The sequence below is a fragment of the Variovorax sp. Root434 genome (genome assembly GCF_001426595.1).
In the GTDB taxonomy this organism is placed as follows: Bacteria; Pseudomonadota; Gammaproteobacteria; order Burkholderiales; family Burkholderiaceae_C; genus Variovorax.
Window position 1 is genome coordinate 1 of record NZ_LMEK01000001.1, and the last position, 113,632, is coordinate 113,632.

Below are 113,632 nucleotides of genomic sequence, written 5' to 3' on the forward strand. Positions count from 1 at the left end.
GCGTGTAGTCCCGCTGGGTGCGTTTGACGCTTGATTCCATTGACTTGCCTTTTCTTGAGGGAAAAGGTGTCAACCCAGGTCAGGACGGGTCACGCCCATGAAAAAAGCCCGGCGCAAGCCGGGCTTTTTTCATCTCGCGAGACACCGCGGATCCGGCTTCGCCGGTCCGCAGGTGTCGCCCCCGGTAGGGGGTAGGCGTAGCGGACACGAAGTGCCGCGCAGCCTGGGGCGAGCAATTACATGCCCATGCCGCCCATGCCACCCATGCCGCCCATGTCGGGCATGCCACCGCCGGCTGCGCCTTCGTCCTTGGGTGCGTCAGCAACCATGGCTTCGGTCGTCAGCAGCAGCGAGGACACCGAAGCGGCGTTCTGCAGTGCGGTGCGCGTGACCTTCGTCGGGTCCAGGATGCCCAGCTCGAGCATGTCGCCGTACGTGTCGTTCGCAGCGTTGAAGCCGTAGTTGCCCTTGCCGGCCAGCACAGCGTTCACCACCACCGAGGCTTCGCCGCCGGCGTTGTTCACGATTTCGCGCAGGGGGGCTTCGATGGCCTTCAGCACCAGCTTGATACCGGCTTCCTGGTCGGCGTTCTCGCCCTTGACCGACTCGCCCACGGCTTGCTTGGCACGCAGCAGAGCCACGCCGCCGCCAGCTACAACGCCTTCTTCCACTGCAGCGCGGGTAGCGTGCAGGGCGTCTTCGACGCGAGCCTTCTTTTCCTTCATTTCGACTTCGGTGGCAGCGCCGACCTTGATCACGGCAACACCGCCGGCCAGCTTGGCCACGCGCTCTTGCAGCTTTTCACGGTCGTAGTCGCTCGTGGCTTCTTCGATCTGCACGCGCACTTGCTTCACGCGGGCTTCGATGTCGCCAGCGGCGCCAGCGCCGTCGATGATGATCGTGTTTTCCTTGCCCACTTCGATGCGCTTGGCTTGACCCAGGTCGGCCAGCGTCACCTTTTCGAGCGTCAGGCCCACTTCTTCAGCGATGACCTTGCCGCCCGTCAGGATGGCGATGTCTTCCAGCATGGCCTTGCGGCGGTCGCCGAAGCCAGGAGCCTTGACAGCCACGACCTTCAGGATGCCGCGGATCGTGTTCACAACCAGCGTAGCCAGGGCTTCGCCTTCGACTTCTTCGGCAATGATCAGCAGCGGACGGCCAGCCTTGGCGACTTGTTCCAGCGTGGGGAGCAGGTCGCGGATGTTGCTGATCTTCTTGTCGAACAGCAGCACGAAGGGGTTGTCCAACAGCGCCGATTGCTTCTCGGGGTTGTTGATGAAGTAGGGCGACAGGTAGCCGCGGTCGAACTGCATGCCTTCGACGACGTCGAGTTCGCTGTCCAGCGACTTGCCGTCTTCCACGGTGATCACGCCTTCCTTGCCGACCTTGTCCATCGCGTCAGCGATGAGCTTGCCGATGGTTTCGTCGCTGTTGGCCGAGATCGAGCCGACTTGAGCGATTTCCTTCGACGTGGTGGTGGGCTTCGAAGCCTTCTTCAGCTCGGCGACCAGGGCCGTCACGGCCTTGTCGATGCCGCGCTTCAGGTCCATCGGGTTCATGCCGGCAGCCACCAGCTTGAAACCTTCGCGAACGATGGCTTGTGCCAGCACGGTCGCGGTGGTGGTGCCGTCACCGGCGTTGTCCGAAGTCTTGGAAGCCACTTCCTTCACGAGCTGGGCGCCCATGTTCTGGAGCTTGTCCTTGAGTTCGATTTCCTTGGCGACCGACACACCGTCCTTGGTGACGGTGGGGGCGCCGAACGAGCGCTCGAGCACCACGTTGCGGCCCTTGGGGCCCAGGGTCACCTTGACTGCGTTGGCCAGGATGTTCACACCCTCGACCATGCGTGCGCGGGCTTCACCGCCGAAGACTACGTCTTTTGCTGCCATGTCTGTTTACTCCGAATGGATTTGTTGAATTACTTCTCGACGACCGCGAACAGGTCGTCTTCCTTCATGACCAGCAGTTCGTCGCCGCCGACCTTGACGGTCTGGCCGCTGTACTTGCCGAACAGGACGCGGTCGCCGACCTTGACGGTCAGTGCGGCCAGCTCGCCCTTGTCGTTGCGCTTGCCCGGGCCCACGGCCAGGACTTCACCCTGGTCGGGCTTTTCAGCGGCTGCGTCGGGGATGACGATGCCGGAGGCGGTCTTGGTTTCGCTGTCAACACGCTTGACGATCACGCGATCGGCCAAAGGACGAAGTTTCATTGCATCTCCTGGATGTATGGATAAGAAACGGGTTTATGGTCGGGTGCCGGACCGGAGGCCGGCAGCCCATCGACTGGAAGCGAGGCTGTTAGCACTCATCAGCAGCGAGTGCTAATCATAAGGGCAATCGGCGGGCTTTCAAGGGGGAGGGGTTGCCGCCGGTGTCTCGGTGCGGAACGACACTGATCCTTCAACGATGCGCCGCTGAACATCCGATTCTTGGCCTCAGGGTGCTTGGCAGGGGTGTTTGGGCCGTCCTGACGGCTACATACGGGTTGGGGTGTTGAGTGGATCGGGGGGCGATTTCCAGCCTCTCAATCCACTCCGGGTGAACATCCGCAACAACCTATTGAAGCTCTACATCTGCGCGGCCCCGGGACGAACGACGATGCCGAGCGCGAGCCACGCCTCCAGCACGTCCACCACATCCCAGTGTTCGACCAGCAGGCCGTCCTGCAGGCGATAGCGGTCCGCCGTCGAGAAGTGCAGTGCCTTGCCCGTGGCCGGCACGCCGAAGAAGACGCCGGTGTGCGTCGCTTCCCACTGCGTCATCGCCATCAGGCCTTCATCCTCGACCATGATCTCCTGGCGCATCGGCTTCAGGTCGGGCAAGCCGACGTAGAAGGCCTTCACAAACTCCTTGTAGGCGGGCCGCACGTCGGGGCGCGGTGCGCCGGCCGATCGCGCCGCCTCCAGCAGCGGACGGACATTGGGGCTGTGGCTCGAAAATTCCGGGTGCAGGTGCTCGTCGACAACTGTGAGATCGTGCTGGTCGTAGAGCCGGCTGCGAAAGTCGAGAAAGCGTTCCCTGATGCGGGCGATGGGTGTCATTCGGTGGTCCTTCGTCAGTTGAAAGAACCAGCGTAGAAGGCCTAATATCCCTCGACAAGACAGGAAGTTATCCAGGTATAAAAACCACCAGCCTCACGCAATGACCCCACCGACCCGCATGCTGGCGCGCGCCGAAATGGCCGCGTTTCTGCGTAGCCGCCGCGAGCGTCTGCAGCCCGCCGAAGTCGGTCTCCCGACAACGGCGAGGCGCCGAACGCCGGGCCTGCGGCGCGAAGAGGTCTGCCACCTCGCGGGCGTTGGCCTGGCCTGGTACACATGGCTGGAGCAGGCGCGCGAGATCGAGGTGTCGGCGCATTTCCTCGACCGCATCGCTCAGGCGCTGAGGCTCGATGCAACCGAGCGCGCGCACCTTTTCACGCTGGCGCACAACCGACCGCCGCCGATCGCGCCCGGCCCCTCGCTCGCGGTCACGCCGCACCTGCGCCGCATGCTCGATGCAGTCACCGGGCCGGCCTACCTCGCGACCGCATCGATGCACGTGATTGCATGGAACGATGCGCTCTCGGCCGTGTTCGGCGATCTCTCGGCAATCGCGCCCGAAGACAGGAACATGCTGTGGCTGGTGTTCGCGAGCCCGGCGCACCGCGCGGCGATACCGCAGTGGGAAACCGATGCACGCGCGATGCTCGCGCGCTTTCGTGTCGAGTTCGGGCGGCATCGCGACGATCCGGCGTTTCTTGCGTTGATCGAACGCCTCCAGATCGCCAGCCCCGAATTCGGACGATGGTGGCCGGACCACAATGTCAGCATGCGCACTGACCGGGCCAAGCGCTTCGAGGTGCGCGGCGTCGGCCGGATGGAACTGGAGCAAAGCTCGTTCATGGTCGAGGAGTCGCCGGACATGCGGCTCGTCGTCTATACGCCGGTCGATGCACAGAGCGCGCAGAAGGTGAAGTTGCTGCAACGCCGCTGGAACGAGCACCGGGTCGGCCACAAGACGCCATGACGCGGAAGGACCGTCCTCTGCATTTCACTTGGCGCGCCGGGAGGTTTTGGCCGCCAAGGTTCTCTGGCGTTCCGCAGCCGCCTACAGCTGGTCGGTCGGCACGAACCACGAGAACAGCAGCAGCTGCAGCCGCGTCAGCATGCTCGAATCCGGTTCGCTGTCGAGCACCTCGTTGTGGACGTCGCCGGTGCCGATCCACTGGACGTTCTGGCCGTCGGGCTTGAGCACCACGCGGTAGACGCCCTCGATGTCGTCGAGCTCGTAGGCGAAAAGCAGCGCCTGCGTCAGGTCGAAGCTGCGCACGCGTATGCCGAATTCGGTGTTCAGCCGGGCGGAACGCGGGTCGAGGTTCATGGAGCCGAGCAGCACCCACTGGCGGTCGACCAGTGCCAGCTTGGCATGCAGGCGGCCGCGGGCCTTCTTGAGCAGGTCGCGGAACTGGCCGCTGCGCCGCAGCTGCTGGGTGCTGACTTCGTACAGGTTCACGCCCAGCTTGAGCATGTCGACGCGGTAGCGGTTGTAGTTGATGTTGACCAGCGGCTCGTCGCTGTCGGCCAGCGAATTGGTGATGACGGTGATGTTCACGCCGTGCTCACGCCCCATGCGGATGCGCTCCATGCCCTCGTCGCCCGGAATGAAGTAGGGCGAGATCACCACCACGCTCGACTTGGCCGTGGCCAGCATCTCGTGGAAGCGCTGCGCCAGCGGCTCCATGGGTTGCGCCATGACGCCCAGCGCCTTGTTGGGGCTGTCGGCGGAGGCGTGGGCCTCGGCGCGCATCCACTTGGCCTCGTCGATGTTGGCGAGCTGGGCGCCCAGCGGCAGGTCGCCGAGCAGGTCGGTGGGAGGCAGCGGGTCGGGCGGCGGTGCGTGGGCCGGGGAGGTCGCTTCCTCGAAATCGGCTTTCAGCGCCTGCGGCGTGCTGCTGGTGCCGGCCACCCGCTGCAGGGGGTAGACCACGTCGCTGTTCCAGTAGGTGTCGAAGATGGCGGCCGTCTCGGGGACCACCGGGCCGGCCAGCAGCAGCTCGAAATCGATGAAGTTCGCGCTCTCGCTGCGCAGGAAATACTCGTCGGCGAGGTTGCGGCCGCCCGCGATGGCCATGGCGCCGTCGGCCACGAACAGCTTGTTGTGCATGCGGTGGTTGAGGCGCCGGAAGTCGGTGAAGAACTCCAGCCACCGCCCCGACGAGTGGTCGCGCGCGTTCACGAACGGGTTGAACAGCCGGATCTCGGCATTGGGCTCGGCGGCCAGGCCGAGCAGCAGGCGATCCATGCCGGCCGTGTAGAAGTCGTCAAGCAGCAGCCGCACGCGCACGCCGCGCCGGGCAGCATTGCGCATTTCCCGCAGCAGCAGGCGGCCGGTCTTGTCGTTGCCGAGCTGGTAGGTCTGGATGTCGAGCGACGACTTCGCGCGCCGCATCAGCTCCAGCCGGGCGTCGAGCGCAAAAGACGCCTCGATCAGCGGCCGCATGCTGCTCAGGCCGTCGGGCGGGGAGTCGAGGCTGACGGCGGCGCGGCCGAGCTCGGTGGCAGGCGAGGCCGCAATCGCCAGGGTGGGCGGTTCAGGCGTGCGCGGTGGGAGCCCCGCGCAGCCGGCCAGCGCAATGGCAGCCGCGAGGACCATCAGCCGCAGAGCCGGACCGCGCAGTGCGGGAAACAGAAAGGCGATGAGCTTGAGCATGAGGGCTTGCCAACGCACGGGAAGCGTGCGGGCGGCATGGTAGCCGGTCCGCCCTGGACCCGCAGACGCAATTTCGCAACGCAACACCCTTCATCGGAGCAGTGATTGGGGGAGGCACAAATAAGTCACGTACTAAAATGCGAATCATTCTTAATAATATTTGGAATGAGACCGGGATGAAGAGGTTGGAGGCGCGGCGCAAGGCTGCATCGGTGCTGATGGGGTGTCTGGCGATCTGTACACAGCGCGAGGTGCTGGCCCAGGCGACGAATGCGGGCGCGCTGCCGGAAGTGCGGGTCGACGCGAATGCCGAAACCGAGACGGCGATCACGCCGGTGATCGGCTACCGCGCGAAAAATGCGATCACCGCGACCAAGACCGACACCCCGCTGTCCGAAACACCCCAGTCCGTGACCGTGGTCACGCGCGACCAGATGGTCGACCAGGGCGCGGTCAATGTGCAGGACGCGCTCAACTACGCGGCCGGTGTGCGTTCCGATGCCTACGGACTCGATTCCCGCACCGACTCCGTACGGGTGCGCGGCGCCTATCCCGACGTCTACCTCGACGGCCTGCGCCAGGCCTACGGCTACTACACCAGCACCACCCGCACCGAGCCGTACACGCTGGAGCGCCTCGAAGTGCTGCGCGGCCCCTCGGGCATGCTGTTCGGCGCGGGTACCGCCGCCGGCGTGGTCAACATGGTCAGCAAGCGGCCGCTGCAGGAGGCGCAGCGTGAAGTGGGCGTGCAGTTCGGCAGCTTCGGCCGCAAGCAGATCCAGGCCGACCTGACCGGCCCGCTGAACGCCGATGGCTCCCTGTCGTACCGCCTGATCGCGCTGCAGCGCAAGTCCGGCACGCAGGTCGACCACGTGCCGGACGACCGCAGCGTGATCGCGCCTTCATTGACCTGGCGGCCCGACGCCATGACCTCGCTGACGCTGCAGGGCCTCTGGCAGAAGGACAAGAGCGGCAGCAGCTCGCAGTTCCTGCCGTGGGAGGGCACCTTGCTGCCGAACCCCAACGGACGCCTGCCGAGCAGCCGCTTCATCGGCGAGCCGGGCGACTACTACGACAGCGAGCGCAAGACCTTCGGCTGGCAGTTCGAGCACAAGTTCGACGACAGCTGGACCTTCCGCCAGAACTTCCGCTATGCGCACAACGAAAACGACAACCGCTACCACTACGGCAGTTCGTTCAGCGGATTCGACAGCTGGTCCACCGACCCGGTCTTCAAGCGCGTGCTCGGCCGCTACTACGACAGCCAGCTGACCCGCAACCGCACGCAGACGCTCGACAACCACGTCGAGGGCCGCTTCCAGACCGGCGCGCTGAAGCACACGCTGCTCGTGGGCGCGGACTTCGCGCGCCAGCGCGAGAACGTCTGGGGCGGCACCACCTTCGACACCATCGATGTCTACGCGCCGGTCTACGGCCATCTCGACGAGCCCGTGCGCGATGCGCGGCCGCGCACCCGCCAACGCCAGACGGGCGTCTACCTGCAGGACCAGGTCAGGCTCGACAACTGGATCTTCGTGGCGGGCCTGCGGCAAGACAGGGCCGTGTCCAGCGCCGCGGGCAGCAACGAGGAAAAGAGCAGCGCCACCACCAAGCGCTTCGGGCTGATGTACGCCTCGCCATCGGGATGGTCGCCGTACCTGAGCTACAGCGAGTCGTTCACGCCGCAGTCGCCGCGCGAAGGCCGCATCTTCACGCCATTGCGCGGCGAGCAGTGGGAAGCCGGCGTCAAGTACGAGCCCAGGGACCGCGCCCTGGCCTTCAGCGCAGCGGTGTACGACCTGCGCGAGAAGAACCAGATCGTCGAGGAGCAGCCCAACGTGTTCTCGCAGCGCGGCCTGACGAAGACGAAGGGCGTGGAGCTCGAGGCCAAGGGCTCGGCTGGCCCGAACCTTGACCTGATCGCCCACTACAACTACACCGATGCCGATGCGCAGATCGAAGGTCTGCCCAAACACCAGGCCAGTTTCTGGGCGAAGTACAGGTTTTCGATCGGCGGCGTGAACGGGTTTTCCGCCGGCGCCGGCGTGCGCCTGATGAGCTCGTTTCGCGACACGCAGTTCGGCACCGGTCCGCGCCTGCCGGGCATCGCGCTGGCCGACCTCGTGTTCGCCTACGAGACCGACCGCTGGCGCTATGCGCTCAACATCAACAACGTGACCGACAAGGTCTACTTCAGCACCTGTCTGTCGCGCGGCGACTGCTGGTATGGCTCGCGCCGCAACATCGTCGCGAGCGCGACCTACCGCTTCTAGAACACGACCTTCAGGAACAGCCCCCAACATGAACAGCCGAAAGATCAAGACCTGGGCCTGGGTGCACAAGTGGAGCAGCCTCGTGTGCACGGTGTTCATGCTGCTGCTGTGCGTCACGGGTTTGCCGCTGATCTTCCATCACGAGATCGGCCACCTGCTGGGCACCGAGGTCGAGGCGCCGAAGATGCCCGCGGGCACGCCGCGCGTGAGCCTCGACCGCGTGCTCGACATCGCGAAGTCGAAGCACCCCGGCCGGGTGGTGCAGTTCGTCTCGCAGCCCGAGGATGACGACGGCCTGTGGTTCGTCACGCTCACGCCCACGCCGCAAGCCACGGAAGACTTCAAGTCGGTCGCGATCGACGCGCGCACGGGCGAGGTTCTCGCGCAGCCGAAGTTCGACGAGGGCTTCATCTACGTGATGTTCAAACTGCACGTCGACCTCTTCGCGGGATTGGCAGGCAAGCTCTTCCTCGGCTTCATGGGCCTGCTGCTGCTGGTGGCCATCGTCTCGGGCGTGGTGCTGTATTCACCCTTCATGCGCAAGCTCGACTTCGGCACGGTGCGGCGCGAGAAGCGCCCGCGCCTGAAGTGGCTCGACCTGCACAACCTGCTTGGCATCGTCACGCTGGTGTGGCTGTTCGTGGTGGGCTCCACCGGCATGATCAACACCTGGGCCGACCTGCTCATCAAGTACTGGCAGCACGACCAGCTCAGTTCGCTGCTCGCGCCCTACAAGAACGAACCCATCGTGGCGGTGAACGAGCGTGCCTCGGTGCAGCGCTCGATGGACGCCGCGATGCAGAAGACGCCCGGCATGAAGCTGTCGTTCGTCGCCTTCCCCGGCACATCGTTCTCGAGCCCGCACCACACGACCTTCTTCGTGCGCGGCAACGAGCCCTTCACGTCGAAGTTGTTCCAGCCGGTGCTGGTCGATGCCAAGACAGCGGAGGTGACCGCGGTGCCGAAGCTGCCCTGGTACCTCACGGCGCTGCTGGTGTCGCAGCCGCTGCACTTCGGCGACTATGGCGGCATGCCGATGCAGATCATCTGGGCGCTGCTCGACATCGCGACCATCATCGTGCTGGGCAGCGGTCTGTACCTGTGGCTCAAGCGGGGCAACCCCGTGCCCGCGTCCCCGAGGGCCGCGGCGCATGAAGCGCGCGTCTCCGGCGGCACTGTGCAACCCGAGCCCGCGCCGGCCATGAAGGTGCAGGCATGAAGCAGCATCAAGGCTTCCGGCGCATGTGGGGCTGGCCGATCGCGCTCGGCCTGCTGACGACCTTCGGGCTGATCTCGGCACTCTTCAGCGACGGCGGGCTGGGCGACGTCCTGGCCTGGATCACGCTGGGCATCCCGGTCGTGGTGGGCGCCTGGCATGGCTGGCGCAAGGCGCCGGCCCGCTAGTTTTCCCTGAGAGTCGCGCCACCGCGACATGCGCGGCCGGTGTGCCGAAGCAGAATCGGCGCGATGAAACTTGCGCCCGTCGCCGCCGCCTGCCTTCTCTTGCTGGGTGTTCCGCTGGCCTCGCAGGCCCAGCAGGAGCCGCCGGCCGATTCAGGCGCCAGCGGCGCGCGCCTGCGCGAGATCACCGTCTCCACGCCGCGCGGCGAGGTTGCGCCCTTCAACGTGCCCGGCTCGGTCGACCGCGTCGACGGCGACGAGATGCGCGACAGCCGCCTGCAGGTCAACCTCTCCGAAAGCCTGGGCGCGGTGCCGGGGCTGCAGGTGCAGAACCGGCTGAACTACGCGCAGGACCTGCAGCTGTCCATCCGCGGCTTCGGTGCGCGCTCGACCTTCGGCGTGCGCGGCGTGCGGCTGTACGTAGACGGCATTCCCGCGACCCTGCCCGATGGGCAGGGGCAGACATCGAACATCGACATCGGCTCGCTGGACCGCGTCGAGATCCTGCGCGGGCCGTTCTCCGCGCTGTACGGCAACTCCTCGGGTGGTGTGCTGCAGGCCTTCTCCGCCTCGGGCGAAGGGCCGCCGCGGCTGTCGTACTCGCTCGCGGGCGGCAGCTTCGGCACCTGGCGGCAGTCGCTGCAGCTCAGCGGGTCGCAGGGCGCGGTCGACTACCTGCTCGACGCGAGCCGCTTCCATACCGACGGCTGGCGCGAGCACAGCGCCGCGCGGCGTGACATCGAGAACGGCAAGCTCGGCATCGCGCTCGACAACGGCGACAGGCTCACGCTGGTCTTCAACAGCGTGCGCGTCGACGCGCAGGACCCGCTGGGCCTCACGGCCGACCAGTACGCGCTGGCGCCGCGCAACGCGCCGCTGGCCACGCAGTACGACACCCGCAAGACGGTCGAGCAGACGCAGGCCGGCCTGCTGTACGAGCGCCGCATCGATGCCACGCAGGGCCTGCGCCTCATGGTCTACGGCGGCGAGCGCAAGACCACGCAGTACCAATCGATTCCGGTGTCGGCGCAGCAGAACCGGTTGCACGCGGGCGGCGTGATCGACCTGTCGCGGCAGTACGGCGGTGTCGACATCCGCTGGAATGCGGCGTTGACCCTGGCCGGTCGGCCCTTCGACGTGGTGGCCGGCCTGGGCTACGACAGCCTGCGCGAAAAGCGCCGCGGCTACGAGAACTACCTCGGCCGCGTCGCGGCGCCCGTGCTGGGCGTGCAGGGCCGTCTGCGGCGCAACGAGCTCAACGACGTCTGGAACCTCGATCCCTACGCGCAGGCGACCTGGCGCTTCGCCGACCGCTGGACGCTCGAAGCCGGCGTGCGCCGCAGCAGCGTGCACTTCAACTCGCAGGACCGCTACATCGTCGGCACGAACCGCGACGACAGCGGCAGCGCGCGCTACAGCAAGACCCTACCGGTGGCCTCGCTGCGCTACCAGGCGACGCCGGACCTGGCCCTGTACGGCTCCATCGGCCGCGGCTTCGAGACGCCGACACTGAACGAACTTTCCTATCGGGCAAACGGCGCGAGCGGGCTCAACTTCGCGCTGCGGCCTGCGGTGAACGACAGCATCGAGCTCGGCGCCAAGGCACGGCTTGCCGGTGGCCTGCTAACGGCAGCGCTGTTCCAGACCCGCACGCGCGACGAGATCGTGACGGACACCAACGTCGGCGGCCGCGCCACCTTCCAGAACGCGGGGCGCACGAAGCGCAACGGCTTCGAGCTGGGCTGGCAGCACGAGACCGCGAACCACTGGCGCACGCAACTGGCCTACACGTGGCTGGACGCGACCTACCGCGACGCCTTCTGCTCGCCGTCACCGTGCGCGGCGGCCAACACCGTGGCCGCGGGCAACCGCATTCCCGGCATCGCGCGGCAGTCGTTGTTCGCATCGCTGGGCTGGGTGCCGCCCGAAGGCTGGCGCGCCGGCGTCGAGATGCGCGCGCTGGGGCGCATCCAGGCCAACGACGCCAACACCGCGAGCGCGCCGGGCTATGCCGTCGCGGCGCTCTATGCGGGCTATCTGAAGAAATGGGAGCGCTGGGAGTTCAACGCCTTCGCGCGTGTCGACAACCTGTTCGACCGGCGCTACGTGGGCTCGGTGATTGTCAATGAAGGCAACGGACGTTACTACGAGCCCGCGCCGGGGCGCAACTGGACGGTGGGATTGAGTGGCGCCTATCGGTTTTGATCGCTGTGTTCTCGGGTCATCCGGGGCGCGATCACGTCGACATTCGCGGAGGGAAGTACCCGGTGGCCTTCGCACGCACCCGGAACGAAAAAACGGCGGGCAAATTGCCCGCCGTTTTGTTTCTTTTCCAGCCGAATCGAACGATCAGAACGCAGCGGGCCGCCACTTCAACAGCCGCTTCTCCAGCGAACTGAGCAAAAAGTCGGCCGCAAGTGCAACAACAGCCAGAACGATCATTGCCGCGAACACGCCGCTTGCATTGAACGCGCCTTGGGCAGTGGAGATCAGCAGGCCGATGCCTTCCTTGGCGCCGAGGAACTCGCCCACCACCGCGCCGACCAGCGCGAAGCCGAAGCTCACGTGCAGGCTGGCCAGGATCCACGACATGGCGGACGGAATGACCACCGACATCGTCACCTGCCGCGGCGAGGCGCCGAGGATCTGCGCGTTCGCGATCATGTACTTGTCGGCTTCTCGCACGCCCTGAAAGGCATTGCCGAAGACCACGAAGAACACCATCACCACCGCCAGCGCCACCTTCGAGGCCATGCCCAGGCCGAGCGCGATCACGAAGATGGAGCCGAGCACCACGCGCGGGATCGAGTTGGCGATCTGGATGTACAGGCTGAAAACATCCGACAGCAGCTTGTTGCGGCCCAGGATGATGCCGCACAGCACGCCGGCGATCGAGCCGATCAGGAAGCCGATGACGGTCTCTTCGAGCGTTACCGCGACCTGCATCCACAGCGAACCCTGCGAGGTGCCGTCGCGCATCCACTCCACGAGCTGGTCGTAGATCATCGAAGGCATCGAATAGAAGAACGGATCGATCCACTTCAGGCGCGCAGCGATTTCCCAGCCGCCGAGTGCGACCACCAGCACGATCAGTCGCAGCGCGATGATCATGCGGCGCCGGCCGCGGATGGCCGCCTGCGCGACTTCGGATTCGCGCGCCAGAGCGGCGTCGCTGAGCGACGAAGGCAGCACGGCTGCCGTGGGGGTGGTGGTGGAAGGCGTCATGGTTCTTGTCGTGGTCGTTATGTTCACTGGATAACCACTTCTTCGCGCAGGTCGTCCCAGATGTGCTTCGAGAGCTCGATGAACTGCGGGTCGTAGCGCACCTCGGACATGATGCGCGGGCGCGGCAGGTCGATCTCGTACACGCGCTTGAGCGTGGCGGGCCGCGCCGACAGCACAAACACGCGGTCGGCCAGCGCGATCGCTTCTTCCAGGTCGTGCGTGACGAACACCACGCTGCCGCCGTTGCCCGACCACAGCTGCAGCAACTCGTCCTGCATCAGCGTGCGGGTCTGCATGTCGAGCGCCGAGAAGGGCTCGTCCATCAGCAGGATCTCGGGGTTGTTGATGAAGGTCTGCGCCAGCGCCACGCGCTTGCGCATGCCGCCCGAGAGCTGGTGCGGGTAGTGCTTGCCGAATTTCGACAGGCCCACGCGGTGGATCCATTCCTGCGCGAGTTCCATCGCTTCCTTCTTCAGCTTGCCGCGGAAGATGGGGCCGGCCGCCACGTTGTCTTCCACGCTGCGCCACGGGAACACCGCGTCGGCCTGGAACACAAAGCCGATGCGTGGGTCCACGCCCGTCACGGGCTGGCCCATCACCCGCACGTCGCCCACCGTGGGCTTGAGCAGGCCGGTGATCATGTTCAGCGTGGTCGATTTGCCGCAGCCCGTGGGCCCGACGATGGCGACGAACTCGCCGCGCGCCACCGACATGCTGAAGTTGCGCAGCGCCACCGTGGCGTTGCCGTCCTGCGAGATGAAGCGCAGCGACACGTCGTTGAAGTCGATCGCCGAGGTCACGGTGCTGCCGCTGTTGGGAGGTGTTCCGTTGCGCATGGTGCTCACTTCATCGCCGCTGCCAGGTAAGCGTTGCTGTAGGTCTTCGACAGGTCGATGTTCTTGCTCTTCACGAGCGGCTTGTAGGTGGCGAGCACCTTCAGCACGGTCTCGGGGCCGCCGGCGGGCATTTTGGCGTCGGCGGTGAACATCGGCAGCGACGCCTTCAGCGCCTGCACGTAGAGCTCCTTGTCGCTGCCGTAGTAGTCGCGCGGCACCTTCTCGGCGATGTCTTCCGCGCTGTGCGTGTGGATGTATTCCATGGTTCGCGCGAAGGCGTGGGCCAGCTTGGTGGCTTCGGCCTTGTGCGACTCGGCCCAGGTGTTCTGCACATACAGGCTGGCCGCGGGGTACAGGCCGCCGAGCGCCTTCACCGTTTCGGGCTCGGTGCGCAGGTCGACCAGCACCTTGGCGTCGCCGGTCTTGAGCAGCTGCGACACGGTGGGCTCGGTGGTCATGCCGGCCTGGATGCGGTCCTGCTTCATCGCGGCGATGAAGGTGTTGCCGGCGCCCACGGGCAGCAGCGAGTAGTCCTTGGAGGCCACGCCGGCACGGTCGGCCAGGTAGCGCGTGAGGAAGTCGGTGGACGAGCCCAGGCCCGTCACGCCCAGCGTCTTGCCGCCCTTGGCGTCGGCCATGGTCTTGAAGCCGGCGGCAGCGGCCTTGGTCGAGACCATTTCCACCTCGCCCGGCACTTTGCAGAACACGGCGATGGCCTGGATCTCCTTGCCCTTGCTCTGCAGGTCGATGGTGTGGTCGTAGAAGCCCACCACGCCTTGCACGGCGCCGGCAATCAGCTGGTTCTCCGCATCGACGCCCGCGGGCTGCGACTGCAGCTCGACGTTCAGGCCCTCGTCCTTGAAGTAGCCCAGCGCCTCGGTGAGCTTGGCCGGCAGATAGATGATCTTGTTGATGCCGCCCACCATGATGGTGATGGGCGCATCGGCGGCCTGCGCGAGCGGCGCGGCGGCGAAGGCGGTGCACAGGGCGGCGGCCAGCAGGGTGCGGCGGGTAGCGGACATGGTATGTCTCTCCGTGTTGGAACTGAATTGGAAGGGTCCGTGCACATCTGCTGATCTGCCGCGGGACGGGGCCAGTCTAGGAAGCGGCGTCTTTCGGCCAGCTTTCGGCGGGCCGCATGATTTGTCATGGTTATCCCTAGGGCTGACCGATGCTTCCTAGAATCCACGGCCACCACCCCAACCCCCCATGAAGCTGCTGCTCATCGAAGACAACCCGCAACTCGCGCACTGGCTTTCCAGCCTGCTGCGGGAGCAGGACTTCGTGGTCGACCACGTGGACAACGGCGATGCCGCCGATCGTCTGCTGATGCAGACGGCCTACGACGTGGTGCTGCTGGACCTGAACATCCCGCAGCTCTCGGGCAAGGCCGTGCTGCGCCGGTTGCGCGAGCGCGGCGACACGGTGCCGGTGATCATCCTCACGGCCACGGCGTCGCTCGATCAGAAGGTGCTGTGCCTGGAGATCGGAGCCGACGACTACCTCGTGAAGCCCTTCGAGATCCGCGAGCTGGTGGCGCGCATCAAGGTGCTGGTGCGCCGGCAAATGCCGGGCAAGGCCAACGACATCGTCTGCGGTGACTTGCGCTACGACTTGCGTACGCGGCAGTTCACGCTGGCCGAAGAGGAACTCGCGCTGCCGCCGCGCGAGCGCACGCTGCTGGAGACGCTGGTGGTGAAGGCGGGCAGTACCGTGTCGAAGCAGGCGTTGATCGATGCGATCTTCGGGCTGGACGACGAGCCGAGCGCGGATGCTGTCGACATCTACATTCACCGGCTGCGCAAGAAGCTCGAAGCGAGCCAGGCGACCATCATCACGCTGCGCGGCGTCGGCTATTTGCTGCGCACGCGACAGGAAGACTAGGGAAGATGAAGCGCGGCAGTCTCCGTCTGCGCCTCGCACTGTGGCTGCTACTGCCGCTGTCGGTCTTCGTGGCGATCTGTGGATATCTCAACTGGCGCAACGCAGCAGAAGTTGCCGACTACGTTCAAGACCACGACCTGCTGTCGTCCGCCAAGGTGCTGTCCGACCGATTGATCTGGGAAGGCAATGACGTGCAGGCCAGCGTGCCGCCTTCGGCGCTGAGCCTGTTCGTGTCACCCGAGCGCGACCGGGTGTTTCTCAGCGTGACAGGAGGCAACGGCGAAGTGCTGGCTGGTTCGGCCGACTTTCCGTTGCCCGCGGTGCGCAAGCCCGAAGGTGTGGACCGTGCGCAGTGGTACGACACGCACTTTGCCGGCATGCCGCTGCGTGCCGTCGTCACCACGCGCGCGATGTACGAAGCCGGCGGTGCGCGCGACATCACCATTGCCGTGGGCAAGACCGAGCGCAGCCGCGACCGCATGCTGCGCACGCTGTGGTGGCCTTCAATGGAATATCTGCTGATCGCGTTGGTGCTGGCCATCGCGCTCGCGGTGGCGGCGCTGACACTGGAGCTGCGCCCCATCGTGCGGCTGAGCCAGCAGCTCGCGCAGCGCGACCCGCTGCATCTCGACCTTGTGGTGGACCCGGCCGCGCTGCACAGCGAATTGCGGCCGGTGGCCGACACCATCAACCGTTTCGTGGGCCAGCTGAAGGCGCATTCCGAGGCGCAGCGCCGCTTCATTGCCGATGCGGCGCATCAGTTGCGCACGCCTCTGGCCATGCAGGCCACGCAGATCGAGTTCGCACGCTACACGCGGCAGCACCGTGGCGAATGGGACACGCGCCGCGCCGACATGGACGCGATGTGGCTGGCCATGCAGACCAGCAACCGGCGGCTGATCGATGTCACGAACAAGCTGCTGTTGCTGGCCCAGGCCGAACATGGCGACGCGCACACGCAGCTTGAACGGGTCGACCTGGCGGCAGTCGCCTTGCGCTGCGTCGAGCAGCTTGCAGCGCTGGCAGACCGGCGCCGCATCGATCTCGGGCTGGAGGCGCCCGACGCGGCTTTCGTGATGGCGCAGCCTGCCTTGCTCGACGCGTTGGCCGGCAACCTGCTCGACAACGCCCTTCGCTACACGCAGGAAGGCGGCCGTGTGACCGTCGGCGTGCGGCAGGTGCAAGGGGCGGTGGAACTGACGGTGGAAGACAACGGCCCCGGCATTGCGCCCGAGGTGCGCGAACGCGTGTTCGAGCGCTTCTACCGCGTGGCCCAGGACGCCGAGGGCACGGGGCTCGGTCTGGCGATCGTGCGCGAGATTGCACGGGCCTTCGCGGCGGACGTGGACCTGGCAGCCAACCCGCGCGAGGCGAGCGGGCTGCTGGTCACGGTGCGCTTTCCGTCGACCGCCTGAAGCGGCGGCCAGGGGTCAGCCGCGGAGGCCGGCGGCCGCGCGCAGTGCGGCGGCCTGTGTCGTCGCTTCCCAGGTGAACTCGGGCTCCTCGCGGCCGAAGTGGCCGTAGGCGGCGGTCTTCTGGTAGATCGGGCGCAGCAGGTCGAGCATCTGGATGATGCCCTTCGGACGCAGGTCGAAGAACTCGCGCACGAGTTCGGCGATCTTCTCGTCGGGGATCACACCCGTGCCTTCGGTGTAGACCGTGATGTTCATCGGCTGCGCCACGCCGATGGCATAGGCCACCTGGATCTGGCACTGGCGCGCCAGGCCGGCGGCCACGATGTTCTTGGCCACGTAGCGCGCGGCGTAGGCGGCCGAGCGGTCGACCTTCGACGGGTCCTTGCCCGAGAACGCGCCGCCGCCGTGCGGGCAGGCGCCGCCGTAGGTGTCGACGATGATCTTGCGGCCCGTGAGGCCGCAGTCGCCCTGCGGGCCGCCGATGACGAAGCGACCGGTCGGGTTGATCAGGTAGCGCGTGTCCTTGAGCCACTCCTTGGGCAGCACGGGCTTGATGATCTCTTCGATGATGGCTTCGTTGAACGAGGCCTTCATCTTGGTCGGCGTCTCGCTCTGGTCGGGGCTGTGCTGCGTGGAGAGCACCACGGTGTCGATGCTGTGGGGCTTGCCGTCGACGTAGCGCATCGTGACCTGGCTCTTGGCGTCGGGGCGCAGGAAGGGCAGGCGGCCGTCCTTGCGCAACTGGGCCTGGCGCTCGACGAGGCGGTGCGCGTAGTAGATGGGCGCGGGCATCAGCTCGGGCGTTTCGTCGCAGGCGTAGCCGAACATCAGGCCCTGGTCGCCAGCGCCGGTGTTCAGGTGGTCGTCGCTCGCGTGGTCCACGCCCTGGGCGATGTCGTTGGACTGCTTGTCGTAGCAGACCATCACTGCGCAGCCCTTGTAGTCGATGCCGTACTCGGTGTTGTCGTAGCCGATGCGCTTGATGGTGTCGCGCGCGACCTGGATGTAGTCGACGTGCGCGTTGGTCGTGATCTCGCCGGCGAGCACCACGAGGCCGGTGTTGGTCAGCGTCTCGGCGGCCACGCGGCTGCGCGGGTCCTGCTCGAAGATCGCGTCCAGGATCGCGTCGGAGATCTGGTCGGCGACCTTGTCGGGGTGGCCTTCGGAAACCGATTCGGAAGTGAAGAGGAAGTCGTTCGCCATTTTTAAAACTCCTTGAAGTTGAGATTGGCGCGTTGCCAACTCTGCGGAGCCCTGGCGAACGCTTTAGCAGATGTCGATGGATCGACGGGGCACAATCGCTTTGCGCTTGTGTTTGTCGCCCTGCAAGTTGTTCCGTAACTCGGCGACAATTTGGATTCTATTCGAGCCGTGCATACCATGCGCGCGCGTCCGTTTTTTGACCCTCCCGCTTTCAATGATCACCCTGTTTCGCCTGCTTGCCCGCGTGCCGATGCCGTTGATGCATCGGCTCGGCGCCATGCTGGGCTGGCTGGTCTGGTGGAGCGCGCCGGACTACCGCCGCCGCTTCAAGGCCAACGCCGAGAGCGCGGGCTTCGCGCCCGATCAATACCGTCCCGCCATCGCCGCCGCCGGCAAGATGGCTTCCGAACTGCCCTGGCTCTGGCTGCGCCCGCATGGCGAGACCGTGCTGCACCGCGTGGTGCGCTGGGAAGGCGTGGAGGCCTTCGAGGCCGCCATGCAGGCGAAGAAAGGCGTGATCCTGGTGGCGCCGCACCTCGGCAGCTGGGAGATGTGCGGCCAAGCCATCGGAGAGCGCTTCCTGTCGGCCTACGGGCCGATCACCGCGCTGTTCAGGCCGGCGCGCAAGAAGTGGATGGCCGAGCTGATCGCCGCCGGCTCGCGCGATCGGCCCGGCCTGCAGACGCTGCCCACCAACAACAGCGGCGTGCGCGGCCTGATCCGCACACTGCGCAGCGGCGGCTACACCGGCATCCTGCCCGACCAGGTGCCGCCGATGGGGCAGGGCGTCTGGGCGCCGTTCCTGGGCCGTCCCGCTTACACCATGACCCTCCTTCCCCGCCTTGCGCAACAGACCGGCGCGGCCTGCTTCCTGAGCGTCTGCGAGCGGCTGCCGAACGGCGCCGGCTACGTGGTCCGCTTCGAGCCCATCGTCGGCACGGCGCTGACCGACCCGTCGGCCTCCATCGAGGACGCGGCCGCGGCCATGAACGACGCCATCGGCCGGTTGATCCACAGCCTGCCGGGCCAGTATGTGTGGGACTACGCCCGCTACAAGGAGCCGCGCGCCGAGCGCGTGGCCGCAGCCACCGGGGAGGCCGCATGAGCCTCGGTTCCCGGCTCGGCATCGGCTTCATGCGCGTGATCGCGCCGCTGCCGCTGCCGCTCGTGCGCGGCTTCGGCGCGTTCCTCGGCCGCATCCTGCACACCGTCGCCGTGCCGCGGCGGCGCGTGGTCGACACCAACCTGGCGGTCTGCTTTCCCGGCAAGTCGGAGGCCGAGCGCCGCGCCATCGCGCGCCAGACCTTCGTCTACGTGGCGCAGTCCTGGCTGGACCGCAGCTGGCTCTGGCATGCGCCCGAGAAGGTGGTGGCGAGCCGGCTCAAGGTGGTTGGGGCGGCGTCGGAGATCCGCGAGATCGCGGATGGAGAGGCGCCGATGATCCTGTTCGCGCCGCATTTCTACGGCCTGGATGCCGCGGCCACCGCGCTGACCATGCACACGGCGCGCCCCTCGGCCACCATCTACACGACCCAGCGCGATCCGATGGTCGACGCCTGGATCCGCGAGGGCCGCACGCGCTTCGGCGATGTGGCGGCGCTCAATCGGGTGGACGGCATCAAGCCCGTGCTGCAGGGCCTGCGCAAGGGCGGCCTGCTGTACCTGCTGCCCGACATGGACTTCGGCCGCGACCAGACCATCTTCGTGCCGTTCTACGGCGTGCAGGCGGCCACCGTGCCTTCGCTGTCGCGCTTTGCGCGATTGGGCAAGGCCAAGGTGGTGCCGGTGGTGTCGAAGCTCACGCCGGGCGGCTACGAGATCGAGGTGCTGCCGCAGTGGCAGAACTTCCCGACCGACGATGTGGAGGCCGATACCGCGCTCATGAACACGCGGCTGCAGGGCTACATCGACACGATGCCGTCCCAGTACTACTGGGTGCATCGCCGTTTCAAGACCCGTCCCGAAGGCGAGCCGCCTATTTACTGATTGCGCTGCAGGAAGGCCTCGATCTCGCGGGCCACCAACTGCGGCTGCTCGTGCACGATCCAATGGGTCGCGTTCGGCACTTTCTTGACCTCGAGCTTCGGCACGTATTCCTCCAGCCCTTCGAGCAGGCCGGGCAGCAGCGCTGCATCGTCGAGCGCCCAGAACACGAAGGTCGGCACGTCCACCGTGAGCCGTTCGCGCGGCAGCACCGGAATGCCGTCGATGGTCTGGCCCGGCAGCGGCGGCTTCATCGGCGTCACGCGATAGAGGTTGCAGGCGCCGGTGAGGCCTGCGCCCCAGACTTCGCGGTACTTCTGCTTCACCTCTTCGGTGAGCCAACCGAATCCGTCCGGGCCGGCCTTCATCAGCGTGAAGAAGGGCCACATGCGCTTGAAGTCGTCGGCGGCGAGCAGTGCCTCGGCATCGGGGCGCGCGAGGAAGTTCATGTAGGCGCTGGCTTGCTGCTGCGCCGGGTTGTTGCGCAGTTCGCGCGTGAAGGTGCCCGGGTGCGGCGAATTGATGATGACCAGCTTGCCGATCTGCTGCGGGAACGCGTTGGCATAGCCCCAGGCAAAGGCGCCGCCCCAGTCGTGGGCCACCAGCGCGGCCATGGTGCCGTCGGTGCTCTCGGTCGCCACGAGCTGCTGGATGTCCTGGATCAGCAGGTGCGCCTTGTAGGCCGCCACGTCGGTCGGCGCACTCGACTTCTCGAAGCCGCGCAGGTTGGGTGCCACGCAGCGGTAGCCGCCGTGGGCGGGGTCCGAGAAGTACGCCAGCAGTTCGTCCCAGATGAATGCGGCTTCGGGGAAGCCGTGCAGGAACACCATCAGCGGCCGACCCGGCTGGCCGGCAGCGCGGCAACTCAGGGTGGTGCCATTGGGCAGGCTGCGTTGGAAGGTCTCGATCATGCTTCTTGTCTCCTTGGGTTGACTGTCGCTATTCTTTTGATAGTGAACTACGCACGCTGGACGGCCGATGCAGCCTGTTCTGTGAGTCAGGCCTCTGCTGGCGGCTCCGGTGGTTCGTCGGGGGCTGCTGCAGTCTCTTCCGGGTGCACCCAGCGCCACAGCAGCTCGGCTGCTTCGCCGACGCCCTGCTTTTTCAGCGCGGAGAACAGTTTCACCTCGCCGCCGCCGGCGTTCAGTCGCGTAATCGACAGCACCTTGGCGGCTTCGCTGCGCGTGAGCTTGTCGGACTTGGTCAGCAGCACGAGGAACTTGAGGCCCTGCTGCACGCGCGGGCGGATCACGTCGAGCAGGATCTCGTCGAGCTCGGTCAGGCCGTGGCGCGGATCGCACATGAGTACCACGCCGCGCAGGCTCTCGCGCGTCATCAGGTAGTTGCCCATCACGCGCTGCCAGCGCAGCTTGGCCTCCTTGGGCACGGCCGCGTAGCCGTAGCCGGGCAGGTCGGCCAGCACCGCATCGTCGACCTTCTGCTTGCCGATGCCGAACAGGTTGATGTGCTGCGTGCGGCCCGGCGTCTTGGAGGCGAACGCCAGCCGCGTCTGCTGCGTGAGGGTGTTGATGGCGGTCGATTTGCCCGCGTTGGAGCGGCCGACGAAGGCGATCTCGGGCAGGTCGACGGGGGGCAGGTGTTCGAGCTGGGGGGCGCTGGTCAGGAAGTGGGCGGTGTGCAACCAGCCCAGTGCCACGCGTTCGCGTTCGGCGACCTGGGGGTCCGCGGCGGGAGCCGCGCGGGGAGGATAGGCAGCGGGCTTGGCGCGCGGGGAGGGCATCTACGGACTTTCGAAACAAGGCCCACATTGTAGAATCGTGAGGTTTTGCGCCATAAATTCGAAGCCCCCGATATGAAGTTGTTTGCCAATATTCTGCTTGCAGCCCTCGTGGGCATCGCATCCAGCGCGAGTTTTGCAGCCGATGAACACGCGGCTGCTCCGAGTGCAGCGGCGCCTGCCCAGCCCGCCAAGCCCGACCCCGCCAAGGGGGACACGCTGTTCAGCGCGAGCACCCCGACGATCCAGAGCTGCGCCTCGTGCCACAACGCCGACGGCAATTCGACCATCGCGGCCAATCCCAAGCTGGCGCAACAACACCCCGAATACATCGTCAAGCAATTGCAGGACTTCAAGTCCGGCAAGCGCAAGAACAGCGTCATGACCTCGATGGCCTCGCACCTGAGCGACCAGGACATGCGCGATATCGCCTGGTTCGTCGGCTCGAAGAAGGTCAAGCCGGGCTTCTCGAAGGACAAGGACACGATTGCCCTGGGCGAGAAGATCTACCGCGGCGGCATCGGCGAGCGCCAGGTCCCGGCCTGCGCCGGCTGTCACAGCCCGAACGGCGCCGGCATCCCCGCCCAGTACCCGCGCCTGGGCGGCCAGAACGCCGACTACACCGTGGCCCAGCTCACGGCCTTCCGCGACAACGTGCGCCTGAACAGCATTCCCATGAGCGGCGTCGCCGCCAAGCTCAACGACAGGGAAATCAAGGCCGTCGCCGACTACATTGCCGGTTTGCGTTGATGATGGCGCTCCCTGGAGCGTGAACCAGCCGCCGAAAACAACCCCAAACAAAAGGCGGGCCGATCCAGCAGGATGGCCCGCCTTTTTGCTTTTTTCTTCTCTTTCCTTACTGTCGTCCGATGTCCGTCTCCACCCATGGCCTTCGCGTTCATCGCGGCCCGCAGATGCTTCGCGCTGCGGTGGAGCTGTTTTCGTCGATGCGCTTCGCGATCGCGCTGCTCACCATCATCTGCATCGCGTCGATCATCGGCACCGTGCTCAAGCAGCATGAGCCGATCAACAACTACATCAACCAGTTCGGGCCGTTCTGGGCCGAGCTGTTCCGCGCGGCCAGGCTCGACTCGATCTACAGCGCCTGGTGGTTCCTGCTGATCCTGCTGTTCCTGGTGATCAGCACCACGCTGTGCATTGCGCGCAACACGCCGCGCATCATGGTCGACCTCAAGACCTTCAAGGAAGACATCCGCGCGCAGAGCCTGAAGGCCTTCGGCCAGCGCGCCGAGAACCGACTCGGCGAAACACCCGAAGCGGCGGCCAACCGCATCGGCCAACTGCTGGTGAGCGGTGGCTGGAAGGTCAAGCTGCAACGGCGCGACGCCACCGGCGGCAGCCGGCCGACTGGTGCCGGCTGGATGGTCGCCGCGCGCGCCGGCGGCGCCCACAAGCTGGGCTACATCGCGGCGCACAGCGCCATCGTGCTGGTGTGCATCGGCGGCCTGCTCGACGGCGACCTGGTGGTGCGCGCGCAGACCTGGTTCAACGGCAAGAGCGTGTTCACCGGCGGCGGCATGATCGCCGACGTGGCGCCCGAGCACCGCCTGTCGGCCGCCAACCCGACCTTCCGCGGCAACATCCTCGTGCCCGAAGGCGGGCAGGGCAGCGTGGCCATCCTGAACCAGTCTGACGGCGTGCTGCTGCAGGAGCTGCCGTTCTCCATCGAGTTGAAGAAGTTCATCGTCGACTACTACTCGACCGGCATGCCCAAGCTCTTCGCGAGCGAGGTGGTGCTGCACGACCGCGAGACCGGCGCGCAGGTGCCGGCGCGCATCGAGGTCAACCATCCGGCCAGCTACAAGGGCGTGGAGATCTACCAGTCGAGCTTCGACGACGGCGGCTCCAGGGTGAAGCTCAAGGCGGTGCCGATGGCGGCCGCGGCCAAGCCCTTCGAGGTGGAGGGCATCATCGGCGGCCCGAGCACCGAAATCACCAACGGCCGCGACAAGCTCACGCTGGAGTTCGCCGCGCTGCGCGTGATCAACGTCGAGAACTTTGCCGATGGCGGCGCCATGGGCAGCGGCGCCGACGTGCGCAAGGTCGACCTGCGCCACGACATCGAGTCGCGCCTGGGCGCGGCCAACAAGACCAACAAGCCCAAGGTGCTGCGCAACATCGGCCCGAGCATCGGCTACAAGCTGCGCGACGCCGCCGGCCAGGCGCGCGAATACCAGAACTACATGGTGCCGGTCGACACCGGCGACGGCCAGCCGGTGTTCCTGCTGGGCATGCGCGAGAAGCCCGAAGACCCGTTCCGCTACCTGCGCGTGCCGGCCGACGAACAGGGCTCGATGGACGGCTTCGTGCGCATGCGCGCCGCACTCGGCGATGCCGACACCCGCGCCCGTGCCATCGAGCGCTACATCGCGAAGGCCACCGACTCCAAGCGCCCGGAGATGGCCGGGCAGTTGCGCGTATCGGCCACACGCGCGCTGGCGCTGTTTGCGGGTACCGAGCGCGCCAAGGCCGACGCCACCACGGCGGGGGGATGGCAGGCGATTGCCGAGTTCATGGAAGTCAACGTGCCCGAGGCCGAGCGCGAGCGCGCCGGCGGCGTGCTGGTGCGCATCCTCAACGATGTGCTGTTCGAGGTGCTCAACCTGGGCCGCGAAGGCGCCGGCCTCGCCGCGCTGCCGAACGACCAGAAATCGCAGGCCTACCTGACGCAGGCGGTACTGGCCATCAGCGACGCACATTTCTACCCGGCCCCGGTCGCGATGATGATGACCGACTTCACCCAGGTGCAGGCCAGCGTGTTCCAGGTGGCGCGTGCCCCTGGCAAGAACGTCGTCTATCTGGGCTGCCTGTTGCTGATCGTCGGGATTTTTGCCATGCTGTATGTGCGCGAGCGCCGCCTTTGGGTGTGGCTGACGCCCGACGGCTCGGCTGCCGAAGGCGAGACATCCGGTACAGCGGCCACGATGGCGTTCTCGGTCAATCGCAAGACCATCGACAGCGACCGCGAATTCGAGCACCTCAAGCACAAGCTGCTCGCCCTGAGCAAGACAGAAGCACAGACACGATGAACACCACGACCCTCACGCTCAATGAAAGCTGGCTTTCGCGCCGCAACCTGTTCGACTGGGTGTTCGCGGCGCTGGTCCTGGCCGGTGGGCTGTTCGCGTTCACGCGGTACGCGGGATCGATGGACTACTACGAGAAGCCGATCCTGGCCGCCGCCGTGATCGCGATGATCGCCATCGGCTGGTTCTGGCGGCCGCTTCGGGTGCTGGCCATCGTCGTGGCAGCGGCGTCGCTGCTGGCCATCAGTTCGTACCAGGGCGAGCTGGCGCGCGCCGACACGGTGTTCTGGCTCAAGTACTTCCTGTCGAGCCAGTCGGCCATCCTCTGGATGAGCGTGCTGTTCTTCATGAGCACGCTGTTCTACTGGCTCGGCTTTTTCGGCGGCAAGCAGTCGGACACCTTCGACATGATCGGTTCGCGGCTGGCCTGGGCGGCCGTGACGATGGCGCTGATCGGCACCATGGTGCGCTGGTACGAAAGCCACCAGCTCGGCCCCGACATCGGCCACATCCCGGTCAGCAACCTGTACGAAGTGTTCGTGCTGTTCTGCTGGCTCACGGCCGCGTTCTATCTCTACTTCGAAGAGCGCTACAAGACGCGCGCGCTCGGTGCCTTCGTGATGCTGGTGGTCAGCGCCGCGGTCGGCTTCCTGCTCTGGTACACGATCGTGCGCGAGGCGCACGAAATCCAGCCGCTGGTGCCGGCCCTGCAGAGCTGGTGGATGAAGCTGCACGTGCCCGCCAACTTCATCGGCTATGGCACCTTCTCGCTCGCGGCCATGGTGGCCTTCGCCTACCTCATCAAGGAGCAGGCCGACGAGAAGCGCTGGTACAAGCTCACGCCGATCTGGCTGCTGGGCGTGGCGCTGTGCTTCGTGCCGGTGGCGTTCCGCCAGCGCGTGCAGGAAGCCGGCGGCAGCTACTGGGTGGTCTACGCGGGCATCTCCGCGCTGATCGCGGCCGGGATCCTCCTGGGGCGCAAGCGCATCGCGGCGCGGCTGCCGGCCAACGAGGTGCTCGACGACGTCATGTACAAGTCGATCACCGTCGGCTTCGCCTTCTTCACCATCGCCACCGTGCTCGGCGCCCTGTGGGCCGCCGACGCCTGGGGCGGCTACTGGAGCTGGGACCCGAAGGAAACCTGGGCGCTGATCGTCTGGCTCAACTACGCGGCCTGGCTGCACATGCGGCTGGTCAAGGGCCTGCGCGGCACCGTGGCCGCATGGTGGGCGCTGGGTGGACTGGCGGTCACCACCTTCGCCTTCCTCGGCGTGAACATGTTCCTGAGCGGGCTGCACAGCTACGGCACCCTGTAGGCACGGGCCTGCGGTCTTTCGCGAAGAATTGAAACCGCGCGCCGCTGCGGCGCGTAACCAAATCGGGACTGCTCACGAACTACCCTGAGCACAACGATTCACGCGAAAGGCCTGCCATGTCGTTCCAATTCCGCCCGATCCGTCGCAGCAACAGCGACAACGGCTTCATCCACCCGCTGTCGAGCGAGATCACGCCGCGTGCCGCCTACGAAGGCCGGCGCGACCTGCTCAAGCTCATGGCGGGCGGCGCGGCGGGTGCGGCGCTGGCCGGCTTCGCCTCCCGCGAAGCCTGGGCCCAGGCTGAGCGGCCCAACAAGCTCGCGCCGCTGCCCGGTGGCAAGTCGGCCGTCGCGGGCGCCATGTCGATGGACAAGCTCACCGACTACAAGGACGTCACGAGCTACAACAACTTCTACGAGTTCGGCACCGACAAGGCCGACCCGGCCAAGAACGCCGGCACGCTGAAGACGCGGCCGTGGACCGTGGAGGTCGAGGGGCTGGTCAAGAAGCCCGGCAAGTACGGCATCGAAGACCTGCTCAAGCTCAGCGCGCAGGAAGAGCGCATCTACCGCCTGCGCTGTGTCGAAGGCTGGTCGATGGTCATCCCGTGGGTCGGCTATTCGCTGGCCGAACTGATCAAGAAGGTCGAGCCGCAGGGCAACGCCAAATACATCGAGTTCGTGACGCTGGCCGACCCCAAGACCATGCCTTTTGTCGGCTCGCGCGTGCTCGACTGGCCCTACACCGAAGGCCTGCGCATGGACGAGGCGATGCATCCGCTCACGCTGCTGGCCTTCGGCATGTACGGCGAGGTGCTGCCCAACCAGAACGGCGCGCCGGTACGGCTCGTGGTGCCGTGGAAGTACGGCTTCAAGTCGGCCAAGTCGATCGTCAAGATCCGCTTCGTCGAGAAGGAGCCGAGCACCGCGTGGAACAAGGCGGCGGCCAACGAATACGGCTTCTATTCGAACGTGAACCCGAACGTCGACCATCCGCGCTGGAGCCAGGCCACCGAGCGCCGCATCGGCGACGGCGGCGGCCTGTTCGCCAAGCGGCGCAAGACCGAGATGTTCAACGGCTACGAAGCCCAGGTCGGCCAGCTGTATGCGGGCATGGACCTGAAGAAGAACTACTGATCGCGCCCCGGCAACCGGCGCCCGCCCCATGAACAAGCTGCTCATGCATCCGGCGACCAAGCCGGTCATCTTCCTGCTGTGCCTGCTGCCGTTCGCGCGGCTGGCCTACGGTGCCTTTACGGACGGGCTCGGTGCCAACCCGGCCGAGTTCCTGATCCGCGCCACCGGCGACTGGACGCTGCGCTTCATCTGCATCGTGCTGGCGGTGACGCCGCTGCGCGTGATGACCAAGTGGAATGCACTCGCACGCCTGCGCCGCATGCTGGGCCTGTTCGCATACTTCTACGTGGTGCTGCACCTGCTGTGCTACAGCTGGTTCGACATGGGCTTCGAGTGGGGCGACATCGCCAAAGACATCGCGAAGCGGCCGTTCATCCTGGTGGGCTTCTCCGCCTTCGTGCTGCTGACGCCGCTGGCGGCCACCTCTTTCAACCGCGCCATCAAGGCAATGGGCGCGAAGCGCTGGCAGACGCTGCACAAGCTGGTCTACGTGATCTCGGGGCTCGGGCTGCTGCACTTCTTCTGGATGCGCGCGGGCAAGAACAACTTCGCGGAAGTGTTCGTCTACGCCGCGATCATTGCCGCGCTGCTCGCGTGGCGGGTGTGGAATTTCGCGAGCAAGCGGCGCAAGGCGAAGCCGCCCGCGGTGGCGGTGCGCGGCAGCGAGAAGCCGCTGCGCACTGGCTGAACGCCGGCAATCAGCCGTCGATCTCGGCGCGCAGCTGGTCTTCCATCGTCTCGCGGCGTCGGATCAGCTTGGCGGTGGCGCCGCTCACCAGCACTTCGGCGGCACGGCCGCGCGTGTTGTAGTTGCTGGCCATGCTCATGCAATACGCACCGGCCGACAGCACGGCGAGCAGGTCGCCAGCCACCACGTTGAGCGCGCGGTCGCGGCCGATCCAGTCGCCGCTCTCGCAGACCGGGCCGACCACGTCGTAGGTCGGTGCATCGCCGGCGCGGCTGCGCAGCGGCACGATGCGCTGGAAGGCCTGGTACATCGCGGGGCGCGGCAGGTCGTTCATGGCCGCGTCGACGATGCAGAAGTTCTTGTCTTCACCGGGCTTGGTGTAGAGCACCTCGGTCACGCAGACACCAGCATTGCCGACCAGCGAACGGCCGGGTTCGATGACGAGCTTGCGCTGGCCGAAGCCGCGGGCGTCGAGCTTGGCGAGCAGCTGCTGCCAGAGCGCATCGGCCTTGGGCGGCACTTCGCCGTTGTAGTCGATGCCCAGGCCGCCGCCGAAGTCCAGGTGATGGATCGGCACGCCGGCTGCCTCGATCGCCTCGACCAGGTCCAGCACGCGGTCGCAGGCGTCCAGGTAGGGCGAGGCTTCGGTGATCTGCGAGCCGATGTGGCAGTCGATGCCCACCACTTCCAGGCCCGGCAGCCGCGCGGCGTGCCGGTAGGCCTCGACGGCGCGGTCGTGCGCGATGCCGAACTTGTTGCCCTTGAGGCCGGTGGAGATATAGGGGTGCGTCTTGGGATCGACGTTCGGATTGATGCGGATGCTGATGGGCGCGCGCTTGCCCTCGGCCAGCGCCACCTCGTTGAGCACGTCGAGCTCGGCTTCGCTCTCGACGTTGAAGCAGGCGATGCCGGCGGCAAGGGCTTCGCGCATTTCCGCGCGGGTCTTGCCGACGCCCGAGAAGATGATCTTCTTCGGATCGGCGCCCACGGCCAGCACGCGTGCCAACTCGCCGCCCGAGACGATGTCGAAGCCGCAGCCGGCCTGCGCGAACACGCGCAGCACGCCGAGCGACGAATTGGCCTTCATCGCATAGCAGATGAGGGCGTCGCGGCCCTCGAAGCCGCGCTGGTAGGCCGCGAGGGCGTCCAGCATCCATTGCTTCGAATAGACGAAAAGAGGTGTGCCGTGCTCGCGCGCCAGCGCTTCGAGCGCGACGCCTTCGACGTGCAGCGCGCCGTCGCGTTGCGCAATGTGTGGTTGGCCGGGCAGGGCGATGGAGTTGATGCCGGCACTCATTTGCGCGGTTCCGTGCTGTTGCTGGCCGGTGCGCTGGCGGCCGCGGCCGGTGCGGGCGCTGCCTCGCTGGAGCTGGACGAAGATGACCGCAGGCTGTCGGGCGTCATGAGCTGCGGCAGCGTGGCTCGTCCGGCGGCGGCAGGATCGGTCGGCAGGTACAGCGCACCGCGCTGTCCGCAGGCAACCAGGGCGGTGGTGCCTGCAACGAGGCAGACCATGAGCGCAGCGCGGGCGCGGGTGCTCACTAGAATTTGGCGAACGTTCAACATAGCGAAATTGTAATGACCGACACCGAGTACATGGACCGCGCCGAAGCCGCGCTCACCGCCATCGAGCAGGGATGCGACCGCATCAACGACGCGACCGACGCCGACATCGACAACCAGAGGGTGGGCGGGATGATCACGATTTCATTCCGCAACGGCAGCCAGTTGATCGTCAATCTGCAGAAGCCCCTGCAGGAAATCTGGCTTGCCGCGCGTTCCGGCGGCTACCACTACCGTCACGACGGCCAGGCGTGGGTCGATACCAAGACCGGGGAAGAATTCTTCGGCAACCTGTCGCGTGAAGCGACCCTGCAGGCAGGCCAGCCGCTGACGTTCGCGGCCGCCTGATTCTTCTTCGTCAGTTGCGGAACAGGTCGAGGATGCGGTTGCGCTCCTCGGGCGGAGCCGGCGGGCTCACCGGGGCGCCGGTCAGGGCTTCCACCGGCGCCGTAGTCGCGGACTCCACGCCCAGGCTTGCCACGCCGCGTCCCGGCGCATAGTCGTCGTAGTACCACTCGCCGCCCACGTTCACGATGCCGGAAGGCGGTGCGGTGGCGATGTCGGTCACGGGGATGCCCTTGATGGCGGTCTCCATGTAGGCGATCCAGATCGGCAGGCTCAGGCCGCCGCCGGTTTCGCGGTCGCCCAGGTTGCGCGGCGTGTCGTAGCCGATCCACGAAATGGCCGTCATGGTGGGCTGGAAGCCCGCGAACCACGCGTCGAGCGAGTCGTTGGTGGTGCCGGTCTTGCCGTACAGGTCGGGGCGCTTGAGCGTCGCCTGTGCCTTGGCGGCGGTGCCGGCGCGGGCCACCGACTGCAGCAGCGTGTCCATGATGAAGGCGTTGCGCTGGGGAATCGCGCGGTTCGCCTCGTTGAGCACCGAGGGCTGCTTGTCAACCAGCACCTTGTCCTTGTGGTCGGTGATGCGGGTCACGAGGTACGGATTGACCCGGTAGCCGCCGTTGGCGAACACCGAGTAGCCCACCGCCATCTGCATCGGCGTGACCGAGCCGGCGCCCAGCGCCATCGGCAGGTAGGCCGGGTGCTTTTCCTTGTCGAAGCCGAAGTTGGTGATCCACTCCTGCGCGTAGCGCGTGCCGATGGACTGCAGGATGCGGATCGACACGAGGTTCTTCGACTTCATCAGCGCGGTGCGCATCGACATCGGGCCGTCGTAGCCGCCGCCGTAGTTCTTGGGCTCCCACGGCTGGCCGCCGGTGGTGCCGGCGTCGAAGAAGAGCGGGCCGTCGTTGATCACCGTGGCGGGGGTGAAGCCCTTCTCGAGCGCCGCCGAATAGATGAAGGGCTTGAAGCTCGAACCCGGCTGGCGCCAGGCCTGCGTGACGTGGTTGAACTTGTTCTTGCCGAAATCGAAGCCACCGACCAGTGCCTTGATGGCGCCGTCGCGCGGGTCCATGGCGACGAACGCGCCTTCGACCTCGGGCAGCTGCGTGATTTCCCAGGTGTTCTTGGGCGTCTTCACCACGCGGATGACCGCGCCGCGGCGGATCTTGATGTTGGGCGGGGCCTTGTCGGAGAGGCCGGACTGCGCGGGCTTGAGGCCTTCGCCGGTGATCTGCACCGGGTCGCCGTTGCCGCGCACGGCATCGATCTGCTTGGCCGTGGCCTTGAGGACGACCGCGGCCATCACGTCGCCGTTGTCGGGGTGGTCGTTGAGTGCATCGTCCACGGCCTCGTCGAGGTCCTTGGCGTCGTTGGGCAGGTCGACGAACTTCTCGGGGCCGCGATAGATCTGGCGGCGCTCGTAGTCCATGATGCCCTTGCGCAGCGCCTTGTAGGCGGCGGCCTGATCGGCTGCGACCAGCGAGGTGTAGACCTTGAGGCCGCGCGTATAGGTGCTGTCGCCGTACTGCGCGTACATCAGCTGGCGCACCGTCTCGGCCACGTACTCGGCGTGCAGGCGGTTCGGGTCAGCGGCATCGCGCAGGTGCAGTTCTTCCTTCTTGGCTTCGGCCGCCTGTTCGGCGGTGATGAAGCCGGCTTCCTGCATGCGGTCGATCACGTAGAACTGGCGGCCGCGCGCGCGTTGCGGGTTGTTGACCGGGTTGTTCGCGCCCGGCGCCTTCGGCAGTCCGGCCAGCATGGCAGCCTGGGCGATCGTGAGGTCCTGCAGCGGCTTGCCGAAATACGCTTCGGAAGCGGCGGCAAAGCCGTAGGCGCGATTGCCGAGGTAGATCTGGTTCAGGTAGATCTCGAAGATCTGGTCCTTGGTGAGCAGGTGCTCCAGCTTGAAGGTCAGCAGCACCTCGTAGATCTTGCGGGTGAGCGTCTTCTCGGAGCTCAGGTAGACGTTGCGCGCCACCTGCATCGTGATGGTCGACGCGCCCTGGCTCTTCACGCGGTTCATGTTCGCCAAGCCTGCGCGCACCATGCCCTTGTAGTCGACCCCGCCATGATCGTAGAAGCGCGAGTCTTCGGCCGCGAGCACGGCGTCTTTCACGACCTTCGGAATGGCCGAGATCGGGGTGAGGTTGCGGCGCTCCTCGCCGAACTCGCCGATCAGGGTGCCTTCGGCCGAGAAAACCCGCAACGGCAGCTTGGGCCGGTAGTCGGAGAGTTCACTGATGTCGGGCAGGTTCGGGTACGCGACCGCCAGGGCCACCGCTACTACGCACAGCACCGCGAGCACACCGGCTGCGGCAATGCCGAACCCCCAGAAGAAAAAGCGCAACAGCCATTTCAGCCAGGTCGGGCGCTGGGGCTTGGGGGAGGGGGTCTTGGCTGGCCCTTTGGGGCTTGAGGTTTCTTGCATGGAGGGCCGGAGAGTCACCGGACATTATAAAAAGCAGCCCTCTTTGCACGATCCGATCTTTTGTTGCTGCTGCATCGCTCTAATTCAAAAGTTACAAAATGCAGATTTGACGTCAGGTTTTGACAACGCTTCAGGGTTTTGCCCCCCGCGGTTGCTTGGTTGCCGCCACGCCTGCTGCTAGCATGCAACCGAACGCATTTTTTTCTATTGGTTACAAATACAGGGGGAGAGGGACCTAACTTGGCTGCTCTTGGATCATTGTTTCGTCGTCAGAACGCTCCCCTGCTTGGGCTGGATGTCAGTTCGTCCAGCGTCAAGCTGGTCGAGCTCGGCCGTGAGGCCAGCGGCAAGCTGGTTCTGGAACGCTGCGCCATCGAACCCCTGGAACGTGGCTGGATCACCGACGGTAACGTCGAGAAGTTCGACGAAGTGGCGGAAGCCGTTCGGCGCGTCGTCCGCAAAAGCGGCACGCGCACCCGCAACGTGGCGCTCGCGCTGCCGCCCTCGGCCGTGATCACCAAGAAGATCATTCTTCCGGGCGGCATGAGCGAGCAGGAGCTCGAGATCCAGGTCGAGTCCGAAGCCAACCAGTACATCCCGTTCTCGCTGGACGAGGTCAGCCTCGACTTCTGTGTCACGGGGCCGAGCACTACGTCCGCAGGCGACGTGGAAGTGCTGATCGCCGCGTCCCGCAAGGAAAAGGTCCAGGACCGCGAAGGCCTGGCGGAAGCCGCCGGCCTGAAGGCGATGATCCTCGACGTCGAGTCTTATGCATCGCGCCTGGCGACCGCCCGCCTGATCGAACAGCTGCCCGGCAAGGGCGTGGACTCGATCGTGGCGCTTTTCGAAGTGGGCGCCTTCACCACCAGCATGCAGGTGCTGCGCAACCAGGAAGTGCTGTACGACCGCGATCAGGCGTTCGGCGGCGCCCAGCTCACGCAGCTGATCGTGCGCCAGTACGGTTTTTCCGCCGAGGAAGCCGAAGCGAAGAAGCGCAGCGGCGACCTGCCCGACGACTACGGCTCCGGCGTGCTCAAGCCTTTCGTGGAGGGCATCGCACAGGAAATCGCGCGTGCGCTCCAGTTCTTCTTCACGAGCACGCCGCACAACCGCGTCGACTATGTGCTGCTGGCTGGCGGCTCGGCCTCGCTGCCGGGCCTGACCAACGCAGTCACGCGGCAGACCTCGTTTGCCTGCTCGCTGCTGAACCCCTTCGACGGCATGGACTTCAGTTCGAACATCCGTGAAAAGAAGGTCCGTCGCGAAGCGCCGTCCTACCTGACCTCTTGCGGGTTGGCCATGCGGAGGTTCCTGCAGTGATCCTCATCAATCTGCTTCCGCACCGCGAAGCTGCGCGCAAGCGGCGGCGCGAGGCCTTCTTTGGCACCTTGGGTGCTGCAGCGGTGCTCGGCCTGCTGATCGCCGGCCTGGGCTACCTCTGGTTCGAAGCCCAGATCTCGGCGCAGCAATCGAAGAACGGCTTTCTCCAGGCCGAGATCAAGAAGCTCGAAGTCGAGATCAAGGAGATCTCGACGCTGCAGGAAGAAATTGCAGCGCTGCGCGCGCGCCAGCAGGCGGTCGAAGACCTGCAGGGCGATCGCAACCTGCCTGTGCACCTGCTCAACGAACTGGTCCGGCAGCTGCCCGACGGCGTCTACCTGACCAGCATGAAACAGGACAACCAGACGGTCACGCTGCAAGGCATGGCGCAGTCGAACGAACGGGTTTCGGAGCTGCTGCGCAACCTGGGCAACAACAGTCCGTGGCTGGTCAAGCCGGAGCTGGTCGAAATCACGTCGGCGAACGTGAACCTGACCGCGCGCGACCAGCGCCGCGTTGCCAACTTCACGATGCGCATTGGCCTGAAACGCCCCACCGATGCTCAAAAGGCCGCCGCCGACAAGGCTGTGGCTGCAGCGGCGCAATCCAAGGGGTAACGGAACATGGCAAGCAATCGCCCCTCCCAGAAAATAGATGTCGGCGCTGCATTGCAGCGTGTCGGCGGGCAGTTCCGCGGGCTCAACCCGAACGATCCGTCGATGTGGCCCGCGGTGCCGCGGTACGCGCTGTGCCTGGCGGTCACCGCCCTGGTACTGGTCGCTCTGTGGTTCGTCTGGCTGACCAACTCGAACGACGAACTCGAGAGCGAGCGTTCGAAGGAAGTCGCGCTGAAGGCCGACTACCAGAAGAAGGTGGCCCAGGCGGCCAACCTCGAACTGTTGAAGAAGCAGCGCGAACAGGTGCAGCAGTACGTGACCCTGCTTGAGAAGCAACTGCCCAGCAAGGCCGAAATGGACGCCCTGCTGTCGGACATCAACCAGGCAGGCCTCGGCCGCAGCCTTCAGTTCGAGCTGTTCCGTCCGGGGCAGGTGTCGGTCAAGGACTACTACGCCGAGCTTCCGATCGCCGTTCGCGTGACCGGGCGGTACCACGACATGGGCGCCTTTGCCGCCGACGTCGCGGGCCTCTCGCGCATCGTGACGCTGAACAACATCACCGTCACCCCGCAGAAGGACAAGGACGTGCTGACGATGGACGCCACCGCGCGCACCTTCCGCTACCTCGACGAAGACGAGCGGGCCGCGCAGAAGCGCGCCGCCGCACCGAAGGCGAAGAAATGAAGATCGCCGCCAAAGTACTGTGGCTGACACTGGCCGCGCTGGGCTTGAGTGCCTGCGATTCCGGGCAGGACGACCTGCAACGCTGGATGGCCGAGCAGCGCGCCCAGGTGAAGCCCTCGGTGCCGCCTATTTCAGAGCCCAAGAAGTTCACGCCGCAGACCTACACCGAGGCCTCGTCGTTCGAGCCCTTCAACATCCTGAAGCTGACGCAGGCGCTGCGCCGCGAGTCGAACCAGCCGAGCACTTCGGAGCTGATCGCGCCCGAACTGGCACGCCGCAAGGAGGCGCTCGAAGCCTTCCCGCTCGACTCGATGGCAATGGTCGGCAGCATGAACCGCAACGGCCAGCCAGTGGCGCTGGTCCGTGTCGACAAGCTGCTCTACAAGGTTCGCGTCGGCGAATACCTGGGACTCAACTACGGGCGCATCACCCGTATCAACGAAACTGAAGTCGCCTTGCGTGAGATCGTGCAAGACGCCGCCGGTGAATGGATCGAACGCGTCGCGACGCTGCAGCTGCAAGAGAGTGCGAAATGAACCAAAAGAAATCAACGATGGCACAGTGGCTGCGCGCTGCCGGCCTGGGTCTGCTGGCCTTCGGTGCAGTGGCCGTGGCCCATGCGCAAAACGCCATCCAGGCCGTGACCAGCTCGACCCAGTCCGGCGCGGAAGTGATCCGCATCGATCTGGCGCAACCGCTCACGGCGGTGCCTGCCGGGTTCGCCGTCCAGACGCCGGCCCGCATTGCGCTCGATTTTCCGGGCGTCACGAACGCCATCGGCCGTTCCGCGATCGAAGTGAACCAGGGCAACCTGCGTTCGGTGAACGTGGTCCAGGCCGGTGAACGCAGCCGCGTGGTGCTGAACCTGAAGCAGGCCACCGCGTACAAGGCCGAGATCCAGGGCAATTCGCTGCTGGTCATTCTCGAGCCGGTGGCCGGCTCGGCGTTGGTCGCGTCTGCCGGCACGACCTTCGCGGAAAACCGCAACCGGGACATGCTGCCGCTGCGGGACGTCGATTTCCGCCTTGGCGCCGACAGCACCGGCCGCGTCATCGTCGACCTTCCGAACAACCAGGTCGGCGTCGATGTCAAGCAGCAGGGCAAGAACCTCGTCGTGGAGTTCACCAAGTCGACGCTGCCCGAGGGCCTGCGCCGCCGCCTCGACGTGGCCGACTTCGGAACGCCGGTCCAGCTGATCACTTCGCAGCAGTCGGGCGACCGCGTGCGCATGACGATTGAGGCCAAGGGCGAGTGGGAACACAGTGCCTACCAGAGCGAGAACCAGTTCGTGGTCGAGGTCCGCGCCCGCAAGGTCGATCCGACCAAGCTGACGCAAGGCGTGGGCTACAACGGCGAAAAGCTGTCGCTCAACTTCCAGAACATCGAAATCCGTTCGCTGCTGCAGGTGATTGCCGACTTCACGAACTTCAACATCGTGACCTCGGATTCGGTGAACGGCGCGCTGACGCTGCGGCTGAAGGACGTGCCCTGGGACCAGGCCCTCGACATCATCATGCAGGCGAAGAACCTGGGCATGCGCAAGAACGGCAGCGTGCTGTGGATTGCGCCCAAGGATGAAATCAACGCCAAGGAAAAGCTCGAATTCGAGGCCAAGGCCGCAATCGAGAACCTGGAGCCGCTGCGTACCCAGTCGTTCCAGCTCAACTACACCAAGGCGATCGCGATTGCGCAGGGACTGACCGGCACGGGTGCCTCGGCCGGCGGCGGCGGCGGTGGCGGCGGTACGACGACGCGCATCCTGAGTCCTCGCGGCAGCGTCATCGCCGAGTCGCGCACCAACCAGCTCTTCGTGTCGGACGTTCCGTCGCGCCTGGCCCAGATCACCGATCTGATCCAGAAGCTGGACATCCCGGTTCGCCAGGTGCTGATCGAGGCCCGCATCGTCGAAGCTTCCGATACCTTCGGCAAGTCGCTCGGCGTGCGGCTGGGTGGCGGCATCGCTGGCGAGCGCTTCGCATCGTCCGCCGGCAACCGCGCATTCGCCAACCTCGGCGCGATGCCCGTCGTCACGGCAGGCACCAATGGCGGAGCCAGCACGGCCACCTCCACGTTCACCAACTCGAACTTCATCAACCTCCCGGCGGGCGATGCGGGCGGCACGGGCAACGCGGCGGGCACCTTCGCGATCTCGCTGTTCAACTCGAGCTTCTCGCGCATGCTGAACCTCGAGATCTCGGCGCTCGAAGCCGACGGCAAGGGCAAGCTGGTGTCCAGCCCCCGCGTCATCACGGCCGACCAGACCAAGGCGCTGATCGAGCAGGGCGAGGAAATTCCTTACCAGCAGGCCACGTCCAGCGGCGCCACCTCGATCTCGTTCCGCAAGGCGGTGCTGAAGCTGGAAGTCACGCCGCAGATCACGCCGGAAGGCAACATCATCCTGACGCTGGACGTGAGCAAGGACGCCCGAGGCGTGAACACGTCGGCGGGTCCGGCCATCAACACCAAGCACGTGCAGACCGAAGTGCTGGTCGAGAACGGCGGCACGGTCGTCATCGGTGGTATCTTCGAGCTCACCGAAACCAATGACGAATCGCGCGTGCCGGTGCTGGGTGAAGTGCCCTACCTGGGGGCACTGTTCCGCAAGCGCGAACGCGTTGCCAACAAGACCGAAATGCTCGTCTTTATCACTCCGAAGATGATTACCGACCGCAACGCCGCGCGCTGACGCGCGGGCGTAGCAGCCACCGCGTGGCGGTCGCACTCGTCGGCTTGCCCGGCGCCGGAAAATCCGCAGTGGGCCGGCGCCTGGGGATGCGGCTGGACCTTCCCTTCATCGACACCGATCACGTGATCGAGCAGCGCATCGGCTGCTCGATCCGCGATTACTTCGAGCGCGAAGGCGAGGTGGCCTTCCGGGATCTCGAACAAACGGTCATTGCCGAGCTGGCGGCCAATGCCCACGGCGTGCTGGCCACCGGCGGCGGTGCGGTGCTTCGGGAGGCCAACCGCACCCAGCTGCGCGATCACTTCCACGTGATCTACCTGCGCTCCTCCCCCGAAGACCTGTTCCGGCGCCTGCGCCACGACGTCAAGCGCCCCCTGCTGCAGGTGGCTGACCCGTTGGGGCGGTTGCGGGAACTGCACGATGCGCGCGACCCGTTCTACCGGGAAACCGCCCACGACGTGGTCGATACCGGCCGGCCCTCGATCGCGATGCTGGTGAACATCATCGTGATGCAGCTCGAGCTGGCGGGCATCGTCGAGCCGGGCGCCCATCCGGAAGAGCCCACTGCCTGAACTGCGCCGGCTGCAGCGCCTAAACTCGCTGCCCATGTCCCTGCCCGTACTTTCCGCCCCGCCCGAACGCGTCGACATCCAGCTCGGCGACCGCAGCTACCCGATCCTGATCGGTGCCGGCCTGCTGGACGATCCCCTTAGCTTCGCCGCCACGCCTGCCGCCGCCACGGCCCTGATCGTCAGCAACACCACGGTGGCGCCGCTCTATGCCAAGGCGCTACAGGGTGCCCTGGCGGGCCGTTTCCGCACGGTCCACCTGCTGGAGCTGCCCGACGGAGAGGTGTACAAGAACCTGCAGACGCTGAACCTGATCTTCGACGACCTGCTGGGTCACGGCAGCGACCGCAAGACCGTGCTGTTCGCCCTGGGCGGCGGCGTGGTGGGCGACATGACCGGCTTTGCCGCCGCCAGCTACATGCGTGGCGTGCCTTTCGTGCAGGTGCCGACCACGCTGCTGGCGCAGGTCGATTCCTCGGTCGGCGGCAAGACGGCCATCAACCACCCGCTCGGCAAGAACATGATCGGCGCGTTCTACCAGCCGCAACTGGTGGTCTGCGACCTGGCCACGCTGCAGACCCTGCCGCCGCGCGAACTCAGCGCCGGACTGGCCGAAGTCATCAAGTACGGCCCGATCCACGACATGGCGTTCTTCGACTGGATCGAAGTCAACATCGACGCCCTCGTCGCGCGGGAGCCGGCCGCGCTGGCCTATGCCGTCAAGCGCAGCTGCGAAATCAAGGCGCTGGTGGTCGGGCAGGACGAGCGCGAAACCGGCCTGCGCGCGATCCTCAATTTCGGCCACACCTTCGGCCACGCGATCGAATCGGGCCTCGGCTATGGCGAATGGCTGCACGGCGAGGCCGTCGGCTGCGGCATGGTCATGGCGGCGCGGCTGTCGCAGCGGCTTGGCGGCGTCGATGCCGCCTTCGTCGAGCGGCTCACGCGGCTGATCGAACGCGCCGGCCTGCCGATCGTCGGTCCTGCGCTGGGCGCGGATCGCTACCTGGAGCTGATGCGCGTCGACAAGAAATCGGAAGCCGGCGAGATCCGCTTCGTGGTGATCGACCGGCCCGGCTCCGCCGTGGTCCGCAGCGCACCCGACGCACTCGTGCGCGAAGTGCTTGCGCAGAGCTGCGCGGCGCAATGAGCCTCGCGGCCTATGCCTGCCTGCCCGCGCGGTCGCGCGGCCGCCGGCATGCCGAGCCGCCCGCGCCCACGCGCGACGCTTTCCAGCGCGACCGCGACCGCATCGTGCATTCCACGGCCTTTCGCCGGCTGGTCTACAAGACGCAGGTGTTCCTGAACCATGAGGGCGACCTGTTCCGCACCCGGCTCACGCACTCGCTGGAAGTCGCCCAGCTCGGCCGTTCGATCGCACGGGCCCTGCGCATCAACGAAGACCTGGTCGAAGCGATCGCCCTGGCGCACGACCTGGGCCACACGCCCTTCGGCCATGCGGGTCAGGACGCGCTCAACGACTGCATGGCCGCACATGGCGGCTTCGAGCACAACCTGCAGAGCCTGCGCGTGGTCGACGCGCTGGAGCACCGCTATCCGCAATACGACGGCCTGAACCTCAGTTTCGAGACCCGCGAGGGCATCCTCAAGCACTGCTCGCGCGCGAACGCCGAACGGCTGGAGGCGGCCGAACCGCACGGCGTGGCCCGGCGGTTCCTCGACCGCACCCAGCCGGGGCTGGAGGCGCAGCTGTGCAACCTTGCCGACGCCATCGCCTACAACGCCCATGACATCGACGACGGCGTGCGATCGGGCCTCATCGGCGTCGAGCAGTTGTCCGAGGTCGAGCTGTTCGAGCGCTACCGCCGCGAGGCGCTCGCCGAGCACCCGCAGCTGCAGGGCCGCCGCGTGCTCTACGAGACCATCCGGCGCATGCTGAGCGCGCAGGTCTACGACGTGATCGATGCGACCCGCGCGGCGCTCGAAGCCCTCGCACCGGTCGATGCCGACGCGGTGCGCATGGCCCCGCCTGTCGTCGCGTTCAGCACCGCCATGCAGGCCCAGTCGGAAGACCTCAAGCGCTTTCTTTTCCACAACCTCTACCGGCATCCCCAGGTCACGCAGACCACCGACCAGGCGCGCGACGTGGTGCAGGAGCTGTTCGAGGCCTATCTCGAGCGCGGCGCCGAGATGCCTTCTTCCTATGCCGAGCGCCACGACAGGCACCGTGCCGTGGCCGACTACATCGCCGGCATGACCGATCGTTTCGCCATGCGCGAACACGAGCGGCTCACGGGGCGCCGGGGCATCGCGTGAGTCCATCCGCAGTCCGGCCGCGCGTTCCCGCCGCTGCCCTGGCCGTCCTGCTGGGCGGCGTCAGCGCGGCCTTGCACCTGGGCAAGCTGCCGCCCGCCGTGCCGGCGCTGCAGGCATCGCTCGGCATTGGCCTGGTCGAGGCGGGATTCCTGCTGTCGCTGGTGCAGGTCGCGAGCATGACGCTGGGGCTGCTGGTCGGGCTCGCGGCGGACACCATCGGCTTGCGCCGCAGCATGCTGACGGGGCTGGCGGTGCTGACGGTCGCCAGCCTGCTGGGCGGCATGGTCGATGGGGCGCACGCCGTGCAATGGCTGCTCCTGCTGCGTGCCGTCGAAGGCATCGGTTTCCTGCTGACGGTCATGCCGGGGCCGGGGCTGATCCGCGCGCTGACCCCGCCGGGTGCAGACAAGGCGGCGCTGGGCCTCTGGGGTGCGTACATGCCGCTCGGCGTGGCCCTCGCGCTGCTGCTGGGCCCCGCCCTGATCGCCTGGGGTGGATGGGCGGATTGGTGGTGGGCACTGTCGATCGTGTCGGCCGGGGCCGCACTCTGGCTGTGGCTGGTGGTGCCAGCCGACCGGCTTCGGCCGGCCGTGGCGGGCCAGGCCGCCGGCGGCTGGTCTTCGCGCCTGCGCGCCACGGTCGGTGCGCGCGCGCCCTGGCTGGTGGCGCTGACCTTCGCCGTGTACTCGTCGCAGTGGATGGCGGTGATCGGCTTCCTGCCCGCCATCTATGCCGGCGCGGGTGTGCCGGCCGCCTGGAACGCGGTGCTCACCGCGCTCGCTGCCGCCATGAACATCGTCGGCAACATTGCAGGCGGCCGTTGGCTGCAGCGCGGCGTGGCGCCGGAGCGACTGCTGCAACTCGGTTTCCTGACGATGGCGCTCGGGGGCGTGGCCGCCTTCGCGCAGGCAGGGCAGGGCCCGGACGCCCTGGGCCTGCCGCCCGCGCTGCGCTACATCGCCGTGTGCGCGTTCTCGCTGGGCGGCGGCATGGTGCCGGCCACGCTGTTCCTGCTGGGCGTGCGGCTTGCGCCCGGGCCCACCACCGTGTCGACGACGGTCGGACTCATGCAGCAGGCGTCCTCGCTCGGCCAGTTCCTGGCCCCGCCCGCAGTGGCGTGGATGGCTCACCGCGTTGGCGGCTGGCACTGGACCTGGACCGCCACGCTGGCCTGCTCGCTGGTCGGCATGGCGATCGCGCGGCGCCTGGGGCGGATTCGCCCTGCGGCGGAGATGGCATGACCCACGCGGCGACAATCGCATCCGCCCAGGCCGAAGCCGATACGCGACGCTGGCTCGAACGCGCGGTGATCGGCCTCAACCTGTGCCCGTTCGCAAAGGCCGTGCACGTGAAGGCGCAGGTCCACTACGCCGTGTACGAGCCGGCCGAGGAGGTCGACCTGATGGACGCGCTTCTTGCCGAAGCAAAAGACCTCGCCGCACTCGACGCCGCCGTGCGCGACACCACCCTGCTCATTGCACCGAACACCTTGGCCGACTTTCTGGACTTCAACGACTTCACGGCGCGTGCCGAACGCCGGCTTGCGCGCGCCGGTTTCGACGGCGTGTTCCAGCTGGCGAGCTTTCATCCGCGCTTCCAGTTCGCCGGCACCGATGCCGACGACATCGGCAACGCCACCAACCGCGCGCCGTACCCCACGCTGCACCTGCTGCGCGAAGACAGCGTGAGCCGCGCGGTCGAGGCGTTCCCCGAGGCCGAGGCCATCTTCGAGCGCAACATCGACACGCTCGAAGCGCTGGGCCCAGAAGGCTGGGCGGCGCTCGACGTCGGCCCCAGAAGCGCCAAGCCATGAACACGAACAACGCGACAAGAACCGTGAAAACGAACAAGGCCGCCAAGGCCGATGCGGAGCTGGCCGACGCGCTGCGCCCCGGCCAATCCATCGAATTGCTCAAGGAACTGCACATCCTGACCCGCGAGGGCCGGCTCAACCAGGACTCGCGGCGCAAGCTCAAGCAGGTCTACCACCTGTTCCAGTTCATCGAGCAACTGCTGCGCGAGTTGCCGGAAGAGGGCGCGAGCGCGACGCTGGCCGACCATGGTGCGGGCAAGTCGTACCTCGGCTTCATCATCTACGACCTGTTCTTCCGGCCGCGGCAGGGCAGCGGCCACGTCTACGGCATCGAGACGCGCGGTGAACTGGTCGAGCGCTCGCGCGCGCTGGCGCAGCGCCTGGGCTTCGAGCGCATGTCGTTCCTGAACCTCACCGTGGCCGAATCGGCGCAGGCGAGCGAATTGCCGGCGCAGATCGATGTGGTCACCGCGCTGCACGCCTGCGACACCGCGACAGACGATGCCATCGCATTCGGCTTGGCCAAGAAGGCGCGCTGCATGGTGCTCGTTCCCTGCTGCCAGGCCGAAGTGGCCGCATGCCTGCGCGAAACCAAGGCGCTGGCGCTGTCGCGCACGCCGCTGGCCGAGCTGTGGCGCCATCCGCTGCACACGCGCGAAATCGGCAGCCAGCTCACCAACGTGCTGCGCTGCCTGTATCTCGAAGCCAACGGCTACAGCGTCACGGTGACCGAGTTGGTTGGCTGGGAGCACAGCATGAAGAACGAGCTGATCCTGGCGCGCTACACCGGGCAGCGCAAGGCGAGCGCGGCCACGCGGTTGCGCGAGCTGCTAGGCCAGTTCGGGCTCGACGCGCTGGGCGATACGCGCTTCCGGCTGGCCTGAAAGCGGGCGCGCAATCCGCCGCGTCCACTGCGATCCATGGCCCGTCTTCCCCGCCTCACGCTGGCCGGCATGCCCCACCACGTGATCCAGCGCGGCAACAACCGCCAGCCGATCTTCGTGGACCGCGCGGACCGCGAAAAGCTGCTCGCGCTGCTGGCCGAGAACGCCACGCGTTTCGGCATCGCGCTGCATGCCTACGTGCTGATGGACAACCACTTCCACCTGTTGGCCACGCCCGACAGCCCCACCGGCCTGCCCCAGTTCATGCAGTCGGTGGGGCGCAGCTACGTGCGCTACTTCAACGACCGCCATGGCCGCAGCGGCACGCTGTGGGAGGGCCGCTACCGGTCCACGCTGATCCAGACCGACCGCTACCTGCTGACCTGCATGGCCTACATCGACCTCAACCCGGTGCGCGCGGGCATGGTGGCCGATGCGCGCGACTTTCCCTGGTCCAGCCATGGCCACTACGCCGGACTGCGGCACGACCGCCTGCTGACCCCCCACCCGCTGTATTGGGAGCTCGGCAACACCCCGTTCGCGCGCGAGGCCGCGTATGTCGAACTGGTGCGCGGCGGGGTGCGTGCGGCCGACCAGAGCGCGCTGACCGAGGCCACATTGCGGGGCTGGGCCGCTGGCGACGACGACTTTCTCGACAGCCTGCAGAAGTCCACCGACCGCCGGGTCGTCAAAGCCAAGGCCGGCCGGCCGCCATCGAACACTTCATCCTGAGCTGGAAAAGCGGCGTCGGCCGGCTGTGGCGCTGGTTCTTTTGCTCCTCTTTTTAATATGTCCCCAATTTAATTCTGACCAGATAACTCAAGATTTAATAGGAATCTGACCCCCATTAAAGTGTTTGGCATTCTTTGTGCATCGCAATATGCTCCATTTCCCTGCGAAAACTGAAGGAGCGCGCCATGACGACGGCTGCCGAGATCAAACATCTCCAAGAACACGGTCTGTATTCCGGTGCCGACGAGCACGATGCCTGCGGCGTCGGCTTCGTGGCCCACATCAAGGGCGAGAAGAGCCACGCCATCGTGCTGCAGGGCCTCAAGATTCTCGAGAACCTCGACCATCGCGGCGCAGTGGGCGCTGACAAGCTGATGGGCGACGGCGCCGGCATCCTGATCCAGCTGCCCGACCACCTGTACCGCGAAGAAATGGCGAAGCAGGGCGTCACGCTGCCCCCGCCGGGCGAATACGGCGTCGGCATGATCTTCCTGCCGAAGGAGCACGCCTCGCGCGAAGCCTGCGAGCAGGAAATGGAACGCGCCATCAAGGCCGAAGGCCAGGTGCTGCTGGGTTGGCGCGACGTGCCGGTCAACCGCGACATGCCCATGTCGCCCACCGTGCGCGAAAAGGAACCGCTGCTGCGCCAGGTCTTCATCGGCCGCGGCAACGACGTGATCGTGCAGGACGCGCTGGAACGCAAGCTCTACGTGATCCGCAAGACCGCCAGCGCCAACATCCAGCGCCTGAAGCTCAAGCACAGCAAGGAATACTACGTTCCCAGCATGTCGAGCCGCACCGTGGTCTACAAGGGCCTGCTGCTGGCCGACCAGGTGGGCACCTACTACCTCGACCTGCAGGACAAGCGCTGCATCTCGGCCCTGGGCCTCGTGCACCAGCGCTTCTCCACCAACACCTTCCCCGAGTGGCCGCTGGCCCACCCGTACCGCTATGTCGCCCACAACGGCGAAATCAACACGGTCAAGGGCAACTACAACTGGATGAAGGCGCGCGAAGGCGTGATGTCGTCGCCCGTGCTGGGCGCCGACCTGCAGAAGCTTTACCCGATCAGCTTCGCGAACCAGTCCGACACCGCCACCTTCGACAACTGCCTCGAGCTGCTGACGATGGCCGGCTACCCCATCAGCCAGGCCGTGATGATGATGATCCCGGAGCCCTGGGAACAGCACGCCACCATGGACCCGCGCCGCCGCGCGTTCTATGAATACCACGCCGCCATGCTCGAGCCGTGGGACGGCCCGGCCTCCATCGTGTTCACCGACGGCCGCCAGATCGGCGCCACGCTCGACCGCAACGGCCTGCGCCCCTCGCGCTACTGCGTGACCGACGACGACCTCGTCATCATGGCTTCCGAATCGGGCGTGCTGCCCGTGCCCGAGCAGAAGATCGTGCGCAAGTGGCGTCTGCAGCCCGGCAAGATGTTCCTGATCGACCTGGAGCAGGGCCGCATGATCGACGACGAGGAGGTCAAGGCCACCCTCGCGAACAGCAAGCCCTACAAGCAGTGGATCGAGAACCTGCGCATCAAGCTCGACAGCGTCAAGGCCGAGCCGGTCTCGGCGCCGCTGTCGCAAGTTGCATTGCTCGACCGCCAGCAGGCCTTCGGCTACACCCAGGAAGACATCAAGTTCCTGATGAGCCCGATGGCCCAGGCCGGCGAGGAAGGCATCGGCTCCATGGGCAACGACAGCCCGCTGGCCGTGCTCTCGAGCAAGAACAAGCCGCTGTACAACTACTTCAAGCAGCTGTTCGCGCAGGTGACCAACCCGCCGATCGACCCGATCCGCGAAGCGATCGTGATGTCGCTCGTGTCCTTCATCGGCCCCAAGCCCAACCTGCTGGACATCAACCAGGTCAACCCGCCGATGCGGCTCGAAGTGAGCCAGCCGATCCTCGACTTCGCCGACATGGCGAAGCTGCGCGACATCGGCAAGTACACGCAGGGCAAGTTCAAGAGCTACGTGCTCGACATCACCTACCCGCTCGCCTGGGGCGACGAGGGCGTCGAAGCCAAGCTGGCCTCGCTGTGCGCCGAAGCGGTGGATGCCATCAAGGGCGGCCACAACATCCTGATCATCAGCGACCGCGGCGTGAGCCCGACGCAGGTGGCCATCCCTGCCGTGCTGGCCCTCTCGGCCGTGCACCAGTACCTGGTTCGCGAAGGCCTGCGCACCACGGCCGGCCTCGTGGTCGAGACCGGTTCGGCGCGCGAAGTGCATCACTTCGGCGTGCTGGCGGGCTACGGCGCTGAAGCCGTGCACCCGTACCTCGCCATGGAAACCCTGGCGGCCATGCACGCCGACATGCCGGGCGAGCTGAGCGCCGACAAGGCGGTCTACAACTACGTCAAGGCCATCGGCAAGGGTCTGTCGAAGATCATGTCGAAGATGGGTGTCAGCACCTACATGAGCTACTGCGGCGCGCAGCTGTTCGAAGCCATCGGCCTGAACAGCGAGACGGTGAACAAGTATTTCACCGGCACCGCCAGCCGCGTGGAAGGCATCGGCGTCTTCGAGATCGCCGAGGAAGCCATCCGCATGCACAAGGCCGCCTTCGGCGACGACCCGGTGCTGGCCCACATGCTCGACGCCGGCGGCGAATACGCCTGGCGCACGCGTGGCGAAGAGCACATGTGGACGCCCGACGCCATCGCCAAGCTGCAGCACAGCACGCGCGCCAACAACTGGAACACGTACAAGGAATACGCCCAGCTCATCAACGACCAGAACCGCCGCCACCTGACGCTGCGCGGCCTGTTCGAGTTCAAGATCGATCCGGCCAAGGCGATTCCGGTGGACGAAGTCGAATCGGCTGCGGAGATCGTCAAGCGTTTCGCCACCGGCGCGATGTCGCTCGGCTCGATCAGCACCGAGGCGCACGCCACGCTCGCGATTGCCATGAACCGCATCGGCGGCAAGAGCAACACGGGCGAGGGCGGTGAAGACCCGGCGCGCTACCGCAACGAACTCAAGGGCATCCCGATCAAGCAGGGCGACACGCTCAAGAGCGTGATCGGCGCGGCCAACGTCGAGGTCGACCTGCCGCTCGCGGACGGCGACTCGCTGCGTTCGCGCATCAAGCAGGTCGCGTCGGGCCGTTTCGGCGTCACCGCCGAGTACCTGCATTCGGCCGACCAGATCCAGATCAAGATGGCGCAAGGTGCCAAGCCGGGCGAGGGTGGTCAGCTGCCCGGCGGCAAGGTCACCGAGTACATCGGCAAGCAACGTTACGCCGTGCCGGGCGTGGGCCTCATCAGCCCGCCGCCGCACCACGACATCTACTCGATCGAAGACCTGGCCCAGCTCATCCACGACCTGAAGAACACCGCGCCGCACGCCAGCATCAGCGTGAAGCTGGTGAGCGAAATCGGCGTCGGCACCATCGCGGCCGGCGTGGCCAAGTGCAAGAGCGACCACGTCGTGATCGCCGGCCATGACGGCGGCACGGGCGCCTCGCCCTGGTCGTCGATCAAGCATGCGGGCAGCCCGTGGGAAATCGGCCTGGCCGAAACGCAGCAGACGCTGGTGCTCAACCGTCTGCGCAGCCGCATCCGCGTGCAGGCCGACGGCCAGATGAAGACCGGCCGCGACGTCGCCATCGGCGCGCTGCTGGGCGCCGACGAGTTCGGCTTCGCCACCGCACCGCTGGTGGTCGAGGGCTGCATCATGATGCGCAAGTGCCACCTGAACACCTGCCCGGTGGGCGTGGCCACGCAAGACCCGGTGCTGCGCAAGAAGTTCTCGGGCAAGCCCGAGCACGTCGTCAACTACTTCTTCTTCGTCGCTGAAGAAGTGCGCCAGATCATGGCCCAGTTGGGCATCCGCAAGTTCGATGACCTGATCGGCCGCGCCGACCTGCTCGACATGCGCAAGGGCATCGAGCACTGGAAGGCCTCGGGCCTCGACTTCAGCCGCCTGTTCGCACTGCCGAACGTGCCGGCCGAGGTGCCGCGCTTCCATGTGGAGAACCAGGACCACGGTCTCGAGCGCGCGCTCGACGTGAAGCTCATCGAGAAGTCGCGCCCCGCCATCGACAAGGGCGAGAAGGTGCAGTTCATCGAGGTGGCGCGCAACGTCAACCGCTCGGTGGGCGCGATGCTTTCGGGCGCGCTGACCAAGGTGCATCCGCAGGGCCTGCCCGACGACTCGATCCGCATCCAGCTCGAAGGCACGGGCGGCCAGTCGTTCGGCGCCTTCCTGGCGCGCGGCATCACGCTGTACCTCATCGGCGACGCCAACGACTACACGGGCAAGGGCCTCTCCGGCGGCCGTGTGGTGGTGCGCCCCAGCCTCGAGTTCCGCGGTGAAGCGGCGCGCAACACCATCGTCGGCAACACGGCGCTGTATGGCGCGACCACCGGCGAGGCCTACCTGTGCGGCGTGGCCGGCGAGCGCTTCGCCGTGCGCCTGTCGGGCGCCACGGCGGTCATCGAAGGCACCGGCGACCACGGCTGCGAGTACATGACCGGCGGCACGGTGGCCGTGCTCGGCAAGACGGGCCGCAACTTCGCGGCCGGCATGAGCGGCGGCGTGGCCTTCGTCTACGACGAGGACGGCCAGTTCGCCACGCGCTGCAACCTCTCGATGGTTTCGCTCGACAAGGTGCTGACCTCCGCCGAGCAGACCGCCAGCGTGCATCGCAAGATCTGGCACGGCGGTGTGACCGACGAAGCGCAGCTGAAGAAGCTGCTCGAAGAGCACCACCGCTGGACCGGCAGCAAGCGCGCGCGAGAGCTGCTCGACAACTGGGCGGTGTCGCGCACGAAGTTCGTGAAGGTGTTCCCGAACGAATACAAGCGCGCGCTGGCCGAACTGCACGACCGCAAGGTCGAGCTCACGAGCAGCGGCAACAACGCGCACATCGGCCTCGAGCCGCATGCGCTGGCAGCATCCGCACCGCAAACGGCCCCGGCTTCGGTCTGAGCGCCCACGAGTACAGAGAACAAAGGAAAGCACGATGGGAAAGATCACCGGCTTCATGGAGCATGAGCGCGTTGAGGAGGGCTACAAGCCCGTCGACGAGCGCGTCAAGCACTACAAGGAATTCGTCGTCGGCCTGAACACCGAACAGGCCAAGGTGCAGGGCGCGCGCTGCATGGACTGCGGCACGCCGTTCTGCAACAGCGGCTGCCCGGTCAACAACATCATTCCGGACTTCAACGACCTCGTGTACCGCAATGACTGGCAAAACGCCTTCGCGGTGCTCGATTCGACCAACAACTTCCCCGAGTTCACCGGCCGCATCTGCCCCGCGCCCTGCGAGGCGGCCTGCGTGCTCAACGTGAACGACGACGCGGTCGGCATCAAGTCGCTGGAGCACGCGATCATCGACCGCGCCTGGGACGAAGGCTGGGTGGCGCCGCGCGCCGCCAAGCACAAGACCGGCAAGAAGGTGGCGGTGGTGGGTTCGGGCCCGGCCGGCATGGCGGCCGCCCAGCAGCTGGCGCGCGTCGGCCACGACGTGACGCTGTTCGAGAAGAACGACCGCATCGGCGGCCTGCTGCGCTACGGCATCCCCGACTTCAAGATGGAGAAGGCGCACATCGACCGGCGCGTCGAGCAGATGAAGGCCGAAGGCGTGACCTTCCGCACCGGCGTGATGGTCGGCGCCGCGAAGGATCCGCTGGGCAAGGGCTCCAAGGTCACGAACCTTGCCAAGGAAATCGTCACGCCCGAGCAGCTGCAGAAAGAGTTCGACGCCGTGGTGCTCACCGGCGGTGCCGAGCAATCGCGCGACCTGCCGGTGCCCGGCCGCGACCTCGACGGCATCCATTTCGCGATGGAGTTCCTGCCGCAGCAAAACCGCGTCAACGCGGGCGACAAGGTCAAGGGCCAGCTGCGCGCCGACGGCAAGCACGTGATCGTCATCGGCGGCGGCGACACCGGCTCCGACTGTGTAGGCACCAGCAACCGCCATGGCGCCGCGAGCGTCACGCAGTTCGAGCTGATGCCGCAGCCGCCAGAGGAAGAAAACCGCCCGCTGACGTGGCCGTACTGGCCGATCAAGCTGCGCACCAGCTCCAGCCATGAAGAGGGTTGCGAGCGCGAGTTCGCGATCTCCACCAAGGAGTTCATCGGCGAGAAGGGCAAGGTCACCGGCCTGAAGACCGTTCGCGTCGAATGGAAGGACGGCAAGATGCAGGAAGTGGCCGGCAGCGAGCAGGTGCTCAAGGCCGACCTCGTGCTGCTCGCCATGGGCTTCATCAGCCCCGTGGCCACTGTGCTCGATGCCTTCGGTGTCGAGAAGGACGCACGCGGCAATGCCAAGGCGACGGTCGACTTCATCGGGGGCTATGCCACCAACGTGCCGAAGGTGTTCGCCGCTGGCGACATCCGCCGCGGACAGTCGCTGGTGGTCTGGGCGATCCGCGAGGGCCGTCAAGCTGCCCGCTCGGTCGATGAATTTTTGATGGGATTCAGCGACTTACCTCGCTGATTTTTGTTTCAGTTTCGCGGGTCCGGGTTTGTCCCCGGTATCATCCGCCGGAAACCGCATGCCGGGATGCTTGAAAGGGCGCCCGGCTTTTTTATTGAGATGGACCCAGCCGCACCACTGCCACATCCCTTCGTAGAGTTCCGCGACGTCACGTTCGGCTACGGCGCGCGCGCCATTCTCGACGGCGTGTCCTTCACCGTGCCGCGCGGCAAGGTGACGGCCCTGATGGGCGCGTCGGGCGGCGGCAAGACCACCGTGCTGCGCCTGATCGGCGGACAGCAGAAGGCGCAGCGCGGCGAGGTGCTCTTCGATGGTCAGGACGTCGTCAGGTTCGACGCCACGGCGCTCTATGCAGCGCGGCGCCGCATGGGCATGCTGTTCCAGTTCGGCGCGTTGTTCACCGACATGAGCGTGTTCGACAACGTGGCCTTCCCGCTGCGCGAGCACACCCAGTTGTCCGAAGCGCTGGTGCGCGACATCGTGCTCATGAAGCTCGACGCCGTCGGCCTGCGCGGTGCGCGCGACCTGATGCCCAGCGAAGTGTCGGGCGGCATGGCGCGGCGCGTGGCGCTGGCGCGCGCGATCGCGCTCGATCCCGACCTCGTCATGTACGACGAGCCCTTCGCCGGCCTCGACCCGATCTCGCTCGGCACGGCAGCGCGGCTGATCCGCCAGCTCAACGACACGCTCGGGCTCACCAGCATCATCGTGTCGCACGACCTCGAGGAAACCTTCCGCATCGCCGACCACGTGATCATCCTTGCCAACGGCGGCATTGCCGCGCAGGGCACGCCCGACGAAGTGCGCGAGAGCGACGACCCGCTGGTCCATCAGTTCGTCAATGCGCTGCCCGACGGGCCCGTGCACTTCCACTACCCCGGCGTCAGCATCGAAGACGACTTCGGCAATGTGGAAGGAGGGCGTTCATGACCTGGTGGAAACCAGCCGACCTCGGCTTCGCGGTGCGCCGCCATCTGGCGAACCTGGGCTATGGCGCGAAGCTTTTCACGCGCCTGGTCGGCCCGGGCGCGCAGATCATGCGCCGCTTCGGGCTGGTGCGCGACCAGATCCATTTCCTGGGCAACTACTCGCTCGCGATCATCGGCGTGTCGGGGCTGTTCGTCGGCTTCGTGCTGGGGCTGCAGATGTACTACGCGCTGCAGCGCTACGGCTCTTCCGAAGCGCTCGGCCTGCTGGTCACGCTGAGTCTTGTGCGCGAACTCGGGCCCGTGGTGGCGGCCCTGCTCTTCACCGGACGCGCCGGTACGTCGCTTACCGCGGAGATCGGCCTCATGAAGGCCGACGAGCAATTGAGCGCCATGGAGATGATGGCGGTCGATCCGGTGCAGCGCATCCTCGCGCCGCGCTTCTGGGCCGGCGTGATCACCATGCCGCTGCTGGCGGCGGTGTTCAGCGCGGTCGGCATCATGGGCGGCTACGTGGTGGGCGTGCTGATGCTGGGCGTGGACCCGGGCGCGTTCTGGGGCCAGATGCAGGGCGGCGTCGACGTATGGCGCGACGTCGGCAATGGCGTCATCAAGAGCATCGTCTTCGGCTTCACCGTGACCTTCATTGCGCTGCTGCAGGGCTACGAAGCTCAGCCCACGCCCGAAGGCGTGTCGCGCGCGACCACGAAGACCGTGGTCACGGCATCGCTGGCGGTGCTGGGGCTCGACTTCCTGCTCACCGCCATGATGTTCAGTATCTAAAGAGGCTCGGCCTCCATCGTTCTAGACAGAGATCAAACCATGCAACGTTCCAACAACGACATCTGGGTCGGCCTGTTCGTGCTGATCGGCGCGGCGGCGCTGCTCTTCCTCGCGCTGCAGTCGGCCAACCTGCTGAGCCTGAATTTCCAGAAGACCTATGCGGTCACCGCGCGCTTCGACAACATCGGCGGGCTCAAGCCCCAAACCGCGGTCAAGAGCGCGGGGGTTGTGGTCGGCCGTGTGGAATCAATCGCCTTCAACGACAAGTCCTTTCAGGCCGACGTGACGCTGGCTTTGCAAAACCGTTACAGTTTTCCCAAGGACAGCTCGCTCAAGATCCTGACCAGTGGCCTGCTCGGCGAGCAGTACATCGGAATCGAGGCGGGCGCCGAGGAGAAGGCACTGCAGGCCGGCGACACCATCACTTCGACCCAATCGGCCGTGGTGCTGGAGAACCTGATCAGCCAGTTCCTGTACAGCAAGGCGGCCGAAGGCAATCCTTCGACGCCTGGAACAGCCAATAAGAAATGAAAACACGATTTCCCCTGTCGTTTGCTATGAATAACGTAGCAAACCATGCGCGCTGGATGGGCGCAGCAGCCGTCTTCGCGCTGGTGGCCGGTTGCGCCACCGGCCCCAACGCCAATCCGGCCGACCCGTTCGAGCCGTTCAACCGCGGTGTTTCGCGCTTCAACGACACCGTCGACGACGCGGTGCTCGTCCCCGTGGCCACGGCTTACCAGAAGGCGCTGCCCTCGATGGTGCGCACCGGCGTGAACAACTTCTTCTCCAACATCGGCGATGTCTGGAGCCTGGCCAACAACGTGGCCCAGTTGAAGCTGCAGAACAGCGCCGAGACCTTCATGCGGCTGAACGTCAACACCTTCTTCGGCCTCGGCGGCCTGCTGGACGTTGCGACCGAAGCGGGCATTCCCCGCCACGAGGAAGACTTCGGCCAGACCCTGGGCTACTGGGGCGTCGGTGCCGGCCCGTATGTCGTACTGCCGCTGCTGGGCCCCTCGACGGTGCGCGACACCGCGGCCAAGCCGCTCGACATGTACGGCGATCCGCTGGGCCATGTGAGCGACATCCCTTGGCGCAATTCGCTGACGGTGCTGCGCGTGGTCGACAAGCGCTCGCAGTACCTGCGTGCCGGCCGCCTGCTGGGCGACGCGGCGCTCGACAAGTATTCGTTCACGCGCGATGCGTTCCTGCAGCGCCGCCGCAGCCAGGTCTACGACGGCAATCCGCCCAACGATGGCGGCGGCAGCGACGGCGGCGACGGCAGCGACAAGTAAGCCGAGGAGCGCATGGAGGGGAGGGCGCTTGCATCCGGTTGCAAGGCTTCACCTCCCCGACAGGAACCCGGTCGGCCCCATGGGCCTCGAATCCGTTCCTGTTTCAGCATCCGGCTTTTCCGGATGCCTGTGGATTTTCAAACTTGAATAAGGGACTCTCCATGAACGACAAGACCTTGCAACGTCGCGATCTCGGCCGCCTGGTGCTGGCCGGTGCGCTGCTGTTCAGTGCGGCTTTCGCATTCGTCCAGCCCGCCCGTGCCGCCGACGAAGCGCCCGATGCGCTCGTCAAGCGCCTCTCGACCGACGTGCTCGAGACGATCAAGGCCGACTCGTCCATCAAGTCGGGCGACGTCAACAAGATCATGCTGCTGGTCGACAGCAAGATCATGCCCAACGTCAACTTCCAGCGCATGACGGCCTCGGCCGTCGGCCCGGCCTGGCGCACGGCCACGCCAGAGCAGCAGAAGCGCCTGCAGGAAGAATTCAAGACCCTGCTGGTGCGCACCTATGCCGGCGCGCTCGACCAGGTGACCGACCAGACCGTCACCATCCGTCCGTTCCGCGGCTCGCCCGACGACAAGGACGTGCTGGTGCGCACCGAGGTCAAGGGCCGCGGCGATCCGGTCCAGCTCGACTACCGCCTCGAGAAGACCCCCGGCCAGGGCGCCGGCTGGAAGGTCTACAACCTGAATGTGCTGGGCGTCTGGCTGGTCGACACCTACCGCACCCAGTTCGCGCAGGAAATCAACAAGAGCGGCGTCGACGGCCTGATCGCCGCACTGGCTGCGCGCAACAAGGGCAACGGCAAGAGCTGACCGGAGCGCACGATGCTGGTCCTGCCGACCCGACTCACCCACGACGAGGCCCCCGCCTGCATGCGCATGCTGCAGCAGGGGCTGAAGGGCCAGGTCGACTCGTCGTCCACCGTGGTCGACGCGACCGCGCTGGCCCAGTTCGATTCGTCGGCGCTGGCCGTGCTGCTCGAATGCCGGCGCGAATCCAGCGCGCTGGGACGCGGCTTTTCCGTCAAGGGCCTCTCGCCCCGGCTGCGCGAGTTGGCTGCGCTGTACGGCATTGCGGGCCTTTTGCCCGCGGCGCCCTGACATTGTTGGCCCCCCGGCTTTTCACTCCGCTTTGCTGCGTGTAAGTCGCCACCCCCCGAGGGGGAGGCGCGGCCCGCCTTGGGGCGGCCCGGCGGCGGCCGCATGAGGGTATCGGGCCGCTGCGCGGCAGCTTGTAAAGCGGCCCCGTAAAATCGCGGGCTCCCATGCCCGCGATCTCATTCCAATCGGTCTCCAAGACCTACCCTCCCTCCAGACAGCAGAAAGCCCAAGGCAAGCAAGGGCTGAAGGCGGTCGACGAGGTCAGCTTCCAGATCGAGCCGGGCGAGTTCTTCGGCCTGCTGGGCCCGAACGGCGCGGGCAAGACCACCCTCATCAGCATGCTCGCGGGGCTTTCGCGCCCGACGGCCGGCGCCATCACCGTGCACGGCTTCGACGTGCAGCGCGATTACGCCGAGGCGCGCCGCCAGCTCGGCATCGTGCCGCAGGAGCTGGTGTTCGACCCCTTCTTCAACGTGCGCGAGTCGCTGCGCATCCAGTCGGGCTACTTCGGCATCAAGAACAACGACGACTGGATCGACGAGCTGCTGCACAGCCTGGGCCTGGCCGACAAGGCCAACGCCAACATGCGCCAGCTTTCGGGCGGCATGAAGCGGCGCGTGCTGGTGGCGCAGGCGCTGGTGCACAAGCCGCCGGTGATCGTGCTCGACGAGCCCACGGCCGGCGTCGACGTCGAATTGCGCCAGACGCTCTGGCAGTTCGTCGCCCGGCTCAACAAGCAGGGCAGCACCGTGCTGCTGACCACCCACTACCTCGAAGAAGCCGAGGCGCTGTGCAGCCGCATCGCGATGCTCAAGCTCGGCAAGGTGATCGCGCTCGACCGCACCAGCGAACTGCTGAAGTCGGCCGCGAGCAACGTGCTGCGCTTCAAGACCGACGCCATGCTGCCCTGGGCCATTGCCCAGCATGCACGCATCACCGGGCGCATCGTGCAGCTGCCGGCGCAGAACGCCCATGAAGTCGAACAACTGCTGGCCGCGATCCGCGAAGCCGGCGTCGCGGTGGAAGACGTGGAAATGCGCAAGGCCGACCTGGAAGACGTGTTCATCGACCTGATGGCCGGCGAGCAGACCCCGCTGGAGGTGGCGCGATGAGCGCCGCGCCGGGCCGCCCCAAGCAAGCGAAGCTCCCCCTCGGGGGGAAGCGAGGACACGCAGTGCCGAGCAAGGGGGCTCCATGATGGCTGTGACGGGGTGGCGCGCGCTGCTCTACAAGGAGACGCTGCGCTTCTGGAAGGTCGGGTTCCAGACGGTCGGCGCGCCGGTGCTCACCGCGCTGCTGTACCTCATGGTGTTCGGCCATGTGCTCGAGGGCCGCGTGACGGTCTACGGCACCGTCGGCTACACGGCCTTCCTCGTGCCGGGCCTCGTGATGATGAGCGTGCTGCAGAACGCGTTCGCCAACAGCTCGTCCTCCATCATCCAGAGCAAGATCATGGGCAACCTGGTGTTCGTGTTGCTCACGCCGCTGTCGCACTGGGGCTGGTTCTTTGCCTATGTGGGCTCGTCGGTCATCCGCGGGCTGGCCGTGGGGCTGGGCGTGTTCGCGGTCACGATCTTCTTCGCGATGCCGAACTTCGTGGCGCCGGTCTGGATCGTCGTTTTCGCGCTGCTGGGCGCCGCGATGCTCGGCACGCTCGGGCTGATCGCCGGCCTCTGGGCCGAGAAGTTCGACCAGATGGCGGTGTTCCAGAACTTCCTGATCATGCCCATGACCTTCCTGTCGGGCGTGTTCTATTCGATCGGCTCGCTGCCGCCGTTCTGGCAGAGCGTGAGCCACCTGAACCCGTTCTTCTACATGATCGACGGCTTCCGCTACGGCTTCTTCGGCGTGAGCGACGCATCGCCCTGGCTCAGCCTGGGCATCGTCGGCACCGCGTGGCTGGCGGTGAGCGCCATCGCTGTCCATCTCCTGCGCATCGGCTACAAAATCCGAGGCTGAACGCTTCTTCTCCAGACCCCATGACCGCCGAACAACTCCAGGCCCTGATCCAGTCCCACCTCCCGTGCGAGCACATCACGCTCGAGGGCGATGGCCGGCATTGGTATGCCACCATCGTCTCGGCCGAATTCGAGGGCAAGCGCGCGATCCAGCGCCATCAGCGGGTCTACGCCACCCTCGGTGCGAAAATGCACACCGACGAGGTGCATGCGCTTTCGATGAAGACCTACACGCCGGCCGAATGGGCGGCGGTGGAAAAATAACTCCCCGGCCCTCGCGGGCCCCTGATTTCGCTGGAATTTCGATGGACAAACTTCTGATTCGCGGCGGGCGAGAGCTTCGCGGCGAAGTACTCATTTCCGGCGCCAAGAACGCCGCGCTGCCCGAACTGTGCGCGGCGCTGCTGACCGACCAGCCCGTGACGCTGCACAACGTGCCGCGCCTGCAGGACGTGTCGACCATGCTCAAGCTGGTGCGCAACATGGGCGTCGTGGCCGAGCGCGGCCAGGATGGGAAGGACGGCGGCACGGTGCGCCTGAATGCCGGCGACCTGAACAACCCGGAAGCGCCTTATGAGCTGGTGAAGACCATGCGCGCCTCCGTGCTGGCCCTGGGCCCGCTGCTGGCGCGCTTCGGCCATGCCAAGGTGTCGCTGCCCGGCGGCTGCGCCATCGGCTCGCGGCCGGTCGACCAGCACATCAAGGGATTGCAGGCCATGGGCGCCGAGATCGTGGTCGACCACGGCTACATGGTCGCGCGCCTGCCCGAAGGCCGCACCCGCCTGAAGGGCGCGCGCATCCTGACCGACATGGTCACCGTCACCGGCACCGAGAACTTCCTCATGGCCGCCGCGCTGGCCGAGGGCGAAACGCTGCTCGAGAATGCCGCACAGGAGCCCGAGATCGTCGACCTGGCCGAAATGCTGATCCGCATGGGCGCCAAGATCGAAGGCCACGGCACCAGCCACATCCGCATCCAGGGCGTCGAGAAGCTGCACGGCTGCGAACACGCCGTGGTGGCCGACCGCATCGAGGCCGGCACCTTCCTGTGCGCCGTCGCGGCCACGGGCGGCGAGGCCTTCCTGCGCCACGCGCGCGGCGACCACATGGACGCCGTGATCGACAAGCTGCGCGATGCGGGCTGCACCGTCGCCTGCGAGAAGGACGGCGTGCGCGTCAGCTCCAAGGGCCCGGCCTGCGAACACCTGAAGGCGCAGAGCTTCAGCACCACCGAATACCCCGGCTTCCCGACCGACATGCAGGCCCAGTTCATGGCCCTGAACGTGATCGCGCGCGGCGCTTCGATGGTCACCGAGACCATCTTCGAGAACCGCTTCATGCACGTGAACGAGATGGTTCGCCTGGGCGCCAACATCCACGTCGAAGGCAAGGTCGCAATGGTCGAGGGCGTGCAGCAGCTCTCGGGCGCGACCGTGATGGCCACCGACCTGCGCGCTTCGGCCAGCTTGGTCATCGCCGGCCTCGTGGCCGAGGGCGAAACCCTGATCGACCGCATCTACCACCTCGACCGCGGCTACGACCGCATGGAAGCCAAGCTGCGCGGCCTGGGTGCCGACATCGAACGCGTGACGGGAGCCGCCGCATGATCACCCTGGCGCTTTCCAAAGGCCGCATCTTCGAAGAGACGATGCCCCTGCTGGCGGCCGCCGGCATCGAGGTCACCGAAGACCCCGAGAAGTCGCGCAAGCTCATTCTCGGCACCACCCGCCCCGACGTTCGCGTGGTGCTGGTGCGCGCATCCGACGTGCCCACCTACGTGCAGTACGGCGGCGCCGACCTCGGCGTGACCGGGCTCGACGTGCTGCTCGAACACGGCAACCAGGGCCTGTACCAGCCGCTCGATCTGCGCATCGCGGCCTGCCGCCTCAGCGTGGCCGTGCGCGCCGACTACGACTACGCCTCGGCCGTGAAGCAGGGCTCGCGCCTGCGCGTGGCGACCAAGTACGTGGGCCTGGCGCGCGAATTCTTCGCCAGCAAGGGCGTGCACGTCGACCTGATCAAGCTCTACGGCAGCATGGAGCTCGCGCCGCTCACGGGCCTGGCCGACGCCATCGTCGACCTGGTCTCGACCGGCAACACGCTCAAGGCGAACCACCTCGTCGAGGTGGAACGCATCATGGACATCAGCGCCCGACTGGTGGTCAACCAGGCGGCACTCAAGCTCAAGCGCGAGCCGATCCGCCGCATCATCGACGCGTTCGCGTCGGCCATTCCTTCCGCCTGAACATCACGCACATGACTCTGAAAGCAGCCCCCGCCCGACTGTCCACGACTTCAGCCAGCTTCGACGCTGAATTCAAGGCGCGGCTGCATTGGTCCGCGGACGCGGATGCGGCCATCGAGAAGGTGGTGGCGGACATCCTGGCCGACGTTCAAACGCGTGGCGACGTTGCGGTGCTGGAGTACACGAATCGCTTCGACAAGCTCGACGCGAAGACGCTGCCCGAGCTGGAGCTGACCCAGGCCGAACTGAAGGCCGCCTTCGAGTCGCTGCCCGCCGCGCAGCGTGACGCGCTCGAAGCCGCCGCACGCCGCGTGCGCAGCTACCACGAGGCCCAGAAGAAGGCCTCGGGCGAGAGCTGGAGCTACCGCGACGCCGACGGCACGCTGCTCGGCCAGAAGGTCACGCCGCTCGACCGTGTCGGCATCTACGTGCCGGGCGGCAAGGCTGCCTATCCGTCGAGTGTGCTGATGAACGCCATTCCCGCGCACGTCGCGGGCGTCGCCGAAATCATCATGGTCGTGCCGACGCCGAAGGGCGAGAAGAACCAGCTCGTGCTGGCCGCCGCCTACGTGGCCGGCGTCACGCGCGCCTTCACCATCGGCGGCGCACAAGCCGTGGCCGCGCTGGCCTACGGCACCGCGACCGTTCCCGCCGTCGACAAGATCACCGGCCCCGGCAACGCCTATGTGGCCGCAGCCAAGCGCCGCGTGTTCGGCACCGTGGGCATCGACATGATCGCGGGCCCGAGCGAAATCCTCGTGCTGGCCGACGGCACCACGCCGCCCGAGTGGGTGGCGATGGACTTGTTCAGCCAGGCCGAGCACGACGAGCTGGCACAGAGCATCCTGCTGTGCCCCGACGCCGCCTACATCGACCGCGTGCAGGCCGAGATCGATCGCCTGCTGCCCACCATGCCGCGCGCCGAAATCATCGCCGCCTCGCTCAACGGCCGCGGCGCGCTGATCCACACCAAGAGCATGGAAGAGGCCTGCGAGATCAGCAACCGCATCGCGCCCGAGCACCTGGAGGTCAGCAGCAGCGAACCGAACCGCTGGGAGCCGCTGCTGCGCCACGCCGGCGCGATTTTCCTCGGCGCCTTCACCAGCGAGAGCCTGGGCGACTACTGCGCCGGGCCGAACCACGTGCTGCCGACCAGCGGCACGGCGCGCTTCTCGAGCCCGCTGGGCGTCTACGACTTCCAGAAGCGCTCCAGCCTGATCGAGGTCAGCGAGGCCGGCGCCCAGGTGCTCGGCCCGGTCGCCGTCACGCTGGCCGAGGGCGAGGGCCTGCAGGCGCACGCCGAGGCCGCCCGCATGCGGCTGCGTAAGATCTGAGCTCCAACAACAACCCGTCCCCGGGAGGAGCAAGCAAGATGATCGATCGTCTCTTCGGTTCGCGTCTGTTCAGGTTCGCCGCGACTGCCATTGCGGGGGCCGCGCTGTTGGCCGCCTGCAGCCAGATGCCGCAGGCTCCGCGCGAATCGGCCGCCGCCAGCGCCATGCCCAGCGCCGCTGCGCCGGCCGCACCCGCGCCGCAGCTTGGCACGCAATGGGGCGAGGGCATCGAATCGAAGACCCGCACCGTCGTCGCCAAGCGCCTGTCCGACCGGCCGGACGACGTGGCCTCGGTGGGCTACAACGAAGCCTCCGCCGTGCGCCGCGTGGTGGGCAGCAATCCCGAGCGGCGGCTGAACCTGCTGCTGGCCGACGGCGATGTCGAATGGTCCGTGCTCGACGAGGACGGCCGTCCGCTGCCCCTGCAGCGCACCCGCCGGGGCAGCGGCGGGGAGGACATGTTCCGTCTCGCCGGTGTCGAAGGCGCGCGCTACACACTGCGCTTTCGCAACCTGAGCGAGCGCAGCTACGAAGTGATCGCCACCGTCGACGGCCTTGACGTGCTCAACGGCAAGCCCGGCAGCATGCGCAACGGCGGCTACGTGCTGCGGCCGCTGCAGTCGCTGACCATCGAGGGCTTCCGCAAGAGCCAGAACGAGGTGGCGGCCTTCCGTTTTTCCGCGCCCGGCCGCGCCTACGCCGCGAACACCGAAGCCGGCGACGTGCGCAACGTCGGCGTGATCGGTGCCGCGCTGTTCGAACTCGAAGAGCGCGATGCCCCGCGCCGCCAGCGCCGTGGCGCCGACGCGTCGCAGCCCAGCGCCTTCCCGGCCGACGGCGCCTACGCGCCGCCGCCGCGCTACCGCAGGTGATGCCGATGAAGCGTGCCGCGTTCCTGCTGCTCGCACTCGCCGCCGCCGCCGGCGCGCAGGCCATGAGCATTCGCGAGCTGCGCACGCTCGAGGCCAACGAGAAGGAGGGCAAGGCCTACGCCAGCTACTACCTGGTCGGCGTGCTCGAAGGCCTGCGCGAAGGCGTCGAATCTTCGCAGCGCAACGGCCAGAAGCCGCTGTTCTGCGTCGAGGGCCGCCGCCTCGAACCCTCCATGGCCCGTTCGCTCTACCAGACCGAGCTGACCCGCAACGCCGACAGTTACGAAGCCGACATGCCCGTGCAACTGGTCATGTCCGGCGCCCTCAAGAACAGCTACCACTGCACCCGATGACCGCTCCTGAATCCGCTCGCCCGCCGTTCGACCGCATCCGCCACGACGTGCGGGCCATGCATGGCTATGCGGTGCAGGACGCGCGCGGCTTCATCAAGCTCGACGCCATGGAAAACCCCTTCGGCCTGCCGCCCGCGCTGCAGGCCGAACTCGGCAAGCGGCTCGGCGCGCTGGCGCTCAACCGCTACCCCGGCGACCGCGGCGCCGACCTGCGCAGCGCGCTGGCGGCACATGCGCAAATGCCTGAAGGCTTCGCGCTGATGCTGGGCAACGGGTCAGACGAACTGATCTCGCTGCTGGCCATCGCCTGCGACCTGCCGGGCGCGACCGTGCTGGCACCCGTGCCCGGCTTCGTGATGTACGCCATGAGCGCGAAGCTCCAGGGCCTGAAGTTCGTTGGCGTGCCGCTCACGGCCGACTTCGAGCTCGACGAGGCCGCCATGCTGGCCGCCATCGAGCGCGAGAAGCCCGCCATCGTCTATCTCGCGTACCCCAACAACCCGACCGCCAACCTCTGGGACGACGCCGTCCTCGAGAAGATCGTCGAAGCCCAGGGCGCGCAGGGCGGCCTGGTGGTGATCGACGAGGCCTACCAGCCCTTTGCCGCCCGCAGCTACATCGACCGGCTGGCGAAGCACGGCCACGTGCTGCTGATGCGCACGCTCAGCAAGTTCGGGCTGGCCGGCATCCGCCTGGGCTACATGATGGGGCCGGCCGCGCTGGTCGCCGAGATCGACAAGGTGCGCCCGCCCTACAACATCAGCGTGCTCAACTGCGAGGCCGCGCTGTTCGCGCTGGAGCATGCCGACGTGTTCGAGGCCCAGGCCCGGCAGATCCGCGAGGAGCGCGAGCGCCTGATCACGGGGCTCGGCCGCCTGCCCGGCGTGAAGACCTGGCCCAGCGACGCCAACATGATCCTCCTGCGCGTGCCCGATGCCGCCAGGACTTTCGAGGGTATGAAGGCTCGCGGCGTTCTGGTGAAGAACGTTTCTAAAATGCATGAACTGCTCGCGAACTGCCTGCGCCTCACCGTCGGAACGGCCGACGAGAATGCGCGGATGCTCGCGGCGCTCGAAGCCTCACTATGACCACCCCCCAGATTGCCGATCGCACAGCGACGGTCACCCGCAACACCGCCGAGACGAAGATCACCGTCAGCGTGAACCTCGACGGCACCGGCCGCGCCAAGCTTTCCACCGGCATCGGCTTCTTCGACCACATGCTCGACCAGATCGCCCGCCACGGGCTGATCGACCTCGACATCGACTGCCAGGGCGACCTGCACATCGACGGGCACCACACGGTGGAAGACGTGGGCATCACGCTGGGCCAGGCCGTGGCCAAGGCCGTCGGCGACAAGAAAGGCATCCGCCGCTACGGCCATGCCTATGTGCCGCTCGACGAGGCGCTGAGCCGTGTCGTCATCGACTTCTCGGGCCGTCCGGGCCTCGTGATGCACGTGCCTTTCACCAGCGGGATGATCGGCACCTTCGACAGCCAGCTCACCTACGAATTCTTCCAGGGCTTCGTGAACCACGCCTTCGTCTCGCTGCACATCGACAACCTCAAGGGCGTCAATGCGCATCACCAGTGCGAGACGGTGTTCAAGGCTTTTGCGCGCGCCATGCGCGGCGCGCTCGAAATCGATCCCCGCTCCGTCGGGGTCATTCCATCGACCAAGGGTTCGCTCTGAAGCCCGCCAGCGAACAGCTATGAAATCTGTAGCAGCAAATACCGTCGCGGTCGTCGACTACGGCATGGGCAACCTGCACTCGGTGTCGCAGGCCGTTCGCCATGCGGCCGACCAGGTGGGCGTGGAGGTGTTCGTCACCTCCGACCCCGACGTGGTCCGCAAGGCGACCCGTGTGGTGCTGCCGGGGCAGGGCGCCATGCCCGACTGCATGCGCGAGCTGCGCGACTCCGGCCTTCAGGAGTCGGTGCTCGAGGCGGCCGCCAGCAAGCCGCTGTTCGGCGTGTGCGTGGGCATGCAGATGATGCTGTCGCGCAGCGACGAAGGCCCGACCGACGGCTTGGGCCTCATTCCAGGTGAAGTCGTCAAGTTCGACCTGATCGGGCGCCTGCAGGCCGACGGCAGCCGCTTCAAGGTGCCGCAGATGGGCTGGAACCAGGTGCGCCAGGCCCAGCCGCATCCGGTGTGGGCGGGCGTGCCCGATCTGAGCTATTTTTACTTCGTGCACAGCTTCTACGCCTGTCCGGTGAACCCCAAACACAGCGTGGGCGAGGCGGAATACGGCGCGAGCTTTACCGCGGCCATCGCACGCGATAACATTTTTGCCACCCAGTTCCACCCGGAGAAGAGTGCGGACCACGGGTTGCAGCTCTATCGCAATTTCCTCCACTGGAAACCCTGAACCTATTTTTCCGACCGGGCCGACACTCCCACAGCCCGGATCTCGCATACTCGCGTCACTTCCATGCTCCTCATTCCCGCCATTGATCTCAAAGACGGCCACTGCGTTCGCCTCAAACAGGGCGACATGGACCAGTCCACCATCTTCAGCGAAGACCCTGCCGCCATGGCCCGCAAGTGGGTCGAGGCCGGCGCGCGCCGGCTGCACCTGGTCGACCTGAATGGCGCCTTCGCCGGCAAGCCGCAGAACCATGCGGCGATCAAGGCGATCCTGAAAGAGGTGGGCGACGACATCCCGGTGCAGCTCGGCGGCGGCATCCGCGACCTCGACACCATCGAGCGCTACATCGACGACGGCCTGCGCTACGTGATCATCGGCACCGCCGCAGTCAAGAACCCCGGCTTCCTGAAGGACGCCTGCAGCGCCTTCGGCGGCCACATCATCGTGGGCCTGGACGCCAAGGACGGCAAGGTCGCCACCGACGGCTGGAGCAAGCTCACGGGCCACGAGGTGGCCGACCTGGGCAAGAAGTTCGAGGACTACGGCGTCGAGTCGATCATCTACACCGACATCGGCCGCGACGGCATGCTCTCGGGCATCAACATCGAGGCCACCGTCAAGCTCGCGCAGGCGCTGACCATCCCCGTGATCGCCTCGGGCGGCCTGTCGAACATGGCCGACATCGACAAGCTCTGCGAAGTCGAATCCGACGGCGTGGAAGGTGTGATCTGCGGCCGCGCGATCTACTCGGGCGACCTCGACTTCGCCGCCGCGCAGGCCCGCGCGGACGAACTGGCGGCCTGACGCATTGCCGGCGCCGGCCGGGGCGGGCGCGCCGGTTCCTGTTCAGGCTCGGCTTCCTCGAGGTCTTGATCGCCTGCCAGCAGGCTCAGGAGGACCCCGGCGAGGACGATCGCCAGTCCGAGTACCGCCACCGCTTCCAGAAAGAATGTCATGGCGCCATGCCGTTGAGATGCTCCCAAGGTTTCTCAGGCGATTGGACGAAATCCTCCTGACCGTTCGCTGAGTAAGAAAACGTCAGGCCGCGCCACGAAAAGAAGCTATTCGGACTTCACCGACATCGTCTGGATGATCGTTTCCAGCTGCGCGCTCATCGGCAGATTGATGCTCTCCCCCGAAGGCAGCTTGCGCAGGAACCAGCGCTTGTACTGCCGATGGATCTCGCCGTCTTCCGCCAGCACCTGGAAGGTGTCGATGACCAACTTGTTCAGCTGCGGATCGTCCTTGCGGTACATGATCCCGTAGGGGTCGTAGGAGAGGAAGTCGCCGACCACCTCATAGTTGCCCTTGGCGGCGTCCTGTGCAATCAGGCCGTAGAGCAGCACGTCGTCGGTCGCGAAGGCGTCGGCCTGGCCGCTCTTCACCAGCGCGAACGACTCCGCGTGGTCGCGCGCCACCCGCAGGTCGATGTTCAGCTTGAACTTTTCCGACAGGTCGCGCAGCGTCTTCTCGTTGGTGGTGCCGGCCGTCACCGCCACCTTCTTGCCCGCGAGGTCGCGGAACGACTTGATTGGCGAGCCCTTCTTCACGAGCACCTTGGTGCCCGAGACGAACATCGTCGGCGAGAAGCTCACGCGCTTCTGGCGCTCGAGGTTGTTGGTGGTCGAGCCGCATTCCAGGTCGACCTTGCCGCTCGCGACCGCGTCGATGCGCGAGTCGGGCGTGACGGGCACCCACTTGATGGTGAGGCTCTTGTTCACCGCGTCCTCGATGGCCGTCACCAGCGCGCGGCAAAGCTCGATCGAATAGCCGATCGGCTCCTTGCGCGCATTGAGGTACGAGAACGGCACCGACGACTCGCGATAGCCGATGGTGATGGCGCCGGTTTCGCGCGCCTTGGCAAGAGTGCCGGTCAGCGCGACGGGGGCTTGCTCCTGCGCCTGTGCCGGCCTTGCCGGCACGAGCATGGCGGCCGCCAGCAGTACGGCGAGAAAAACCGACGGCGTGGCCTTGGGCTTCATGGCGCGCCTCACGCGTGTGCGGGGTGGGCGAGGGTGGCCGCCGCCTCTTCGTCGATCGCGCGGGCGTTGACCTCTGCATCGCGCTCGGACATCAGTTCGCCCTCCCACTTGGCGACCACCGCGGTGGCAATGGAGTTGCCCACCGCGTTGGTGGCCGAGCGGCCCATGTCGAGGAAGGTGTCCACGCCCAGAATCAGCAGCAGGCCGGCTTCGGGAATGTCGAAGTGGTTCAGCGTGGCGGCAATCACCACCAGCGAGGCGCGCGGCACGCCGGCCATGCCCTTGGACGTGAGCATGAGGATCAGCAGCATCGTGATCTGCGTGCTGATCGGCATGTGGATGTTGTAGGCCTGGGCGATGAAGAGCACCGCGAAGGTGCAGTACATCATCGAGCCGTCGAGGTTGAACGAGTAGCCCATCGGCATCACGAAGCTCGAGATCTTGCGCTTCACGCCGAAACGGTCGAGCGCCTGCAGGATCTTCGGGTAGGCCGCTTCGGAGCTCGCGGTGGCGAACGACAGCAGGAAGGCTTCCTTGATGAGCACCAGCAGCTTGAACACGCGCGGGCCCAGGAACGAGAAGCCCGCCAGGACCAGCACGCCCCACAGCACGAACAGGCCCAGATAGAAGTCGCCCATGAACACCGCGAACTTCAGCAGGATGCTCAGGCCGTTGACGGCCACCGTGGCGGCCATGGCGGCCAGCACCGCCAGGGGTGCGAGCTTCATCACGTAGCCGGTGATCTTGAGCATCGCGTGCGACAGCTCCTCGATGGCCGCCACCAGTGTCTTGGCCTTGTCGCCCAGCGAGGCCAGCGCCACGCCGAAGAACATCGAGAACACCACGATCTGCAGGATCTCGTTGTTCGCCATGGCCTCGACGAACGACTTGGGCACGGTGTGGCTCACGAAGTCCTTCAGCGTGAACTTGGCGGTGGCCAGGTTGGCCGAGGCGCCGATGTCGGGCAGCGGCAGGCCCAGGTTCTCGCCGGGCTTGAGCAGGTTGGCCATGACCAGGCCGATCACCAACGAGATCAGCGAGGCGGTCAGGAACCAGCCGATGGCTTTGCCGAACACGCGGCCGACCGACTTGGCGTCGCCCATGTGCGCGATGCCCACCACCAGCGTGGAGAACACCAGCGGGCCGATCAGCATCTTGATCAGGCGCAGGAACACGTCAGAGACGATGGAGACGTAGTCTGCAATTTCTTTCGCGGCCTTTTTGTCCGGAAAGCTCGAGAAGATCATGTAGCCGACGACGATGCCGAGCACCATCGCGATCAGGATCCATGCGGCCATCGGCAGCTTCTTCATGCGTATCCCCTTTTGTCGTGTGAGAGTGATTTTCGAGTGCACGGGGCCGACTTGCATGCTGTCCCCGGATGCAAGCGGCCACAGGGTATCCAAGAAGGCCCCGTGCACGCAATGGGCCCTTGATGCCAATTCCGTGCCACCGCACGGTCGCTGCCTACAATTCCGGGCATGGAAACCAGCCTGATCGAGTTCCGCGGCCAGCCCGCCATCCGCGCCACGGGCGCCGATGGAAGCACCCTGACCGTTGCATTGCACGGCGCTCAAGTGCTCTCTTGGGCCACGGCCAGCGGGGTGGAGCGACTTTATCTGAGTCCGCGCGCGGTGTTCGACGGGCAGGCCGCCATTCGCGGCGGCGTGCCCATCTGCTGCCCCCAGTTCAACCAGCGCGGCATGCTGCCCAAGCATGGATTCATGCGCAATTTGCCTTGGTCGCAAGCGGCCGCCGATGCGCCGCAGACGCTGCGGTTGACGCTGCGCGACAACGAAGCCACCCGCAGGCTCTGGCCGCACGCTTTTGAGGCACGACTGGAAGCAACCCTGTCCGCCGGCGGGCTGCGCACCACGCTCACGCTCGTCAACATCGACCATGCGCCCTGGACCTTTGCGGCCGCGCTGCACACCTATCTGCGCGTCGACGACATCGCCCACGTGCGCCTCGAAGGCCTGCAGGGCGCCAACCGCTGGGATTCGCTGCGCGACGACCGCCATGTGGAAACCGCCGCGGCGCTGCATTTCGACGCGGAATTCGACAGCGTCTACGCCGCGCCCGCCAAGCCGCTGCGCCTCGTGCAGCCGGGCAGCACGCTCGAAATCGCGCAAAGCGCGAGCTGCAGCGAAACCGTGGTCTGGAACCCTGGCGCGGTGCTCGGTGCGAAACTCGCCGACATGCCCGAAGACGGCTTCCGCCACATGCTCTGCGTCGAGGCGGCCCGCATCGACGAGCCCGTCCTGCTGGCGCCCGGCGCCCAATGGCAGGGCTGGCAACAGCTCCGCGTTCTCTGATCTCCTACCGGTTCATCTTTTCATGCTTGCCAAACGCATCATTCCCTGCCTCGACGTCACCGGCGGCCGCGTCGTCAAGGGCGTCAACTTCCTCGAACTGCGCGATGCGGGAGACCCGGTCGAGATCGCCGCGCGCTACAACGCGCAGGGCGCCGACGAACTCACCTTCCTCGACATCACCGCCACCAGCGACGGACGCGACCTGATCCTGCCGATCATCGAAGCCGTGGCTTCGCAGGTCTTCATTCCGCTGACCGTGGGCGGCGGTGTGCGCACCGTGGCCGACGTGCGCCGGCTGCTCAATGCGGGCGCCGACAAGACCAGCTTCAACTCGGCCGCCATCTCGGATCCGCAGGTGATCAACGACGCCTCGCAGAAGTACGGCTCGCAGTGCATCGTGGTCGCCATCGACGCCAAGCGCCGCAGCCCCGAAGAGGCCGCCACGCGCGGCGCGGGCTGGGACGTGTACAGCCACGGCGGGCGCAAGAACACCGGCCTCGACGCCGTCGAATGGGCAGCCGAGATGGCGCGCCGCGGCGCCGGCGAGATCTTGCTGACCAGCATGGACCGCGACGGCACCAAGAGCGGCTTCGACCTGGAGCTGACCCGCGCCGTGAGCAATGCCGTCAACGTGCCGGTGATCGCGTCGGGCGGCGTGGGCAGCCTCGACGACCTGGCCGATGGCATCCAGACCGGCGGCGCCGACGCGGTGCTGGCGGCCAGCATCTTCCACTACGGCGAGCACACGGTGGGCGAGGCCAAAGCCCGCATGGCCGCGCGGGGCATTCCCGTGCGGATCGACCGTTGAACGTGCCTCAAGGGTCTTTTCCCATCCCCGACAATACCGCGATGAATTGGCTCGATGACGTGAAGTGGGATGCGAACGGCCTGGTGCCCGTGATCGCGCAGGAACAAGGCAGCAACGACGTGCTGATGTTCGCCTGGATGAACCGCGAGGCGCTCGAAAAGACCGCCGAACTGGGCCGCGCGGTGTATTTCAGCCGCTCGCGCAACAAGCTCTGGTTCAAGGGCGAGGAATCGGGCCACGTGCAGACCGTGCACGAGATCCGCCTCGACTGCGACAACGACGTGGTGCTCCTCAAGGTCACCCAGCTCGGCCACGAGCCCGGCATCGCCTGCCACACCGGCCGCCACAGCTGCTTCTTCAGCAAGTACGAGAACGGCGGCTGGACCGTGGTCGAACCCGTCTTGAAAGACCCGGAGTCGATCTACAAATGACGGCCACAGTGAACAACAGCACCTCCGACGCCCTTGCACGCCTGGCCGCGGTCATCGAAAGCCGCCTGCCCGCGCGCGGCGGCGACCCCGAGAAGAGCTACGTCGCGCGCCTGCTGCACAAGGGCCCCGACGCCTTCCTCAAGAAAATCGGCGAGGAAGCCACCGAGGTTGTGATGGCGGCCAAGGACGCCGACCACGGCGGCGATCGCGCCAAAATAGTGAACGAAGTGGCCGACCTCTGGTTCCACACCATGGTGGCGCTGGCGCACTACGGTTTTTCCCCCGCCGACGTCACCGCGGAACTCGAGCGCCGCGAAGGCACCAGCGGCATCGAGGAAAAGGCGCTGCGCAAGGTGCAGGCGCGGGAATCCGAAGCCTCCAACGATTGAAAGGACATCGACCATGGCCAACGACATCGTGAACGTGGAACCCGACGACTCCCTCAAGACCTGGGGCTGGGTCAGCTACATCCTGCACCTGATCGTGGCCATCGGCGCCGTCGTGCCGGGGGCGCAGGCCTCCGTGCTGCTATTGCTGATTGCGCTGGTGATCGACTTCGTCAAGCGCGACGACGCGGCCGGCACCTGGCAGGCCTCGCACTTCAGCTGGCGCATCCGCTCGGTGCTGTGGGCCGGCCTGCTGTACATCGTTACTTCGTGGCTCTGGCTGCTGTTCTTCGTGCCGGGCTGGATCGCCTGGAGCCTGATCTCGCTGTGGTTCCTGTACCGGATCGTGAAGGGCATGATCCGCATGAACGACGGCCGTCCCATGGAACCCAAAGATGTCATCTGACCCGAACTGCGTCTTCTGCAAAATCATCGAAGGCAAGATCCCCTCGCGCAAGGTCTACGAAGACGACGACCTGTTCGGTTTTCACGACATCTCGCCCTGGGCGCCGGTGCATTTCATGCTGGTGCCCAAGAAGCACATCGCCTCGATGGCGCAGCTTACGCCCGAAGACTCGGCGCTCATGGGCAAGATCATGATCCTGGCGCCCAAGCTGGCGCTGGAGCAGGGCTGCAGGCCCTATCCGGACGGCGGCTACCGGGTCGTCGTCAACACGGGCAGCGAGGGCGGGCAGGAGGTTCACCATCTCCATGTCCATGTCATGGGCGGCCCCCGCCCGTGGCTTCGCGGTTGAGTGGCATTAGTCCAAACTGTCACATTCCGCCCGACTAAAATCGGACACATTCTTAGGAGTTCTCCATGGGTTCTTTTTCCATCTGGCACTGGCTGATCGTGCTGCTCGTCGTGGTCATGATCTTCGGCACCAAGAAGCTGCGGAACATGGGTTCGGACCTTGGCGGCGCCGTCAAGGGCTTCAAGGACGGCATGAAGGACGGTTCGTCCGACGCTGCCACCCCGCCGGCCCCCACCCAGCAAGTGACTGGCCAGCCGGCCAACAGCGACAAGTCGACGATCGACGTCGAAGCGCGCCAGAAGTCCTGAGCGCGGGCAGCAGCACGTGCTCGACCTCGGCATTGAGAAGCTGGCGCTGATCGGCGTCGTGGCGCTGATCGTCATCGGTCCGGAAAAGCTGCCGCGCGTGGCCCGCACCGTCGGCACCTTGCTCGGCAAGGCGCAGCGCTACGTGAACGACGTCAAGGCCGAAGTCAACCGCTCGATGGAGCTCGACGAGCTCCGCAAGATGAAGACCACCGTCGAGGATGCGGCGCGCGACGTCGAGCACAGCATCCACACCGGCGCGAGCGAATTCGAGAAGCAGTTCAGCGGTTCGGGCGAAACCCTCTCGGCGCTGGCCGAACCCGAGCCGTCGCCGCCCGAATACAAGCATCCCCGCAAGAACTGGCGCCTGAAGCAGGGCGCCACGCCGCAGTGGTACAAGGCGCGCAACGGCGTGCGCACCAAGGCGCTGTCGGGTGCCGCGCGTGTCGCGCGCTTCCGCCCGCACACGATCAACAAGATCAACTAGCGTCCCCCACCACCGCGTTCCCCGAGCGCCGCACGCCGGCCGACGTCACGCTATCTTCTTTTCCAATGGCCGATTCCGACAACAAGAACAAAGACAAAGAAGACGAACTGGCGGGCACCGAACAGCCGTTCGTGGCGCACCTGGTCGAGCTTCGCGACCGCCTGCTCTACTGCGTCTATGGCCTCGTGGTCGCGGGCATCCTGCTGGCCATCTGGCCCGGCCCGGGCGGATTGATCGACCTGATCGCGATGCCGATCAAGGCGCACATGCCGCACGACGCGAAGCTCATCGCCATCGGCGTGTTCTCGCCGTTCTTCGTGCCGCTCAAGGTGCTGATGATGGCGGCCGTGCTGCTGGCGCTGCCCTGGCTCATGTACCAGGCGTGGATGTTCGTCGCGCCCGGTCTCTACAGCCATGAAAAGAAATTCGCGCTGCCACTGATCTTCTTCGGCAGCCTGCTGGCCTATGCCGGCATTGCGTTCGTGCAGCTCTTCGTGCTGGACAAGATGTTCAGCTTCATCCAGCGCTTTGCGCCCGCAGCGGTGCAGGCGACGCCCGACATTTCATCGTACGTCGAGGCCATCCTGTCGCTGTACATCGCCTTCGGCGTGGCCTTCCAGGTGCCGATCGTCGTGATGCTGCTGGTGCGCTTCGAGATGGTGACCATCGAGAAGCTGAAGTCCTTCCGCGGCTACTTCATCGTGGTCGCGTTCGTCGTGGCCGCGGTGCTTACGCCGCCCGACGTGGTGTCGCAGCTGGCGCTGGCGGTGCCGATGTGCCTGCTGTACGAGGTGGGCATCATCGGTGCCAAGTACTTCGCCAGTGCCGCCAGGAAGCCCGAAGAAGACGAAAGCGCCGATTCGGCGCAGTCCTGACCGGCTGGTCCGACGGCAGCCCGTTATTCGGGCTGCTGCTGATTCGGTACCTGCCGCACCGGGCTCTTCGGCCGCAGGCCCGGCATCACATCCAGTTCCATCTTGTCGCTGCCGCGCTGCAGCGCAAACCTCGCGGTGCTGCCGGGCTTCAGGCCGGCCACCGCGGTCAGCAGCGCCTGCACGTTGTCCGTCTTCTTCTCGCCCACCGAGGTGATCACGTCGCCGGGGCGGATGCCGGCCTTGGCAGCCGGGCCGTTCTGCAGCACGCCGGTGATGATCACGCCGGTGTCCGCCTTCACGCCGAAGGTCTCGGCCAGTTCGGGCGAGAGTTCATTCGGCTCCACGCCGATCCAGCCGCGGCGCACCTGGCCTTCCTTCACGATCCCTTCGAGCACGATCTTGGCCATCGACACCGGAATGGCGAAGCCGATGCCCATGCTGCCGCCCGAGCGCGAATAGATCGCGGTGTTGATGCCCTGCAGGTTGCCGTTAACGTCGATCAGCGCGCCGCCCGAGTTGCCGGGATTGATGGCCGCGTCGGTCTGGATGAAGTTCTCGAAGTTGTTGATGCCGAGCTGATTGCGGCCCAGCGCCGAGACGATGCCGCTGGTCACGGTCTGGCCCACGCCGAAGGGGTTGCCGATGGCCAGCACCTGGTCGCCCACCTGCAGCGCGTCGGAGTCGCCCAGCACGATCGCCGGCAACTTGTCGAGCTCGATCTTCAACACGGCCAGGTCGGTGTCGGGGTCGGTGCCGATCACCTTGCCGCGCGCGTGGCGGCTGTCGTTGAGCGTTACCTCGATCTCGTCGGCGCCCTCGACCACGTGGTTGTTGGTGAGGATGTAGCCGTCGGCGCTCACGATCACGCCGCTGCCCAGGCCCACCTGGGGCTGGTCATCCTGGTCGCCGAAGAAGAAGCGGAACCACGGGTCGTTGCTTCGCGGATGGCGCTGCGCGGCCTTGCTGGTGTTGATGCTCACCACCGCCGGCGAGGCCTTCTTGGCCGGCACGCTCAGGCTGCCGGCCGTCGGGATGTTCGGGTTGCCCGCGGGCGCCTCCACGATCGACACCACGCCGCCCAGCGAGGTCGCGCGCTTGTGGATCCACTCGGGCTTGAGCGTCGCGACGACGAAATAGGCCGCGAGCAGGACAGTCACGGCTTGTGCAAAGAGCAGCCAGGTGCGTTTCATGAAAGATTGGTGAAAAAGACGTTGGAAGGCTGCCGTGGAGCGCAGCGATGTTGTCAATTGTCCCTCAACCGCACGGAACAGAAACCGCGCCACGCGGTCGAGATTGGGCTGACTGCCTGCGTGAATCCGGGTTAACCCGTAGCATCGCCCAGCAGGTCCCACCCGGCCCATGTTTCCCCGGCCTCCCGCGCTGCCCACCCGGCGGAAGCGGCCAGGCATTTCGTCGGCGCGCCATTTTTCCGTTTTCTCACCCGGTTTCGCGGGCTGGCGCGCGGTCACGACCTTCCTGCCAGCCATGACTTCACAAGCAACCCTCCCGGACGGCGCGCAGCCGGCACCGGCACGCACGCTCGGTTCGAGCGACTACAAGACCCTCGGCCTGTCCGCCCTCGGCGGCACCCTGGAGTTCTACGACTTCGTCATCTACGTGTTCTTCGCCACGGTGCTCGGGGCGCTGTTCTTCCCGGCCGACATGCCCGACTGGCTGCGGCAGCTGCAGACCTTCGGCATCTTCGCGGCGGGCTACCTGGCGCGCCCGGTGGGCGGGATCGTCATCGCGCATTTCGGCGACATCTTCGGCCGCAAGCGCATGTTCACGCTGTCGATCTTCCTGATGGCGGCGCCCACGCTGGTGATCGGCCTGCTGCCGACCTACGCGAGCATCGGCGTCGCGGCGCCCCTGCTGCTGCTGGCCATGCGCGTGCTGCAGGGCGCGGCCATCGGCGGCGAGATGCCCGGCGCCTGGGTGTTCGTGGGCGAGCACGTTCCGGCCAGGCGCTACGGCTTCGGCATCGGCATGCTGACCTCGGGCATCACCGGCGGCATCCTGCTGGGTTCGCTGGTTGCGGTGGCCATCAACCGGCACTATTCGCCGGTGCAGGTGAGCGAGTTCGCCTGGCGCCTTCCCTTTGTGCTGGGCGGTGTGTTCGGGCTGGTGTCGGTGTACCTGCGCCGCTTCCTGCACGAGACGCCGGTGTTCAAGGAGCTGGCCGGGCGCCGCAGCGTGGCGCGCGAGATGCCGCTGCGCACCGTGCTGCGCGAGCACCGCTTGGCCTGCGTGTACGTTGCGCTGCTGACCTGGGTGCTGTCGGCCGCCATCGTGGTCGTGGTGCTGTACACGCCCACCTACCTGCAGAAGGTGCACCACATTCCCGCCGCGCTGGCGCTCGAAGCCAACGCGCTCGCCACGCTGACCCTGACGCTCGGCTGCATGCTGGCCGGCTGGGCCAGCGACCGCGTCGGCACACGCACCGTCATGCTGATCGGCTGGGGCGGCCTGTTCGCCACGGCCTACCTGTTCTACAGCGGGCTGCCCGGCACGCCGTCGACGCTCTACGCGCACTACGCACTGGTGGGCCTGTTCGTGGGCACCATCGCCACGGTGCCGATCGCGGGCGTGCGCGCCTTCCCGGCGCCGGTGCGCTTCACCGGGCTTTCGTTTGCCTACAACATGTCGTACGCGGTCTTCGGCGGACTGACCCCGGTGATCCTCACGCTCTGGCTGCAGCGCGACACCATGGCGCCGGCGCACTACGTGGCGGCGCTGGCCGGGCTGGGCTTCCTGCTGGCGCTGTTGCCACTGGCCGCTCGTGGCCATGCCATGCGGGATGGCGCGGCCATCGCGGGCGGCGCGACAATGGCGCGATGAGCACCACCCGCCACGAACTGCTTCACGCATTCGACCTGCTGCTCGCCCCCGGGCGCTTCAAGGACTACGGACCCAACGGCCTGCAGGTCGAAGGGCGCACCGTGGTGCGCAAGATCGTTTCGGGCGTAACCGCCAGCCGCGCGCTGATCGAGGCCGCGATCCACGCCGATGCCGATGCCATCTTCGTCCACCATGGTCTGTTCTGGCGCGGCCAGGACGGCTGCGTCACCGGCTGGATGAAGCAGCGCCTGGGCCTGCTGCTGGGCGACGACGTCAATCTCTTCGCCTATCACCTGCCGCTCGATGCGCATCCCGAGCTCGGCAACAACGCACAGCTCGGCCTGCAACTGGGGCTCGTGGCCCATGCCGGATCGGCCGGGCGCTTCGGCGAGCAGGAACTGGGTTTTCTCGGCGCGCAGGAAAACGGCGAGAGCTTCGCCAACGCCAGGACGCTCGCCACCCACGTCGAAAAAGTGCTGAAAAGGCCGGTCACGCTCGTCGACACGGCGCATCGCGCCATCAGGAACATCGCGTGGTGCACCGGCGGCGCACAGGGCTACTTCGAAGCCGCCATTGCGGCCGGTGCTGACGCCTTCATCACCGGCGAGATCTCGGAGCCCCAGGCCCACTACGCACGCGAGATGGGCGTGGCCTTCCTGGCGTGCGGGCATCACGCCACCGAACGCTACGGCGCGCCAGCCGTGGCCGGGCACGTTGCGGCGCAGCTCGGGCTGAAGCACGAGTTCATCGACATCGACAACCCGGCATGAGCGCAGCGCCGGGCCGCCCCAAGCAAGCTTGCACCGCAGTGCGGAGCACGGAGGTGCCTTTCCAATGAGCGCTGCCATCGCCATCACCCTCGGGGATCCCGCGGGCATCGGCCCCGAGATCATCGCCAAGGCCTTTCGCGACGCGCCCGATGCAACGCATGGCGCGTTCGTTGCCGGCGATGTGGGCACGGTGCGCAAGGCCTCGCAGGCGCTCGCAGCACCTGGGCTGCCGGCATGGCCGGTGCTGGAAATCGAATCCGCCGCCGAAGCCGCAACGGTGCCGCCGGGCTGCATTCCCGTGCTGCAGGTGATTGCGCCGCCATCGCCAATTGAGCTGGGCCAGATCAGCGCCGAAGCCGGCCGTGTGGCTGGCGCATGCGTCGTCTGGGCCGCGCGGGCCGCGCTGCGCGGCGAAATCGGCGCCATCGTGACCGCGCCGCTGCACAAGGAAGCGCTGTCGGCCGCCGGCTTTCCGTACCCCGGCCATACCGAGCTGCTGCAGGCCGAGGCCGCCGCCCACCTGGGCCGCACCCTGGCCGACGTGCCGGTGCGCATGATGCTGGCCAATGACGAGCTGCGCACCGTGCTCGTCAGCATCCACATGTCGCTGCGCCACGCCATCGAGGCGGTGCACTTCGACGGTGTGCTCGAAACCCTGCGCATCACCCACCGCGCGCTGACGCATGCGCTCGGCCGCGTGCCGCGCATCGGCGTGGCGGGCCTCAACCCGCATGCGGGCGAGGGCGGCCTGTTCGGTTCGGAAGAGCGCGAGATCATCGCGCCGGCCATCGAGGCCGCGCGCGCCGAAGGCATCGACGCCAACGGACCCTATGCGCCCGACACCGTCTTCATGCGCGCGCGCGCCAGGCAGGGCGTGCCGTCCAGCGGCGAGTTCGACGTGGTGGTTGCGATGTACCACGATCAGGGCCTGATTCCCGTCAAGTACCTGGGCGTGGAGAAGGGCGTGAACGTAACGCTGGGACTGCCGCTGGTGCGGACCAGCCCCGACCACGGCACCGCGTTCGACATCGCGGGCACGGGCCTGGCCGATGCGTCGAGCCTCGTCGAGGCGCTGCGCATGGCCCGGGTGCTGAAGGGCGCTTAAGGGCTTAAGGGCGCTTGAGGCTGTCGCGGATTTCGCGCAGCAGCGTGATGTCTTCCGGCGTTGCGGCCGGAGCAGGCGGCGCGGCCTCGGTCTTCCGCAGCCTGTTGATCTGCTTGACCATCATGAAGATGATGAAAGCGAGGATCACGAAGTTGACGGCCACGGTAATGAAGCTGCCATAGGCCAGCACCGGGACGCCGGCCTTCTTCAGGTCTGCCAGCGTGTTTGCCACGCCCGGGGGCGCCGTGCCCAGCACCACATAGAGGTTCGAGAAATCGAGCTTGCCGAACACCACGCCCACCAGCGGCATGATGATGTCGCCCACCAGCGAGTCGACGATCTTGCCGAACGCGGCGCCGATGATCACGCCCACCGCGAGGTCGATGACGTTGCCCTTGACGGCAAATTCCTTGAATTCACTGAGGATGCTCATGATTCAAAAGCTGCTGGAGCTCTGCTGTTGAAAGAGGGTCGAGTATGCCCGCGGAAGCACGCCGGAATCGGCCGCCCGGCGTGAAGCATTCGGCGCATTTGATCTATTTGCCTCATCCGCAATGTGGAAAGAAAAGTGCGTGCTTAGGTGTACCCAGTTTCAGTAGTTTTAGTTACAAAAGGAAACGGGACCCCCGTGGTGACTCATCTGAGCGGGGCTCCACTGTTAGGATCACGCCGCCGCTAAGACAAGCGGACCAGTAGTGACATGCAGTTGCATGTTCTCGGTTCAGCGCCTCCACGAGGCACTCTGCGCCCTGACAGTGCCCAGCAGTGTGCCTGCGGTAACCACGAATTGTGAAAAAGAATTGCACCGCAATAAGTGCGTGCGTAGTTTTTATCGCCTGCTATTTTGGCGCTAAAAAATTGGAATTTCCTTGGGGGATCGGAATTGAGAAGAAATGCAAATGTCCTGAAGTGGGCTTCGACACTGGCATGTGTGGTGGTGCTTCAAGGCTGCGCGGTCGTGCCGGGCATGGGCAACGTGGAGCCCTACGAGGCAGGGGGCGAACTGGCAAACCAGTTCCGCTATCTTCCCGACGAGGCACCCGAGGGGCAGATCACCCCCATTTCACTCGCGCTCGTGCGCACGCTGGCGCAGGCGGCTCCGAAGGGCGTCCCGCCTGAGGTCAATGCGCTGTTCGGCAAGAGCGAGCGCTACACCATCGGTTCTGGCGACGTGGTGGGCGTCATCGTTTACGACCACCCCGAACTGCTGCCGAATGCCGGCGCCGTCATTTCGCAGTCTGCGGACCCGACCGGCGTGCAGGTGGCTCCCGGCTTCATTGTCGATTCCGACGGAGAGGTCGCCTTTCCGTACATCGGCCGCGTGCGGGTGGCGGGGCTGAGCGAGGGCGATGCCTCCGACCTGATCGGCAAGCTGCTCACCCCGCACATCCGCGACCCGCAAGTGACCGTGCGCATCCAGTCGTTCCGCAGCCGCCGTGCGTATGTAGAAGGCGAAGTGCGCACCCCCGGCTCGCAGATCTTCACCGACGTGCCGATGACGCTGAACGAAGCCATCAACCGGGCCGGCGGCATTACGGCCGCGGGCAACCGCTCGGCGGTCACGCTCATTCGCAACGGCCAGTCGATCCGGATCGACATGACCAGGCTGCGCGAAGCCGGCTACGACGGCAACAGCATTCCGCTGAAGAACGGCGACACCGTGCGCGTGGCCAACCGGGAAGACGACAAGGTCTTCCTCATGGGCGAAGTCGTAGCTCCGCTGGCATTGCCCATGCGAAGCAACGGCCGCCTCAGCTTGAGCGAAGCGCTGGGCGAAGCCGGGGGCACGTTGAATTCCACCGCCAACGCCGGCCAGATCTACGTCATTCGCCAGGGCGCCACAGGTGCACCCGCCATCTTCAACCTCAATGCGCGGAACCCGGCAGCGCTTGCCATTGCGAGCCAGTTCCGACTGCAGTCGCAGGACGTGGTCTATATCGACCCCGTGCCGCTGGTCAAGTGGAACCGCGTGGTCAGCTTGATCCTGCCGTCGGCGACGGTGGCCAATGCCGCCAGCGAGATCTACGTCAGGCACACGAACTGAAGCCGAGGCCTGTTCTTTCTCTGACGAGATGCGGGGAGTGGACGGGCCTTTGAAGGTGACGGTTCAGGTGCGATAGGGCGACGGCTTCCATCGAGAGGACGCTGTCGAAGTTCTTGTTCCAGCGTTCCCATCATGCAAGCCATTCATCCAAATCAACCCATTGCAATCATCGGCCTTGGTTATGTAGGCCTACCTCTTGCCGTGGAGTTCGGCAAGAAGCGTTCCGTGGTCGGGTTCGACATCAATGCCAAGCGCATTGCCGAACTGCAAGGGGGGCATGACCACACCCTGGAAGTCACGCCGGAAGAGCTGAAGGCTGCCACGCAGTTGGCCTTCACGTCGCATGCCGACGACCTGCGCGATTGCGCCGTTTTCATCGTGACTGTGCCGACGCCCATCGACAACGCCAACCGGCCCGACCTGACGCCCTTGGTAAAGGCCAGCGAATCCGTTGGCAAGGTGATGCGCCAGGGCGCGATCGTGATCTTCGAGTCGACCGTGTATCCGGGCGCCACCGAGGAAGTTTGCGTGCCTGTGCTGGAAAAGTTCAGCGGCAAGAAGTTCAACGTCGACTTCTTCTGCGGCTACAGCCCGGAGCGGATCAATCCGGGTGACAAGGTCAACACGCTCACCAAGATCAAGAAGATCACCAGCGGCAGCACCCCTGAAGTCGCAGACGTGGTCGATGGCCTTTACAACGAGATCATCACTGCCGGTACACACAAGGCCGCCAGCATCAAGGTGGCCGAGGCTGCCAAGGTGATCGAGAACACGCAGCGCGACCTGAACATTGCATTGGTCAACGAGCTCTCCGTGATCTTCGAGCGCCTGGGCATCGACACGCTCGATGTGCTTGAAGCTGCCGGCAGCAAATGGAACTTCTTGCCGTTCCGTCCGGGCCTGGTGGGTGGGCACTGCATCGGCGTGGACCCCTACTACCTGACGCACAAGGCAGAACAGGTCGGCTATCACCCTCAAGTCATTCTGGCTGGCCGTCGCATCAACGACAACATGGCGCGCTACGTTGCCCGCAACACCATCAAGCTGATGTTGAAGAACGGCATGGACGTGCCTCGCTGCCGCATCGGCGTGCTGGGCATCACGTTCAAGGAAAACTGCCCGGACATCCGCAACAGCAAGATCGTGGACATGGTGCGCGAGTTCGAGGCGTGGGGCGCTTCCGTCGAAGTCGTGGACCCATGGGCTGACGCCGAAGAGGTGGACCACGAGTACGGCATTCGACTTGGCCAGATCGACGCCGCACATCCGGTCGATGCGCTCGTTGTCGCAGTGGGCCACAACCAGTACCGCCGCGCGACCATGGCCGAGTTGCGCGCTCTGTGCCGTGGTGAGCAACCCGTGCTGGTCGACGTCAAGAGCCTGTTCGGTGCGCAGGAGGCGCGCGACAGCGGCTTCTCGTTGTTCCGCTTGTAAGCCATCTCCCGTTTGCTTCTTCTTCGACATGAAAAACTTTGCTCTGATCGGCGCCGCCGGATACATCGCCCCGCGCCACATGCGTGCCATCAAGGACACGGACAACCATCTTGCGGTGGCCTACGACATCAACGATTCGGTCGGCATCATCGACAGCATTTCGCCGCAGAGCGAGTTCTTCACCGAGTTCGAGCGCTTCTACGAGCATGCGCAGCAACTCAAGCGCAACCCCGCCACGGCGCTGGATTACGTGGCGATTTGCAGTCCCAACTACCTGCACCATCCGCACATTGCTGCAGGCCTGCGCCTGGGTTGCGACGTGATCTGCGAAAAGCCGCTGGTACCCACGCCCGAGCTGGTCGATGAGTTGGAGCGCGTTGAAAAGGAAACCGGCAAGCGCGTTTTCAACATCCTGCAGCTGCGCCATCACGAAGCCATCCTGAAGCTGCGCGACAAGGTGGCAGCGGCGCCCGCGGAGACCAAGTTCGACGTCGAGCTGACCTACATCACCTCGCGCGGCAAGTGGTACATGGAAAGCTGGAAGGGCGACAACCGCAAGTCGTTCGGCGTGGCGACCAACATTGGCGTGCACTTCTACGACATGCTGCACTTCATCTTCGGCAAGCTGCAGCGCAACGTGGTGCACTACAGCGGCACGGCAAAGGCGGCGGGCTACCTCGAATACGAACGCGCGCGCGTGCGCTGGTTCTTGTCCATCGATGCCAACGATCTGCCGGCCGATGTGAAGGGCAAGAAGACCACCTTCCGCAACATCGACATCAGCGGCGAGAAGCTCGAATTTTCGGAAGGCTTCACCGACCTGCACACGGTGAGCTACAAGGAAATTCTGGCCGGTCGTGGCTATGGCCTCGAAGATGCGCGCCACTGCATCGAGACCGTCAACGTGATTCGCAGCGCCACGCCCGTCCAAGGCGAGCAGGGCGAAGTGCATCCGTTCGTGCGGCATCTCGCCTGACGCGCCGCGAGCTCCGCATGGCATACAAAGCCCACCCCACCGCGATCATCGACGAGGGCGCCCGCATCGGCGACGGCACCCGCATCTGGCATTGGGTGCACGTCAGCGCGCAGGCTTCCATCGGCGAGGGCTGCTCGCTCGGCCAGAACGTCTATGTAGGCAACGACGTTTCCATAGGCAATAACGTCAAGATCCAGAACAACGTCAGCGTCTACGACGCAGTGACGCTGGAGGACGACGTGTTCTGCGGACCGAGCATGGTCTTCACCAACGTCTACAACCCGCGCTCTGCCGTCACACGCAAGGACGAATATCGCCGCACCCTCGTGAAGCGGGGCGCCACGTTGGGCGCCAACTGCACCATCGTCTGCGGCAACACCGTGGGCGAATTTGCCTTCATCGGCGCGGGTGCCGTGATCAACAGGAACGTGCCGGCCTTTGCGCTCATGGTCGGAGTACCTGCCAAGCAGATCGGCTGGATGAGCGAGTTTGGCGAGCAGCTTGCACTGCCGCTGCAGGGGGCAGCTGAAGCCGTTTGCGCGCACACCGGCGCGCGTTATGTACTCGACGGCAATGCCGTGACCAAGCTGGAAACGAAGGCACCATGATCGAATTCATCGACCTCAAGACTCAGCAAGCCCGTATCAAGGACCAGATCGACGCGGCCATCCAGCGCGTGCTGGCACACGGTCAATACATCCTCGGCCCCGAAGTCGCCGAGTTGGAAGAGAAGCTTGCGGCCTATACGGGCGCCAGGCATTGCATCACCGTGGCCAACGGCACGGATGCCTTGCAGATCGCCCAAATGGCGCTCGGCATTGGGCCGGGCGATGAAGTCATTACTCCAGGCTTCACCTACATCGCTACTGCTGAAACGGTAGCGTTGCTGGGCGCCAAGCCGGTGTATGTAGACATCGATGCGCGCACCTACAACTTAGACCCAGCGCTCTTGGAAACTGCGATCACTCTGCGGACCAAGGCCATTGTTCCAGTGAGCCTATATGGCCAGTGCGCTGATTTCGACGCGATCAATGCCATTGCCGCCAAACACGGGATTCCGGTGATCGAGGATGCGGCGCAGAGTTTTGGCGCTACCTACAAGGGGCGCAAGAGTTGCAATCTCAGCACCATTGCGTGCGCCAGCTTCTTTCCCAGCAAGCCACTGGGTTGCTATGGGGATGGGGGCGCCATCTTCACCAACGATGACGAACTGGCCAAGGTGATGCGGCAGATTGCTCGGCATGGGCAGGATCGGCGGTATCACCATGTGCGGGTGGGGGTGAACAGTCGGCTGGATACGTTGCAGGCCGCGGTACTGCTGGCGAAGCTTGAGATCTTCGACGACGAAATCGCTAGCCGTCAGCGTGTGGCTGCGGAGTACGGACGCTTGTTGAATGAGGTTGGCGTAGCTATGACTCCGCACGTCGAGTCGCACAGCCAGAGTGCTTGGGCGCAATACACCGTGCGCGTTAGCGATCGCGAGGCGTTACAGAGCCGTATGAAGCAGGCCGGCGTGCCGACTGTTGTGCATTACCCAATTCCTTTGAATCAGCAGCCTGCAGTGGCAGATGAGTGGGCCAGATTGCCAGTAGGTGATGCGGTAGCGCGGGAGGTTCTGAGCTTGCCGATGCATGCGTACCTAGCTTCCTCCGAGCAAGCCGCAATAGCTACAGCCTTGATCCCTGGTTGAACGCAGATGCCCCTGCGTCAAGTAGTGTTGGTGCTGCGCGCGCGGCTCCGATCGATGAACCGAACTGGCTTTGCACGCTCTGTTGGCGTGCTGGTAGGGGGGACTGCATTTGCGCAGGCCTTTTCCATCTTGGTGTTGCCACTTGTCACTAGGCTGTACACGCCCGCCGATTTCAGCGTCCTCGCGGTATTCGCTTCTATTTTGTCGATCGTCTCGGTTGCCGCGTGCCTGCGACTAGAGATCGCGATTCCGCTACCCGAAGATGATGAGGATGCCGCCAACCTGTTGGCAGTGGCATTGTGCACCTGCACTATCGTCGCCGTGTTAGCAGGGGTTGTGATCTGGTGTTTTCCGGCGCAAATTACGGCTTTGGTGGGTCAACCTGCATTGCGCCCATATTTATGGCTGCTACCCATAGGCATTTGGCTCGGGAGTGCCTACGCAGCAGTCCAATTCTGGGCTACTCGCAAGAAGCGTTTTAGCGGGATTGCCAAAACCCGAATGACCCAAGCGATAGGGGGGGCTGGAACTCAGATCGGAATGGGTTGGGCTGGACTCGCTCCTTTGGGGTTGCTGGTAGGGCAAGTAGTCAACAGCGGCGCAGGATTGCTTGGATTGGGACGTGTGGCACTCCGTGAGGATCGAACCGCCTTTCAAAGAGTGAATTGGAGTGGCATGAGTCGCGTTTTTCGGAAATACGACCGCTTTCCTAAATATTCCACTTTCGAAGCATTCGCTAACAGCGCCAGCATTCAGCTCCCGGTTCTTTTCATCGCCGGAATTGCCGTGGGCCCTGAAGCCGGTTATTTGATGTTGGCGATGCGCGCCATGGCTGTGCCGATGGGCTTAATCGGTGCCGCAGTCTCGCAGGTTTATTTATCGCGAGCGCCTGAGGAATTGCGCGCTAGGCGGCTCTCCGGATTTACTCTGCAAATAATTGGCGGCTTGGCTAAAAGTGGCGTAGGGCCTTTGTTATTTGCCGGAATTGTCTCGCCGACATTTTTTCCATTGATATTTGGGGAGAAATGGTTGCGAGCTGGCGAACTGGTGGCTTGGATGACCCCTTGGTTTGTCATGCAGTTTTTAGCATCTCCAATTTCTATGACCTTGCATGTAACCGGAAACCAGCGTAGTGCGTTAAATCTGCAGCTATTTGGTTTGCTGCTACGGGTTGGTAGTGTGGTACTAGCTGGATTGTGGATGCAATCGCGGATTGTTGAAGTCTACGCTGTTTCTGGATTTATTTTTTATTCCCTATATTTGTACGTGGTGGTTCGAATGGCAGGAGTAAAAATGGCCGAATTATTGAATGTCTTGATTGCAGCTTTTCGTAGCGCTTTTGTTTGGATGGTTGCAGGAGTAATTTTGGTTGCCAGCTCGTCGGTATTGCCGAAATTCTGAGTGCGACACGAAGAGCGAGCAAGCTTTTAAAAACGCTGGTTTGTTTTGGCTATTTATGGGTTAAAAATCATTAATAGTCCGATAGGTTTTTACGGTGTGCTCGGAGAGTTTTATGACTGAAAATTCCGTCGAAATAAAATAATGAAATATCCACTCGATGCCAAGCAACTGGGTCAAGATTACTTCGATCTTGCGATAGTCTTCTTCGTGTTGCTTGTTTCTTACGCAGTTAAATTTGCGGAGTTAGTCGAACTAGATGTGGTCGTCGTCGGCTGGACCGCGGTGATGCTCTATGCCCTGTATAGAGTGAGGCTGAGTTTGTTTTTTATCCCGGCAATTTTTTATCTTGTGCTCTTTCTGGCCTACTTGAGTGGCACGGTTTTCGTCCCGCTCAATCCTGCTGAACTTGAGTATGGCCGCGTTTTATTGACGTCTTTTATTCTCTCAACCCTCGTCTTCGGACTGATGATTAAAAAAAATGGCGCTTCTGGAATTGCTGCAGGAAGCTCATTGAGCGCGCGATGGATTTCCTACCTGGGGTTAATTGCTATAACCGCGTGGACGATATTTGTCTACACGGAAGGAAAGAACATCGGGGGCTCGGTCGTTAAGGAGTATGGAGGGGCTAATTATCTGACAAGCTCCGATTTGCTGGCAATGTTTTCGTTGTCGGTATTGGGCTCGCGAAACATTTCGACAAAAGAAAGTTTGATTTTTTTCGCGATTTCCGTAATGGCGCTGATTTTTCTTGGTTCTCGCGCTTCTTTGCTTATTTTTTGCGTCGCATACATTTTTTGCGTCGGCCAAATTCGAGGAAGAAATAAGCTGATCATCTTCTTTGGGGTTTTGTTAATTGCCGTTGCTCTTGGTCTTGCAGTTCAGAGCGATGAGTCTGATTTATTTTTTAGATTCAAGACCCTGTATGACTTAGGGGGAGATGAAAGTTTGACCGCACGGGAGGTTTTCTTTTCGAGCTATGTGTCGACGATTGATCAACGGGTCGAGTGTTTATTTTTGCCCTGCATGCCTGCTAGTGGCGACTATGTACACAGCATAATTTCAGTCCACCAATATTTCGGCATCGCTGGTGTCGTTGCCATTGCATTTTTATTGGCGCTGGTTTTGATGTACTACCTGAAATTTCGAAATTTCCTCCTTCCCGGTTTATTTTTCTACGTGTGCATCAATATGTTTTTCGCTCGCGCGTGGGTGTCGCTGGTGTTTCCTGTTTTTATTGGAATGCTCCTGTTTTTTGCGACGAAGGTCCTCGTTGCAACTAAAAAAGGGAGTCCATTGATCGGCAAAACTGAACTGTCGCACTAGAAAAAGTTGAGTTCGCATTCAGAATTCCAAACTGGTGAAAATTCGAGCAATCCATGAAAATATTCATTGTTTTATTATTCTCTTTTGGATTGAGTTGCGGGCAGCCAATTTTTGCAGAGCCTTCCCAAAAGAAATTTATGGTTGTGCAGTCAATGCATTACAAGGGCGGGGTGGATGTTTCCGAATTTGGCGTTGGTAGGAATCCGATTATTTACGAGTCATCGTTGCTTCCTTCCAAGTCCTCGGATCAAATCGCTCGAGGAGCTGTTTTTGATGGACTGGTCGCTAGCCTAGAAAAAGGGCCTCTTCCGACTGTCATCGATATAGAGCGATGGTCTATTTACACGGAAAATGAGATCGAGCGAGTCAAGAACAAAGAGAAGTTTTTGGAAATACTGAAGCGAATTCGCGCCGCTCGCCCCGAAATTTCATTTGGTTTCTACGGCGTGATTCCCGAGCGAACCTATTGGCCACTTGTTGATAAAAATAAATTAGCTGAAAAACGCACGTGGGAAACTCTTAACAATAAAGCGTTGGCCGATTTTGCGCCTTACGTCGATGCAATTTATCCTTCTCTCTACACGTTCTATGAAGATCAGGCAGGGTGGCGACGCTATGCGGAAGAAACTTTGAAGGTGGCCCGAAAATTTGGCAAGCCAGTTTATTGCTACTTGTGGCCCCAATACCATAGCAGCAATCTCAGGCTTAAAGAGAAATATCTGCCCGTGGACTATTGGGGCATGGAGCTGGAGACCTGCTACCAATACGCCGATGGGATCGTGATTTGGAATTACGAACCTGATGTGAGTTGGGATCCTAATGCTCTATGGTGGCAGCAGACGCTAAAATTTTTGAAATCTCATGCGATAAAAAACTAAGACACTGCATTGTTTGTGTCGAATCTTTCTTTGCGGGTCGATTTTTATTTTGGCTTTGATTGCTGAGGCTGGTAATGAAGAATTTTATTGTTTTTAGTAAAAGCAATTGGGATGAGTCGCCGCGGTTGCGACACCAGCTAACAAATCTTCTTTTGAATTCCGGGAATAACGTCATTTTCGTGCAAAAGCCATTGTTTTTTTGGCAGCGCCGGAGGAATGATTTTCCGATCAGTGACGGCGGGCTCGCAATTGTCACTACGAAGCAGATTTTTCATCATCAACTCCGTTTTTTCTTCCTTTTAAGATGGATTAATAATCTATTTGAAATTTTTAGCATTAAGGCAAATTTGCCATCAAGGCTTTGCGAAAATGCAATTGTGATAAATTTCAATTACGATTACTACTTTTTGAGATCGGTTTTCGGGAGTAATAAAATTATTACAATCGTGAACGACGATTTTGTTGCGCAGGCTAAACTCGCGGGCAAGGCCCGCGTACGAAATGCTTTGGCCAAAACTTGCGGCGTTAGCGATGCTGTTTTAACTGTGTCGTATCCCTTAATGCAGCAACTATCTGCTTGGTGCAAACCGAAGCTTTTTTTTCCTTGGAGTGATGATCGGTATAGTTTGCCGAATTCTGATTCGCTTAGGAATGCTGTTTTGATCTGGGCATCGATTAATGAAATTATTGACTTTGAACTGCTTGCTAATGTTTCTCGACGGCTTCCCCAGATAAATTTCTATCTTGTCGGCCCACTCGCAACGGCGAGCAAAACTGTCGTTTCAGATTTGTGTGCTGTTTGCAAGAATATCTTCTACTTGCCGCCCTCGACCCTGGAAGCTCTCCCGTTAGAAAAATTCTTCGCAGGTTTAATGCCTTATAAAGCCGGTGTTCCCTCTACAGAAGCTGTAACCCTCGCGAACAAGTCGCTGAGGCTGATGAGTAGAGGATTGCCACTGATTGTTCACGGGATGCCAAACTTCCTGGAGCATGAGGCAATATTTTCTTGCAGCGGAGAATTGGAGATGGCAAAAAAAATCGAATTTTGCCTGGAGAATTTTTCGGAATTGCAGGCGCCGATAAAGAAGCTAGTGGATGTAAATGGCTCTGACGATAGATACAGAGAATTTCTGAAAATCCTTAACGAAATTAAATAGGTTGCCATATGTTTGCTGGAAAAAATCTTCTTCTCACCGGCGGCACTGGTTCCTTTGGTAACGCCGTTCTCAAAGGATTTTTAGATACCGGGATCGCTGAAATTAGAATCTTTAGTCGCGATGAAAAAAAGCAGGATGACATGCGCAAGCGCTACAACCATCCCAAGCTCAAGTTCTATATTGGTGATGTACGCGATTCGCGAAGCGTGGGTGCGGCAATGCGCGGCGTGGACTACGTCTTCCATGCGGCGGCACTCAAGCAGGTGCCTTCCTGCGAATTCCACCCAATGCAAGCAGTCCGCACCAATGTGCTCGGGACCGAGAACGTATTGGAAGCAGCAATTGCCGCAGGCGTGAAACGAGTCGTGTGCCTCAGCACCGACAAAGCCGTCTATCCAATCAACGCCATGGGCATCAGCAAAGCCATGATGGAGAAGGTGATGGTCGCCGCCAGCCGCAATCTGGAAAGCACGAACACCGTCATTTGCGGCACTCGCTACGGCAACGTCATGGCCTCGCGCGGTTCGGTCATCCCGCTGTTCGTGGAGCAGGTGCTGGCAGGCAAGCCCATCACCGTGACCGACCCGTCTATGACTCGCTTCATGATGACGCTGGAAGATGCCGTCGAACTGGTGCTGCACGCCTTTGAGCACGGCAACAACGGCGACATCTTTGTGCAGAAGGCCCCGGCAGCCACCGTGCAGGTGCTGACCCGAGCGATTCTAGAGGTGATGCGCAAACCCGATCACGAGGTGCGCGAGATCGGCACTAGGCATGGCGAAAAGCTCTATGAAGCGCTACTGAGCCGAGAGGAAATGGCCTGCGCCGAAGATCAGGGCGACTATTACCGCGTGCCGCCCGACGGCCGTGACCTGAATTACGCCAAGTATGTGGAGCAGGGCGAGCAACGCATTACCCGAAGCACGCACGGCGAAGACTACAACTCGCACAACACCACCCGTCTCGACGTCGAAGGCATGAAGAAGCTGCTGCTCAAGCTCGACTTCATGCAGCGCATTGCACGCGGTGAGGTCGCCGAGGCGCAGGAATAAGACCATGAAAGTGTTGATTACCGGCGCCCGCGGTTTCGTGGGCAAGAACCTCCAGTTGCACCTGGCTGAGCGCAAGGACGTGCAGGTGGTCTGCTTCACTCGCGACGACAGCGTGGACCAACTGCCCGCGCTGCTGCAGGGGGTGGACTTCGTGTTCCATCTCGCGGGGGTCAATCGCCCGCAGGACCCGCAGGAATTCGCCACCGGCAACGCGGAACTCACGCAGAGCCTGAGCCGCGCTGTCTGCGCAGTGGCCGAAGCCACGGGCAAGAAGGTGCCGGTCGTCTACACCTCTTCCACCCTGGCGGGGTTCGACAATCCCTACGGCCGCAGCAAGCGCGGGGCCGAGGAGACGCTGCAGGCAGCCGCTCGCAGCCACGGCATTCCAGTGCATCTCTTCCGGCTGCCCAACGTCTTCGGAAAATGGTGCCGGCCCAACTACAACTCGGCAGTGGCCACGTTCTGCCACAACATCTCGCGCGGACTCCCCATCCAGGTCAACGACCCGGCAGCGGCCGTCACGCTGGTGTATGTGGACGACGTCATCGAACGCTTCGTTCAGCTGATGGATGGCGCAGACGCCGCGGCGGACGCGGAAGGGTTCGCCACCGTGGCGCCGCAGTACACCACCACTGTGGGCGAACTGGCCCGGCAGATCCAGTCGTTCAAGGACAGCCGCAGCACCCTCATGACGGACCGCGTGGGCACGGGGCTGGTGCGGGCGCTTTATTCGACTTATGTGAGCTACCTTCCGCCCGAGTCGTTCGCCTACCCGGTGCAGCAGCATGGGGACGCGCGCGGCGTGTTCGTCGAGATGCTGAAGACGCCGGATGCCGGCCAGTTCTCGTTCTTCACCGCGCACCCCGGCATCACGCGAGGCGGTCACTACCACCACAGCAAGACCGAGAAGTTCCTGGTCATCAAGGGGCAGGCACGCTTCAAGTTCCGGCACATGCAGACCGGTGAAACCCACGAGCTGGTTACCGCTGGCGACAAATCAGAAATCGTCGAGACCGTGCCCGGTTGGACGCATGACATCACCAACATCGGCACCGAAGAAATGGTCGTCATGCTCTGGGCCAACGAGGTGTTCGACCGCGCGCGGCCAGACACCTTTGCCTGCCCGCTGTAGACCCCAGGACTTTCGATTTTCCCCATGAAAAAACTCAAAGTCATGACCGTGGTCGGCACCCGGCCTGAAATCATTCGCTTGTCGCGCGTGCTGGCCCGGCTCGACGAGCACTGCGACCACGTGCTGGTGCATACCGGCCAGAACTACGACTACGAACTCAATCAAGTCTTCTTCGACGACTTGGGCGTGCGCAAGCCCGATCACTTCCTGAACAGCGCGGCCAACGCCACCAGCGCGGCGCACACCATCGGCAACCTCATCATCGCGGTGGACCAGGTGCTGGCCGAAGTGCAGCCCGAGGCCATGCTGGTGCTGGGCGACACCAACAGCTGCCTTTCGGTGATCCCGGCCAAGCGCCGCAAGATCCCGATCTTTCACATGGAGGCGGGCAACCGTTGCTTCGACCAGCGTGTGCCCGAAGAAACCAACCGCCGCATCGTGGACCACACGGCGGATGTCAATCTCACCTACAGCACCATCGCGCGCGACTACCTCCTGCGCGAAGGGCTGCCGCCCGACCTGGTCATCAAGACTGGCAGCCCGATGTTCGAGGTGCTGACGCACTATCGCCCGCGCATCGAGGCGTCCGACGTGCTGGAGCGTTTGGGCTTGCAGGCTGAGCAGTATTTCGTGGTCAGCGCCCACCGCGAAGAGAACATCGAGTCTGCGCAGTCCTTCACCAAGCTGGTGGCTGTGTTGAATGCGGTTGCTGAAGACCATGGCTTGCCGGTCATCGTCTCCACGCACCCGCGCACGCAAAAGCGCATCGACGCAACGGGCGCGCGCTTTCATCCGCAGGTGCGGCTGCTGAAGCCGCTGGGCTTTCATGACTACGTCAAGCTGCAGTTGTCCGCCCGAGCCACCTTGTCCGACAGCGGCACGATCAACGAAGAGTCGTCGATCCTCAATTTTCCGGCGCTCAACCTGCGCGAGGCGCACGAGCGGCCCGAGGGGATGGAAGAGGCTGCCGTGATGATGGTGGGCCTCGAAGTGGAGCGTGTTCGCCAAGGCTTGGCCATTCTGGACGCCCAGCCCCGAGGCGAGGCACGCGGCCTGCGCCAGGTGGCCGACTACAGCATGCCCAATGTTTCGGACAAGGTGCTTCGCATCGTCCACAGCTACACCGACTACGTGAATCGCGTGGTCTGGAAAAAGTACTGAGGCATGGCAACTCGCGTGTTGCTGTTGACGCAGTGGTTCGACCCCGAGCCGACGTTCAAGGGCATCGTGTTCGCTCGCGAACTCGTGCGCCAGGGCTTCGAGGTCGAGGTGCTGACGGGTTTTCCCAACTACCCGGGTGGCAAGGTGTATCCGGGCTACCGCATCAAGTTGCTGCAGCGTGAAGTGATCGACGGTGTGCAGGTAACGCGCGTGCCGCTCTATCCCAACCACGACCAGTCGGCGATCAAACGGGTGTTGAACTACGCCAGCTTCGCTGCCTCATCGCTGTTCTATGGCTTATTCATGGCGCGGCGGCCCGATGTGATCTATGCCTACCATCCTCCGCTCACGGTGGGCATCACGGCCGGGCTGCTGCGGCTGCTGCGCCGCGTTCCGGTGGTCTACGACATACAGGACATGTGGCCCGATACCTTGCGCGCCACCGGCATGGTCAACAACGCCCGGGCCTTGAGCGCGGTGGCCGCCGTATGCCAATGGGTGTATCGCCGCGTGGATCACATCGCCGTCCTCTCGCCGGGTTTCAAGCGTCTGCTGCTGGAGCGTGGCGTGCCCGATGCCAAGGTCGAAGTGATCTACAACTGGGCCGATGAAGTTGCGTTGGCTTCGCCGCAGGGGCATCCGCCAGCCAGCTTCCCAGGGCCGGAAAAATTCCGCATCCTCTTTGCGGGAAACATGGGCAAGGCCCAGGCACTCGATGCGGTGCTCGACGCGGCCGCTCTCCTGCAGGCGCGCAACTCGCGGGTGTGCTTCGTGCTGCTGGGCGGCGGTGTCGAGGTGTCCCGGCTCAAGCAGCGGGCGACCGACCTGCAGTTGGGTAACGTGACCTTTCTGCCGCCGGTGCCGATGTCGGAGGTGGGGGCGTTGCTCAATGCCGCCGAGGCTCTGTTGGTTCACCTGCGCAAGGATCCGTTGTTCGAGATCACCATTCCCTCCAAGACACAGGCCTACATGGCCGTTGGCAAGCCGCTGCTGATGGCGGTCGATGGTGATGCGGCCGGGTTGGTTGCACAGTCAGGCGGCGGCGTGGTCGTTGAATCCGAAAACGCCAACGCACTGGCCGACGCCGCCGAAGCGCTCGCAGCCATGCCGCCTGACGCCTTGGTGGCCATGGGGCATGAGGCGCAGCGCTACTACCGGGAACAACTGGCCCTGAAGGTCGGCGCCGCCAAATTCGGTGCCATCTTCACGCGCCTGGCCAATGGTGCGAAATCGAAATGAAGCGCTTTTTTGACATCGTGCTCGCCTGCCTGGCGTTGCTGCTCCTGGGCCTACCGCTGTTGTTCCTGACGTGGCAGGTGCGCCGCAAACTGGGCAGTCCCGCGTTCTTTCGCCAGACGCGACCGGGCTTGCACGGGCGACCGTTCAACATGGTCAAGTTCCGCACGATGACGGACGCGCGCGGCGTCGATGGTCAGTTGTTGCCCGATGCAGATCGGTTGACGCCCTTCGGCCGCTTCCTGCGCGCCAGCAGCCTCGACGAGTTGCCCGAACTCTGGAACGTGCTCAAGGGCGACATGAGCCTGGTGGGTCCACGTCCGCTGCTGATGGACTACCTGCCTCTGTACTCCGCAGAGCAATCGCGCCGCCATGAAGTGCGCCCCGGTATCACGGGCTGGGCTCAGGTCAACGGGCGCAACGCGTTGAGCTGGGACGAGAAGTTCAAGCTCGACGTGTGGTACGTCGACCACCGGTCGCTCTGGCTCGACATCAAGATCTTGTGGCTCACCGTGCGCAAGGTGCTGGTGCGTGATGGCATCAGTGCGGCGGGCGAAGCAACGATGCCCCGATTTTTGGGCTCGCGAACAGGAGACAAGCTGTGACCCTTCCTCTCTTTGCCGTTTATGGCGCCAGCGGCTATGGCCGTGAAGTAATGCCTTTGGCACGCGAGCAATTGCGGCATCAAGGCATATCAGCCGAGCAGTTGGTGTTTGTCGACGATCACTCCGAAGTGCAGATGATGAATGGCCAGCGTGTGCTGCGCTATGCAGAATTCTTGCAGGCAGAAGCCAGCGCGCGGCATGCAGTGCTCGCCATCGCCAACAGCGCGATACGAGAGAAATTGGCTGCACGCTGCGCTGAGGACCGGGTATTGCCATGGACTGTGGCCGCTGCCAACGTAGTGATGCTGGACGATGCAGTGCTGGGGGAAGGTGCCGTATTGAGTCCCTTCGCCATGCTTACGTCCAATATCCGGATCGGGCGGTACTTTCACGCCAACATCTATAGCTATGTGGCGCACGACTGTGTAATCGGCGACTTCGTTACCTTTGCGCCCGGCGTCAAATGCAATGGCAATGTGCTCATAGAAGACCATGCATACATCGGCACCGGAGCCGTCATCAAGCAGGGCAAACCGGGCCACCCCCTCGTCATCGGTCGTGGCGCTGTCGTCGGCATGGGCGCGGTAGTCACCCGCGATGTGCCAGCCGGCGCCACTGTGGTCGGCAATCCCGCCAAACCATTCATCAAAGGTTGATTCGTCGTGTTGAATACCTCGTTCTCTCCCTGGCCCAGCTTTACAGCTGAAGAAGCCGATGCCGTGCAACGCGTGCTCCTGTCCAACAAGGTCAATTACTGGACCGGCCAGGAGTGCCGCACATTCGAAAGCGAATTCGCAGCCTGGGCAGGCACCGCACATGCGCTTGCGCTGGCCAATGGCACGCTGGCACTGGACGTGATTCTCAAGGGCATGGGCGTCGGCCCCGGCGACGAGGTGATCGTCACGCCACGCACCTTCATTGCCAGCGTGTCGTGTGTCGTGAATGCGGGGGCCACGCCGGTGTTTGCGGATGTCGATGCGCAAAGCGGCAACCTGTCGGCCGAGACCATCGCTCAAGCGATCTCGCCGCGCACCAAGGCCGTCATTTGCGTGCACCTAGCTGGTTGGCCCTGCGACATGGACCCGATCATGGCGCTCGCCGCCACGCACGGCTTCAAGGTAATCGAAGACTGTGCGCAGGCGCACGGCGCGCGCTACAAAGGCAGGTCGGTCGGCTCCATCGGCCATGCAAGTGCATGGTCTTTTTGCCAGGACAAGATCATGACCACGGGCGGCGAAGGCGGCATGGTCACGACAGACGACGAAGCGCTGTGGCGTGCCATGTGGCAGTACAAGGACCACGGCAAGAGTTACGAGGCCGTGTACGAGCGCAAGCACGCACCGGGTTTTCGATGGCTGCACGAAAGTTTTGGCACCAATTGGCGCATGCTCGAAATGCAGGCTGTCATTGGCCGCATTCAATTGAAGCGCATGACCGAATGGACCGCCGCGCGCACGCGCCACGCGCAGGCGTTGTGGGCGGCAGCACGCCCCCATTCCGCGGTGCGCGTGCCGGAGTTTCTTGCGCATCACGTCGAGGCCGGCAGTGTGCATGCGCACTACAAATGCTATGTGTACGTTCAGCCCGAGCGGTTGGCTCAAGGCTGGAGCCGCGACCGCATTGCCGATGCCATTCAGGCGCATGGCGTGCCTTGCTACCAGGGTTCGTGCTCGGAGGTTTATCTGGAGCGTGCATTCGACGGTACCGGCTGGCGGCCGACCGAACCGCTGCCCGTTGCACGCGCACTGGGCGAAACGAGCCTGATGTTTCTCGTTCATCCCACATTGACTGCTGTCGAGGTCGACAAGAGTTGCACGGTCATTGCGCAGGTGCTGGCCGAGGCGTCGGCTTGAAGCTGCAGTCCCGCTTCGCGCAGAGGGCTGCCCTTTGGCGTTGGCTGCTGTTCGTCGCAATGCTTGCGTTGCTGGTGCTCAGCCTGATGCCGCCATCGCCGCAAATGCCCAGCACGGGGTGGGACAAGAGCAACCACGCCCTGGCGTTTGCGGTGTTGGCCTTTCTTGGGAATCGGGCGTGGCCAAAACAGCCCGTCCCGGTACTTTTGGGGCTTCTGGCCTACGGAGGGCTCATCGAGGTGTTGCAGTCCTTCACGCCCGACCGGTTTGCCGAGTGGGAGGATTTGCTGGCAGACGCGGTTGGGCTCTTGCTGGGAGAGGTGCTGGCGCGGCTGGTGTGGCATCGCGCATCGGAGCGTGCATGAGGCTTGTTGCGACTGCCGGGAACTAAAATACTATTGGAAGGGGAGTTTTCAAATTGTGATTAATAGTCTTGTGCGACCACCGGGTGTCGCTGACCTGATGGGCCGTCCCGCGTCATGAAGTCCGTCCTGGTCGTATGTATCGGCAACATCTGCCGCAGCCCGATGGGAGAGGCCTTGATCGCCGCTGCCTTGCCGCAGCTCGAGGTGGCTTCAGCGGGCGTTGGCGCGCTGGTGGGGCAGCCGGCTGATCCCCTGGCGCGTCAACTCATGGCCGAGCGCGGGCTCGACATCGAGTCTCACCGTGCGCGCCAACTGACCAATCTGATGTGCCAGCAGGCCGATCTCATCCTTGTCATGGATGAAGAGCAGCGTCTGCTAATCAACCAGCGTCACCCCCTCACGCGCGGCAAATTGTTCCGTCTGGGTGAGGTTGCGCGCGTCGACATCCCCGACCCCTACCGCTTGGGTCGACCGGCCTTCGAGCAAGCCCTGCAACTCATCGATGCCGGCGCCAGTGCGTGGGTCGAACGCATTAGAAAACTCTCATGACATCCCTTACTACCCCATCTCCCTCGTCGGTTGCCGTTACCGGGCCTCTGCGCGACGACGACGATGTAGTTCATCTGTCCGAATACCTGGACATCCTGATCGACCGCAAATGGTTGGTGGCAGGCATCACGTTTGTCGCCGTCGCTCTGGGTGTCGCCTACGCGGTGCTGTCAACGCCCGTCTATCAGTCCAACCTGCTGGTCCAGGTCGAAGACTCCGCGCCCGATGCGAAGAGTTTTCTTGGCGATACGGGGGCACTGTTCGACGTGAAGACGCCAGCCATTGGCGAAATCCAGATCATCCGGTCACGAATGATCTTGGGCGGTGCGGTCGAGGCAACGCGCTTGTACATCGATGCGCAGCCGCGCTATACGCCGCTGATCGGCGAGTGGCTCGCCCGCCGTGCCAAGGAGCTGTCGGAGCCCGGTTTTCTGGGGATGAGCGGTTACGTTTCGGGCACGGAGACGATCGACATCGCCAAGTTTGATGTTCCCCCTGAGTTGGAGGACCAGAGGCCTTTCACCATCACGGCACAGGCCAATGGCCAGTACACGCTTGCCCACCCTGACCTGGCCGAGCCGCTGACCGGCACGGTAGGCAAGTTGCTGAGCCAGCAGGTGCACGGCGGCACGATCGTGCTCATCGTCTCGCAGCTCGATGGCAAGCCTGGCGCGCAGTTTGTCGTCTCTCGCGCTTCTGTGCTTGCCACTACCGAGGACCTGCAAAAGCGAATTCAGCTCAGTGAGCAGGGCAAGCAGTCGAACGTGATCAGCGCAACGCTGGAAGACAGCGATCGCGATCGCTTGCGGCGTATCCTCGATGCAATCGGCGCGCAGTACGTGCATCAAAACGTTGAACGCAAGGCCGCCGAGGCAGAGAAGACGCTCGAATTTCTCGACCGGCAGTTGCCCGAGTTCAAGAAGCAACTCGAAGGCTCTGAAGATGCGTACGCGAACTTCCGGAACAAGAACGGAACCGTTGCCTTCGATGAGGAAGCCAAGGCAATCTTGACCCAGGCTGTGCAATTGGAGACCAAGAAGCTCGAGTCCGAGCAGCTGCGACGCGATCTGCTCTCGCGCTTCACTGAAACGAACCCCAAGGTGCGCGTGGTCGACGGGCAAATCGCTGCCTTCCGTCACGAACTCGATGCCATCGACCGCCGCGTGAGCGCCATGCCGGTTCAGCAGCGAGACGCGTTGCGGCTGGAGCGAGACGTTCGCGTCAACGGTGAACTCTACAAATCGCTGCTCAACAGCTCGCTGCAATTGCGCCTCGTCAAGGAAGGCAAGGTCGGCAACGTGCGCTTGCTCGACAAGGCTACCGAGCCCAAGAGGCCTGTGAAGCCACAGAAGCAGCTGGTTGTGGCGCTGTCGCTGGTGCTGGGTTTGTTGGCTGGCATCTCGCTGGCCATCCTGCGCAGCAAAATGGCCAACGGCATTCGGAATCCTCAAGAGATCGAAGATCGTCTCGGATTGAACGTCTATTCCGTTGTCCCTCTTGCCGTCGAACAGGAGAAGATTCTCCAACGTATTGCCGGCGGTGCAGGCGGCGTGCAGGTCCTGGCCGTCACGGAGCCGGGGAGTGTCGCCATAGAGAGCTTGCGCAACCTGCGCATCTCCCTGCAGCTGACCTTGATGGAATCCGGGAACAACCGGGTGCTCATCACTGGTGCGACACCGGGTGTGGGCAAGAGCTTTGTTTCGGGCAACTTCGCAGTGATCATGGCGCAGGCTGGCAAACGCGTGCTGCTGATCGATGCCGACTTGCGCAAGGGGCACATCCAGAAAGCCTTCGGCCTTCCACGGCAGGGCGGCCTGGCCGACGTTCTGGTGGGAGACCTGAGCACCGAGCAGGCGATCCATGCCCAGGTTGTACCTAACCTCGACGTTCTTACGACCGGTAACTACCCGGTTAACCCAGCAAACATGATGTTGTCGTCCAGGCTGGGCGACTTGCTGAATGCCATGTCTGCCCAGTACGACCTGGTGGTGATCGACAGTCCGCCAGTGCTGGTTGCGGCTGATGCCGCGGCAGTGGCCGCACATACCGGGGCCATCCTGCTGGTTGCTCGCGATGGCCTCACGCAACTTGGTGAACTCAACGAGAGCGTCAAGCGCCTGGCGCACGCGGGGCAGCAGGTTAACGGCGTGGTCTTCAACGGCATGGACCTCTCGCGCAGGCACTACGGAAGCTACGGCTACAAGTACGGCGGCTACCGCTATACCGAGTACAAATACAAGGAAGCGGCCTGAGTTTGCGGCTTGTACTGAGCATGGCTTCGGTTTGAAGAATGAGAAATCTTCTTCAGTACCGTGTCACTTGCCTCGACACAAACAATACAAAAACTCACATCTGACCGTGGCGGAATACCCAGAACAGGGGGTGTGCCCTGGTATTTCTTCACAGAGAATGAAGAAATGAAACAGCGCTTCCGGCGAGTGGAACTCAAGTGATCAATCGTTTGGCTGCCCCGCTGCTTGCGCTGCCGCGCCCCGCCAAACGCTTGCTGGCATTGGCCGTGGATGCGGCTTTGTGCTTGCTGTGCGTTTGGCTCGCATTCAGTTTTCGGTATGAGCAATGGGTAACCCTGCGCGGGGTGCAATGGTCGGCGCCGGTGATGGCCGTGGTCCTGGCGTTGCCGCTCTTCGTGGTCTTCGGCTTGTACAGGGCCATCTTTCGCTATGCCGGCAGCGCTGCGTTGATGGCAATCGTGCGGGCCTGTGCCGTGTTCGGTCTCGGTTATGCACTGATGTTCTCCGTGGTCGGCGTAAAGGGCGTGCCGCGCACGGTGGGTATTCTGGTGCCGCTGTTGCTCTTCCTCGCGATTGCGGGTTGCCGCATGTTTGCGCGTTATTGGCTGGGTGGCCTGTACATGAGCGCACTTCATCGCAAGGCCCTGCCGCAAGTGGTGATCTACGGTGCTGGCGGCGCCGGTCTGCAGCTGGCCGCGGCATTGGCACAAAGCCGCGAAATGATGCTTTGTGCTTTTGTGGACGATGCAGCCCACCTTCAGGGCAGCACGCTCAACGGTGTGCAAATTCAATCGGTTGAGTGGTTGGAGCAGAACGCCGCCAAGCAGGGCATTACCGATGTGCTGCTGGCCATGCCTTCGGCCAGCCATCTGCGTCGCGTTGAAATTTTGAATCGGCTCTTGCCGCTGCGTCTGCATGTGCGCACATTGCCGGCCCTGGCCGATCTGGCCAACGGCAGGGTGCAAGTCAATGACCTGCTCGAGGTGGATATCGAAGACCTGCTGGGCCGCGATCCGGTGGCACCGGTGGCCGACTTGCTGCACAAGCACATTCGCAGCCAGGTGGTTCTGGTTACCGGGGCTGGTGGCTCCATCGGCAGCGAGCTTTGCCGGCAGATCGTGCAACTTTCGCCATCGGTCCTGCTGCTGGTCGACTTGAGCGAATACGCGCTCTATGCCGTTCACCAGGAGCTCGAGGAGCTTGCACCTGAAGTCCGCGTCATCCCGCTCCTGGCCTCGGTGTGCGATGCCCGCCGGCTGCGCGAGATCATGCATGCGTGGCGCCCTGACACGGTCTATCACGCGGCCGCCTACAAGCACGTGCCCCTCGTCGAACACAACCCGATCGAAGGCGTGCGCAACAACGCGATCGGCACGCTCACTGCAGCGCGAGTGGCAATGGAGTGCAAGGTTCGGCGCTTTGTGCTGGTCAGCACGGACAAGGCTGTTCGGCCGACCAACATCATGGGGGCCAGCAAGCGGTTGGCCGAGATGGCTTTGCAAGGGCTGGCGCAGCAGAGTACCGAAACCTGTTTCTCGATGGTCCGTTTCGGCAATGTGCTCGGTTCCAGCGGTTCGGTGGTGCCGTTGTTTCGGCGCCAGATTGAGGCCGGTGGGCCAATCACGCTCACGCATGCCGACATCACGCGCTATTTCATGACGATTCCCGAGGCCGCCCAGCTGGTGATCCAGGCAGGCGCAATGGCTTGGGGTGGCGACGTGTTCGTGCTCGACATGGGCAACCCGGTGCGCATCATCGATCTAGCGCGTCGGCTGGTGGAGCTCTCGGGGCGCACCGTGCGCGACGAGGCAACGCCCGAAGGCGACATCGAGCTGCACATCACCGGCTTGCGTCCCGGCGAGAAGCTGTACGAAGAGCTGTTGATCGGCAACAACGCCATGCCCACGGTGCATCCGCGCGTGATGAAGGCGCACGAAAATTGCCCGCCGTGGGAAGAGCTTTGGCGCCAATTCGATGTGCTGAAGGCAACGCTTGAAAGCAGCGATGTTCCAGCCTTGAAGGCTGCACTGAAGCAGATGCTGGCTGGCTACCAGCCGCACCTGGAAGTGGTCGATTGGGTGCACATGGAGCGGCATCGTGTGCGGCCCGCGAGCCAGCCACTTGCCATCGAGCATCATCATCGCTCCGACGATGGTGGCACGCCCGCATCGCCGATCGCGATAGCCGCCTGACTTTCTTCTCTGCTCGCCAAGTGCGAGATTCGATAGCCAGGCCTCTCTCGCAAGCCGCGGTTATTGAGCCGGCCCGAAATCCAGAATGTTGTCCCCAGCCTTGGGCTTGTTGTCGTCCGGCGGCGAGAAGCTGAACGCCCTCGGGTCCCGCGAGGTCGTCATCTCGTAGAGTGGGTTGATTCGTCCCAGCTTTGCACCACCGTCCCGCACCAGGGGAGCCCAGGTGAAGTTTGCGGAGAACTTGCTGGACCTCGGCAGCAGCGCGTCGAATGGCAGCGAAATGTAGATGCCCTTATCGAAGCTGCCTTCGCCGAACCGCGCCGCCGACACATTGGTCTTGGTGGCATAGGCGCCGATCGTCACGCCGTTGTCGAAGCGGCGGCTGATGTCGATGGACACGCCGCGATCGCCGGCCAGGTACTGGCCCACGCTGACCCTGGCTTGCACGCCGTTCCAGCCGGTGTCCCAGTACAGGGTGGCATGGCCGGTGTTGACCTTGTAGTCGCGCAGGCCGAAGTCCTGCGCGAAGTCGCGCTGCCGTACATGGTTGATGTCGATGCCCAGGGCAAACTTGCTGCGCCATGGCCGGTACAGCCATTCGGCGCCGACGCCCGCGAACATGGGTTCGAGCGCACCGCCATACACGCTGTAGTACTGGTCTTCGTTCAGGCGGCCCACGTGGGTCAGCTGAAGCACCGGCAGGGTCAAGCGCTTCGATGTGACGTACTCGCGCTGGAAGGTTCGCACGCGCGGCAGGTTGCTGGGCGCGGTGTAGGTGAACTTGTCGAAGTTGTCCACCAGGCGCCAGTTCAGCGCGGCATTCACCCAGGTGCTCCGCGTAAAGCGGTACTCGGCCGTCGCCTGAACGCCGAGCTGGTAGAGCACGAAAGCATCGGGCCCGCCCAGAATCTGCGAGAAGCTGGGCGTCAGCCCGAAGAAGAATTTCTGGGGACGATGCTCCCAGGCAGCCATCACGGGTTCGGCGGGCTGCGAGGTGTTCGTTGCCGCGGTGGTGGCCGCGTTCTTCGACGGAAACTCGAGGAGCCGGTCTTCGCTGTTGTCCTGCGGCGGTGCGTACTCGCGTTGGCTGACGGCCCGTTTCTCGGCGGGCGTTTGTGCCTGGTAGTGCGCCGTCACCCATTCGGCCCTGTCGACGACCTGGGCGTGCATGGCCAGGCCGCGTTCGTTGTAGTGCAGGATGAACGTTTTTGCCGACGCCGGTGCGTCGCGATGCAGCACGGCAATGATCTGCTGCACGCGCGCTTCGCGATAGACGGTGTTGCTCTCGGTGATCCAGACGTGCAGGCCGCTGCCTTGCGGCGCGATGCGCTGGACCGTCCATTCGGTACGGGACTCGATCTCGGCAGCCGTGGATGCCCACCCGGGTGGATTCGCGGGTGCTTCCGGGGTAAAGCGTGGCTGGGGCGGATCGGCGACCTTGCTGGATCGCATCGATGCGACGTTGGTCGACAAGGTGATGCCAACCATCACCTTGTTGCCGCGCTCGAAGCCGGCACTGAAGGCCACGTTCGGCGAGTAGCGGTACTCGAGGCCGATGTTGAAGGGGGAGCGTTGCCGCTGGTTGTTGTTCTGCGGCTCGTGCTGGTAGTCGTTGCCTTCGTACTCGAGCTTGACGGTCAGCGGCTCCCAGGGAGTGCGCCACGCCACGCCGCCGAACAGGGCCGCAGGGCCGCGGAAGTAGGAGCCGAAGTTCGCCTCGCCCCCCGTTGACGATGAACGACCGGAGCGCGTTCTGAATCGGCTGCTCAGCGCGATCAGCGGGTTGCGGATGTTGCCGCTGCTGCCCAGGTATCCCCAGCCGATGCCAAGGCTGAAATCCAGGTCGCCGTGGCGCTTGTTGGCAACCAGGTATTCAGAAGAAAACAGGCCGGTACCGCCAAGGTCTCGAAAGCCCAGGGCCAGCTCTGGCACATAGGCGGATTCGCTCAGGAGCCGCACCTTCAGGTCGATGCTCTTGTCCTTGTTGCTCTGGCCGGTTGTGCTGGCTTCGTAGGCGCGATTGCTGATGGACGTGTAGCGAAAGCCGGCCTCCAGCCAGTCCAGCGGCTGGAACATCACGTTGAGCCGCGAGTACGGGTGCACGTTGCTCAGGGAAGTCCGGAAGTCGCCGGCCTGGCCCATTCGGGCTGTGGGCGTCTGCAGCAACCCGGTTTCGCCCCAGTCGTTGCCGCTGGCGCGGTAGGGCTGGTACTGCGGAACGGGCTGCGGGCGCACGGATACCGTGGTTGAGGGTGCCGTCGCAGCTTGTTGCGGATCCATCCGCGCGGGCGATGCCGCCGCGAGGCTGTCCTTGCCTTGTGGCGCAGGTCCCTGCGTCGCAAGGAACTTGATGATCCCCTCGGAAGCGGCGACCAGATCGGTCATGTCGCGCGGCGCGGCCCAGATCCACGCGCCCGGCGCCGGCTCATCGGAGGGTTGGCTGTTCCATGGCGCAACGCCCACGCGAGCGGTGCGGCCGTCGGGCTGGGCAACCCATGCCCAGTCGTAGGAGCCCGCGGGTTCGCATGCCGTGACGTAGTCCCATGCAGACCGGCCGGCTTCGTGCGCCACGTGGCAAAGCTCGCCGTTGGGGCGGACGACAGCAACGGTCTTCAGGTCGGCTGGCGGTGCGACGAGTTGCTGGCCTGCACTCAGGACCGGGTCTTCTTCCGGATGGGCCTGCAGCCATCGCGGGTCGACCACGCCGAGTGCCACCCGGCCGGTGACCGGCATTTGCTGCAGCCAGGTGATCAGCTTCAGGCGTTCGACCTGATCGGCCCGCGCCGCCAGCCGGTTCGCTGCTTCGATGCGAACCAGCAAGGTGTTCTTGAGGAATTGCTGCGCGAGTCGCTCCTGCGGGACCCGCCATGCAAGGCCGGGCGCAGCGGCACCCTCTGGCTGGCGCAGCAACCAGGTGCTCAGGCGTTCGCCGGGGCGCACGTCGGCATCGCTTGCCGGCGCGTTGGCTGCGGTTTTGTCCCAAGACTGTGCCAGCGCGCTGAAATTTGCCGCCAATGCGCAGGCGACCGCCACGTGACGGGGCCAGTGGTGTTTGCTGCGCGTGCGAAACGGGGCGCTCATGTCCCGGCGCTCGCCGGGGAGCCGGCTGCTGGCGCGGGAGGTGTCCACCGCTCGAAGCTCATGCAGAGGTCATTGGAAATGCATTGCTCCGAGTACACGACTTGAGGCGTACCCGAAAGAAGCGAGACGGCAAAGCGCGCGTTCGGCAGCGAAGAATTTGCGGGCAACGACACGCTGCGCTCTTCATACCATTGCAAGGAGTTGGCGGTGGTCCCGGAGAGGGCGCTGTTGCTGGGCGGCGCAATCGGTGCACGAACGACCTCATCGCGAATGCCGAAGCGATAGCCCGGCATGAGATCCCGCTCGCGCCTGTACCGTTGCTCTTGCGCAGCAGAAGTGCCCGCGTCGGCTTGCCATGAAGGAAGTGAAGAGAAGCGCACGGTGCGCCAGTCGAGGCTGAGGCCGGTGGTCCCTGCCAAGTGGCCGTTCAGGAGCTTGACGACCTCGCCGGAGCTGCTGTACCAGACTTCCACCGGCCCTTCGGCGCGCCTGTCGACATAGCCGAGGACCATGAAAATGGTTCGGCCGTCAATGACGGTTTTCAGGTAGCGGTAGTTGGGATTGAAGTTGGGTTGCGCCGACTCGGGTGCACCTCGATAGAGGAGGCGAGCCGTATCCAACATGGCAGAAGATCCGGAGGAGCAACCGCCAACGCCCAAACAAAACGTTGCCCAAAGGCAACGTTTCAAGAATCGCGTGGCGGAACCTACGCGCGGACTTTTCAGCGAATGCCCTCCCGAGGGGAGGGCACGCGGCATTAACGCGTGCCGGTGGTACCGGTGGTGCCAGTGCCCGTCGTGCCGCCAGGGCCGATGCCGAAGCCGCCGCCCGAATTGCCACCGTTGCTGCTGCCAAGAGCGGCAGCGAGCGCCACGCCAGCGGCAACACCACCAACCACTTGGGGGCTGACTCGTCCGACTGCGGCATTGGTGGCGCCACCAGCGCCGGCCGCGCCCTGGATAATCAGGGCTCTATCGCTCGCACCGGTGGTCTGAGCAAAAGCAGAAGAAGCTGCCAGAGCGGCGAGGGCCACGGCTGCGGAGAGCTTGAAAATTGTCATGCTGATCCCTTGGAATTCGGTGTTTATCGCAATGAGGTTAACAGCATCGCAAATGTGCCGCAACAAATTCCCCCGCCTCTTACAGCGGGAGACGGGCGCAGTCGTGACTTTAGCCCAGGCGTGTTTCGCGGTGCTACGTAACGTCTTCGGTGGGCCGGACGTAACGACGATGGCGCGGCAAGCCCGCCGCTGCCGGTCGCTACTTGAAACTCACGCTGGCAGCATCGCATTCCTCAATGAAATCAAGGCATTTGACGTGGCGGAGGTATTTGCAACTCAAAGTGCTCTGCGTAGGCATTGTTCCTGCAGTGTCTGAAACGAAAGTGAGCATTTATAGTTCGGAGTTGTCGCCATGAGTGTTGCTTGTCATCCGTTGTCTTCACAGTCGATCCTGGAGCTCGAAGCGCCCAGGAATTCCTATGGCGGCACTTTTCGCAGTGCGTTGATCGTCGAGGAAGACATCGCCATGGCCGAGCGCATGCGGCGCATCCTGGGCGGACTTGCGCCAGGGCGGCGCGTGGTGGTCGCGTCCACTCAGTCCGAGGCCCGCAACCTGCTGGCAGCGTTGTCCTATGACCTGATGTTGGTCGACATGAATCTGCCGGCCCGCGACGGGGTGTCGTTGATTCAACATGCCCGCCAAGCCTATCCCTGGATCGAGAGTGTCGCCATGTCGGCGGCCGACGACCGAGAACTGGTGGATGCCGCCATTGCCGCGGGAGCCGTGGGCTACTTGCTGACGGAGGCAGACGATGCCGAACTGGCCTTTCAACTGCGCTCGATCGAACGTGGCGGTGCGCCGATGGACTCGCGCGTCGCGCGTCGTCTCCTGGGCATGATCGCGGCATCGGCCAGGCCGAAGGCCGCCGCGCCAGTCGTGGCCATTTCGCCTCCGCAACCGCGGCCCCGGCCGCAGCCGGCATCCGGGTTGTTGTCGCCGCGCGAACTCAACGTGCTGCGGCTGATTGCGCAAGGGTGGAGCAACCGGCAGATCGCCGAGTCGGTCTTCCTGTCGGTCAACACGGTCGAGTTTCATGCCAAGAGCATCTACCGCAAGCTCTCGGTGAAGTCCCGGACCCAGGCGGTTCACGAGGCGACGCAGCACGGCCTTCTGAACTGAGGCCGGTGCGCCCATGCCGCCTGCTTGCGGGTGGCGAGCGGTCCACGCCATGGCGCGCAACGCCCGGTCGCGCGCCTGCGCGCCGCTTCCGCGGGTTGGGGCCCGTTGAAAATCCATCCGGCGCCCCGCTACAATCCTTGGTTGACCTTGCTACGGTTAAGGTTGGCCCTGCTCCAGCGAAGAAGACAAGAGGATCCCCATGAGTGACATGACCTCCGGCTCGCCCCGGATCGACACAAGCAAGCGGACGTGGTTGATCGCATCCAGCTGTGCCGGCGTAGCGGGCGGCGTGGCCACCGCCATTCCCTTTGTGAGCACTTTCCAGCCTTCCGAGAAGGCCAAGGCTGCGGGTGCTGCGGTCGAGGTCGATATCTCGGCACTCAAGGTCGGCGAGAAAATGACCGTCGAATGGCGGGGCAAGCCGGTCTGGATCCTCAAGCGCACTCCCGCGCAGGTCGCGGAACTCCCCAAGCTGGATGGCCAGCTGGCCGATCCCCTCTCCAAGCGCCACCCCGACGAATTCACCCCCAAGTACGCGCAGAACGAGCACCGCTCGATCAAGCCCGAAGTGCTGGTCGTGGTCGGCATCTGCACCCACCTGGGCTGCTCGCCGAGCGACCGCTTCCAGGCCGGCCCGCAGCCCTCGCTGCCCGCCGACTGGGAAGGCGGCTTCCTCTGCCCCTGCCACGGTTCCACGTTCGACCTGGCCGGCCGGGTCTTCAAGAACAAGCCTGCGCCCGACAACCTGCCGGTGCCGCCGCACATGTACCTGTCGGACACCAAGCTCCTGATCGGTGAAGACTCCAAGAAGGCCTGAGGCGGAACAAGAACATGGCTGAATTCCACGAGATTTCCCCCAACGCACCCGCCGGCGAGAAGCTGCTGAACTGGGTCGACAACCGCTTCCCCCTCACCAAGCTCTGGAACGACCAGTGGGGCAAGTACTACGCGCCGAAGAACTTCAACTTCTGGTACATCTTCGGCTCGCTGGCGATGCTGGTCCTGGTGATCCAGATCGTCACCGGCATCTTCCTCGTCATGCACTACAAGCCCGACGCGAACCAGGCGTTCGCATCGGTCGAGTACATCATGCGCGACGTGCCATGGGGCTGGCTCATCCGTTACATCCACTCGACGGGCGCCTCGGCGTTCTTCATCGTGGTGTACCTGCACATGTTCCGCGGACTCATGTACGGCAGCTATCGCAAGCCGCGCGAGCTGATCTGGGTGTTCGGCTGCGCGATCTTCCTGTGCCTGATGGCCGAGGCCTTCATGGGCTACCTGCTGCCCTGGGGCCAGATGTCCTATTGGGGCGCCCAGGTGATCGTGAACCTGTTCGCCGCCATCCCCTTCGTCGGCCCTGACCTGGCCCTGCTGATCCGCGGCGACTACGTGGTGAGCGACGCCACGCTGAACCGCTTCTTCAGCTTCCACGTGATCGCCGTGCCGCTGGTGCTGCTCGGCCTCGTGGTGGCCCACCTGATCGCGCTGCACGAAGTGGGTTCGAACAACCCCGACGGCATCGAGATCAAGGCCAACCGCGGCCCCGATGGCCATCCGCTGGACGGCATCCCGTCGCATCCGTACTACACGGTGCACGACATCTTCGGCGTGGTGGTGTTCCTCACGATCTTCTCGGCGGTGATCTTCTTCGCCCCTGAAGCCGGCGGGTACTTCCTCGAGTACAACAACTTCATTCCGGCCGATTCGCTGAAAACGCCGAACCACATCGCCCCGGTCTGGTACTTCACGCCGTTCTATTCGATGCTGCGCGCGACCACCGACGACATGGTCAACGTGTTCTCGCTGATCGTCGCTGCAGCCGCCATCTGGAACTTCGTCAAGGGCAAGTCGGGCATGGGCCTGAAGATCGCCGGCGTCGTCGTTGCGGCTGTCGTGATCTTCCTGCTCAAGAACTTCGACGCCAAGTTCTGGGGCGTGGTCATCATGGGCGGCTCGGTCATCATCCTGTTCTTCCTGCCGTGGCTCGACCACAGCGAAGTCAAGTCGATCCGCTACCGTCCGGGCTGGCACAAGTACGTGTACGGCCTGTTCGTTTTCTTCTTCCTGATCCTGGGCTACCTGGGCATCCAGCCGCCCGGCGTCTGGGGTGAGCTGGCCATCGGCTCGTTCAAGCTGGACATCGCGCAGACCGTCTCGCAGATCGGCACGCTCGTGTACTTCGGCTTCTTCCTGCTGATGCCGTGGTGGAGCCGCAAGGGCGAGTTCAAGACCGTGCCCCAGCGCGTGGTCTTCGCCGCCCATTGAGAACCACAAGCGCCAAGAGAGCTGAGAGAAACACGATGAAGAAGAAAAGCATTTCCGGCTGGCTCGCGGTCCTGGGTCTTGCACTGGGCCTGACCTTCTCCGCGGCAGCATCGGCCGAGTCCGAGGGCATTGCGTGGGACAAGGCACCCAACAAGACGACCGACGTGGCCGCCTTGCAGAACGGCGCCAAGCTGTTCGTCAACTACTGCCTGAACTGCCACTCGGCTGCCTTCATGCGCTACAACCGCCTGCAGGACCTCGGCATCACCGAGCAGCAGATCAAGGACAACCTCCTGTTCTCGACCGACAAGGTCGGCGAGACCATGAAGGCCAACATCGACGCGCGCCAGGCCAAGGAATGGTTCGGCACCACGCCCCCTGACCTGACGCTGGTCGCCCGCTCGCGCGCCGGCCACGGCGGCACCGGCGCCGACTACCTCTATACGTACCTTCGCACCTACTACCGCGACGACACCAAGGCCACCGGCTGGAACAACCTCGTGTTCCCGAGCGTCGCCATGCCGAACCCCCTGTGGGAACTGCAGGGCGAGCGCCGACCGGTCTACACCAAGATCGAACAGCACGGCCACGAGGCCGAAGTGTTCAAGGGCTGGGAGCAAGTCACTCCCGGCACCCTGACGCCCGTGCAGTACGACCATGCGGTCGGCGACCTGGTGAGTTACCTGCAATGGATGGCCGAACCGGCACAGAACACCCGCATCCGCATCGGCGTGTGGGTGCTGCTGTTCCTGGCCATGTCGGTGGTTTTCGTGTGGCGACTGAACGCCTCGTACTGGAAAGACGTCAAGTAGTTCCGTCCACGCCGACCGGGCGCCTCGTGCATCCGGTCCCACAGAGTGGGTTGCCAACGCGACCCACTCTTTTTGATTTTTAGGAGTCTCTCGCCATGATGGTCTTGTATTCAGGAACGACCTGCCCCTTTTCCCACCGCTGCCGCTTCGTGTTGTTCGAAAAGGGCATGGACTTCGAGATCCGCGACGTCGATCTCTACAACAAGCCCGAAGACATCAGCGTGATGAACCCGTACGGCCAGGTGCCGATCCTGGTCGAGCGCGACCTGATCCTGTACGAGTCGAACATCATCAACGAGTACATCGACGAGCGCTTCCCGCATCCCCAGCTGATGCCCGGCGACCCGGTCGACCGCGCCCGCGTGCGCCTGTTCCTGCTCAACTTCGAGAAGGAACTCTTCGTGCACGTCTCGACGCTCGAGAACCGCACCACCAAGGGCAACGAGAAGGCGCTGGAAAAGGCCCGCTCGCACATCCGCGACCGCCTCACGCAGCTGGCCCCCGTGTTCCTCAAGAACAAGTACATGCTGGGCGACAACTTCTCGATGCTCGACGTGGCCATCGCGCCGCTGCTGTGGCGCCTGGACAACTACGGCATCGACCTCAGCAAGAACGCTGCGCCGCTGCTGAAATACGCCGAGCGCATCTTCTCGCGCCCGGCCTATATCGAGGCGCTGACTCCGTCTGAAAAGGTCATGCGAAAGTAAGTAAGCTTCGTGCCTGCTTTCATCGTTTTTCGCCGTCTTTCATGATCAACGCGCTCGAGTCGTCCTCCACCCGCCCGTACCTCATCCGGGCGTTGTACGAATGGTGCACCGACAACGGGTTCACGCCCTATGTCGCGGTGCAGGTCGACGAAACCGTCCAGGTCCCGCGCGAGTACGTGAAGAACGGCGAGATCGTGCTCAACATCAGCTTCGACGCGACCAGCTCGCTCAAGCTCGGCAACGATTTCATCGAGTTCAAGGCCCGTTTTGCGGGCAGTGCGCGCGAAATCAGCGTGCCAGTGGGGCGCGTGATCGCGATCTACGCGCGCGAGAACGGGCAGGGCATGGCGTTTCCGGCGCCGGCGCCATCGCTCGGCACCGAGCAAGGCGATGTGCCGTCGTCCGCCGCATCGTCGTCGTCCCAGGGCCAGGCCCGCATGCCCTTGCGTGACGCCTCGCGCGGCACCGAAGGCGACGCGGGCAAGGTCGTCCATCTGGTGACGGGCGAGGACGCCGACGAAGCCATCGACACCGGCTTGCCCGCCGATCCCGACGACGAGCCGCCGCGCCCGCCGGCCGGTGGCGGTGCTCGGCCGTCGCTCAAGCGCATCAAGTAGCAGCGGCCGGCCACCCCGGCTGGCGCCACTAGAATCACGCATTGGAATTTCGCCGCTTTAGCTCAATTGGTAGAGCACCCGCCTTGTAAGCGGAAGGTCGTCAGTTCGATTCCGACAAGCGGCACCACACAAAAAAGAACCCCTGAGTCTTCACCGGCCCAGGGGTTTTTTCATGCCGAGGCCGATTGCGCCACGCCCTGCATCAGCAGACCCAGCATCGCCAGTTGGGCCACCAGCGCCGGCCGTTGCGCCGACCGCAGGTTCTCGAGCACCGCCTCCAGCAAGCCCGCACTTCGCCCCAGACCGGCCTGCTTCAGCCGCAGCACCTGCGCCTGCGCTCGCGACAGCGCGCCGCCGCCCTGATGGCGCAGGCCCTGGCGCAGCCACAGCGCCAGCAGATCCAGCGTGTCGCCGGCCAGCGCGTTCAAGGCGGGCACGTCCTCGGCATCGCTGCGAAGGCCCAGCGGCTGTGGTGCCACCGCCTCGACCTGGAGCACCACGGCACGTTGCGCCGTCAGCAGGCTCAGCGGCTGCATCACCGCCTGATCGCCCTGCAGATGCACGGTGCCGGCCACGGCGCGCAGCGGGCCGTATTCGCCGGCCAGCGCACGGGCCAGCGCATCGACGGCGCCGGGCGCGACCGCGCGATGCGGCAAGGCCAGGTGCAGCCAGTCGCGTTCGTTGTTGTCGTCTTCGGCCGGGGCTTCGGCCGACCCCTCCGGTGCTGCCTGCTTCAGCCGCGCATGCAGCACCTGCGCCGCGGCATCCCAGTGGCACGACACCGCCTCCATGCGTTCGAACGCCACCACATGCAGCTGCCCCGACGCACCCGCCGATGCACCGCCCGCGGCCTGCCGCGGCCGTACGAAGTCGGGAGCTGCTTCGCGCAGATGCGCCACCAGCGCGGCCACGCTGTCCTGCCGCAGTGGTGCGACCAGGTCGTCCCACGACTTGGGCGACAGCGGCAGCACGCCCGTCTGCCGCGCGCCGGCCGTGATGTCGACGAGCCCGTTGGCGCGCCGTGTCGCGGTCTTGGTGATGACCTGTCCGCTCGCCAGTTGCCGCAGGGGAAAGCCCGCGACGCGGCGGTTCATCAGCGTCTGCGCGGTGCCGCCCGCGGCGGCATCGGCCGCGCGCGACCACTGGCGCTCCAGCACGGTGACGTTCTGCGTGTCGGGGTCCGCGAACAGGATGCTCGCGCCTTCGGCGGCGTCGTCGGACCAGAGCTCGGCCCCGAGCGACACCAGCCGCAGGTGATCGAGCGCGACCTCGCCCTTGACGCCGATGCCGAGGATCCGGCTGGCCGGCAGCGCGGGCCGCACCTGTGGCCGTGAGGCATGCGCCGCTGCCTGCAATCGCGCCCACAGCTCGGTCAGCACGCGTACCAGCCGCAGCGGATCGAAGCGGCTGCTGCGCGCATGCTGGGCCTGCAGCAGTTGCCAGAGTTCGTCGAGCGCATCGTCCACCCAGCTCCAGGCCAGCGCGCGCGCCTGGTCGCGCACGGCCTCGAAGCGGGCCGCGAGCGCCATCGGCGGTTGGCTCGAACCGTCGAGCCAGAGCGACAGCAGCAGGGCGTCGATCTGCGCACGCAGCGCAACGGCGGCTTCGCCCTGCATCGCCGCCGATGGCGGTGCCGGGTCCGAGGCGTTCGCGCCTGCCGAAGTGGGCGGCGACACCTCGAGCAGCACCTCCGCCGAACCCGGCGCCAGCGGCCCGGCCTGCCGGAATGCCCACACCGCGATGACCACGTGCGCGCAGCCGCTGCCCTGCTTGCAATCGCAGCGCGCATGAACCAGCGAGCTGCGCGAGAAGAAGCGCACGCTGCACATCGGCAGCCGTGCCACCGGCGGCGCGCTCGCGCTGCGCCAGGCCTGCACGCCGACCACCGGACGTGCGGCGGCGAGCTTGTTCGCCTGTTCGAGCACGGAGGGCGCGAGGCTGGCAGCCAGCGCGGCATCGTCGAACTGCGCGGGGCTCCATGCGCCGTCCTCCGGCTCGGCGGCGGCTTCTTCCGCGTCGCGGGGCGCATCCGCCTGCGTCGACGCTGCCTGCGCCTGGTAGGCCAGCACCAGCATCACCCGATGCCGGCACATGCCGCTCGCGGGGCAGCTGCACTGCGCATCGCGCAGCGTGCGCCCCGGCGGCAGGCTGGTGCGCACGCCGTCGTCGAACTGCGCCTGCACCACGCCGTCGGCGCCGGTCTCCAGCTTTGGCAGCAGGCCGGCCGCCACGTCCTTCTGCGCGCGCTTCACGAAGCCCGCGTTGGCGAGCGCCGTCAGCGCCTCGGGCGTCAGCTCCAGCAGGTCGGCCCGCCATGCCGTGGTGCCGCTCATCCCTGCACCTTCTCGGCCAGCCAGCCGGCCAGCTGGCCCGGCGTCATCGCGCCGATCTGCGCGCCTTCGCGCACCAGCCGCGCGGCCATCTCGCGGTCGTAGTTGGGTTCAGCCTTGGAGTCGAGCGCCGCCAGGCCCAGCACCTTAGCGCCGGACTCGACCAGCGCCTTCACGCGCCGCACCAGCTCGTGCTCGCTGCCGCCTTCGTAGAAGTCGCTCACCAGCACCACGATGCTCTTCGAGGGATTGGCGACGAGCGACTGCGCATACGCCACCGCTTTCGCAATGTCGGTACCGCCGCCGAGCTGCACCTTCATCAGCAGCTCGACCGGGTCCGACACGTCGGCGGTCAGGTCGACCACCGCCGTGTCGAAGGCCACAAGCCGCGTGCGCATGCCGGGCAGCTGCCACAGGCAGGCGGCCATCACGGCGCTGTGGATCACCGAGTCGACCATCGAGCCGCTCTGGTCGATCAGCAGGACGATGTCCCACGGCTCGGCGTGCCGCTTCGTGCGGCTGATGAACACCGGCCGCTCCACGTAGAGCTTGCGGCGCTGCGGGTCGTAGCGGTGCAGGTTGGCGGCCAGTGTCTGCCTGAAGTCGAAGTTGCGCGCGACCTTCATGCGCGAGCGGCGGCGCCGGTCGCGGCTGCCGCTGAAGGCTTGGCGCACTTCGGTGGCAAGCTTTTCCATGATGCGGCGCACCACCTCGGCCACCAGCTTGCGCGCGGCCGCGAGCACCTCGGGGTTCATCAGGTGCTTGGTGTGCAGCACCGCGCGCAGCAGCGATTCGGAGGGCTCGATGCGTTCGAGCACCTCGAGGTTGGTCACCACCTCGTCGATGCCGTAGCGCTCGACCGCGTCCCGCTCCAGCCGCTCGATCACTTCCTTCGGAAAGAGCGTGTGGATGGTGTTGATCCAGTCCGGCGTGCTCAGCGCCGACGGGCCCAGGCCCGCGCTGCGTTCGCCGCGGCTCGCGCGGTCGCTGTCGCGGCCGTAGAGCCAGTCGAGCGCGGCATCGGCGGCTTGCGCCTCGGCGCTCAGCCCGCCGCAGGCCGCTTCGGCCGGGTCGCCCAGCAGCAGGCGCCAGCGCTGCAGCGGATCGGGAATGTCGAGGCTCATGGGCGGGGGGCTTCCTCTGTGTCTTCGAGCGCCACGCCCCAGGCCGCGAGGCGCGCGAGCACCGCGTCTTCCACGCGGCGGGCCTCGGCCAGCTGTTCGGGTGCCGCCTCTCCCGCATGGTGGGCGGTGAGCGTGCGGCGCGAGAGGTGCGTGGCGTCGTGCAGCGCCAGCACCTGGTCGGCCAGCAGCCCGCGTTCCTGCGGCGGCAGCCAGGCGAAGGCGGCGCGCAGGCTGGGCATGGCGCGCACGAAGTCGGCGTTGTCCAGGGCCTGCACGGTGCGGTCCATGCCGGCGACAAAAGCGGGTTCGGACGCGAGCACCTCGCGTGCCAGCGCCAGCAGCCCGGTGAGCGCATCGCCGAGCACGGGAGCGGGGAGCGAATGCAGCAGTTGCATCGCCTCGGCCACGCCGTGGTCGTCGTGCGTTTGCGCGTTGGCGGCGCGTCCGGCCAGGCTCAGCGTGGCACCGAGCGCCGCGCCGCGGCTCACCGGAGCGGCGCTGGCGTCGGCGGCCTTGCGCTGCCACACGGCGAGCGCGCGGGCCGGCTCCACGTCGAGCAGCGACGGCGCGTGCGCGTCGTGCGCATGGTCTTGCGCGTGGGCCAGCACGTCGGCCACGATCCGCCGCAGCGCAAGATGGCCTTCGAGGTGGGCTTGCATGTCGGCCGGGGCGATGTCCGCGGGCGGCTCCAGCAGCCACA

Annotated in this window: 108 protein-coding genes and 1 tRNA gene (1 of these 109 cut by a window edge); 86 read left to right on the forward strand and 23 right to left on the reverse strand. The window is 64.8% G+C overall.

Annotation, left to right across the window (positions count from 1 at the left end):
- Positions 1-236: 236 nt before the first annotated feature.
- The 3 genes from groL to ASD05_RS00015 form a co-directional block, all read right to left on the reverse strand.
- Positions 237-1,889 carry a chaperonin GroEL gene (gene groL, locus ASD05_RS00005; protein WP_056585923.1) on the reverse strand — a complete coding sequence of 551 codons (1,653 nt, stop codon included), beginning with the start codon at positions 1,887-1,889 and terminating at the stop codon, positions 237-239.
- Between the two features lie 29 nt (positions 1,890-1,918).
- Entirely contained in the window at positions 1,919-2,209 is a 291-nt protein-coding gene (locus ASD05_RS00010) for a co-chaperone GroES (protein WP_007835162.1), read from the reverse strand.
- A gap of 357 nt (positions 2,210-2,566) precedes the next feature.
- Entirely contained in the window at positions 2,567-3,040 is a 474-nt protein-coding gene (locus ASD05_RS00015) for an ester cyclase (protein WP_056585928.1), read from the reverse strand.
- A gap of 100 nt (positions 3,041-3,140) precedes the next feature.
- Between ASD05_RS00015 and ASD05_RS00020 the strand changes: the two genes are divergently transcribed.
- On the forward strand, positions 3,141-4,007 hold the full coding sequence (locus ASD05_RS00020; RefSeq protein ID WP_056585930.1) for a helix-turn-helix transcriptional regulator: 867 nt from the start codon (positions 3,141-3,143) through the stop codon (positions 4,005-4,007).
- 81 nt (positions 4,008-4,088) lie between these two features.
- Here ASD05_RS00020 and ASD05_RS00025 read toward each other — a convergent pair whose 3' ends face one another.
- Complete coding sequence (locus ASD05_RS00025; RefSeq protein ID WP_056585934.1) at positions 4,089-5,690, reverse strand: phospholipase D family protein; 1,602 nt, start codon at positions 5,688-5,690, stop codon at positions 4,089-4,091.
- Positions 5,691-5,866: 176 nt separating this feature from the next.
- Here ASD05_RS00025 and ASD05_RS00030 point away from each other — a divergent pair, with 176 nt between their 5' ends.
- The 4 genes from ASD05_RS00030 to ASD05_RS00045 all read left to right on the forward strand — a co-directional run bounded on the left by ASD05_RS00030 (position 5,867) and on the right by ASD05_RS00045 (position 11,569).
- Positions 5,867-7,963 (forward strand): TonB-dependent siderophore receptor, encoded by a 2,097-nt coding sequence (locus tag ASD05_RS00030; RefSeq protein WP_056585936.1) that lies wholly within the window; start codon positions 5,867-5,869, stop codon positions 7,961-7,963.
- A 28-nt stretch (positions 7,964-7,991) separates the two neighbouring features.
- Positions 7,992-9,182, forward strand: coding sequence for a PepSY-associated TM helix domain-containing protein (locus ASD05_RS00035; protein ID WP_056585938.1), 1,191 nt, complete (start codon positions 7,992-7,994; stop codon positions 9,180-9,182).
- Positions 9,179-9,367: a hypothetical protein gene (locus ASD05_RS00040; RefSeq protein WP_056585945.1), complete on the forward strand. Its 189-nt coding sequence runs from the start codon at positions 9,179-9,181 to the stop codon at positions 9,365-9,367. The genes ASD05_RS00035 and ASD05_RS00040 overlap by 4 nt, the downstream gene beginning before the upstream one ends.
- Positions 9,368-9,430: 63 nt before the next feature.
- A complete protein-coding gene (locus tag ASD05_RS00045) occupies positions 9,431-11,569 on the forward strand; it encodes a TonB-dependent receptor (RefSeq protein ID WP_056585946.1) in 2,139 nt (712 codons plus the stop codon).
- A 144-nt stretch (positions 11,570-11,713) separates the two neighbouring features.
- On the opposite strand, the gene ASD05_RS00050 is transcribed toward ASD05_RS00045, so the two are convergent.
- The 3 genes from ASD05_RS00050 to ASD05_RS00060 are packed head-to-tail and all read right to left on the reverse strand — an operon-like array spanning position 11,714 to position 14,447.
- Positions 11,714-12,589 (reverse strand): ABC transporter permease, encoded by an 876-nt coding sequence (locus ASD05_RS00050; RefSeq protein WP_056509421.1) that lies wholly within the window; start codon positions 12,587-12,589, stop codon positions 11,714-11,716.
- Between the two features lie 23 nt (positions 12,590-12,612).
- Positions 12,613-13,425 (reverse strand): ABC transporter ATP-binding protein, encoded by an 813-nt coding sequence (locus ASD05_RS00055; protein WP_056587721.1) that lies wholly within the window; start codon positions 13,423-13,425, stop codon positions 12,613-12,615.
- 5 nt (positions 13,426-13,430) lie between these two features.
- Positions 13,431-14,447 carry an ABC transporter substrate-binding protein gene (locus tag ASD05_RS00060; RefSeq protein ID WP_056585947.1) on the reverse strand — a complete coding sequence of 339 codons (1,017 nt, stop codon included), beginning with the start codon at positions 14,445-14,447 and terminating at the stop codon, positions 13,431-13,433.
- A gap of 187 nt (positions 14,448-14,634) precedes the next feature.
- On the opposite strand from ASD05_RS00060, the gene ASD05_RS00065 reads away from it, so the two are divergent.
- Together ASD05_RS00065 and ASD05_RS00070 are read left to right on the forward strand one after the other, a co-directional pair.
- Positions 14,635-15,309, forward strand: a complete 675-nt coding sequence (locus ASD05_RS00065) for a response regulator transcription factor (RefSeq protein WP_056585949.1) — start codon at positions 14,635-14,637, stop codon at positions 15,307-15,309.
- A gap of 5 nt (positions 15,310-15,314) precedes the next feature.
- Complete coding sequence (locus ASD05_RS00070; protein ID WP_056585952.1) at positions 15,315-16,724, forward strand: sensor histidine kinase; 1,410 nt, start codon at positions 15,315-15,317, stop codon at positions 16,722-16,724.
- A 15-nt stretch (positions 16,725-16,739) separates the two neighbouring features.
- Here the strand turns inward: ASD05_RS00070 and metK are convergent, their stop codons facing one another.
- Positions 16,740-17,927: a methionine adenosyltransferase gene (metK, locus tag ASD05_RS00075; protein ID WP_056585955.1), complete on the reverse strand. Its 1,188-nt coding sequence runs from the start codon at positions 17,925-17,927 to the stop codon at positions 16,740-16,742.
- A 214-nt stretch (positions 17,928-18,141) separates the two neighbouring features.
- Between metK and ASD05_RS00080 the strand changes: the two genes are divergently transcribed.
- Both ASD05_RS00080 and ASD05_RS00085 read left to right on the forward strand, forming a co-directional pair.
- A complete protein-coding gene (locus ASD05_RS00080) occupies positions 18,142-19,032 on the forward strand; it encodes a lysophospholipid acyltransferase family protein (protein WP_056585959.1) in 891 nt (296 codons plus the stop codon).
- Positions 19,029-19,913 carry a lipid A biosynthesis acyltransferase gene (locus ASD05_RS00085; RefSeq protein ID WP_056585961.1) on the forward strand — a complete coding sequence of 295 codons (885 nt, stop codon included), beginning with the start codon at positions 19,029-19,031 and terminating at the stop codon, positions 19,911-19,913. The genes ASD05_RS00080 and ASD05_RS00085 overlap by 4 nt, the downstream gene beginning before the upstream one ends.
- Here the strand turns inward: ASD05_RS00085 and ASD05_RS00090 are convergent.
- The gene (locus tag ASD05_RS00090) at positions 19,907-20,821 is read right to left on the reverse strand and encodes an alpha/beta fold hydrolase (protein WP_056585963.1); all 915 of its coding nucleotides are present in this window, start codon (positions 20,819-20,821) and stop codon (positions 19,907-19,909) included. The genes ASD05_RS00085 and ASD05_RS00090 overlap by 7 nt on opposite strands.
- Before the next feature lie 86 nt (positions 20,822-20,907).
- Positions 20,908-21,651 carry a ribosome biogenesis GTP-binding protein YihA/YsxC gene (gene yihA, locus ASD05_RS00095; protein WP_056585964.1) on the reverse strand — a complete coding sequence of 248 codons (744 nt, stop codon included), beginning with the start codon at positions 21,649-21,651 and terminating at the stop codon, positions 20,908-20,910.
- Between the two features lie 72 nt (positions 21,652-21,723).
- Here yihA and ASD05_RS00100 point away from each other — a divergent pair, with 72 nt between their 5' ends.
- The 5 genes from ASD05_RS00100 to ASD05_RS00120 all read left to right on the forward strand — a co-directional run bounded on the left by ASD05_RS00100 (position 21,724) and on the right by ASD05_RS00120 (position 27,835).
- A complete protein-coding gene (locus tag ASD05_RS00100; RefSeq protein ID WP_056585967.1) occupies positions 21,724-22,398 on the forward strand; it encodes a c-type cytochrome in 675 nt (224 codons plus the stop codon).
- Between the two features lie 119 nt (positions 22,399-22,517).
- Positions 22,518-24,698 carry a cytochrome c biogenesis protein ResB gene (locus ASD05_RS00105; RefSeq protein ID WP_056585969.1) on the forward strand — a complete coding sequence of 727 codons (2,181 nt, stop codon included), beginning with the start codon at positions 22,518-22,520 and terminating at the stop codon, positions 24,696-24,698.
- On the forward strand, positions 24,695-26,011 hold the full coding sequence (gene ccsB / locus ASD05_RS00110) for a c-type cytochrome biogenesis protein CcsB (protein WP_056585972.1): 1,317 nt from the start codon (positions 24,695-24,697) through the stop codon (positions 26,009-26,011). Before ASD05_RS00105 ends, ccsB begins: the two co-directional genes overlap by 4 nt.
- A 116-nt stretch (positions 26,012-26,127) precedes the next feature.
- A complete protein-coding gene (gene msrP, locus ASD05_RS00115; protein WP_056585977.1) occupies positions 26,128-27,147 on the forward strand; it encodes a protein-methionine-sulfoxide reductase catalytic subunit MsrP in 1,020 nt (339 codons plus the stop codon).
- 28 nt (positions 27,148-27,175) lie between these two features.
- On the forward strand, positions 27,176-27,835 hold the full coding sequence (locus ASD05_RS00120) for a sulfite oxidase heme-binding subunit YedZ (RefSeq protein WP_056585980.1): 660 nt from the start codon (positions 27,176-27,178) through the stop codon (positions 27,833-27,835).
- A 10-nt stretch (positions 27,836-27,845) separates the two neighbouring features.
- On the opposite strand, the gene lysA is transcribed toward ASD05_RS00120, so the two are convergent.
- Complete coding sequence (gene lysA, locus ASD05_RS00125) at positions 27,846-29,132, reverse strand: diaminopimelate decarboxylase (protein ID WP_056585983.1); 1,287 nt, start codon at positions 29,130-29,132, stop codon at positions 27,846-27,848.
- Positions 29,129-29,401 (reverse strand): LPS translocon maturation chaperone LptM, encoded by a 273-nt coding sequence (gene lptM / locus ASD05_RS00130; RefSeq protein ID WP_056585984.1) that lies wholly within the window; start codon positions 29,399-29,401, stop codon positions 29,129-29,131. Before lptM ends, lysA begins: the two co-directional genes overlap by 4 nt.
- A 12-nt stretch (positions 29,402-29,413) precedes the next feature.
- On the opposite strand from lptM, the gene cyaY reads away from it, so the two are divergent.
- The gene (gene cyaY, locus ASD05_RS00135; RefSeq protein ID WP_056585987.1) at positions 29,414-29,746 is read left to right on the forward strand and encodes an iron donor protein CyaY; all 333 of its coding nucleotides are present in this window, start codon (positions 29,414-29,416) and stop codon (positions 29,744-29,746) included.
- Between the two features lie 10 nt (positions 29,747-29,756).
- Here cyaY and ASD05_RS00140 read toward each other — a convergent pair whose 3' ends face one another.
- Positions 29,757-32,171, reverse strand: a complete 2,415-nt coding sequence (locus tag ASD05_RS00140) for a penicillin-binding protein 1A (RefSeq protein ID WP_056585990.1) — start codon at positions 32,169-32,171, stop codon at positions 29,757-29,759.
- Between the two features lie 240 nt (positions 32,172-32,411).
- On the opposite strand from ASD05_RS00140, the gene ASD05_RS00145 reads away from it, so the two are divergent.
- The 32 genes from ASD05_RS00145 (at position 32,412) to hisA (ending at position 64,260) form a co-directional block, all read left to right on the forward strand.
- Entirely contained in the window at positions 32,412-33,491 is a 1,080-nt protein-coding gene (locus ASD05_RS00145; RefSeq protein ID WP_007835214.1) for a pilus assembly protein PilM, read from the forward strand.
- Entirely contained in the window at positions 33,488-34,108 is a 621-nt protein-coding gene (locus ASD05_RS00150) for a PilN domain-containing protein (protein WP_056585991.1), read from the forward strand. The genes ASD05_RS00145 and ASD05_RS00150 overlap by 4 nt, the downstream gene beginning before the upstream one ends.
- 6 nt (positions 34,109-34,114) lie before the next feature.
- Positions 34,115-34,792, forward strand: a complete 678-nt coding sequence (locus ASD05_RS00155) for a type 4a pilus biogenesis protein PilO (RefSeq protein ID WP_056585992.1) — start codon at positions 34,115-34,117, stop codon at positions 34,790-34,792.
- The gene (locus ASD05_RS00160) at positions 34,789-35,328 is read left to right on the forward strand and encodes a pilus assembly protein PilP (RefSeq protein ID WP_007835218.1); all 540 of its coding nucleotides are present in this window, start codon (positions 34,789-34,791) and stop codon (positions 35,326-35,328) included. Before ASD05_RS00155 ends, ASD05_RS00160 begins: the two co-directional genes overlap by 4 nt.
- Entirely contained in the window at positions 35,325-37,478 is a 2,154-nt protein-coding gene (gene pilQ / locus ASD05_RS00165) for a type IV pilus secretin PilQ (protein WP_056585993.1), read from the forward strand. The genes ASD05_RS00160 and pilQ overlap by 4 nt, the downstream gene beginning before the upstream one ends.
- A gap of 23 nt (positions 37,479-37,501) precedes the next feature.
- On the forward strand, positions 37,502-38,050 hold the full coding sequence (locus ASD05_RS00170; RefSeq protein WP_056585994.1) for a shikimate kinase: 549 nt from the start codon (positions 37,502-37,504) through the stop codon (positions 38,048-38,050).
- Between the two features lie 34 nt (positions 38,051-38,084).
- Positions 38,085-39,197, forward strand: a complete 1,113-nt coding sequence (gene aroB / locus ASD05_RS00175) for a 3-dehydroquinate synthase (RefSeq protein ID WP_200955371.1) — start codon at positions 38,085-38,087, stop codon at positions 39,195-39,197.
- Entirely contained in the window at positions 39,194-40,324 is a 1,131-nt protein-coding gene (locus tag ASD05_RS00180) for a deoxyguanosinetriphosphate triphosphohydrolase (protein WP_056585996.1), read from the forward strand. Before aroB ends, ASD05_RS00180 begins: the two co-directional genes overlap by 4 nt.
- A complete protein-coding gene (locus ASD05_RS00185) occupies positions 40,321-41,565 on the forward strand; it encodes a CynX/NimT family MFS transporter (RefSeq protein ID WP_056585998.1) in 1,245 nt (414 codons plus the stop codon). The genes ASD05_RS00180 and ASD05_RS00185 overlap by 4 nt, the downstream gene beginning before the upstream one ends.
- Positions 41,562-42,137 (forward strand): DUF1415 domain-containing protein, encoded by a 576-nt coding sequence (locus tag ASD05_RS00190; protein ID WP_056586001.1) that lies wholly within the window; start codon positions 41,562-41,564, stop codon positions 42,135-42,137. Before ASD05_RS00185 ends, ASD05_RS00190 begins: the two co-directional genes overlap by 4 nt.
- On the forward strand, positions 42,134-43,021 hold the full coding sequence (locus tag ASD05_RS00195) for a class I SAM-dependent methyltransferase (protein ID WP_056586004.1): 888 nt from the start codon (positions 42,134-42,136) through the stop codon (positions 43,019-43,021). Before ASD05_RS00190 ends, ASD05_RS00195 begins: the two co-directional genes overlap by 4 nt.
- 36 nt (positions 43,022-43,057) lie before the next feature.
- Positions 43,058-43,753, forward strand: a complete 696-nt coding sequence (locus ASD05_RS00200) for a transposase (protein WP_056586005.1) — start codon at positions 43,058-43,060, stop codon at positions 43,751-43,753.
- 185 nt (positions 43,754-43,938) lie between these two features.
- Positions 43,939-48,696 carry a glutamate synthase-related protein gene (locus ASD05_RS00205; RefSeq protein WP_056586007.1) on the forward strand — a complete coding sequence of 1,586 codons (4,758 nt, stop codon included), beginning with the start codon at positions 43,939-43,941 and terminating at the stop codon, positions 48,694-48,696.
- Positions 48,697-48,730: 34 nt separating this feature from the next.
- Complete coding sequence (locus ASD05_RS00210; protein WP_056586010.1) at positions 48,731-50,209, forward strand: glutamate synthase subunit beta; 1,479 nt, start codon at positions 48,731-48,733, stop codon at positions 50,207-50,209.
- 66 nt (positions 50,210-50,275) lie between these two features.
- On the forward strand, positions 50,276-51,139 hold the full coding sequence (locus tag ASD05_RS00215) for an ABC transporter ATP-binding protein (RefSeq protein ID WP_056586014.1): 864 nt from the start codon (positions 50,276-50,278) through the stop codon (positions 51,137-51,139).
- Positions 51,136-51,918, forward strand: coding sequence for a lipid asymmetry maintenance ABC transporter permease subunit MlaE (mlaE, locus tag ASD05_RS00220; RefSeq protein WP_056586016.1), 783 nt, complete (start codon positions 51,136-51,138; stop codon positions 51,916-51,918). Before ASD05_RS00215 ends, mlaE begins: the two co-directional genes overlap by 4 nt.
- 39 nt (positions 51,919-51,957) lie before the next feature.
- Complete coding sequence (gene mlaD, locus ASD05_RS00225; RefSeq protein WP_056586018.1) at positions 51,958-52,449, forward strand: outer membrane lipid asymmetry maintenance protein MlaD; 492 nt, start codon at positions 51,958-51,960, stop codon at positions 52,447-52,449.
- Positions 52,450-52,475: 26 nt separating this feature from the next.
- Positions 52,476-53,216 carry a VacJ family lipoprotein gene (locus ASD05_RS00230; RefSeq protein ID WP_200955372.1) on the forward strand — a complete coding sequence of 247 codons (741 nt, stop codon included), beginning with the start codon at positions 52,476-52,478 and terminating at the stop codon, positions 53,214-53,216.
- A 161-nt stretch (positions 53,217-53,377) separates the two neighbouring features.
- The gene (locus tag ASD05_RS00235) at positions 53,378-54,034 is read left to right on the forward strand and encodes a phospholipid-binding protein MlaC (protein ID WP_056586022.1); all 657 of its coding nucleotides are present in this window, start codon (positions 53,378-53,380) and stop codon (positions 54,032-54,034) included.
- Between the two features lie 12 nt (positions 54,035-54,046).
- Complete coding sequence (locus tag ASD05_RS00240; protein ID WP_007835246.1) at positions 54,047-54,322, forward strand: lipid asymmetry maintenance protein MlaB; 276 nt, start codon at positions 54,047-54,049, stop codon at positions 54,320-54,322.
- A 164-nt stretch (positions 54,323-54,486) separates the two neighbouring features.
- On the forward strand, positions 54,487-55,434 hold the full coding sequence (locus tag ASD05_RS00245; RefSeq protein WP_056586024.1) for an ABC transporter ATP-binding protein: 948 nt from the start codon (positions 54,487-54,489) through the stop codon (positions 55,432-55,434).
- A gap of 91 nt (positions 55,435-55,525) precedes the next feature.
- Positions 55,526-56,281 (forward strand): ABC transporter permease, encoded by a 756-nt coding sequence (locus tag ASD05_RS00250; protein WP_056587727.1) that lies wholly within the window; start codon positions 55,526-55,528, stop codon positions 56,279-56,281.
- A 20-nt stretch (positions 56,282-56,301) separates the two neighbouring features.
- The gene (locus ASD05_RS00255) at positions 56,302-56,544 is read left to right on the forward strand and encodes a BolA family protein (RefSeq protein ID WP_007835251.1); all 243 of its coding nucleotides are present in this window, start codon (positions 56,302-56,304) and stop codon (positions 56,542-56,544) included.
- A gap of 41 nt (positions 56,545-56,585) precedes the next feature.
- On the forward strand, positions 56,586-57,887 hold the full coding sequence (gene murA, locus ASD05_RS00260; protein ID WP_056586026.1) for a UDP-N-acetylglucosamine 1-carboxyvinyltransferase: 1,302 nt from the start codon (positions 56,586-56,588) through the stop codon (positions 57,885-57,887).
- Complete coding sequence (gene hisG / locus ASD05_RS00265) at positions 57,884-58,525, forward strand: ATP phosphoribosyltransferase (RefSeq protein WP_056586030.1); 642 nt, start codon at positions 57,884-57,886, stop codon at positions 58,523-58,525. Before murA ends, hisG begins: the two co-directional genes overlap by 4 nt.
- An 11-nt stretch (positions 58,526-58,536) precedes the next feature.
- Complete coding sequence (gene hisD / locus ASD05_RS00270; protein WP_056586033.1) at positions 58,537-59,859, forward strand: histidinol dehydrogenase; 1,323 nt, start codon at positions 58,537-58,539, stop codon at positions 59,857-59,859.
- A 38-nt stretch (positions 59,860-59,897) separates the two neighbouring features.
- Positions 59,898-60,731, forward strand: a complete 834-nt coding sequence (locus ASD05_RS00275; RefSeq protein ID WP_056586036.1) for a hypothetical protein — start codon at positions 59,898-59,900, stop codon at positions 60,729-60,731.
- 5 nt (positions 60,732-60,736) lie between these two features.
- Entirely contained in the window at positions 60,737-61,084 is a 348-nt protein-coding gene (locus ASD05_RS00280; protein WP_235507820.1) for a hypothetical protein, read from the forward strand.
- The gene (hisC, locus tag ASD05_RS00285; protein ID WP_056586045.1) at positions 61,081-62,172 is read left to right on the forward strand and encodes a histidinol-phosphate transaminase; all 1,092 of its coding nucleotides are present in this window, start codon (positions 61,081-61,083) and stop codon (positions 62,170-62,172) included. Before ASD05_RS00280 ends, hisC begins: the two co-directional genes overlap by 4 nt.
- Positions 62,169-62,777 carry an imidazoleglycerol-phosphate dehydratase HisB gene (gene hisB / locus ASD05_RS00290; RefSeq protein ID WP_007835258.1) on the forward strand — a complete coding sequence of 203 codons (609 nt, stop codon included), beginning with the start codon at positions 62,169-62,171 and terminating at the stop codon, positions 62,775-62,777. Before hisC ends, hisB begins: the two co-directional genes overlap by 4 nt.
- Before the next feature lie 19 nt (positions 62,778-62,796).
- A complete protein-coding gene (hisH, locus tag ASD05_RS00295) occupies positions 62,797-63,456 on the forward strand; it encodes an imidazole glycerol phosphate synthase subunit HisH (RefSeq protein WP_056586051.1) in 660 nt (219 codons plus the stop codon).
- A gap of 63 nt (positions 63,457-63,519) precedes the next feature.
- Positions 63,520-64,260 (forward strand): 1-(5-phosphoribosyl)-5-[(5-phosphoribosylamino)methylideneamino]imidazole-4-carboxamide isomerase, encoded by a 741-nt coding sequence (gene hisA / locus ASD05_RS00300; RefSeq protein ID WP_007835261.1) that lies wholly within the window; start codon positions 63,520-63,522, stop codon positions 64,258-64,260.
- Positions 64,261-64,517: 257 nt separating this feature from the next.
- Here the strand turns inward: hisA and ASD05_RS00305 are convergent, their stop codons facing one another.
- Together ASD05_RS00305 and ASD05_RS00310 are read right to left on the reverse strand one after the other, a co-directional pair.
- Positions 64,518-65,438, reverse strand: coding sequence for an amino acid ABC transporter substrate-binding protein (locus tag ASD05_RS00305; protein ID WP_056586054.1), 921 nt, complete (start codon positions 65,436-65,438; stop codon positions 64,518-64,520).
- An 8-nt stretch (positions 65,439-65,446) separates the two neighbouring features.
- A complete protein-coding gene (locus ASD05_RS00310) occupies positions 65,447-66,751 on the reverse strand; it encodes a dicarboxylate/amino acid:cation symporter (protein ID WP_056586056.1) in 1,305 nt (434 codons plus the stop codon).
- 168 nt (positions 66,752-66,919) lie between these two features.
- On the opposite strand from ASD05_RS00310, the gene ASD05_RS00315 reads away from it, so the two are divergent.
- From ASD05_RS00315 to tatC, 9 genes are all read left to right on the forward strand, one after another.
- Positions 66,920-67,753: a D-hexose-6-phosphate mutarotase gene (locus tag ASD05_RS00315; RefSeq protein ID WP_056586058.1), complete on the forward strand. Its 834-nt coding sequence runs from the start codon at positions 66,920-66,922 to the stop codon at positions 67,751-67,753.
- A gap of 22 nt (positions 67,754-67,775) precedes the next feature.
- A complete protein-coding gene (hisF, locus tag ASD05_RS00320; RefSeq protein WP_007835271.1) occupies positions 67,776-68,561 on the forward strand; it encodes an imidazole glycerol phosphate synthase subunit HisF in 786 nt (261 codons plus the stop codon).
- Positions 68,562-68,602: 41 nt separating this feature from the next.
- Positions 68,603-68,992 carry a phosphoribosyl-AMP cyclohydrolase gene (gene hisI / locus ASD05_RS00325; RefSeq protein ID WP_056586060.1) on the forward strand — a complete coding sequence of 130 codons (390 nt, stop codon included), beginning with the start codon at positions 68,603-68,605 and terminating at the stop codon, positions 68,990-68,992.
- Positions 68,989-69,381, forward strand: a complete 393-nt coding sequence (locus ASD05_RS00330; RefSeq protein ID WP_056586062.1) for a phosphoribosyl-ATP diphosphatase — start codon at positions 68,989-68,991, stop codon at positions 69,379-69,381. Before hisI ends, ASD05_RS00330 begins: the two co-directional genes overlap by 4 nt.
- Positions 69,382-69,394: 13 nt before the next feature.
- On the forward strand, positions 69,395-69,784 hold the full coding sequence (locus tag ASD05_RS00335; protein ID WP_007835277.1) for a DUF4870 family protein: 390 nt from the start codon (positions 69,395-69,397) through the stop codon (positions 69,782-69,784).
- Complete coding sequence (locus tag ASD05_RS00340) at positions 69,774-70,133, forward strand: histidine triad nucleotide-binding protein (RefSeq protein WP_056586064.1); 360 nt, start codon at positions 69,774-69,776, stop codon at positions 70,131-70,133. The genes ASD05_RS00335 and ASD05_RS00340 overlap by 11 nt, the downstream gene beginning before the upstream one ends.
- A gap of 65 nt (positions 70,134-70,198) precedes the next feature.
- Positions 70,199-70,441 carry a Sec-independent protein translocase subunit TatA gene (tatA, locus tag ASD05_RS00345; RefSeq protein WP_007835282.1) on the forward strand — a complete coding sequence of 81 codons (243 nt, stop codon included), beginning with the start codon at positions 70,199-70,201 and terminating at the stop codon, positions 70,439-70,441.
- Between the two features lie 16 nt (positions 70,442-70,457).
- Entirely contained in the window at positions 70,458-70,925 is a 468-nt protein-coding gene (gene tatB, locus ASD05_RS00350; RefSeq protein WP_007835284.1) for a Sec-independent protein translocase protein TatB, read from the forward strand.
- Positions 70,926-70,990: 65 nt separating this feature from the next.
- On the forward strand, positions 70,991-71,800 hold the full coding sequence (tatC, locus tag ASD05_RS00355; RefSeq protein ID WP_056586067.1) for a twin-arginine translocase subunit TatC: 810 nt from the start codon (positions 70,991-70,993) through the stop codon (positions 71,798-71,800).
- A gap of 23 nt (positions 71,801-71,823) precedes the next feature.
- On the opposite strand, the gene ASD05_RS00360 is transcribed toward tatC, so the two are convergent.
- Positions 71,824-72,990 (reverse strand): trypsin-like peptidase domain-containing protein, encoded by a 1,167-nt coding sequence (locus ASD05_RS00360; protein ID WP_007835300.1) that lies wholly within the window; start codon positions 72,988-72,990, stop codon positions 71,824-71,826.
- Positions 72,991-73,285: 295 nt separating this feature from the next.
- Here ASD05_RS00360 and ASD05_RS00365 point away from each other — a divergent pair, with 295 nt between their 5' ends.
- The 3 genes from ASD05_RS00365 (at position 73,286) to pdxA (ending at position 76,513) form a co-directional block, all read left to right on the forward strand.
- On the forward strand, positions 73,286-74,638 hold the full coding sequence (locus ASD05_RS00365; protein ID WP_056586070.1) for an MFS transporter: 1,353 nt from the start codon (positions 73,286-73,288) through the stop codon (positions 74,636-74,638).
- Positions 74,635-75,408 carry a Nif3-like dinuclear metal center hexameric protein gene (locus ASD05_RS00370; protein ID WP_056586072.1) on the forward strand — a complete coding sequence of 258 codons (774 nt, stop codon included), beginning with the start codon at positions 74,635-74,637 and terminating at the stop codon, positions 75,406-75,408. The genes ASD05_RS00365 and ASD05_RS00370 overlap by 4 nt, the downstream gene beginning before the upstream one ends.
- A 64-nt stretch (positions 75,409-75,472) precedes the next feature.
- Complete coding sequence (pdxA, locus tag ASD05_RS00375; protein ID WP_056586075.1) at positions 75,473-76,513, forward strand: 4-hydroxythreonine-4-phosphate dehydrogenase PdxA; 1,041 nt, start codon at positions 75,473-75,475, stop codon at positions 76,511-76,513.
- A 4-nt stretch (positions 76,514-76,517) separates the two neighbouring features.
- Here the strand turns inward: pdxA and mscL are convergent, their stop codons facing one another.
- Positions 76,518-76,946: a large conductance mechanosensitive channel protein MscL gene (gene mscL, locus ASD05_RS00380; protein ID WP_056586078.1), complete on the reverse strand. Its 429-nt coding sequence runs from the start codon at positions 76,944-76,946 to the stop codon at positions 76,518-76,520.
- Between the two features lie 498 nt (positions 76,947-77,444).
- Here mscL and ASD05_RS00385 point away from each other — a divergent pair, with 498 nt between their 5' ends.
- The 20 genes from ASD05_RS00385 to ASD05_RS00465 all read left to right on the forward strand — a co-directional run bounded on the left by ASD05_RS00385 (position 77,445) and on the right by ASD05_RS00465 (position 99,813).
- Entirely contained in the window at positions 77,445-78,557 is a 1,113-nt protein-coding gene (locus tag ASD05_RS00385; protein WP_321164646.1) for a polysaccharide biosynthesis/export family protein, read from the forward strand.
- 132 nt (positions 78,558-78,689) lie between these two features.
- The gene (locus tag ASD05_RS00390) at positions 78,690-79,991 is read left to right on the forward strand and encodes a nucleotide sugar dehydrogenase (RefSeq protein ID WP_056586081.1); all 1,302 of its coding nucleotides are present in this window, start codon (positions 78,690-78,692) and stop codon (positions 79,989-79,991) included.
- 28 nt (positions 79,992-80,019) lie between these two features.
- Positions 80,020-80,967, forward strand: a complete 948-nt coding sequence (locus tag ASD05_RS00395; protein ID WP_056586091.1) for a Gfo/Idh/MocA family protein — start codon at positions 80,020-80,022, stop codon at positions 80,965-80,967.
- 17 nt (positions 80,968-80,984) lie between these two features.
- Positions 80,985-81,575 (forward strand): N-acetyltransferase, encoded by a 591-nt coding sequence (locus tag ASD05_RS00400; RefSeq protein ID WP_056586093.1) that lies wholly within the window; start codon positions 80,985-80,987, stop codon positions 81,573-81,575.
- Positions 81,572-82,657, forward strand: coding sequence for a DegT/DnrJ/EryC1/StrS family aminotransferase (locus ASD05_RS00405; protein ID WP_056586099.1), 1,086 nt, complete (start codon positions 81,572-81,574; stop codon positions 82,655-82,657). Before ASD05_RS00400 ends, ASD05_RS00405 begins: the two co-directional genes overlap by 4 nt.
- A gap of 6 nt (positions 82,658-82,663) precedes the next feature.
- On the forward strand, positions 82,664-84,058 hold the full coding sequence (locus tag ASD05_RS29235) for an oligosaccharide flippase family protein (RefSeq protein WP_082571925.1): 1,395 nt from the start codon (positions 82,664-82,666) through the stop codon (positions 84,056-84,058).
- 141 nt (positions 84,059-84,199) lie between these two features.
- Positions 84,200-85,381 carry a hypothetical protein gene (locus tag ASD05_RS00410; RefSeq protein WP_056586102.1) on the forward strand — a complete coding sequence of 394 codons (1,182 nt, stop codon included), beginning with the start codon at positions 84,200-84,202 and terminating at the stop codon, positions 85,379-85,381.
- 53 nt (positions 85,382-85,434) lie between these two features.
- Positions 85,435-86,259: a hypothetical protein gene (locus ASD05_RS29865; protein WP_157609910.1), complete on the forward strand. Its 825-nt coding sequence runs from the start codon at positions 85,435-85,437 to the stop codon at positions 86,257-86,259.
- A 74-nt stretch (positions 86,260-86,333) separates the two neighbouring features.
- Positions 86,334-87,416 (forward strand): hypothetical protein, encoded by a 1,083-nt coding sequence (locus ASD05_RS29870; RefSeq protein WP_157609911.1) that lies wholly within the window; start codon positions 86,334-86,336, stop codon positions 87,414-87,416.
- Between the two features lie 8 nt (positions 87,417-87,424).
- Complete coding sequence (locus tag ASD05_RS00415) at positions 87,425-88,468, forward strand: polysaccharide biosynthesis protein (protein WP_056586104.1); 1,044 nt, start codon at positions 87,425-87,427, stop codon at positions 88,466-88,468.
- 4 nt (positions 88,469-88,472) lie between these two features.
- Positions 88,473-89,600, forward strand: coding sequence for a UDP-2-acetamido-2,6-beta-L-arabino-hexul-4-ose reductase (gene wbjC / locus ASD05_RS00420; protein WP_056586107.1), 1,128 nt, complete (start codon positions 88,473-88,475; stop codon positions 89,598-89,600).
- A 24-nt stretch (positions 89,601-89,624) separates the two neighbouring features.
- Entirely contained in the window at positions 89,625-90,761 is a 1,137-nt protein-coding gene (wecB, locus tag ASD05_RS00425; RefSeq protein ID WP_056586109.1) for a non-hydrolyzing UDP-N-acetylglucosamine 2-epimerase, read from the forward strand.
- A 3-nt stretch (positions 90,762-90,764) separates the two neighbouring features.
- On the forward strand, positions 90,765-92,000 hold the full coding sequence (locus tag ASD05_RS00430; RefSeq protein ID WP_056586112.1) for a glycosyltransferase family 4 protein: 1,236 nt from the start codon (positions 90,765-90,767) through the stop codon (positions 91,998-92,000).
- A complete protein-coding gene (locus ASD05_RS00435) occupies positions 91,997-92,602 on the forward strand; it encodes a sugar transferase (protein ID WP_056586117.1) in 606 nt (201 codons plus the stop codon). Before ASD05_RS00430 ends, ASD05_RS00435 begins: the two co-directional genes overlap by 4 nt.
- A complete protein-coding gene (locus ASD05_RS00440; RefSeq protein WP_082571926.1) occupies positions 92,599-93,258 on the forward strand; it encodes an acetyltransferase in 660 nt (219 codons plus the stop codon). The genes ASD05_RS00435 and ASD05_RS00440 overlap by 4 nt, the downstream gene beginning before the upstream one ends.
- Before the next feature lie 6 nt (positions 93,259-93,264).
- Positions 93,265-94,455, forward strand: a complete 1,191-nt coding sequence (locus ASD05_RS00445) for a DegT/DnrJ/EryC1/StrS family aminotransferase (protein ID WP_056586124.1) — start codon at positions 93,265-93,267, stop codon at positions 94,453-94,455.
- Positions 94,452-94,820, forward strand: a complete 369-nt coding sequence (locus ASD05_RS00450) for a VanZ family protein (RefSeq protein ID WP_056586127.1) — start codon at positions 94,452-94,454, stop codon at positions 94,818-94,820. The genes ASD05_RS00445 and ASD05_RS00450 overlap by 4 nt, the downstream gene beginning before the upstream one ends.
- A 114-nt stretch (positions 94,821-94,934) precedes the next feature.
- Complete coding sequence (locus ASD05_RS00455) at positions 94,935-95,369, forward strand: low molecular weight protein-tyrosine-phosphatase (protein ID WP_056586130.1); 435 nt, start codon at positions 94,935-94,937, stop codon at positions 95,367-95,369.
- The gene (locus ASD05_RS00460; RefSeq protein ID WP_056586134.1) at positions 95,366-97,621 is read left to right on the forward strand and encodes a polysaccharide biosynthesis tyrosine autokinase; all 2,256 of its coding nucleotides are present in this window, start codon (positions 95,366-95,368) and stop codon (positions 97,619-97,621) included. Before ASD05_RS00455 ends, ASD05_RS00460 begins: the two co-directional genes overlap by 4 nt.
- A 197-nt stretch (positions 97,622-97,818) precedes the next feature.
- Complete coding sequence (locus ASD05_RS00465) at positions 97,819-99,813, forward strand: polysaccharide biosynthesis protein (protein ID WP_056586137.1); 1,995 nt, start codon at positions 97,819-97,821, stop codon at positions 99,811-99,813.
- 60 nt (positions 99,814-99,873) lie between these two features.
- Here ASD05_RS00465 and ASD05_RS00470 read toward each other — a convergent pair whose 3' ends face one another.
- The 3 genes from ASD05_RS00470 to ASD05_RS29240 all read right to left on the reverse strand — a co-directional run bounded on the left by ASD05_RS00470 (position 99,874) and on the right by ASD05_RS29240 (position 103,954).
- Complete coding sequence (locus ASD05_RS00470) at positions 99,874-102,894, reverse strand: YjbH domain-containing protein (RefSeq protein ID WP_056587733.1); 3,021 nt, start codon at positions 102,892-102,894, stop codon at positions 99,874-99,876.
- The gene (locus ASD05_RS00475; protein ID WP_056586140.1) at positions 102,891-103,517 is read right to left on the reverse strand and encodes a YjbF family lipoprotein; all 627 of its coding nucleotides are present in this window, start codon (positions 103,515-103,517) and stop codon (positions 102,891-102,893) included. Before ASD05_RS00475 ends, ASD05_RS00470 begins: the two co-directional genes overlap by 4 nt.
- Positions 103,518-103,651: 134 nt before the next feature.
- On the reverse strand, positions 103,652-103,954 hold the full coding sequence (locus tag ASD05_RS29240; protein ID WP_082571928.1) for a hypothetical protein: 303 nt from the start codon (positions 103,952-103,954) through the stop codon (positions 103,652-103,654).
- Between the two features lie 352 nt (positions 103,955-104,306).
- Between ASD05_RS29240 and ASD05_RS00480 the strand changes: the two genes are divergently transcribed.
- The 7 genes from ASD05_RS00480 (at position 104,307) to ASD05_RS00510 (ending at position 109,605) form a co-directional block, all read left to right on the forward strand.
- The gene (locus tag ASD05_RS00480; RefSeq protein WP_056586144.1) at positions 104,307-105,074 is read left to right on the forward strand and encodes a response regulator transcription factor; all 768 of its coding nucleotides are present in this window, start codon (positions 104,307-104,309) and stop codon (positions 105,072-105,074) included.
- A gap of 199 nt (positions 105,075-105,273) precedes the next feature.
- A complete protein-coding gene (gene petA / locus ASD05_RS00485; protein WP_056509624.1) occupies positions 105,274-105,891 on the forward strand; it encodes a ubiquinol-cytochrome c reductase iron-sulfur subunit in 618 nt (205 codons plus the stop codon).
- A 14-nt stretch (positions 105,892-105,905) separates the two neighbouring features.
- Positions 105,906-107,342 carry a cytochrome b gene (locus tag ASD05_RS00490; RefSeq protein ID WP_056586147.1) on the forward strand — a complete coding sequence of 479 codons (1,437 nt, stop codon included), beginning with the start codon at positions 105,906-105,908 and terminating at the stop codon, positions 107,340-107,342.
- Positions 107,343-107,377: 35 nt separating this feature from the next.
- Complete coding sequence (locus ASD05_RS00495) at positions 107,378-108,154, forward strand: cytochrome c1 (RefSeq protein ID WP_007835359.1); 777 nt, start codon at positions 107,378-107,380, stop codon at positions 108,152-108,154.
- Between the two features lie 95 nt (positions 108,155-108,249).
- Positions 108,250-108,861: a glutathione S-transferase N-terminal domain-containing protein gene (locus tag ASD05_RS00500; protein ID WP_056586150.1), complete on the forward strand. Its 612-nt coding sequence runs from the start codon at positions 108,250-108,252 to the stop codon at positions 108,859-108,861.
- Between the two features lie 41 nt (positions 108,862-108,902).
- Positions 108,903-109,478, forward strand: coding sequence for a ClpXP protease specificity-enhancing factor (locus ASD05_RS00505; protein ID WP_056509633.1), 576 nt, complete (start codon positions 108,903-108,905; stop codon positions 109,476-109,478).
- Positions 109,479-109,529: 51 nt separating this feature from the next.
- Positions 109,530-109,605, forward strand: a tRNA-Thr gene (locus ASD05_RS00510).
- Positions 109,606-109,648: 43 nt separating this feature from the next.
- Here the strand turns inward: ASD05_RS00510 and ASD05_RS00515 are convergent.
- The 3 genes in view from ASD05_RS00515 to ASD05_RS00525 are tightly spaced (each overlapping or abutting the next) and all read right to left on the reverse strand, a layout consistent with a single transcriptional unit that may run on beyond the window.
- Positions 109,649-111,811 carry an SWIM zinc finger family protein gene (locus tag ASD05_RS00515; protein WP_056586153.1) on the reverse strand — a complete coding sequence of 721 codons (2,163 nt, stop codon included), beginning with the start codon at positions 111,809-111,811 and terminating at the stop codon, positions 109,649-109,651.
- The gene (locus ASD05_RS00520; protein ID WP_056586156.1) at positions 111,808-112,932 is read right to left on the reverse strand and encodes a VWA domain-containing protein; all 1,125 of its coding nucleotides are present in this window, start codon (positions 112,930-112,932) and stop codon (positions 111,808-111,810) included. Before ASD05_RS00520 ends, ASD05_RS00515 begins: the two co-directional genes overlap by 4 nt.
- On the reverse strand, positions 112,929-113,632 hold the end of the coding sequence (locus ASD05_RS00525; protein WP_056586160.1) for a DUF5682 family protein. It continues 1,735 nt past the right edge of the window; the window shows 704 of its 2,439 coding nt (coding positions 1,736-2,439); its start codon lies off the right edge, out of view; it ends in the stop codon at positions 112,929-112,931. The genes ASD05_RS00520 and ASD05_RS00525 overlap by 4 nt, the downstream gene beginning before the upstream one ends.

Coding starts and splice junctions, on each gene's coding strand:
- ASD05_RS00455 (WP_056586130.1), top strand. CDS start 94,935: ATGAAGTCCGTCCTGGTCGTATGTATCGGCAACATCTGCCGCAGCCCG.
- ASD05_RS00020 (WP_056585930.1), top strand. CDS start 3,141: ATGACCCCACCGACCCGCATGCTGGCGCGCGCCGAAATGGCCGCGTTT.
- ASD05_RS00070 (WP_056585952.1), top strand. CDS start 15,315: ATGAAGCGCGGCAGTCTCCGTCTGCGCCTCGCACTGTGGCTGCTACTG.
- ASD05_RS00215 (WP_056586014.1), top strand. CDS start 50,276: ATGCTTGAAAGGGCGCCCGGCTTTTTTATTGAGATGGACCCAGCCGCA.
- ASD05_RS00395 (WP_056586091.1), top strand. CDS start 80,020: ATGAAAAACTTTGCTCTGATCGGCGCCGCCGGATACATCGCCCCGCGC.
- ASD05_RS00080 (WP_056585959.1), top strand. CDS start 18,142: ATGATCACCCTGTTTCGCCTGCTTGCCCGCGTGCCGATGCCGTTGATG.
- ASD05_RS00500 (WP_056586150.1), top strand. CDS start 108,250: ATGATGGTCTTGTATTCAGGAACGACCTGCCCCTTTTCCCACCGCTGC.
- pdxA (WP_056586075.1), top strand. CDS start 75,473: ATGAGCGCTGCCATCGCCATCACCCTCGGGGATCCCGCGGGCATCGGC.
- mscL (WP_056586078.1), bottom strand. CDS start 76,946: ATGAGCATCCTCAGTGAATTCAAGGAATTTGCCGTCAAGGGCAACGTC.
- ASD05_RS00430 (WP_056586112.1), top strand. CDS start 90,765: ATGGCAACTCGCGTGTTGCTGTTGACGCAGTGGTTCGACCCCGAGCCG.
- ASD05_RS00015 (WP_056585928.1), bottom strand. CDS start 3,040: ATGACACCCATCGCCCGCATCAGGGAACGCTTTCTCGACTTTCGCAGC.
- ASD05_RS00025 (WP_056585934.1), bottom strand. CDS start 5,690: ATGCTCAAGCTCATCGCCTTTCTGTTTCCCGCACTGCGCGGTCCGGCT.
- ASD05_RS00085 (WP_056585961.1), top strand. CDS start 19,029: ATGAGCCTCGGTTCCCGGCTCGGCATCGGCTTCATGCGCGTGATCGCG.
- ASD05_RS00230 (WP_200955372.1), top strand. CDS start 52,476: ATGAATAACGTAGCAAACCATGCGCGCTGGATGGGCGCAGCAGCCGTC.
- ASD05_RS00310 (WP_056586056.1), bottom strand. CDS start 66,751: ATGAAGAAGCTGCCGATGGCCGCATGGATCCTGATCGCGATGGTGCTC.
- ASD05_RS00335 (WP_007835277.1), top strand. CDS start 69,395: ATGGCCAACGACATCGTGAACGTGGAACCCGACGACTCCCTCAAGACC.
- ASD05_RS00055 (WP_056587721.1), bottom strand. CDS start 13,425: ATGCGCAACGGAACACCTCCCAACAGCGGCAGCACCGTGACCTCGGCG.
- ASD05_RS00415 (WP_056586104.1), top strand. CDS start 87,425: ATGTTTGCTGGAAAAAATCTTCTTCTCACCGGCGGCACTGGTTCCTTT.
- wbjC (WP_056586107.1), top strand. CDS start 88,473: ATGAAAGTGTTGATTACCGGCGCCCGCGGTTTCGTGGGCAAGAACCTC.
- ASD05_RS00100 (WP_056585967.1), top strand. CDS start 21,724: ATGAAGTTGTTTGCCAATATTCTGCTTGCAGCCCTCGTGGGCATCGCA.
- hisC (WP_056586045.1), top strand. CDS start 61,081: ATGACCGCTCCTGAATCCGCTCGCCCGCCGTTCGACCGCATCCGCCAC.
- hisA (WP_007835261.1), top strand. CDS start 63,520: ATGCTCCTCATTCCCGCCATTGATCTCAAAGACGGCCACTGCGTTCGC.
- ASD05_RS00105 (WP_056585969.1), top strand. CDS start 22,518: ATGTCCGTCTCCACCCATGGCCTTCGCGTTCATCGCGGCCCGCAGATG.
- ASD05_RS00010 (WP_007835162.1), bottom strand. CDS start 2,209: ATGAAACTTCGTCCTTTGGCCGATCGCGTGATCGTCAAGCGTGTTGAC.
- wecB (WP_056586109.1), top strand. CDS start 89,625: ATGAAAAAACTCAAAGTCATGACCGTGGTCGGCACCCGGCCTGAAATC.
- ASD05_RS00065 (WP_056585949.1), top strand. CDS start 14,635: ATGAAGCTGCTGCTCATCGAAGACAACCCGCAACTCGCGCACTGGCTT.
- ASD05_RS00240 (WP_007835246.1), top strand. CDS start 54,047: ATGCTGGTCCTGCCGACCCGACTCACCCACGACGAGGCCCCCGCCTGC.
- ASD05_RS00505 (WP_056509633.1), top strand. CDS start 108,903: ATGATCAACGCGCTCGAGTCGTCCTCCACCCGCCCGTACCTCATCCGG.
- ASD05_RS00365 (WP_056586070.1), top strand. CDS start 73,286: ATGACTTCACAAGCAACCCTCCCGGACGGCGCGCAGCCGGCACCGGCA.
- hisH (WP_056586051.1), top strand. CDS start 62,797: ATGAAATCTGTAGCAGCAAATACCGTCGCGGTCGTCGACTACGGCATG.
- msrP (WP_056585977.1), top strand. CDS start 26,128: ATGTCGTTCCAATTCCGCCCGATCCGTCGCAGCAACAGCGACAACGGC.
- hisG (WP_056586030.1), top strand. CDS start 57,884: ATGATCACCCTGGCGCTTTCCAAAGGCCGCATCTTCGAAGAGACGATG.
- ASD05_RS00235 (WP_056586022.1), top strand. CDS start 53,378: ATGAACGACAAGACCTTGCAACGTCGCGATCTCGGCCGCCTGGTGCTG.
- ASD05_RS00090 (WP_056585963.1), bottom strand. CDS start 20,821: ATGATCGAGACCTTCCAACGCAGCCTGCCCAATGGCACCACCCTGAGT.
- ASD05_RS00190 (WP_056586001.1), top strand. CDS start 41,562: ATGACCCACGCGGCGACAATCGCATCCGCCCAGGCCGAAGCCGATACG.
- ASD05_RS00210 (WP_056586010.1), top strand. CDS start 48,731: ATGGGAAAGATCACCGGCTTCATGGAGCATGAGCGCGTTGAGGAGGGC.
- ASD05_RS00280 (WP_235507820.1), top strand. CDS start 60,737: ATGAAGCGTGCCGCGTTCCTGCTGCTCGCACTCGCCGCCGCCGCCGGC.
- ASD05_RS00470 (WP_056587733.1), bottom strand. CDS start 102,894: ATGAGCGCCCCGTTTCGCACGCGCAGCAAACACCACTGGCCCCGTCAC.
- murA (WP_056586026.1), top strand. CDS start 56,586: ATGGACAAACTTCTGATTCGCGGCGGGCGAGAGCTTCGCGGCGAAGTA.
- hisB (WP_007835258.1), top strand. CDS start 62,169: ATGACCACCCCCCAGATTGCCGATCGCACAGCGACGGTCACCCGCAAC.
- hisI (WP_056586060.1), top strand. CDS start 68,603: ATGAATTGGCTCGATGACGTGAAGTGGGATGCGAACGGCCTGGTGCCC.
- ASD05_RS00520 (WP_056586156.1), bottom strand. CDS start 112,932: ATGAGCCTCGACATTCCCGATCCGCTGCAGCGCTGGCGCCTGCTGCTG.
- ASD05_RS00495 (WP_007835359.1), top strand. CDS start 107,378: ATGAAGAAGAAAAGCATTTCCGGCTGGCTCGCGGTCCTGGGTCTTGCA.
- ASD05_RS00040 (WP_056585945.1), top strand. CDS start 9,179: ATGAAGCAGCATCAAGGCTTCCGGCGCATGTGGGGCTGGCCGATCGCG.
- ASD05_RS00030 (WP_056585936.1), top strand. CDS start 5,867: ATGAAGAGGTTGGAGGCGCGGCGCAAGGCTGCATCGGTGCTGATGGGG.
- ASD05_RS00480 (WP_056586144.1), top strand. CDS start 104,307: ATGAGTGTTGCTTGTCATCCGTTGTCTTCACAGTCGATCCTGGAGCTC.
- ASD05_RS00050 (WP_056509421.1), bottom strand. CDS start 12,589: ATGACGCCTTCCACCACCACCCCCACGGCAGCCGTGCTGCCTTCGTCG.
- ASD05_RS29235 (WP_082571925.1), top strand. CDS start 82,664: ATGCCCCTGCGTCAAGTAGTGTTGGTGCTGCGCGCGCGGCTCCGATCG.
- ASD05_RS00045 (WP_056585946.1), top strand. CDS start 9,431: ATGAAACTTGCGCCCGTCGCCGCCGCCTGCCTTCTCTTGCTGGGTGTT.
- ASD05_RS00405 (WP_056586099.1), top strand. CDS start 81,572: ATGATCGAATTCATCGACCTCAAGACTCAGCAAGCCCGTATCAAGGAC.
- ASD05_RS00340 (WP_056586064.1), top strand. CDS start 69,774: ATGTCATCTGACCCGAACTGCGTCTTCTGCAAAATCATCGAAGGCAAG.
- metK (WP_056585955.1), bottom strand. CDS start 17,927: ATGGCGAACGACTTCCTCTTCACTTCCGAATCGGTTTCCGAAGGCCAC.
- ASD05_RS00490 (WP_056586147.1), top strand. CDS start 105,906: ATGGCTGAATTCCACGAGATTTCCCCCAACGCACCCGCCGGCGAGAAG.
- ASD05_RS00120 (WP_056585980.1), top strand. CDS start 27,176: ATGAACAAGCTGCTCATGCATCCGGCGACCAAGCCGGTCATCTTCCTG.
- hisD (WP_056586033.1), top strand. CDS start 58,537: ATGACTCTGAAAGCAGCCCCCGCCCGACTGTCCACGACTTCAGCCAGC.
- yihA (WP_056585964.1), bottom strand. CDS start 21,651: ATGCCCTCCCCGCGCGCCAAGCCCGCTGCCTATCCTCCCCGCGCGGCT.
- ASD05_RS00160 (WP_007835218.1), top strand. CDS start 34,789: ATGAAGATCGCCGCCAAAGTACTGTGGCTGACACTGGCCGCGCTGGGC.
- ASD05_RS00435 (WP_056586117.1), top strand. CDS start 91,997: ATGAAGCGCTTTTTTGACATCGTGCTCGCCTGCCTGGCGTTGCTGCTC.
- ASD05_RS00390 (WP_056586081.1), top strand. CDS start 78,690: ATGCAAGCCATTCATCCAAATCAACCCATTGCAATCATCGGCCTTGGT.
- ASD05_RS00400 (WP_056586093.1), top strand. CDS start 80,985: ATGGCATACAAAGCCCACCCCACCGCGATCATCGACGAGGGCGCCCGC.
- ASD05_RS00370 (WP_056586072.1), top strand. CDS start 74,635: ATGAGCACCACCCGCCACGAACTGCTTCACGCATTCGACCTGCTGCTC.
- ASD05_RS00060 (WP_056585947.1), bottom strand. CDS start 14,447: ATGTCCGCTACCCGCCGCACCCTGCTGGCCGCCGCCCTGTGCACCGCC.
- cyaY (WP_056585987.1), top strand. CDS start 29,414: ATGACCGACACCGAGTACATGGACCGCGCCGAAGCCGCGCTCACCGCC.
- ASD05_RS00475 (WP_056586140.1), bottom strand. CDS start 103,517: ATGTTGGATACGGCTCGCCTCCTCTATCGAGGTGCACCCGAGTCGGCG.
- ASD05_RS00140 (WP_056585990.1), bottom strand. CDS start 32,171: ATGCAAGAAACCTCAAGCCCCAAAGGGCCAGCCAAGACCCCCTCCCCC.
- mlaD (WP_056586018.1), top strand. CDS start 51,958: ATGCAACGTTCCAACAACGACATCTGGGTCGGCCTGTTCGTGCTGATC.
- tatA (WP_007835282.1), top strand. CDS start 70,199: ATGGGTTCTTTTTCCATCTGGCACTGGCTGATCGTGCTGCTCGTCGTG.
- ASD05_RS00195 (WP_056586004.1), top strand. CDS start 42,134: ATGAACACGAACAACGCGACAAGAACCGTGAAAACGAACAAGGCCGCC.
- ASD05_RS00255 (WP_007835251.1), top strand. CDS start 56,302: ATGACCGCCGAACAACTCCAGGCCCTGATCCAGTCCCACCTCCCGTGC.
- lysA (WP_056585983.1), bottom strand. CDS start 29,132: ATGAGTGCCGGCATCAACTCCATCGCCCTGCCCGGCCAACCACACATT.
- ASD05_RS00515 (WP_056586153.1), bottom strand. CDS start 111,811: ATGAGCGGCACCACGGCATGGCGGGCCGACCTGCTGGAGCTGACGCCC.
- pilQ (WP_056585993.1), top strand. CDS start 35,325: ATGAACCAAAAGAAATCAACGATGGCACAGTGGCTGCGCGCTGCCGGC.
- ASD05_RS29870 (WP_157609911.1), top strand. CDS start 86,334: ATGAAGAATTTTATTGTTTTTAGTAAAAGCAATTGGGATGAGTCGCCG.
- lptM (WP_056585984.1), bottom strand. CDS start 29,401: ATGTTGAACGTTCGCCAAATTCTAGTGAGCACCCGCGCCCGCGCTGCG.
- ASD05_RS00460 (WP_056586134.1), top strand. CDS start 95,366: ATGACATCCCTTACTACCCCATCTCCCTCGTCGGTTGCCGTTACCGGG.
- ASD05_RS00245 (WP_056586024.1), top strand. CDS start 54,487: ATGCCCGCGATCTCATTCCAATCGGTCTCCAAGACCTACCCTCCCTCC.
- ASD05_RS00275 (WP_056586036.1), top strand. CDS start 59,898: ATGATCGATCGTCTCTTCGGTTCGCGTCTGTTCAGGTTCGCCGCGACT.
- ASD05_RS00305 (WP_056586054.1), bottom strand. CDS start 65,438: ATGAAGCCCAAGGCCACGCCGTCGGTTTTTCTCGCCGTACTGCTGGCG.
- ASD05_RS00155 (WP_056585992.1), top strand. CDS start 34,115: ATGGCAAGCAATCGCCCCTCCCAGAAAATAGATGTCGGCGCTGCATTG.
- petA (WP_056509624.1), top strand. CDS start 105,274: ATGAGTGACATGACCTCCGGCTCGCCCCGGATCGACACAAGCAAGCGG.
- tatC (WP_056586067.1), top strand. CDS start 70,991: ATGGCCGATTCCGACAACAAGAACAAAGACAAAGAAGACGAACTGGCG.
- ccsB (WP_056585972.1), top strand. CDS start 24,695: ATGAACACCACGACCCTCACGCTCAATGAAAGCTGGCTTTCGCGCCGC.
- ASD05_RS00205 (WP_056586007.1), top strand. CDS start 43,939: ATGACGACGGCTGCCGAGATCAAACATCTCCAAGAACACGGTCTGTAT.
- ASD05_RS00360 (WP_007835300.1), bottom strand. CDS start 72,990: ATGAAACGCACCTGGCTGCTCTTTGCACAAGCCGTGACTGTCCTGCTC.
- hisF (WP_007835271.1), top strand. CDS start 67,776: ATGCTTGCCAAACGCATCATTCCCTGCCTCGACGTCACCGGCGGCCGC.
- ASD05_RS29240 (WP_082571928.1), bottom strand. CDS start 103,954: ATGACAATTTTCAAGCTCTCCGCAGCCGTGGCCCTCGCCGCTCTGGCA.
- groL (WP_056585923.1), bottom strand. CDS start 1,889: ATGGCAGCAAAAGACGTAGTCTTCGGCGGTGAAGCCCGCGCACGCATG.
- aroB (WP_200955371.1), top strand. CDS start 38,085: ATGTCCCTGCCCGTACTTTCCGCCCCGCCCGAACGCGTCGACATCCAG.
- ASD05_RS00410 (WP_056586102.1), top strand. CDS start 84,200: ATGAAATATCCACTCGATGCCAAGCAACTGGGTCAAGATTACTTCGAT.
- ASD05_RS00315 (WP_056586058.1), top strand. CDS start 66,920: ATGGAAACCAGCCTGATCGAGTTCCGCGGCCAGCCCGCCATCCGCGCC.
- ASD05_RS00200 (WP_056586005.1), top strand. CDS start 43,058: ATGGCCCGTCTTCCCCGCCTCACGCTGGCCGGCATGCCCCACCACGTG.
- mlaE (WP_056586016.1), top strand. CDS start 51,136: ATGACCTGGTGGAAACCAGCCGACCTCGGCTTCGCGGTGCGCCGCCAT.
- ASD05_RS00180 (WP_056585996.1), top strand. CDS start 39,194: ATGAGCCTCGCGGCCTATGCCTGCCTGCCCGCGCGGTCGCGCGGCCGC.
- ASD05_RS29865 (WP_157609910.1), top strand. CDS start 85,435: ATGAAAATATTCATTGTTTTATTATTCTCTTTTGGATTGAGTTGCGGG.
- ASD05_RS00035 (WP_056585938.1), top strand. CDS start 7,992: ATGAACAGCCGAAAGATCAAGACCTGGGCCTGGGTGCACAAGTGGAGC.
- ASD05_RS00330 (WP_056586062.1), top strand. CDS start 68,989: ATGACGGCCACAGTGAACAACAGCACCTCCGACGCCCTTGCACGCCTG.